Annotated in this window: 95 protein-coding genes and 1 pseudogene (2 of these 96 running past the window's edge); 34 read left to right on the top strand and 62 right to left on the bottom strand. The window is 62.2% G+C overall.

Annotated features, from left to right (window positions below; all coding sequences use genetic code 11):
- The 18 genes from DBZ32_RS08280 to DBZ32_RS08365 form a co-directional block, all read left to right on the top strand.
- On the top strand, positions 1-1209 hold the 3' portion of the coding sequence (locus DBZ32_RS08280) for an iron-containing alcohol dehydrogenase (RefSeq protein ID WP_119166666.1). 168 nt of this gene lie to the left of the window's left edge; only the last 1209 of its 1377 coding nucleotides appear in the window; the start codon falls outside the window, past its left edge; it ends in the stop codon at positions 1207-1209.
- Between the two features lie 45 nt (positions 1210-1254).
- A complete protein-coding gene (locus tag DBZ32_RS08285; RefSeq protein ID WP_119166667.1) occupies positions 1255-1968 on the top strand; it encodes a class II aldolase/adducin family protein in 714 nt (237 codons plus the stop codon).
- A 13-nt stretch (positions 1969-1981) separates the two neighbouring features.
- On the top strand, positions 1982-2926 hold the full coding sequence (locus DBZ32_RS08290) for a carbohydrate ABC transporter permease (RefSeq protein WP_119166668.1): 945 nt from the start codon (positions 1982-1984) through the stop codon (positions 2924-2926).
- The gene (locus DBZ32_RS08295) at positions 2923-3801 is read left to right on the top strand and encodes a carbohydrate ABC transporter permease (RefSeq protein WP_208539155.1); all 879 of its coding nucleotides are present in this window, start codon (positions 2923-2925) and stop codon (positions 3799-3801) included. The genes DBZ32_RS08290 and DBZ32_RS08295 overlap by 4 nt, the downstream gene beginning before the upstream one ends.
- Positions 3802-3844: 43 nt before the next feature.
- Positions 3845-5338: an ABC transporter substrate-binding protein gene (locus DBZ32_RS08300; RefSeq protein ID WP_119166669.1), complete on the top strand. Its 1494-nt coding sequence runs from the start codon at positions 3845-3847 to the stop codon at positions 5336-5338.
- A 135-nt stretch (positions 5339-5473) separates the two neighbouring features.
- A complete protein-coding gene (locus tag DBZ32_RS08305; RefSeq protein WP_119166670.1) occupies positions 5474-6199 on the top strand; it encodes an SDR family oxidoreductase in 726 nt (241 codons plus the stop codon).
- A 26-nt stretch (positions 6200-6225) separates the two neighbouring features.
- Positions 6226-7290 (top strand): ABC transporter ATP-binding protein, encoded by a 1065-nt coding sequence (locus tag DBZ32_RS08310; protein WP_119166671.1) that lies wholly within the window; start codon positions 6226-6228, stop codon positions 7288-7290.
- A complete protein-coding gene (locus DBZ32_RS08315) occupies positions 7287-8366 on the top strand; it encodes a class II aldolase/adducin family protein (RefSeq protein WP_235830101.1) in 1080 nt (359 codons plus the stop codon). The genes DBZ32_RS08310 and DBZ32_RS08315 overlap by 4 nt, the downstream gene beginning before the upstream one ends.
- 11 nt (positions 8367-8377) lie before the next feature.
- On the top strand, positions 8378-9661 hold the full coding sequence (locus DBZ32_RS08320) for an FGGY-family carbohydrate kinase (RefSeq protein WP_235830102.1): 1284 nt from the start codon (positions 8378-8380) through the stop codon (positions 9659-9661).
- Complete coding sequence (locus tag DBZ32_RS08325) at positions 9658-10476, top strand: TIGR01459 family HAD-type hydrolase (protein WP_119166673.1); 819 nt, start codon at positions 9658-9660, stop codon at positions 10474-10476. Before DBZ32_RS08320 ends, DBZ32_RS08325 begins: the two co-directional genes overlap by 4 nt.
- A 46-nt stretch (positions 10477-10522) precedes the next feature.
- Positions 10523-11452: an HAD-IIA family hydrolase gene (locus DBZ32_RS08330; protein ID WP_119166674.1), complete on the top strand. Its 930-nt coding sequence runs from the start codon at positions 10523-10525 to the stop codon at positions 11450-11452.
- Positions 11453-11791: 339 nt separating this feature from the next.
- Positions 11792-12910 carry a non-hydrolyzing UDP-N-acetylglucosamine 2-epimerase gene (gene wecB / locus DBZ32_RS08335; RefSeq protein ID WP_235830103.1) on the top strand — a complete coding sequence of 373 codons (1119 nt, stop codon included), beginning with the start codon at positions 11792-11794 and terminating at the stop codon, positions 12908-12910.
- 4 nt (positions 12911-12914) lie between these two features.
- Positions 12915-14861: an asparagine synthase (glutamine-hydrolyzing) gene (gene asnB, locus DBZ32_RS08340; RefSeq protein WP_119166675.1), complete on the top strand. Its 1947-nt coding sequence runs from the start codon at positions 12915-12917 to the stop codon at positions 14859-14861.
- Positions 14858-17014 carry a bi-domain-containing oxidoreductase gene (locus DBZ32_RS08345; RefSeq protein ID WP_119166676.1) on the top strand — a complete coding sequence of 719 codons (2157 nt, stop codon included), beginning with the start codon at positions 14858-14860 and terminating at the stop codon, positions 17012-17014. The genes asnB and DBZ32_RS08345 overlap by 4 nt, the downstream gene beginning before the upstream one ends.
- A 69-nt stretch (positions 17015-17083) precedes the next feature.
- Positions 17084-19123 carry a hypothetical protein gene (locus tag DBZ32_RS08350; protein WP_162906635.1) on the top strand — a complete coding sequence of 680 codons (2040 nt, stop codon included), beginning with the start codon at positions 17084-17086 and terminating at the stop codon, positions 19121-19123.
- Positions 19124-19192: 69 nt separating this feature from the next.
- Positions 19193-20821: a glycoside hydrolase family protein gene (locus DBZ32_RS08355; protein ID WP_162906636.1), complete on the top strand. Its 1629-nt coding sequence runs from the start codon at positions 19193-19195 to the stop codon at positions 20819-20821.
- Between the two features lie 232 nt (positions 20822-21053).
- A complete protein-coding gene (locus DBZ32_RS08360) occupies positions 21054-22112 on the top strand; it encodes a glycosyltransferase family 2 protein (RefSeq protein WP_162906637.1) in 1059 nt (352 codons plus the stop codon).
- Between the two features lie 35 nt (positions 22113-22147).
- Positions 22148-22513, top strand: a complete 366-nt coding sequence (locus DBZ32_RS08365) for an EamA family transporter (RefSeq protein WP_119166680.1) — start codon at positions 22148-22150, stop codon at positions 22511-22513.
- 13 nt (positions 22514-22526) lie between these two features.
- Here the strand turns inward: DBZ32_RS08365 and DBZ32_RS08370 are convergent, their stop codons facing one another.
- From DBZ32_RS08370 to DBZ32_RS08390, 5 genes are all read right to left on the bottom strand, one after another.
- Complete coding sequence (locus DBZ32_RS08370) at positions 22527-23429, bottom strand: class I SAM-dependent methyltransferase (protein ID WP_119166681.1); 903 nt, start codon at positions 23427-23429, stop codon at positions 22527-22529.
- Positions 23426-24448: a fatty acid desaturase family protein gene (locus tag DBZ32_RS08375; RefSeq protein ID WP_162906638.1), complete on the bottom strand. Its 1023-nt coding sequence runs from the start codon at positions 24446-24448 to the stop codon at positions 23426-23428. The genes DBZ32_RS08370 and DBZ32_RS08375 overlap by 4 nt, the downstream gene beginning before the upstream one ends.
- A 205-nt stretch (positions 24449-24653) precedes the next feature.
- Positions 24654-26876, bottom strand: coding sequence for a hypothetical protein (locus DBZ32_RS08380; RefSeq protein WP_162906639.1), 2223 nt, complete (start codon positions 26874-26876; stop codon positions 24654-24656).
- 112 nt (positions 26877-26988) lie between these two features.
- Positions 26989-27807 carry a class I SAM-dependent methyltransferase gene (locus DBZ32_RS08385; protein WP_119166684.1) on the bottom strand — a complete coding sequence of 273 codons (819 nt, stop codon included), beginning with the start codon at positions 27805-27807 and terminating at the stop codon, positions 26989-26991.
- Between the two features lie 7 nt (positions 27808-27814).
- The gene (locus tag DBZ32_RS08390; protein ID WP_119166685.1) at positions 27815-28513 is read right to left on the bottom strand and encodes a class I SAM-dependent methyltransferase; all 699 of its coding nucleotides are present in this window, start codon (positions 28511-28513) and stop codon (positions 27815-27817) included.
- Positions 28514-28874: 361 nt separating this feature from the next.
- Here DBZ32_RS08390 and DBZ32_RS22035 point away from each other — a divergent pair, with 361 nt between their 5' ends.
- A complete protein-coding gene (locus DBZ32_RS22035) occupies positions 28875-29045 on the top strand; it encodes a hypothetical protein (RefSeq protein ID WP_162906640.1) in 171 nt (56 codons plus the stop codon).
- A gap of 325 nt (positions 29046-29370) precedes the next feature.
- Here DBZ32_RS22035 and DBZ32_RS08400 read toward each other — a convergent pair whose 3' ends face one another.
- The 20 genes from DBZ32_RS08400 to DBZ32_RS08495 form a co-directional block, all read right to left on the bottom strand.
- Positions 29371-30150, bottom strand: a complete 780-nt coding sequence (locus DBZ32_RS08400; protein WP_119166686.1) for a hypothetical protein — start codon at positions 30148-30150, stop codon at positions 29371-29373.
- A gap of 38 nt (positions 30151-30188) precedes the next feature.
- Positions 30189-31391 carry a hypothetical protein gene (locus DBZ32_RS08405; protein WP_119166687.1) on the bottom strand — a complete coding sequence of 401 codons (1203 nt, stop codon included), beginning with the start codon at positions 31389-31391 and terminating at the stop codon, positions 30189-30191.
- On the bottom strand, positions 31379-32578 hold the full coding sequence (locus tag DBZ32_RS08410; RefSeq protein ID WP_119166688.1) for a hypothetical protein: 1200 nt from the start codon (positions 32576-32578) through the stop codon (positions 31379-31381). Before DBZ32_RS08410 ends, DBZ32_RS08405 begins: the two co-directional genes overlap by 13 nt.
- 36 nt (positions 32579-32614) lie before the next feature.
- On the bottom strand, positions 32615-33301 hold the full coding sequence (locus tag DBZ32_RS08415) for a cytidylyltransferase domain-containing protein (protein WP_119166689.1): 687 nt from the start codon (positions 33299-33301) through the stop codon (positions 32615-32617).
- 45 nt (positions 33302-33346) lie between these two features.
- Complete coding sequence (locus DBZ32_RS08420; RefSeq protein ID WP_119166690.1) at positions 33347-35128, bottom strand: ABC transporter ATP-binding protein; 1782 nt, start codon at positions 35126-35128, stop codon at positions 33347-33349.
- Entirely contained in the window at positions 35128-36123 is a 996-nt protein-coding gene (locus DBZ32_RS08425) for a 2-hydroxyacid dehydrogenase (protein ID WP_119166691.1), read from the bottom strand. Before DBZ32_RS08425 ends, DBZ32_RS08420 begins: the two co-directional genes overlap by 1 nt.
- A 28-nt stretch (positions 36124-36151) precedes the next feature.
- On the bottom strand, positions 36152-37318 hold the full coding sequence (neuC, locus tag DBZ32_RS08430; RefSeq protein ID WP_208539156.1) for a UDP-N-acetylglucosamine 2-epimerase: 1167 nt from the start codon (positions 37316-37318) through the stop codon (positions 36152-36154).
- A 2-nt stretch (positions 37319-37320) separates the two neighbouring features.
- Positions 37321-38349 carry an N-acetylneuraminate synthase family protein gene (locus DBZ32_RS08435; protein WP_208539157.1) on the bottom strand — a complete coding sequence of 343 codons (1029 nt, stop codon included), beginning with the start codon at positions 38347-38349 and terminating at the stop codon, positions 37321-37323.
- A 10-nt stretch (positions 38350-38359) separates the two neighbouring features.
- Positions 38360-39511: an NAD-dependent epimerase/dehydratase family protein gene (locus DBZ32_RS08440; RefSeq protein ID WP_119166693.1), complete on the bottom strand. Its 1152-nt coding sequence runs from the start codon at positions 39509-39511 to the stop codon at positions 38360-38362.
- A gap of 3 nt (positions 39512-39514) precedes the next feature.
- Positions 39515-40600, bottom strand: coding sequence for an SDR family NAD(P)-dependent oxidoreductase (locus tag DBZ32_RS08445; RefSeq protein WP_119166694.1), 1086 nt, complete (start codon positions 40598-40600; stop codon positions 39515-39517).
- A gap of 161 nt (positions 40601-40761) precedes the next feature.
- Positions 40762-42369 carry a capsular polysaccharide export protein, LipB/KpsS family gene (locus DBZ32_RS08450; RefSeq protein ID WP_119166695.1) on the bottom strand — a complete coding sequence of 536 codons (1608 nt, stop codon included), beginning with the start codon at positions 42367-42369 and terminating at the stop codon, positions 40762-40764.
- On the bottom strand, positions 42366-43076 hold the full coding sequence (locus tag DBZ32_RS08455; RefSeq protein WP_162906641.1) for a cytidylyltransferase domain-containing protein: 711 nt from the start codon (positions 43074-43076) through the stop codon (positions 42366-42368). Before DBZ32_RS08455 ends, DBZ32_RS08450 begins: the two co-directional genes overlap by 4 nt.
- An 11-nt stretch (positions 43077-43087) precedes the next feature.
- Positions 43088-43738 carry a fumarylacetoacetate hydrolase family protein gene (locus DBZ32_RS08460; protein ID WP_162906642.1) on the bottom strand — a complete coding sequence of 217 codons (651 nt, stop codon included), beginning with the start codon at positions 43736-43738 and terminating at the stop codon, positions 43088-43090.
- A 5-nt stretch (positions 43739-43743) separates the two neighbouring features.
- On the bottom strand, positions 43744-44760 hold the full coding sequence (locus DBZ32_RS08465) for a fumarylacetoacetate hydrolase family protein (RefSeq protein ID WP_119166698.1): 1017 nt from the start codon (positions 44758-44760) through the stop codon (positions 43744-43746).
- A 45-nt stretch (positions 44761-44805) separates the two neighbouring features.
- Positions 44806-45807, bottom strand: coding sequence for a GDP-mannose 4,6-dehydratase (locus tag DBZ32_RS08470; RefSeq protein ID WP_119166699.1), 1002 nt, complete (start codon positions 45805-45807; stop codon positions 44806-44808).
- Positions 45804-46862, bottom strand: a complete 1059-nt coding sequence (locus tag DBZ32_RS08475; RefSeq protein ID WP_162906643.1) for a nucleotidyltransferase family protein — start codon at positions 46860-46862, stop codon at positions 45804-45806. Before DBZ32_RS08475 ends, DBZ32_RS08470 begins: the two co-directional genes overlap by 4 nt.
- Entirely contained in the window at positions 46859-48079 is a 1221-nt protein-coding gene (gene neuC, locus DBZ32_RS08480) for a UDP-N-acetylglucosamine 2-epimerase (protein WP_119166701.1), read from the bottom strand. Before neuC (DBZ32_RS08480) ends, DBZ32_RS08475 begins: the two co-directional genes overlap by 4 nt.
- Positions 48076-48927, bottom strand: coding sequence for an NAD-dependent epimerase/dehydratase family protein (locus tag DBZ32_RS08485; RefSeq protein ID WP_119166702.1), 852 nt, complete (start codon positions 48925-48927; stop codon positions 48076-48078). The genes neuC (DBZ32_RS08480) and DBZ32_RS08485 overlap by 4 nt, the downstream gene beginning before the upstream one ends.
- A gap of 313 nt (positions 48928-49240) precedes the next feature.
- Complete coding sequence (locus DBZ32_RS08490) at positions 49241-50287, bottom strand: N-acetylneuraminate synthase family protein (RefSeq protein ID WP_119166703.1); 1047 nt, start codon at positions 50285-50287, stop codon at positions 49241-49243.
- 122 nt (positions 50288-50409) lie between these two features.
- Complete coding sequence (locus DBZ32_RS08495; RefSeq protein WP_119166704.1) at positions 50410-50664, bottom strand: dTDP-4-dehydrorhamnose 3,5-epimerase family protein; 255 nt, start codon at positions 50662-50664, stop codon at positions 50410-50412.
- 163 nt (positions 50665-50827) lie between these two features.
- Between DBZ32_RS08495 and DBZ32_RS08500 the strand changes: the two genes are divergently transcribed.
- Positions 50828-51640 carry a glycosyltransferase family 2 protein gene (locus DBZ32_RS08500; protein WP_119166705.1) on the top strand — a complete coding sequence of 271 codons (813 nt, stop codon included), beginning with the start codon at positions 50828-50830 and terminating at the stop codon, positions 51638-51640.
- A gap of 502 nt (positions 51641-52142) precedes the next feature.
- Here the strand turns inward: DBZ32_RS08500 and DBZ32_RS22040 are convergent.
- Positions 52143-52454 carry a hypothetical protein gene (locus DBZ32_RS22040; protein WP_162906645.1) on the bottom strand — a complete coding sequence of 104 codons (312 nt, stop codon included), beginning with the start codon at positions 52452-52454 and terminating at the stop codon, positions 52143-52145.
- Positions 52455-52766: 312 nt separating this feature from the next.
- Here DBZ32_RS22040 and DBZ32_RS22045 point away from each other — a divergent pair, with 312 nt between their 5' ends.
- The 5 genes from DBZ32_RS22045 to DBZ32_RS08525 all read left to right on the top strand — a co-directional run bounded on the left by DBZ32_RS22045 (position 52767) and on the right by DBZ32_RS08525 (position 57772).
- A complete protein-coding gene (locus DBZ32_RS22045) occupies positions 52767-53270 on the top strand; it encodes a hypothetical protein (RefSeq protein ID WP_162906646.1) in 504 nt (167 codons plus the stop codon).
- Positions 53204-54439, top strand: a complete 1236-nt coding sequence (locus tag DBZ32_RS08510; RefSeq protein WP_119166707.1) for a glycosyltransferase family 4 protein — start codon at positions 53204-53206, stop codon at positions 54437-54439. The genes DBZ32_RS22045 and DBZ32_RS08510 overlap by 67 nt, the downstream gene beginning before the upstream one ends.
- A 260-nt stretch (positions 54440-54699) precedes the next feature.
- A complete protein-coding gene (locus tag DBZ32_RS08515; protein ID WP_162906647.1) occupies positions 54700-55512 on the top strand; it encodes a glycosyltransferase in 813 nt (270 codons plus the stop codon).
- Positions 55509-56084 carry a class I SAM-dependent methyltransferase gene (locus tag DBZ32_RS08520; protein WP_162906648.1) on the top strand — a complete coding sequence of 192 codons (576 nt, stop codon included), beginning with the start codon at positions 55509-55511 and terminating at the stop codon, positions 56082-56084. Before DBZ32_RS08515 ends, DBZ32_RS08520 begins: the two co-directional genes overlap by 4 nt.
- A gap of 218 nt (positions 56085-56302) precedes the next feature.
- The gene (locus tag DBZ32_RS08525; protein WP_235830131.1) at positions 56303-57772 is read left to right on the top strand and encodes a mannose-1-phosphate guanylyltransferase/mannose-6-phosphate isomerase; all 1470 of its coding nucleotides are present in this window, start codon (positions 56303-56305) and stop codon (positions 57770-57772) included.
- 33 nt (positions 57773-57805) lie between these two features.
- Here DBZ32_RS08525 and DBZ32_RS08530 read toward each other — a convergent pair whose 3' ends face one another.
- The 9 genes from DBZ32_RS08530 to DBZ32_RS08570 form a co-directional block, all read right to left on the bottom strand.
- Positions 57806-58576 (bottom strand): GntR family transcriptional regulator, encoded by a 771-nt coding sequence (locus DBZ32_RS08530; RefSeq protein WP_119166711.1) that lies wholly within the window; start codon positions 58574-58576, stop codon positions 57806-57808.
- A gap of 72 nt (positions 58577-58648) precedes the next feature.
- On the bottom strand, positions 58649-59920 hold the full coding sequence (locus DBZ32_RS08535) for a TRAP transporter large permease (protein ID WP_119166712.1): 1272 nt from the start codon (positions 59918-59920) through the stop codon (positions 58649-58651).
- Between the two features lie 18 nt (positions 59921-59938).
- Positions 59939-60541, bottom strand: coding sequence for a TRAP transporter small permease (locus DBZ32_RS08540; protein ID WP_162906649.1), 603 nt, complete (start codon positions 60539-60541; stop codon positions 59939-59941).
- Positions 60528-61931 carry an amidase gene (locus DBZ32_RS08545; RefSeq protein WP_119167014.1) on the bottom strand — a complete coding sequence of 468 codons (1404 nt, stop codon included), beginning with the start codon at positions 61929-61931 and terminating at the stop codon, positions 60528-60530. Before DBZ32_RS08545 ends, DBZ32_RS08540 begins: the two co-directional genes overlap by 14 nt.
- 14 nt (positions 61932-61945) lie before the next feature.
- Positions 61946-62176 (bottom strand): hypothetical protein, encoded by a 231-nt coding sequence (locus DBZ32_RS08550; RefSeq protein ID WP_162906650.1) that lies wholly within the window; start codon positions 62174-62176, stop codon positions 61946-61948.
- 50 nt (positions 62177-62226) lie between these two features.
- Entirely contained in the window at positions 62227-63414 is a 1188-nt protein-coding gene (locus DBZ32_RS08555) for a CaiB/BaiF CoA transferase family protein (RefSeq protein WP_119166715.1), read from the bottom strand.
- A 60-nt stretch (positions 63415-63474) separates the two neighbouring features.
- A complete protein-coding gene (locus DBZ32_RS08560) occupies positions 63475-64653 on the bottom strand; it encodes an acyl-CoA dehydrogenase family protein (protein ID WP_119166716.1) in 1179 nt (392 codons plus the stop codon).
- Between the two features lie 106 nt (positions 64654-64759).
- The gene (locus DBZ32_RS08565) at positions 64760-66184 is read right to left on the bottom strand and encodes an MmgE/PrpD family protein (protein ID WP_119166717.1); all 1425 of its coding nucleotides are present in this window, start codon (positions 66182-66184) and stop codon (positions 64760-64762) included.
- Between the two features lie 82 nt (positions 66185-66266).
- Positions 66267-66761, bottom strand: coding sequence for a MaoC family dehydratase (locus DBZ32_RS08570; protein WP_235830104.1), 495 nt, complete (start codon positions 66759-66761; stop codon positions 66267-66269).
- A 120-nt stretch (positions 66762-66881) separates the two neighbouring features.
- Here DBZ32_RS08570 and DBZ32_RS08575 point away from each other — a divergent pair, with 120 nt between their 5' ends.
- Both DBZ32_RS08575 and dctP (DBZ32_RS08580) read left to right on the top strand, forming a co-directional pair.
- Positions 66882-67814 (top strand): HpcH/HpaI aldolase/citrate lyase family protein, encoded by a 933-nt coding sequence (locus DBZ32_RS08575; protein ID WP_235830105.1) that lies wholly within the window; start codon positions 66882-66884, stop codon positions 67812-67814.
- A 204-nt stretch (positions 67815-68018) separates the two neighbouring features.
- Positions 68019-69059 carry a TRAP transporter substrate-binding protein DctP gene (gene dctP, locus DBZ32_RS08580; protein WP_119166718.1) on the top strand — a complete coding sequence of 347 codons (1041 nt, stop codon included), beginning with the start codon at positions 68019-68021 and terminating at the stop codon, positions 69057-69059.
- Between the two features lie 138 nt (positions 69060-69197).
- On the opposite strand, the gene DBZ32_RS08585 is transcribed toward dctP (DBZ32_RS08580), so the two are convergent.
- The 15 genes from DBZ32_RS08585 to DBZ32_RS08655 form a co-directional block, all read right to left on the bottom strand.
- The gene (locus DBZ32_RS08585; protein ID WP_119166719.1) at positions 69198-70277 is read right to left on the bottom strand and encodes a LacI family DNA-binding transcriptional regulator; all 1080 of its coding nucleotides are present in this window, start codon (positions 70275-70277) and stop codon (positions 69198-69200) included.
- Entirely contained in the window at positions 70255-71337 is a 1083-nt protein-coding gene (locus DBZ32_RS08590; protein WP_119166720.1) for a glycerol dehydrogenase, read from the bottom strand. Before DBZ32_RS08590 ends, DBZ32_RS08585 begins: the two co-directional genes overlap by 23 nt.
- Positions 71334-72110: an SDR family NAD(P)-dependent oxidoreductase gene (locus tag DBZ32_RS08595; RefSeq protein WP_119166721.1), complete on the bottom strand. Its 777-nt coding sequence runs from the start codon at positions 72108-72110 to the stop codon at positions 71334-71336. The genes DBZ32_RS08590 and DBZ32_RS08595 overlap by 4 nt, the downstream gene beginning before the upstream one ends.
- Before the next feature lie 3 nt (positions 72111-72113).
- The gene (locus DBZ32_RS08600; protein WP_119166722.1) at positions 72114-72950 is read right to left on the bottom strand and encodes a carbohydrate ABC transporter permease; all 837 of its coding nucleotides are present in this window, start codon (positions 72948-72950) and stop codon (positions 72114-72116) included.
- The gene (locus DBZ32_RS08605) at positions 72947-73834 is read right to left on the bottom strand and encodes a carbohydrate ABC transporter permease (RefSeq protein ID WP_162906651.1); all 888 of its coding nucleotides are present in this window, start codon (positions 73832-73834) and stop codon (positions 72947-72949) included. The genes DBZ32_RS08600 and DBZ32_RS08605 overlap by 4 nt, the downstream gene beginning before the upstream one ends.
- 152 nt (positions 73835-73986) lie before the next feature.
- Positions 73987-75312: an ABC transporter substrate-binding protein gene (locus DBZ32_RS08610; protein WP_119166723.1), complete on the bottom strand. Its 1326-nt coding sequence runs from the start codon at positions 75310-75312 to the stop codon at positions 73987-73989.
- Positions 75305-76408 (bottom strand): ABC transporter ATP-binding protein, encoded by a 1104-nt coding sequence (locus DBZ32_RS08615; RefSeq protein WP_119166724.1) that lies wholly within the window; start codon positions 76406-76408, stop codon positions 75305-75307. Before DBZ32_RS08615 ends, DBZ32_RS08610 begins: the two co-directional genes overlap by 8 nt.
- Positions 76405-77919 (bottom strand): xylulokinase, encoded by a 1515-nt coding sequence (xylB, locus tag DBZ32_RS08620; protein ID WP_208539160.1) that lies wholly within the window; start codon positions 77917-77919, stop codon positions 76405-76407. Before xylB ends, DBZ32_RS08615 begins: the two co-directional genes overlap by 4 nt.
- Complete coding sequence (locus tag DBZ32_RS08625) at positions 77912-78211, bottom strand: hypothetical protein (RefSeq protein ID WP_119166726.1); 300 nt, start codon at positions 78209-78211, stop codon at positions 77912-77914. The genes xylB and DBZ32_RS08625 overlap by 8 nt, the downstream gene beginning before the upstream one ends.
- Entirely contained in the window at positions 78204-79676 is a 1473-nt protein-coding gene (locus DBZ32_RS08630; RefSeq protein WP_119166727.1) for an FAD-binding oxidoreductase, read from the bottom strand. The genes DBZ32_RS08625 and DBZ32_RS08630 overlap by 8 nt, the downstream gene beginning before the upstream one ends.
- Before the next feature lie 298 nt (positions 79677-79974).
- Positions 79975-80919 carry an arginase family protein gene (locus DBZ32_RS08635; RefSeq protein ID WP_208539161.1) on the bottom strand — a complete coding sequence of 315 codons (945 nt, stop codon included), beginning with the start codon at positions 80917-80919 and terminating at the stop codon, positions 79975-79977.
- A 92-nt stretch (positions 80920-81011) separates the two neighbouring features.
- A complete protein-coding gene (locus tag DBZ32_RS08640) occupies positions 81012-82133 on the bottom strand; it encodes an ABC transporter substrate-binding protein (protein ID WP_119166728.1) in 1122 nt (373 codons plus the stop codon).
- Between the two features lie 56 nt (positions 82134-82189).
- A complete protein-coding gene (locus tag DBZ32_RS08645; protein ID WP_162906652.1) occupies positions 82190-83008 on the bottom strand; it encodes an ABC transporter permease in 819 nt (272 codons plus the stop codon).
- The gene (locus tag DBZ32_RS08650; protein ID WP_119166730.1) at positions 83005-83892 is read right to left on the bottom strand and encodes an ABC transporter permease; all 888 of its coding nucleotides are present in this window, start codon (positions 83890-83892) and stop codon (positions 83005-83007) included. Before DBZ32_RS08650 ends, DBZ32_RS08645 begins: the two co-directional genes overlap by 4 nt.
- On the bottom strand, positions 83889-85001 hold the full coding sequence (locus DBZ32_RS08655; protein ID WP_119166731.1) for an ABC transporter ATP-binding protein: 1113 nt from the start codon (positions 84999-85001) through the stop codon (positions 83889-83891). Before DBZ32_RS08655 ends, DBZ32_RS08650 begins: the two co-directional genes overlap by 4 nt.
- 103 nt (positions 85002-85104) lie before the next feature.
- Between DBZ32_RS08655 and DBZ32_RS08660 the strand changes: the two genes are divergently transcribed.
- The 4 genes from DBZ32_RS08660 (at position 85105) to DBZ32_RS08675 (ending at position 90903) form a co-directional block, all read left to right on the top strand.
- Positions 85105-85989, top strand: a complete 885-nt coding sequence (locus DBZ32_RS08660; RefSeq protein ID WP_119166732.1) for a LysR substrate-binding domain-containing protein — start codon at positions 85105-85107, stop codon at positions 85987-85989.
- Between the two features lie 153 nt (positions 85990-86142).
- Complete coding sequence (locus tag DBZ32_RS08665; protein WP_119166733.1) at positions 86143-88239, top strand: hydantoinase/oxoprolinase family protein; 2097 nt, start codon at positions 86143-86145, stop codon at positions 88237-88239.
- Positions 88240-88243: 4 nt separating this feature from the next.
- Positions 88244-90133 (top strand): hydantoinase B/oxoprolinase family protein, encoded by a 1890-nt coding sequence (locus DBZ32_RS08670; protein ID WP_119166734.1) that lies wholly within the window; start codon positions 88244-88246, stop codon positions 90131-90133.
- Positions 90134-90264: 131 nt separating this feature from the next.
- Complete coding sequence (locus DBZ32_RS08675; RefSeq protein ID WP_119166735.1) at positions 90265-90903, top strand: N-carbamoylsarcosine amidohydrolase; 639 nt, start codon at positions 90265-90267, stop codon at positions 90901-90903.
- Between the two features lie 75 nt (positions 90904-90978).
- On the opposite strand, the gene DBZ32_RS08680 is transcribed toward DBZ32_RS08675, so the two are convergent.
- The 6 genes and pseudogenes from DBZ32_RS08680 to DBZ32_RS08710 form a co-directional block, all read right to left on the bottom strand.
- Positions 90979-91329, bottom strand: a complete 351-nt coding sequence (locus DBZ32_RS08680; RefSeq protein WP_119166736.1) for a hemagglutinin repeat-containing protein — start codon at positions 91327-91329, stop codon at positions 90979-90981.
- 100 nt (positions 91330-91429) lie between these two features.
- Positions 91430-91702, bottom strand: a pseudogene (locus tag DBZ32_RS22815) (SMI1/KNR4 family protein); the annotation flags it as partial.
- Positions 91703-92239: 537 nt separating this feature from the next.
- Positions 92240-100087: a hemagglutinin repeat-containing protein gene (locus tag DBZ32_RS08695; protein WP_162906653.1), complete on the bottom strand. Its 7848-nt coding sequence runs from the start codon at positions 100085-100087 to the stop codon at positions 92240-92242.
- A 119-nt stretch (positions 100088-100206) separates the two neighbouring features.
- Complete coding sequence (locus tag DBZ32_RS08700; protein ID WP_162906654.1) at positions 100207-101904, bottom strand: ShlB/FhaC/HecB family hemolysin secretion/activation protein; 1698 nt, start codon at positions 101902-101904, stop codon at positions 100207-100209.
- An 18-nt stretch (positions 101905-101922) separates the two neighbouring features.
- A complete protein-coding gene (locus tag DBZ32_RS22820) occupies positions 101923-102453 on the bottom strand; it encodes an invasion associated locus B family protein (RefSeq protein WP_119166740.1) in 531 nt (176 codons plus the stop codon).
- Between the two features lie 614 nt (positions 102454-103067).
- Positions 103068-104720, bottom strand: coding sequence for a thiamine pyrophosphate-dependent enzyme (locus DBZ32_RS08710; RefSeq protein ID WP_119166741.1), 1653 nt, complete (start codon positions 104718-104720; stop codon positions 103068-103070).
- A gap of 492 nt (positions 104721-105212) precedes the next feature.
- Here DBZ32_RS08710 and DBZ32_RS08715 point away from each other — a divergent pair, with 492 nt between their 5' ends.
- Both DBZ32_RS08715 and DBZ32_RS08720 read left to right on the top strand, forming a co-directional pair.
- Positions 105213-106355: a TAXI family TRAP transporter solute-binding subunit gene (locus DBZ32_RS08715; RefSeq protein ID WP_119166742.1), complete on the top strand. Its 1143-nt coding sequence runs from the start codon at positions 105213-105215 to the stop codon at positions 106353-106355.
- A gap of 142 nt (positions 106356-106497) precedes the next feature.
- A complete protein-coding gene (locus DBZ32_RS08720; RefSeq protein ID WP_119166743.1) occupies positions 106498-108465 on the top strand; it encodes a TRAP transporter permease in 1968 nt (655 codons plus the stop codon).
- A gap of 109 nt (positions 108466-108574) precedes the next feature.
- On the opposite strand, the gene DBZ32_RS08725 is transcribed toward DBZ32_RS08720, so the two are convergent.
- From DBZ32_RS08725 to DBZ32_RS08750, 6 genes are all read right to left on the bottom strand, one after another.
- On the bottom strand, positions 108575-109417 hold the full coding sequence (locus tag DBZ32_RS08725) for an IclR family transcriptional regulator (protein WP_235830107.1): 843 nt from the start codon (positions 109415-109417) through the stop codon (positions 108575-108577).
- A gap of 173 nt (positions 109418-109590) precedes the next feature.
- The gene (locus DBZ32_RS08730) at positions 109591-110130 is read right to left on the bottom strand and encodes a MaoC family dehydratase (protein ID WP_208539162.1); all 540 of its coding nucleotides are present in this window, start codon (positions 110128-110130) and stop codon (positions 109591-109593) included.
- Positions 110127-111869, bottom strand: coding sequence for a long-chain-fatty-acid--CoA ligase (locus DBZ32_RS08735; RefSeq protein WP_119166745.1), 1743 nt, complete (start codon positions 111867-111869; stop codon positions 110127-110129). Before DBZ32_RS08735 ends, DBZ32_RS08730 begins: the two co-directional genes overlap by 4 nt.
- Before the next feature lie 45 nt (positions 111870-111914).
- Positions 111915-112754, bottom strand: coding sequence for an SDR family NAD(P)-dependent oxidoreductase (locus DBZ32_RS08740; protein ID WP_208539163.1), 840 nt, complete (start codon positions 112752-112754; stop codon positions 111915-111917).
- Between the two features lie 30 nt (positions 112755-112784).
- Entirely contained in the window at positions 112785-113501 is a 717-nt protein-coding gene (locus DBZ32_RS08745; protein ID WP_119166746.1) for a histidine phosphatase family protein, read from the bottom strand.
- Positions 113502-113546: 45 nt separating this feature from the next.
- Positions 113547-115172 carry a class I adenylate-forming enzyme family protein gene (locus DBZ32_RS08750; protein ID WP_119166747.1) on the bottom strand — a complete coding sequence of 542 codons (1626 nt, stop codon included), beginning with the start codon at positions 115170-115172 and terminating at the stop codon, positions 113547-113549.
- A gap of 57 nt (positions 115173-115229) precedes the next feature.
- On the opposite strand from DBZ32_RS08750, the gene dctP (DBZ32_RS08755) reads away from it, so the two are divergent.
- On the top strand, positions 115230-115343 hold the start of the coding sequence (gene dctP, locus DBZ32_RS08755; protein ID WP_208539164.1) for a TRAP transporter substrate-binding protein DctP. 1248 nt of this gene lie beyond the right edge of the window; 114 of the gene's 1362 nt are visible here — the first part of the coding sequence; it begins with the start codon at positions 115230-115232; its stop codon lies off the right edge, out of view.

A 115343-nucleotide genomic window follows, 5' to 3' on the forward strand; every position in this document is an offset into this window, starting at 1 on the left:
TCCGAGAGCTTGAACGGATGCGAGGCCGAACTTGTCGGCGCCTTGGGGGTCGACGGCAGGCTGGCGGTCGTCGCGGACGAAAACACCTGGGAAGCCCTGGGCCGCCGCGTTGCCGTGGCACTCGGAGCCGACGACAGGGCGGTTGTCCTAGGTCCGAGGCCGCACGCCGACCTGCCGAGCGCCGAAGCTCTGAAGGACAAGTTGACGGAAGTCGAGCACGTCGTCGCCGTCGGGTCGGGTACGATCAACGATCTCTGCAAGTACGTGACCGCGCAGGACGGACGCAGCTGCTCGGTCTTTGCAACGGCGGCCTCGATGGATGGCTACACCTCCTCCACCGCCTCGATGGCGCTACCCTCCGGATTGAAGATCTCCTTGCCGGCCCACGCGCCGAAGGGAGCTTTCTTTGACCTGGAGGTCATCGCGGCGGCGCCGCCGCGAATGGCGGCGGCAGGCTTCGGCGACTGCCTCTGTTCCTCCGTTGCCCGGATCGACTGGTGGATGTCCCATCGCCTGCTCGACAGCTTCTTCATGGAAGAGCCCTACCTCGTCGCGGCAGAGAACGACAAGGAGATGGCCGCTCGGGTCGAAGGCATAGGCCGCGGCGAGGTGGAGGCGGTCGGATATCTGGTCCGCGCCCTGGTTCTATCAGGACTGGGCGTTGCACTGACCAAGGTCTCGAATCACGGCTCAATGGGCGAGCATCAGATTTCCCACTACATCGACTGCTTCGCAGGGAAGCGCCATCCCGGCACGCTGCACGGTCAGCAGGTCGGCGTCGCCAGCCTGACCATGGCGCGCATTCAGGCGGAGATTCTATGTCGAGACAGGCCGCCGGAACTGGCGCCGACACGGATCGACGAATCTGACATGGCCCGACGCATGGGCCTCTCCATCGCAACCGAGTGCGCGCGGGAGTATCGCAAAAAGGCGCTCGACGCCGATGCTGTGGAGGCCTTCAATAGACGCTTGGCGGAGCTGTGGCCGAGCCTGCGCGCCGAATGTTTGGCAGTTTCCGTACCGGTCACGCAGATGAAGGCCGAGTTGGAGGCTGCCGGCGGCGCGACGACCGCCGCAGAGCTGGGCCTGGACCCCGCTTTCTATCGCGAGGCCGTGCGACATGCCCACGAAATGCGGAACCGCTTTTCCTTCGCGGATATCGCCTGCGATGCGGGTTTACTCGACGACTTGGCGGCGGCGGAAGGCTAGGGCCATGACAGAACGAAACGACCGAGACGCCGAAAGGATCATCTTATGAAGAAGGCCGAGAGGGAGCTGCGGCGCGAGATCATTGCGCGCTGCAAGGAGATGAACGTGAACGGCATCAACCAGGGCACATCCGGCAACATTTCGGCCCGCTTCGAAGACCGGATGCTCGTCTCGCCTTCGGCAACGCCCTACGACGCCTTGGAGCCGGACATGATCGCCTCAATGGCGCTCGAAGATACTTCGGGCGCCTGGGAGGGACCGCTCAAACCCTCCACAGAGTGGCGCTTCCACCATGCGCTACTGCGAGAGCGAGACGACGCGCACGCGGTCGTGCATGCCCATCCGACCTACTGCACGACCCTGGCCATCGCCCGACGGGAGATTCCCGCCTGCCACTACATGATCGCCGCCTTCGGCGGCAATAACGTGCGCTGTGCGGGCTATGCTCGTTTCGGGACGGAGGAATTGTCCGCCATGGCGGTCGAAGCCATGCGCGACCGTACGGCTTGTCTACTGGCCAACCACGGCATGATCGCGATCGGAGACACCTTGGCAAAGGCGATGTGGCGAGCCGTCGAGTTGGAGACGATCGCGCGGCAATACTACCTCAGCCTTCAGATGGAGCGTGGTGTCATCCTGACGGATCGAGAAGTCGACGAGACCATCGCCGCCTTCAAGGGTTACGGTCTGCAGGACGATGCGGAGCGCCCGAAGAGCAAGCGGCAGAGAAGCCAGGCGAAAAGCAAGACGGCCGCATGATGAGAAACGTCGCATGAGCAGAAACGTGTCAGCCGCGACCGGGCAGCACGCACTTCTTGTGCGCCACCCCGGCTGGCTGCGCCTTCTGCTGCGTCCCTTCTCCGGAGACACACCCTTTCCCTGGCTGGCACCGCTGATCGCGATGCTGCTGCTCTTCACGATCTATCCGCTGATCTACAATATCTGGCTGTCCTTCCACGAGTACGCGCCTTTCCGGCGGCAGCTTGAATTTGTCGGTCTCGATAACTGGCGGACCCTATGGCAGGACACCCGCTTCTGGGGTTCGCTCGGCGTCACCTTCACCTACTTCTTCATCGTCCTGAGCGTTCAAGTGGCGCTGGGGATGGCGATCGCCCTGCTGCTCGACAGCGACGAACCGGGCTTTGGCCTGCTGCGGGCCTTGCTGACCCTGACACTCGTCGTTCCGCCAGCAATTACCGGCATGATGTTTCTGCTCATGCAGGACCCCGAGTTCGGAGTCATCACCTACATCCTGGAGTCGATCGGCCTGCTCGATGGCACGAGGCCGATCCTCTCCACCAGCTCGACCGCATTGATCGGGGTGATGCTGGCCGACATATGGCAGTGGACTCCCTTCATGGTGCTGATCTTCCTGGCCGGCTTGCGGTCGCTGCCGCCGGAGCCCTTCGAGGCGGCGATGCTCGACGGCGCGTCGCCCTTTCAGATCTTCCGCCGGATCACCTTGCCGCTGATGTCCAAGGTCATCGCGGTCGCCGTGCTGATCCGCGGCATCGATGTCTTCCGAATGTTCGACTACGTCTTCGTCATGACCTCGGGCGGGCCAGGGACGTCGACCTATGTCCTGAGCCTCTACGCCTGGCAACAGACTTTCAGCTTCGTGAAGTGGGGCTATGGCGCGACCATCAGTCTGGTCAGCCTCACCATCATCCTCATTATCGCAAATCTCTTCATCAAGCTTGCGAAGGTGCGCTGGTGATCGTTCAGTCGACATACCGCCGCCGCTGGCGGATCGCAGCCGCCTGGAGCGTAGTCGCGCTCTTCGTATTCCCGCTCTACTACTGGACGACGACGGCTTTCAAGAATGCCCGGGATATCTTCGACAGACCGCCGACCGTCTGGCTTTTCGACCCGACCTTGAAGAACTTCGAAGAGGTCTTCGGCATCTCGTTGGGCTTCCTGCGCCAGCAGGAAGTTCTGCCGGGCGGTGGCAACTTCTACATGGCACCGCGCCTTTGGGACTCGATCGTGGTCGCGATCGGCTCGACGATGCTCTCCGTCATGATCGCCACCTTCGCGGCCTATGCGCTCAGCCGCCTGGCTTTCCGTGGCCGTCACCTGTTCGTCAGCTGGGTGCTCTCGACTCGGATGATGCCGCCGGTCGCCGTCGCGATCCCCCTGTTCTTCATCTACAAGGACGTCGGGCTGCTGGACAGCTACAGCGGCATCATCCTGATCCACGCTGTCATGAACCTGCCTTTGGCGGTTCTGCTGATGAAGAGTTTCTTCGACGACATTCCCAAGGAGATCGACGAGAGCGCGATCATCGACGGCGCCTCCCGCTGGCTGATCTTCCGTCGCGTCATCTTGCCGATGGCGAAGGGCGGCATCGCCGCAACGGCCGTGCTCTGCTTCATTTTCTCCTGGACGGAGTTCGTCTTCGTCCTGACCCTGACGCAGACGGGGCTGAAAACCGTGCCCGTCGTCTCTTCGAGCTTCGTCACCTCGACTGGGACGGCCTGGGGCAACATGGCCGCCCTCGGCGCCGCAGCCATGGTGCCCGCCTTCATCTTCATTCTTCTTGTTCAAAAACAACTGGTCCGCGGCCTGACCCTCGGCTCGTTGAAACAATAATCGCCATGGGACAATGGCACTCATCAACTGGGAGGAAACACCAATGCGAGACAGCGATAGGAAACGTTACGTAGCCCGCCTGACTGATCGTTACGTCCGGCGCGAAATCAGCCGCCGCGACTTCCTGCGCGACGCCAGCCACCTCGGCCTCGGGATCGGCGCCCTCGGACTCGGAATGACAAGGCCCTTCGGCGGCAAACCGGCCTTCGCACAGAGCGAGGAACTGCGGCCGAACCAGGAAGTGCTCGATTGGGTGCGCGACGTCTCCACGCCCTTCCGCGGCACGACGCTCAAACTCGCCACCGAGTCGACGCCGCCGTCGAACGCCATCAACAGTCAGCTTAAGCCCTTCTTCGAAGAAGCCTCGGGCATGAGAGTCGAGATCGAAGTGCTGCCGCTGGAGCAGGTCCTGCAGAAGCTGACGCTCGACATCGCCAGCCAGCTCGGGACTTACGATCTCTACTACATCGACCAATCCTGGGCTGCCTTCACGGCGCAAGACGTCTTCGATCCGCGCGAGCAGATGGCGGATAAACCCGACCTCGCCATGCCCGACTGGAATTTCGACGATTTCCTGCCGGCCCTGGTCGACGGCATCGCCCGCTACGAGGACCGGATGGTCGGCGTGCCCTACGACATACCCATCTTCATCATGATGTACCGCCGCGATATCTGGGAGGAGATGGGCTTCGCAGCGCCTTCGTCGCTGGAAGAGTACTACGAGCAGGCGAAGGCGGTCACCGAAGCCGGCGAGCTCTACGGCGCGACCGGCCAGATGAAATCCGGCCACTACAGCCTGGAGTGCGACTGGACAGCCTGGCTCTGGGGCCACGGCGGATCGATCTTCGACGCGGACGGCAAGTTTGCCGGCCACGACGAGCGCGGCCTCGAGGCAATGGAGTACTGGCGCCGGCTCTACGAGACCATGCCCCCTGGCGTGACCGGTTGGACATGGGACGGACAGGGTCAGTCGATTGCGCAGGGCGTGGCGGCCTCCATGATGAGCTGGGGCGAGTTCTTCCCCTACTTCGACGATCCCAGCGCCACCAAAGTCTCGGGACTGATGGAGGCGGTGCGCTGCCCGCCGCCCAAGCATCCGTTGCGCACAGTCGAACAGACGGGCTTCGGTGAGATCCCCGGCGTCGGCCACCAGGGCGGTTCGTCGCTCGCGGTTTCGCAGAACTCGAAGAATCCGGATGCCGCTTGGATCTTCATGCAGTGGGCCACCAGCTACGATACGCAGGTACTCATCACCGCCCTGGGCGGTGGCACCGGCCCAACCCGCGGTTCGGTTTATGACGATCCGCGTATCATCGCAAACCGCCGGGTGGGACCGGGCACGACCCGCCACCTCGATGTCGTGCGCGAGACCATCGCAAACGACATGGGGTCCGAGCCGGATCTGCCGGAGTGGGCCGAACTGGCGAACGATACGATCCCGGTACGTCTCGGCAAATACTTCGCCGGGGACTACGGCTCGGCTAAGGAGGCGATGGATGACGTCGCCCAGGCCGTCGACCGGATCGTCGGCGGCTAAGCGTTCGGAGGGAGCCGCAGGAACGCCGCCGCTGCCGGACGGCGGACCGACTGGAGTAGTGAGCCGCGCGGAGCCGGTTGCAACCGGCTCCGCGCGCCCCCCCTTCGCCCGACACAAGCGGGAAAGAAAGCCGAAATGACAGACAAACCCCTCGTGGCGATCACCGGTGCCTCGTCGGGCATTGGAGAGGCCACCGCCCGGGCCTTTTCAGCCGACGGGCACCCGCTGCTGCTGATGGCGCGCCGTCTCGACCGGATGGAGGCTCTGAACCTGCCGAATGCGATCTGCCGCCAAGTCGACGTCTGCGACCGCGCCGCCATCGCCGCGGCCGTCGCGGAAGCCGAAGCGCAGTTCGGACCGGTCGACATGATGTTCGCCAATGCGGGCATCGCACGACTGGCCGACATCGGCCGTCAGGACCCGGCCGAGTGGGACGAGATGATCGACATCAATACGAAGGGCGTGATGAACAGCGTTCACGCCGTGATGGCCGGCATGATCGCGCGTCGCGGCGGCACGCTGGTCATGATGAGCTCGATCGCCGGGCGCAAGGTTTACCCCGATCACACAGTTTATTGCGGCACCAAGTTCTTCGTGCATGCCGTTTCGGAATCCCTGCGCGCCTATCTCTCGGTGCACGATGTGCGTGTCCTCGTCGTCTCGCCCGGGGTGATCGAAACGGAAGTGCTGAATTCGGTCACCGATGAACGAACTCTTGCGGATTACAAAGCCAACAAAGCCAAGATGGGCGGCGGCATCGGCGCTGATATCGTGGCTCAGCTTATCCTCGACGCATACCGTCTACCGCAGAATACGCTCGTGCAGGAGATCTGTCTTACGCCGACACGCCAAGTCTACTAGACAGACTTTTCAAAGGAACCGCTTCGATGGCCACCGTCGAATACCGCAACATAGCCAAGAGCTACGGCTCGTTCGCGGTCATGCACGACCTTAACCTCAGCATCGCAGACGGCGAATTCGCGGTTCTGCTGGGTGCGTCCGGCTGCGGCAAGACCACGCTGCTGCGCATGACCGCTGGGCTCGAAACCGTCACAGCCGGAGACCTCTTAATCGACGATCTACGGGTCAACGACGTTCCGCCGCGCGACCGGGACATCGCGATGGTCTTTCAGAACTACGCGCTCTATCCCACCATGACCGTCGCGGAAAACATCTCCTTCTCACTCGAAATCCGCTCCGTACCGAAGGTGGAGCGACGACGGCGCGCCGAGGACGCTGCAGCGCTCGTCGGCTTAACGGAGCACCTCAACCGCTATCCTCGGGAACTGTCTGGCGGACAGCGACAGCGGGTCGCGATGGCACGCGCCATGGTGCGGGACGCGAAGGTCTTTCTGTTCGACGAACCACTCTCCAATTTGGATGCGAAGCTGCGCGCCCAGATGCGCTTCGAGATCCGGCAGTTGCACGACCGCCTCGGGACCACGACGATCTACGTCACTCATGACCAGATCGAGGCCATGACCATGGCGGACAAGATCGTGCTGATGCGGGGCGGAGAGATCGAACAGGTTGGCTCACCGGACGAGCTTTACGACCGACCGGTCAGCCGCTTTGCAGCCGACTTCATAGGGTCGCCGGCCATGAATTTCGTGGAGGGCACGGTGGAGGCGAACGGAAATGCCCCCACCTTCGTCGCCGAAGGCATGCATCTCGGACTCCCGACCAGTGTCTCGGTGACGCCTGGTCATCAGGTCGTCTGCGGGATGCGGCCCGCCGACCTGATGCTGGACTCGGACGGCAGTGTCGAAGGTCATTTGATCTTGGCGGAGAAAACCGGACCCGATCTGCAACTTCATATGACCGTCGCGGGGCAAGACTTCATCGCAACGGCGCCGCGCGATGCTAAAGTGAGCGCCGGCGACCGAGTGCGTCTCGCAGTGGCGCCGGAGAATCTCCACCTGTTCGACCCAGTCAGCGGACAACGTCTGTGACATCCACAGGAAATCCATTCCAAGCGCTGCGCGACAGCGCCGACTTCGCCCGCCTGCGCGACCTTTCAGTCCGGATCGGGAGCGATCCACTTCAGGTTCAGGGCGCCGGCGGCAACACCTCGCTCAAGGGCGGAGGTGCCATGTGGGTAAAAGCTTCCGGCACCTGGCTTGCCGACGCCGGGACGAAGGACATCATGGTGCCCGTGCGGGCGGCGGACCTCGCTGCCGAGTTGGCTGCGGGCGGTGAGCCGGAAGCCGCCGCGTTCGTCGCGCCACCCGGGGCACCGAAGGGCTTGCGCCCCTCCATCGAGACCACTCTGCATGCCGCGATGCCGCAGCGAGTCGTACTGCATACCCATTGCGTTGCCACCATCGCGCTCGCGATTCGGGAGGACGGCACCGCAATCCTGCGCCGGGAATTGGCCGATCTGAATCCCATCATCTTACCTTACGTGATGCCGGGTCTGCCGCTCGCGCAGGCGCTTATGGCGGAGGCGAGTCCGGATCGCCCCGTCGCCGTTCTGGGAAACCATGGCCTGATCGTTGCGGGCGACAGTCCGGGCGGAGCCGAAGCTCTGCTGTTCGACGTCTCGGGACGGTTGGAGCGCGCCGTGGCACCGCCACTGGCGGCAGAGGCAACCGGACCCGACAGTCCGAATGCCCTATTCAGCTCTCGCTACCGACCGGTTGAAGCCGCTGCCCTTCAGGCTGTGGCGCGCTCGCCCCGGCACCTTGCCCTGGCAGCGCGCGGGCCCTTCTTTCCGGATCATGTTGTCTTTCTCGAGCCGGACCTTCGCATTGCCGATGAGAACGAGGACTTGGAAACGGCAGCCGATCGACTGACCCGGGACGGACAGGCACCGACACTCGTCCTGCTGCCGGGTGTGGGGGCAGCCATCCGGCGCGATGCCTCGCCGGCCGCCGAGGCCATGGCACGCGGTCTCGGCGACGTCATCGCACGGGTACCTCCGGAGGCATCGGTACAGGCGCTGGCTCCAGCGGAGGTGGCGGAGCTCTTGGGTTGGGATGCGGAGAAGTATCGGCACGGACTCAGCTTGGCACCGTCGCAAGGATGAAGCGAGAGCCGGTGCAAAAGTCAGATCGCCTGGCACTCGGTATCGACGTCGGAACTTCCGGCGTCCGCGCGGCTTTGATCGATTCGAACGGAGCGTTGGCCGGCTTCTCGGCCGCCTGGATGGCCGATAACGGCAGCGACCTGCGCGATCCCGCGGTTTGGGAGCGGACCTTAGCAGCGGCGTTGGCAGGGTTGGATCCTCTGTTGCGCTCGCGGGCCGGCGCCGTCTCGGTCGACGGAACCTCCGGTACGGTGCTGGCGCTCGACGCGGACGGCGCGCCGCTTGGTAACGCACTGCTCTACAACGACAGAGTTGAGGGCCCAGGGATTCCAGCCGCGATCGCGGAGGTTGCACCCCGGACCAGCGCGGCGCATGGTTCGAGTTCGGGCTTGGCGCGCGCGATGGCTCTGGCCGCCAACCCCGGAACTCGGCGCATCGTCCATCAAGCAGACTGGGTCGCTGGCCTCCTGTCTGGCTGTCCCTGGATCAGCGACGAGTCCAACGCCCTGAAAACCGGCTACGACCCGCTTCTGCGGTGTTGGCCCATCTGGCTCGACGCACTGATCGCACCCGATCTATTACCCAAGGTGATGCCAGCCGGAGCGCAGGCGGGCATCGTGACGGCGGAGGCGGCCACGCGCTACGGTCTGCCTTCGAGTGCCATTGTGGTCGCCGGCATGACCGACGGCTGTGCATCTTTCTTCGCAACCGGCGCCGACCGTCCCGGCGACGGCGTCACGGCGCTCGGTACGACCTTGACCCTTAAACTTCTGTCCCATGAGCCGATCTTCGACCCCGACTGCGGAATCTACAGCCATCGCATCGGGACCTACTGGCTTGCCGGTGGTGCCTCGAACTCCGGGGGCGGCGCCTTGGCAAATCACTTCACCGCGCAGGAGATCACGGACTTGTCGGCACGGATCGATCCGGATTGCGACTCCGGTCTCGACTACTACCCCTTACCGCAAGCCGGCGAACGCTTCCCGCTTGCCGACCCGGAGCTCTCCCCGCGTGTCGATCCCCGACCAGACGACGACGCCCTGTTCCTCAAGGGACTGCTGGAAGGAATCGCCCGCATCGAGGCGACAGGCTACCGCCGGCTGGCTGGGCTTGGCGCACCGCCGCTCGCGCGCTTGCGCAGCGTTGGCGGAGGCGCCAGAAACACGGTCTGGAGCGCGATTCGGGAACGCATGCTTGCCGCCAAAGCGCTTCCTGCCGAGTCCGAAGAGGCCGCGGTAGGCGTGGCACAGCTGGCGCGTGCGGCGCTTGTCACTGCACCTGGGACCGACAGATGATTCCCGAGAGCCTCTCAGGTGTCGGCGAGATTGCGGAGCGGTTCGACGCCATTCTCCTCGATCAGTTCGGGGTGCTGCACGACGGCCGGGCGGCCTTCCCTGCCGCAAAGGATGCGGTCGCACGGCTTCGGGCGGCCGGACTGCGCTTGGCGGTACTCTCCAACTCCGGCAAGAGGGCAGAGGCAAACAGCGCTCGTCTGGCTGTCCTCGGCTTCGACCCGGACCATTTCGACGCCGTCGTCACCTCGGGTGAGCTGTGCCGCGAGCACCTGACAGCACAGCTCGCCAGCGGCCAGTTGGCTGCCGGAGCCTCCGTCTATGTGATTGCCAGCAGCAACGAGGGCTCTCCACTCGAAGGTCTACCTGTGAGGCGCGCCACCTGCGCCGACGAGGCAGCGCTCGTCTTGATCGCCGGACGCGATCCGCAGAAAGAGACGCCGGAGGGCGAACTTGCAACGCTGCAGACTTTGGCGCGGCGCGGCGTTCCCTGTATCTGCGCCAATCCAGACCGGACGATCTATGCAGACGGCAAGCCGGCACCGGGTCCCGGCCTTCTGGCGAAAGCCTATGCGGAGTCCGGCGGGCCGATCGAGATAATCGGTAAGCCGCATGCCCCGATCTTCGAGGCCTCTCTGGAGGCACTCGGGCGGCCTCTTCCGACGCGCACTCTCATGGTCGGCGACAGCTGCGAGCACGACGTCACCGGGGCTTCCGCGCTTGGCCTGGCAACCCTGCTGATTGAAGGGGGTGTGCAGGCCAGCGCATCTTTCGACGGCGCCCTGCCCGACTTCGTCGCACCGATCTTCGCGTGGTAGCAACGGCCAGTTCAGACCTCAGTCCAGAAGTTAGGAGCCCGACCCGATGGCGGCGCAGATCGAGCCGTTTACAGTTCCAACCACCGACGTAGACACAGCCTTCGATCGCTACGAAGCAATTCGCGTGCGCCTGCCCCAAGCCCACTTCGCAGCGGACAGCCGGCGGGTTCGCGATCTCGGCGCAATCGCCGACTCGTTCGATGTTTTCATACTGGATGCCTTTGGCGTCTTGAACGTCGGCGACCGCGCAATTCCCGGGGCCGTCGAACGAATCGCAGCCCTGAGAGCGGCTGGCAAACGGCTCTTCGTGCTGACCAATGCAGCCAGCTATCCGCGCTCCGTCGCGCTTGCCAAATACCGCAGCTTCGGCTTCGACTTTACACCGGAGGAAGTGGTGTCGAGCCGCGATGTGACATCGTCGGCCCTCGCGAACTTGGCCGATGGCGGGCTCTGGGCGGCTGCGAGCGGGCCGGCTCCGGACCTGTCGGACCTGACTGGGCGTATCGAAAATCTCGAGGAAGACCCGAGTCTGTTCGAGCGGGCCGACGGATTTCTGTTGCTGTCGAGTGCGAACTGGACGGCAGACCGGCAAAGCGCTCTCGTCACGGCCTTGACGGACCATCCTCGACCTTTGCTCGTCGGCAACCCCGATCTGGTCGCGCCGCGCGAAAACGGCCTGACCCTGGAGCCCGGCTGGTGGGCGCATGCCATCGCCGACCGTACTACCGTGGTTCCAGAGTTCTTCGGCAAGCCTTACGCCAATGCCTTCGCGGCGATCGAAAGGCGGTGTCCGGAGGTCAAGAGCCTACGCGTGGCGATGGTAGGCGACACCTTGCACACCGATATTCTGGGGGGCCGTGCTGCTGGCTTTACTGCTATTCTGATCACCGACCACGGCCTGTTCGCCGGACGAGCCGCGGAGACCTACGTTGCACGCTCCGGTATCGTTCCGGACATCGTCTGCCGAACAACCTGAGGGCAGTGGACGTCAGTCTGCGCTCATACGAAGCTTCGTAAGGTGTTCGGTTCACCCCTGTCGCCGAATGTCGCCCGCCGCTACTGTGAACAATCGGATAGAAGTGTAGGCAGTTCCGATCCCGGCGCCTCTCCTGGCCTCATCTTAAATGGCCGCGGGGGCGTTTCGATTGCGATCTTCGTAATGCACGGAACAATGGAATTGCAGCCGCCCCACGAGAGCGCGCCATCGGGAGGTGGGGTCTTTGAAAACAACAGCATTGGCTTCTGTTGTTTTGGTGTGTATTGCAGGTCGTAATCCCTGTATAGCAGTTCTCCAGATGCCGGAGTGAGCTTGGTAGTGAATAAAATTTTTCGAACCGGGCGCAGTTTCGAGCCGGCTTTGGTCGATCTTGTTATCGCGGCGCGTCCGAACTTCATGAAGATCTCGCCTTTGTATCGGGCTCTGTCGGCCGCCGGAATCTGCCGTCTGCGCCTGGTTCATACCGGCCAGCACTACGACGATGCCATGTCCGGGTCTTTCCTGCGGGAGCTCGGTCTGCCCGAACCCGACATACATCTGGAGGTTGGGAGTGGCAGTCACGCACAGCAGACGGCTGGCGTCATGACCGCCTACGAAGCGGCTTGCCTGGAGGAGCGGCCGGACTGGGTGGTCGTGCCCGGCGACGTGAACTCCACGATGGCCTGCGCTGTAACGGCGAAGAAACTCGGCCTGCAGGTCATCCATCTTGAAGCCGGTCTTCGCTCGTTCGATCGCAGCATGCCGGAAGAGATCAACCGGGTTCTGACCGACTCGATCGCGGATGTCTTTTGGACTCCGTCGGCTGATGCCGACGATAACCTGCGGCGCGAGGGAATGACTGAGAGCGCCATCGTGCGAATCGGCAATATCATGATTGATACGCTTGAGACGATGCGGTCGAGGATCGAAGCAGCAATGGCACCTGGTGAGCAGCATGAATTCGGGCTCGTGACCTTGCATCGCCCTGCGAACGTGGATACCCACGAGGCTCTGGGAGAGATCGTATCGGCGCTCGTGAAACTGTCCCGACATCTAAAGTTGACCTTCCCCGTGCATCCTCGGACGGCCGGTCGCTTGCGTGAGTTTGGGATGATGGAGGCGTTGGACGCCGCGCCGGGCATCGAAGTGATCGCGCCACTCGGTTACATCGACTTCATGGCACGCGTTTTCCGGGCCCGTCTCGTCATCACCGATTCCGGGGGGCTGCAGGAAGAGACGACGTATCTCGGCATTCCCTGTATCACTCTGCGGCCGAACACCGAGCGTCCGATCACCGTTTCCGTCGGAACCAACAGGCTAGTCGCGCGCAGCGACCTGATTGCCGCTGCCGAGCGCGCGCTCTCGGACCACACCGGAACGGGCGACGTGCCCGAACTCTGGGACGGGCGCACCGCCGAACGCGCGGCGTCGCACCTCGCAGACCTATTGAGCTGCTGAGACGATGTGCGGGATCGCCGGCGCCGTCGGCCTTCGCACAGAGGCCCTTGTCCTTGAGCGGATGCTGGACAGCATCCGTCATCGGGGTCCCGACGACAGCGGGACGCTGATCGCCGGGGAAATCGCCATTGGGATGCGGCGCCTGTCGATCATCGACATCGCCCATGGTCACCAGCCGATCTTCAATGACGACGCGACGCTATCCATCGTCTTCAATGGCGAAATCTACAACTACCGGGAACTCCGCCGTGAGCTCGAGGCGGAGGGGCGTCGGTTCCGTACCCAGAGCGATACCGAAGTCATCCTCCGCCTGTTCGAGCGTGACGGTCCGGATTGCGTCAGCGCGCTACGGGGGATGTTCACCTTTGCGATCGCTGATACCCGGCGCAACCGCCTGTTTATTGCCCGAGACCGATTGGGTATCAAACCGCTCTACCTGTATCAGGCTGGCCGCGAACTGGTGTTCGGCTCCGAAATCAAGGCACTGCTGGAGCATCCCGCAGTGCCGCGCGAGCCTGAGCCCGCGGCCCTGGCGGACTACCTGACCCTGCGCTACGTCCCCGGCCCCCGCAGCCTGTTTGCCGATATAGAGAAGTTCCCGCCTGCTCACTGGTTGCTTTGGGACAATGGCGAGCTGCGCTGGCAGCGCTACTGGGGACTGGAAGGGCTTGCGCCGGACAGTGCAGTGCGTCCTGACGGCGAGTATCAGGAGCGTTTCGACGAGCTTTTCAACGAAAGCGTACGGCTGCGCATGATCAGCGACGTTCCGCTCGGCACATTCCTTAGCGGGGGTCTCGATTCCGGCGCTATCGCCGCCTCGATGTCCGGGCGGGCGGACTCGCCCGTGCGCAGCTTCTCCGTCGGCTTCGACTGGCAGGGCGACGAGTTGGAGGGCGCTCGCGAAACTGCTCGGAAACTCGCCTGCAATCACACCGAGGTGCTTTGTCAAGCCGAGGACTTCGCGCAGCTGCCGCAACTGGTCTGGCACCTTGATGAGCCGGTCGGCGACGCCATCGTCATGCCCATGTTCCTGCTCTCGAAGCGCGCCCGCGAGGATGTGACCGTGGTGCTGACGGGCGAGGGGGCCGACGAGACCATGGCCGGTTACTTCATGCACAAGGTGCTTGATCGTACCGCGCTTTACCGACGGACCGTTCCCGCGCCGCTGCGGGCCTTGGGCCGTTTCGGCGCCGGCTTGGCCCCACCGGCTTTGCTCGACCGCCTGTTCGACTATCCCGGCAGTCTCGGAGGTAAGGGCAAGCAGCGGCTGCTCGAATACCTCAAGGTGATAGAGACCGGCGATCTTGATGCGCGTTACCGCTTCCTGATCTCGCTTTTCGACTCTGACGACCTGAAGCGTCTGTGGCCCGATCGGCCTGAGCCGGCCGGAGATGCGACGGCTCTCGCAGCCGGGGCGCAGGATCTTGAGCGCATTCTGCGTCAACAATATGCGCACTGGTTGCCGGACGATATCCTGTGCAAGCAGGACAAGATGACCATGGCGAACTCCGTTGAAGGCCGAGTCCCCTTCATGGATCACAAACTGGTGGAGTTCCTCGCCACCGTGCCAAGGCATCTGAAACTCGGTCGGGTCGGCAACAAGGCGATCCTGCGGAACTACCTGCACCGCCGCCTGCCGCACCTGGACCGCCGCAAGAAGGCAGCCTTCTACATTCCCGTCGATAACTATCTGCGACAAGGACCTCTGGCTAAACTTAGCGACGAACTGCTAAGCGAAGACAGCGTGAAGCGTCGCGGATTGTTTCAATGGGAAGAAGTCCGGCATTTGCGCAGCAGCGTCAGTGAGGGCGAATTCCTATACGGCAAGCAGGTTTTTTCCCTGCTTGCACTGGAGCTGTGGTTCAGGATCTTCATCGAAAACGAGAGCGGCTGGGATGTCGGACCACCATCGCCGCCGCCACGCCATCTCGATTGGACACCTGCCAGATGAGAGCCGTTCTCCAGAACTTCAAAACCGGTGCGATGGAAGTTGCGGAGGTTCCACCGCCCGCCCTTAAGCCGGGTGGTGTGTTGGTGGCCAATGCGGCCTCTCTGATAAGCGCCGGTACCGAGAAGGCGGTGATCGAGCTGGCTAAGATGAATCCGCTGCAGAAGGCGCGGACTCGCCCCGATTTGGTCAAGAAGGTGCTGGCGAAAGCCGGGCAGGAGGGACTGCTTGGCACGGCGCGTATCGTCAACAACTTGGTCAGTGCGCCCTTGCCACTCGGTTACTCCTGCGCCGGAGTGGTAACGGCGGTCGGCGCCGGTGTTACCGATATTCAGCCCGGCATGCAGGTCGCCTGCGCAGGTCTTGGCTACGCCAACCATGCCGAAGTCATCTTTGTTCCGCGCAACCTCTGCACGCCGATCCCCGAAGGCGTCAGCTTCGCCGAGGCTGCCTTTGTCACCGTTGGGGCAATCGCCATGCACGGGGTACGTCAAGCCGAGCTGACCCTTGGAGAGAGCGTCGTTGTCGTCGGATTGGGACTCGTTGGGCAGCTTACCGTGCAGATCTGTCTGGCTGCCGGTTGCCGGGTATTCGGTATCGACCCTCAACATGAAAAGCTGGAACTCGCCCGGCAGCTCGGCGCGCAGGCGGCAGCCGCCCCGGGAAGAGAATTGACGGACCAAGTGCTCACCTTTACGGGCGGCAGAGGCACCGATGCGGTCCTGGTCACCGCCGCAACGAAGAGTAGCCAGCCAATGGTCCAGGCCGCCGAGCTTGCACGCGATCGCGCACGGGTCGTTGCGGTCGGCGAGGTCGGAATGGACCTGCCCCGCCGTGCTTACTACGACAAGGAGATCGATATCCGCCTGTCACGCTCTTACGGGCCCGGACGCTACGACCCGGCCTACGAGGAGAAGGGGCAGGACTATCCGCTTGGCTACGTCCGCTGGACCGAGAATCGCAACATGGCCGCTTTCCTGCAACTGGTCGCCGATGGGCGGCTGCGGACCGAGCCGCTGTTGACCCACCGCTACGCCATAGCCAAGGCTGAGACCGCCTATGGTCACCTGCTCGGCGAATCCATGGATCCCTATATCGGTATCCTGCTGGAGTACGATCCGCAGCGCGTCCAGCCAACCGCCGTGCCGCTGACCGAAGCCAAGCTTTCCGCGCGCGCACCGGATGGAGAGATCCGCTTCGGAGTCATCGGAGCCGGCCAGTTCGCCCAGGGGGTTCTACTGCCTCGGCTAAAGGCTGTTGCGGGCGTGCGCTTCCAGAGCTTCGCCACCGGCAGCGGCCTGACGGCCCGTGCCGTCGCGCAGAAGTATGGAGCGCAGACCTGTACGTCTGATTACCGGGAGCTGCTGCAGGACGAGGCCGTGGACGCGGTTTTGATCGCCACCCGTCATGACCAGCACGCTTCGATGGTAAGCGATGCCCTTAGGGCCGGTAAGCATGTTTTCGTCGAGAAACCTCTGGTCTTGAGCCGAGATGAGTTGGAGACGGTTGCTGCCGCCTACCAAGGCGTCGGCAGGCAGCTCCTGATCGGCTTCAACCGGCGCTTCTCGCCGATGTCGCGCACGCTCAAAGAGGCTCTTTCCGGCGCGCCGCTGGTGATGACATACCGGATCAATGCTGGCCCGATTCCGGCAGGCCACTGGCACCAGGATGCCGAGGTCGGCGGCGGCCGGATCGTCGGTGAGGTCTGTCACTTCATCGACGTGATGCAGTACCTGACGGGCGCGTCGCCGATAGAGGTGCATGCGCTCGCCGCGCAGACCGGTCAAGCTCTGCCGGCCGACCCGGACTGCCTGACCGTCAGTCTGAGTTTTTCCGACGGTTCGGTCGGCTCGATCGCCTACGTTTCGAACGGCGATCCAAGCTTTCCGAAGGAGCGGCTGGAAGTCTTCGGCGGCGGTATGACGGCCGTTATCGATAACTGGCGCAAGCTGCGCGTCCAGGGCGCCGGACGCAAGGTTTCGAAACGGGCTCTGTTCGAGGCCGAGAAGGGCCACGCGCAGGAGCTTCAAGCCTTTGTCGACGCCATCCGAACCGGGGATCCTGCGATCGCCTTCGATGACCTTCTGGCGACCACGACGGCGACCTTCGCAATCCAGGAGTCGCTGAGGCGAGGTGGGGGTGTTGAGGTGAGCTGAATGAGCTATCGAAACGCGGACAGATGCCTCCGTTTACAGCAGATTGAATCATAGGAGCGGAAAGACGTCGTGAACGGTATCATTTTGAAGGGAAGAGCTGCCATTTTTCCGATTGTCGCCAGCATTCTAGCGCTGGTGCTCGCACTGTCCGCGACTGGATCGGATGCCGGTCCCATTTCGGGAGCGCTCGACATTCGAAAAAGCGATATTCTCAGCTTTGTTGAAATAATAAGAAATAGTGTCATTTTCGATCATTCAATCTACGTTCCAGTTGCGAATAAAATTTCGAGTGTTGTGCCATTTCAGATACTGTTGAATGAAATCTCGGTGGGTGACCGTTCCTCAGAATATATTTTTATAATATTATATTCCTTACAAACATTTATATTGACATTCAGTATCTTGGCGCTGAGTTACGTGGCGACCGGAAGTAAATCTGCCAGCATTTTATTCTTATGTGTGATTCTGACATCTCAAATTTCTTTGTTCTTCGATATTCGTGTCATATCATCGTCGCTTTCCATAAGCTTGGTCTTTTGGGCTCTGGCGGCTCTCCTTTCCGGGCGCGTGGTGTTGGCAGGCGCGATTTCCGGAGTGATCACCTGCATCCATCCGACTTTTGGCTTGTTTGCGATGGCTGCGCTGGGGTTTTCGTTAATTCTGAGCGCGCCGCCCACTACAAAAGCAGGCCGGTCAGCGATCATATCTTGTGTTGTCGCGTACTTTATCGCTAGCGCGCCGTTTTTCTTGTTGTATGCTCTCCATAGTGATCGGAATACTTTTAGTCTTCCTGATACAGAGACCTGGTGGGGGTTGCTCCGCCAACTCAACAACTTGGCCTTTCCCTTGTCACGCGGTATTCCGCACGTGGCAGGCCATATGCTCACTTTCTTGCTGGCGGCACTTCTTATTGTTGCTGTCGATTGGAAGAGTTTGAAAAACAGGCTGATTGCATCGATGCTGTTGTTTTGTTTTTCGGCCTATCTAATTCAAATGTTTTTCACCTCTGTTATACAGAGCTCCTTGATTGCGCAAATGGCTTTGAATCACAGGGCCAACTCTATTGGGTTGCATCTGTCTTATCTCGCAATTATCGTTGCGATGCTCAACATTTCAAATAATAGATTTGTATTGTCGTGGTTTTTTCTGGGATTAACTATGGTTTTTTTCAAGTCAACATTGTTTGAGGAGTCCGATCCTCATTCGCTGTTTCTTGTTCTGCCGCGTGACGACTATGTAAGAGCGGATACTTTGCTACCTGTCGTTGCTGCCCTGGCCTTGGTTGTCATGGAACGAACCGTCACTTGGCGATGGGGCCTGCTTGCCCGCTTCATGATGGCTCTCGCAGTCGCCGCGCTGGCCATGAGCTGTGCCTGGGTTTTCCAAACGCCCGCATACCATGGGTACGCCTTGGTGATGGGCGTTTGGGTCCTTGCCGAACTTCTATATCGGTTAGAGGGGCTGGCTGCGAGCGCGCTGGCGAAGGTGAAGTCAGTGGTCATGGCGCGCGGGGCACTTCTGCGCTCTGCGACTCTTCCGTCGTCGATACTCGTTACGGTTCTCGCCCTATTTGCTACGGCTGAAGTGGCTACGCGCCTCCCTGTCAAAGAGCCCACTGAGCGTTGGGCGAAGCTGATCACGGATGGTAAGCGCGTTCCATGGATCAAGAGATTTCTCGACGAGCATACGTCACCCGAAGATCGGGTGGTTCTGAAGCCTTTGCGGGCGGAGGGATTGTGGCTTAGCCCGTCACCTTGGCGCGGTGCCTATCTGGACAGTTATGAAGGGCATTTCTTGCTATACATGCCTTCGCATTTGGACGAATTCCTATCTCGCTTGCAGCCTTACAGCTACGATAAAGTAATCACCGACTCAGGAGAAATTGACGAGCGGACTTGGCAGCATGTCGTTGCTATCCGGCAGAAAATAACTGATGTCATGAATATTGACGATCGTGCAAAATGGGTTTTAACCTATAAACGTTATACCTGTGGAAAAGATAAAATATATGCAACTTTCACAGAAAATGATGGACCCCCGTCTTTTTATACTGAACCGGTATTAATCCGAATCGAAGATCTCGATCCGACCTGTCTTCCAGACGGATAGGGAAAGTGCAGACGCATGAACCTTGTCCCCCCCCCCTATCTCGCACCGGTACTCGACCAGATTCCGCGATTGATTTCGCGCCTCGACCGGGAACCCTTCTCCAAAAGCTACGGCTCGCTCGATCGCACCTACTGGGCTTGGAAGTTTACGGATTTCCCCGGCGCCCGCTTTCAGGAAGCGGCCTACAGCCTCGCCAAGCTCTATCGGCTCCGGCAGCCCGCCAATCCGCTGTTCGAGCATCCGCGTGCCTTGAGCTGGGCAAAGGCGATCTTCGCGAACTGGGCGAGCCTGCAATACCCGGATGGCTCCTTCGATGAAGCCTATCCCTACGAACACAGCCTTGCAGCGACGGCCTTCACCGGCTTCTACGTCGGTGAGGCCTATTGCATCCTGCAGGATCAGCTTGAGGCGGCCGAGCGCGTTCGACTCGTTGACTGCTTCCGGAAGGCCGGGGATTGGCTTCGCCGCAACGACGAAACGCATGGTGTGCTGTCCAACCACTTGGCTGCCGCCGCCGCGGCGCTGACGGTCATCGCAAAGATCACGGGTGATGAAGGCTACACGACACGGGCGCGGCATTTCCTGCAGCGAATCTACGCCCATCAATCGAAGGAAGGCTGGTATGAGGAGTATGGCGGCGCCGACCCGGGCTATCAGACGCATGGCACCTTCTATCTTGCCCGCATCTGGCAACTGACCGGCGACGATCAACTGCTGGAGAGTCTCAAGAAGTCAGTCGCGTTCCTAAAGCATTTCATCCATCCGGACGGCAGCCTCGGCGGAGAGTACGGTAGTCGCAACACGGCTTTCTACTTCCCGGCAGGTTTCGAAATTCTGGCTCCGGTCTGTGACGATGCAGCCTCTATCGCCCAGTTTATGCGAGCGTCCGTAGAGCGGCAGATTTGCGTCGGACTGGCAGCAATGGACGCTTACAACCTTCTACCGATGCTGAACAACTGTCTGGCCGCGGCCGAAGCGTTAGTCGGCAGTGACAGAGATGCCGCGCTGACCACGCGTCGGAAGGTCTCTGTCCTGCCTTGTCAGACCGAGGGCCGCTGGAGTTTTCCCGACGCCGGGTTGTTCGTCCTTGCGGAGGGACCGAACTTCATGGTCGTCGGGGGGAGCAAAGGGGGTGTCGTCAAACTGTTTCGGCGGACCGGCGATGCGGCCCGCTTGGCCGCCAGCGATTGCGGGTGGTGGGTGCGCTTAGGCAAGGGGGTCGCGAGCAGTCAGCTGTTCGACCGCGGCATAGCGCTGACGTTAGGCAGCGAAGAGCTGTCGCTCGAAAGCGGATTTGTGCGGGTGAACCAGCGCCTCATGACACCTTGGCTGTTCATGGCGTTTCGCCTGTTTTGCTTGCTCCTGGGCCGATCGCAGACTATTGCCTACCGAGTGAAGGCTCTGCTCGTGAAGGTTTTAGTCAGCCGCAAGCGACCTGTGCCACTGAGGATGAGACGACGCATCATGCTGAGCACCGGTCGGCTGGTAATCGAGGACTGCTTGGTACCTGAGGGGCCGCTGCGGGTGGATGAGCTTGGCCGCGGCGAGAACTTCGCCAGCATCCATATGGGGTCAGCACGCTACTATCAGCCATCCGACCTGCTGACCGCGCCACCTCGCATGGAGCGGTCGCCCGATCTGCGGGCCTTATCCGCCGGTCAGCCGGTGACAACGCGCCTGGTGTGGGAGTTCGAGTGAGCAGTGACACCGTGACGGAATCTCTGCTGGCCGCCGACCGCGCAAATCGGCTATGCCCCACCGTGCGAAAACTGAATTTCAGCATCCGCACCGCGATCCGCACGGTGATTGTGGATCCAGCGTCGCTGCGTGCCTCAAGGCAGTCGTCGATCAGCCGCCAAGTCCAAGTCGCGGCGTCTGGCCGGCCGTCCCCCGTCTGGCACACAAAAGCGACCGCCTGTTGGAGGGGCGTGTGATTTCCGTCATCTGTCCATTCTACAACGAAGCCGCGATCATCGAAGGCGCCACGCGACACATGCTCGATCAGTTGGCCCAACTTGAAGAGCCTTGGGAGCTGATCCTGGTCGACGACGGATCGCGCGATGGTTCGCGCGACTTGTTGCAGCCCATCGCAAAGGAGTTCCCCGCCCTGCGGGCGATCGGCTACGCGCGCAACCGTGGCCGCGGTTTTGCCCTGAAGACCGGGATCGAGGCAGCGCGGGGAGATGTCGTGGTCACGACAGAAATCGACTGTTCCTGGGGCGACGACATTGTTGAGCGTCTGGTCGCCGAATTGCGCCGGCGGCCCGAGTTGGACATGGTGATCGCCTCTCCCAATCTGCCGGGCGGCGGTTACCGGAACGTGCCCGCCAAGCGGGTCTGGATCAGCCGGCTGGGCAACGCGCTGCTGCGTATCGGGAACAGCCGGGAGATCACCATGTACACCGGCATGACCAGGGCCTATCGGCGCGAGCGTTTCCTGGAGCTGGTGATCGACGAACCCGAGAAGGAGTTCCATCTGGAGGTTGCGCGAAAGGCTCAGGCCTTCGACTTCAAGATCAGCGAAATACCGGCTGTCCTCGAGTGGAAGGATCACCGCTTCGCCAAACCCGAGAGTGGCAAGCGCAAGTCCTCCTCGAAGATCCCGAAGCTGATGCGCACGCATCTTGTCTTCGCAATCGCCGCCTCTCCCTTCCGCTACATTATTCCGCTTGGACTGTTCGTTGCGGCGGTTAGCGTAGTCTTGCTCGGCGCAGCCGTGATCAATCTCTTCAACGAGGCACCATCGATCAACTTGGCTGTGCTGTCAGCGGTGGTCTTTCTCTTTGCCTTCATGATGATCGGCATCGGCGTGGTGGCCTACCAGGGCCGTGAGCTACAGAAGGAGATCTGGCGATTGCGGGGTGAGCAGAGGGAGATTGCACGCTCTCTGGAACGTCCGACCTCCCTCGTCCTAGATTCTCCGGCACAACGCGTGACTCCGCCGCGAAGCGACGGCGCGCACACCCGCTCTGCTGACACAAACGGCTGAGACGGCGGCGAGGCGACAAGTAAGGGATCTGCCTGATGTATGGACTGCTCCTGGTCTTCTGCTCCGCCTTATTCCTCGCCGGCGGCCAGATCGTGTTCAAGCTCGTTAGCACCCGCATGGAAGGCGATGGCTTCTCCGGCGGCATATTCCAGTTCGCGCTGCACGCCCTCAGCCAACCTTACATCTGGATAGGGGGAGGGCTGGCCGCTGGCGGCTTCGCAATCTACGTCTACGGGCTTAGGCTTGTGGACTTGTCGCGCGGAGCCCCAATCGCTGGCGGACTAATCATAGTATTGACCGTCCTGCTGTCGGGCCTGTTACTGCGCGAGCAAATTGGGTTGACGCGCGGTATTGGCATTGCCGCTATCGTCATCGGGATTGCGCTGGTTAGCCGCAGTTAAAGTGCCGATTGCATCAGCCTGCCGACAGCGTGTAGTCGAGCACAGCGGCCTTCGACGGTCGTATTGCCGCCTCTGCGTAGGACATCGGCAGGGCAGCGGCGACCAAGAGCCCGTAAACACGCAGGCGACCGCGTCGCCGGCTGCCGAGACTGCGCTTGATGAGGTTTTCTAAACTCATCGCCCACCCCGTAGGCATCGGGGTGTTGGTCGTGGCCTCGATCTTGAGGCCCCAGCGCTGCGAGCCTGCCTCCATGCCCTGCGGCGTGAAAAGAACCGTGTGATAAGGATAGTGCAGAGGCCCCCAATTCTGTCCAAAGAGCCGCCATGTTGCCGTCGCCACATTGGGCGTCTGTACCAGGATCACCCCATTCGGTGACAGGAGATGGCGCAAGCCCTGCATAGTGCTGTCGAGTTCGGTCAGGTGCTCGATGACATGGTGCATTCGAATCACATCGAAGGTGCGGCCAGCGTCCCGCAACTCACGTAAGCTGCCAACTCGAGTGACTTTTGGACGCGTCTCCCGTTCGGTCTCACGCAGGTTCGGCTCGTAGCCGACCAGATCGGTCATTCCTTCGGCTGCGAGATAGCCTAGGAAGCTACCGTCACCGCACCCGAAATCAAGCATGCGCGCATCCTGCCCGACCTGCCTTACGAAGGTCTGCGCCGCGCGTCGCTGCGCCATGCTGAGGAGCTTTGACAGCAGAGGAACATCCGGCCGCTCGTAGTTCTGATAGTCGGCGGGATAGAAGGCTAGCGCCTCCGCTTTGTCCGGCCAGGGATGCTGGAACAGTGAACCGCAGGTGCTACACTGGCGAACTTCGGTCGGCACGGCGCGCTCGACGAAGTACTCGAAGTCTTTGGGCGCGGCGATCGCCGTCGTGCTGAAATCCGATCGGCAAGCTTGGCAGGCCGTCACGCGCTATCCTTCATCAAAGCTTTCAACACCGGCAGATGCGATCGGGTATAGCGGTTCGGATCGCCTTCGACTGGGCGCGCCAGCGCGCGCAGGGCACGGAACGGAAGATGCGGCTTTGCGTGGTGCTCGTGGTGGAAGCACATGAGATGCGACGAGATCAGTATCCGGTCTAGCCAGGTGCCATCGACGGTCCGGCTTACATTGCTGTCAGCGAAGACGGCCCGACCGTGCGGATCGATCATGACGTGTTGCCCGTAAAGACGCAGGCGGCTGAGCAAGGGATACAGCGTGACAAGCGACGCATAGTACACGGCCCAGATCTCGGGGTGAGCGAACAGCATGGTCGTGCCAAGGAAGAGAAACTGCACAACTATGACCGGCCAGTACTGCCGAAGCGCCGAAGTCAGCGCGCCGTTTTGGCCGCCTGCGGAAGGGGCGCCGCCGTCGCTGACGGGTTTCAGACGATTAACGATTACCTGCAGATAGCTTAAGACGGCGGTCAGGCCACTCAAATCGCGCAGCAGCGCCAATACGACGCTGCGACGGTCCGTGACAATCGCGTAAACCGTATCCGGATCCTGAGCATTGAAGAAACGTTTCACGCCGTGATGCTCGAAGTGGCTGCGCCGCATCGCCGCGAGTGGCAAACCGAACAGGGCGGCTAGCATCCATGTGGAAACGAATGCGTTGGTCCGGCGCTCCGGGTGAATGTTGAAGTGTAGCCCCTCATGCAGCCACTCCGACGCATGCCGTTGATGCACTGCGCAGACGGGCAGTGATAGAAGCACCGCTGCCCAAAGCGGCAGAGCCGTAAAGGCGAACACAAGCCACGCCGTCAACGCCGCATGCATGGCTGCAATTTCGGCGATGTTGCGCCGCCCGTCGGCCAACGTCAGATAAGCTCTACGGCTCACCCGTTCGCGCACCCCTTTGGCAGCCAATGGGCTCACACTCCGGTCTTCCACGCGGATTCCCTCCTGCATCTTGCGCGAAGTATTGGTTCTGCAACGCTTCGTCAAGCACGAGCAGTCCAGCAGGTCAGGGCCGATCAGTCCTGCTGCACCAGAGTTTCACGTTGACCGCGTGGATACGACTGATGTCGGCGACCGGCGTGACAGACCCCAAGCAATACTGTCCCGATAAGAGTGGAAATGCAGCCCCCCTGTTCGGCGATCCTAAGCCGACCCTCTTCCCAGGAACAATGTGGCAAGTACCCAGTACGCTTCATTCCGGGTTCCAAGTACACGCTGCGGAAGCGACATCTTTCAAGGCGACGAGATAGTGCCCCTTTGTCTCTGCGAGGATCTTGTCCTCTTCGCAGGCGTGGCCGCGCTGGATCACGGCATAGCGAAGGCGCGGCATGTCAGCCTGCATATCGTCGATACGAGCCCGCCAGCCATCATTGTATTCTCTGGCGCGGACAAAATAAATAGTTCTATTGCACATGTAGACCCACAGATAACGATCCGCCCATCTGCAATATTGGTCGTCGAGTATTTTGTCCAGGTCAAGATTGTAGTTTTCCAGGCGTCGGACCACCATCCCGATAAGCTCTGGTGCGTAGAGCACGAACTGGCTTTCCGCGAAGCCGAGGTATACGGCCCGTTCTGTCAGGATGTGGTTGGAGATGTAGTTTTGGTGGGGCACCTGCAGGATGGCATCGTACTCGGTAGTGTAGCGCTTCAGCAGCTCGACGACGGCCGCGGCTTCGGCGTCGCTTGCCACGGTCGTCGACGTTCCCAGACTCTCCAAAGTGCGAAAGCCGCGCTTAACCATGTCGTTGCTGGACAACATCAACCAGATGCTGAGCGGAACGACGACCGCCAAAAACCAGCCTGGCGAGATTGGGTGCCGCAAACGCGGAAGAATCTGGATCCGGTAACCGCTCTGGACGACCCAGTTCGAGAGGAGTGCGAGCAGGCAGAAGACGTATGTCGGCTTTCCGTCGAAGGCGAGAATTGCGATGACGGCTGCCACGATGGCAGCGACCTCGGCAAAGGCGGCCCCTCGCCCCCGGAGAGTCAGGCAGAGGGCTGTCAGCAGAAAGACCAGGACATCGAAATGCCTGGCAATGGCGTAATCGAACGCATCCGCAGTGATCCCGTGCAGGTGGTCCGAGATCAAGGGCGCCAGATCGGGCGCCGAGAACAGCTGGTCCAACTGTTGCGCTGAGGCGGCGAGCAGCAAGAACACCCAGGGGATCGCTGTAGGCGGTCGGCTCGCGGCGTTCCGGAACCCCCACCTCGCGGCAATCAGCGTCGCGACGATGGCGAAGATGCCGACGTAAGGCGTGGCTCGGGTGAATACGATCTTGATCACCATCTCGGCGGGGCGCCAGTGCGTGAAGTAGACCTGTATGCACCAGAAGCCGAGAAGGACGGCGACGCACCAGAAGCCGCGAATCAGTATGGCCAGGTCTTGATCGAGCTTGTCTTGGAGACGCAGCGCGACCAGACGGCCCCAGAGGGCGAGCAGAACGGCGATCGCAGCGATGATCGACGCGACAACCGGAACACCATCGCCCATCGGCAGCGGATTGCTGGTCTTCGCGGTCAGAAACTTCAGCCAGAGCTCGTAATCGATGCTTCCGACAGCGCCGGCATTCGTCAGGTACTGGACGAAGAAGGGAACGGTGATCAGGCATATCGCGCAGCACTGCAGGTAAAGCTTCAGGGTCCGCCGGTTGCCCTGCAACAGATCCCACAGGGTCATGAGCGACAGAAAGCCCATGACGAAGATCATCAGAATGCCGGCATGAACCGCGTGGAAATAGAACATGACTGCCGCAATCAGCACGGCCCAGCGGAACCGCCCCATCAGGAAGAGCGCCAGAGCTAGAAATCCAAGACCAAGAACGATGGTCGAGGGAATGGCCTTTCCGTAGTACACAAACCGCATAAAGCGGCCAAAGGGGCCGAAAACCGCAAGTGGTATCATGAAGACCCCGAGAAGACGCAGTGAAAATGGCAAGCTAAATGTGAATAAAAATACCGTTTTCCCCAATGATGTAAAAAAAATCATTAAAAAGTAGAAAATTGAATATTGAATTTGCGCGCTAATACCCCAACCCCAAAGATGATCGCTTATCGCAATGAATAAATTTATCTCTCTGACACGTAGAGAGACCTCGTAGAGTAATGTTCCGGCATACTTTTCACTGTGATCTAGGATCTGCGACATGCTGATGAAGTCGTTGTCGTCCAGCGCGAACGACTCGCCGACCGAATAAGCGAAGAGGAACAGAAAATTCAGCAAGATACAGAGCAGTGTCGCCAGAATGGCGTACTGTGTCAGCGGATGTTGGTCCAACCAGAAGTGGGCGCGCCGAATTCCCTGCCATCCCCGTTTGCTCTGCCCCAAGGCCTGCTCGAAAGCAGGGACACGGTTCAGCAGAGCTTCGGCTATCTTGGCGACCCGGGCAGTGAGCGATCCCACACCACCTTGCATCTGCAACCCCTTGGAAACGGTCGAGAAGGGACCGCCTAGGACCCCCCCGGTGAGAGCTTGTGGCATGGTGCTAAAATGCCCTCAACCCCGCGCAGGGGCACGGCTTGCTCGTTCAGAGTTTCGTGAAGCGCACATAAATCAGAAGTCCGAGCCAGCGGTCCAGCAGGCGTCTCACCCACATCGGCGGCGGCGATCGAAAGAGAAAGCGCGTCGGAAAGAAGTGCAGTTCGACGCGGTCGACGCGGCAACCGGGCAGCATGTTCAGAAAGGCGCGCCGATCGTAAGCTCTGCCTATCGGATTTTCATTGCCATCGTAGAGACGGACCAAGTCTTCGGGACTCGCGACCTTGCCGAAATCGTTGCGGCCCGGTACCGCCGCGAACAGGAGCCGGACGAAGAAGCGCGTGATCGGCCAGATGCTCGGTTTCAGCAGAAAGTGGCGGTAGTAGAGAGCGATCATGCCACCGCTGCCTCGCCGAATGACACGAACGGCTTCTGCCATGGCCTGTTCCGTGTTGGGCGTGTGGTGCAAAACGCCGCTCGAGGTCACGAAATCGAAGCTCTCGTCATCGAAAGGCAGCCGCTCGGCGTTGCCGACCAGGAGTGTTGCCGATAGTTCGGACAATTGCAGACGCGAGCGAGTTAACTTGACCGCCGCCCGCGTCAGATCGATGCCGGTCGTTCGGGCCGCGCCCCGGGCAAAGTTCTCGACCAGCCAACCGTTTCCGCAACCGATATCCAGCACGCGCTGACCTGCGTGGCGATCGAATTCGTAGATTGACCGGGCAAACAGACCCTCGTCCTGTTCGCGGATACGATTGAAGTATTCGAAGAATGCCGGGGTCCCTGGTTCGGCTGCGACCTCGAGACTGCCCAGAGGGCGGCTCTCCCAGTAAGCGCGCACGGCTCCGATGTCGGGTTCTCGATCCATATTCGGACTAGAGCCTTACGTTTACAGTGTAGACGAGGTTGATATCGGCGAACGGCAGGCGCAAAGGGAACCAGTGTTCTTGCCGTTGAGGAAAAAGAAATCGGATCAAGGCCACCAACCGATAGCAGGCGTTGATGTGCTCGCGCGCGATGATGTAGTCCAAATTCAAGCCTTCTTTACGGAAGGAGCGCCGAGTGGTGAGCCAGCGACCCAGATTCCACGCGATACCGCCTTCCGTCGGAATTGAAATACTCAATACGCCACCCGGCCGTACCACTCTAGCCCACTCGTCTAAGACAGCGTGCGGCGCTGGCAGATGCTCGAGATTGTAGACCGAGATCAAGCGATTGAAGTGGTCGTCGGGAAAAGGAAGCCGCGTGGCGTCCGCGATAGCGCACGTCACTCCGGCCTTCCCGGCATGGCGCTGCGCAGCGCGCGCCAAAAGGCCTTCGTTGATGTCGGTCAGCCAGTAGCTGTCGAAGCGGTGACGAACGCTGTCGAGATGATGTCCCGAACCGGCTCCGACCTCGATCACGCGGGCAAAGTGAGACTCCGGACTGAAGGAGCGTTCGATCTGGCTGTGGCCGGCATTGTTGACGGCGGCAACGACCGGATTGCTTTCATAGTAGATGCGGTCGTAAATGCGAGGTGCTTGCTCCTGCCACCTTCGCCACTCCTCCTCACTCTGTACCTGGTTCTTGGCCATAGCCCCGCTACCCTAAGACATGCTGCACCCTGCATCTTCAGCGGCATGAGATCAACGTAACCTCAGCATTGCTACCAAGGCAGTACTGCGTCAGACACCGATTCAGCAAGGAAGACTTGCCAACCTGTGTGAAAAAGCGAGATCTCATCGACCATCAGGAGTACCGTCGGTTCGGTCGGCTCTTAGATGCCTTATTGATCAGGCTCACCAGCCTGGGGCGAACACAAAGAGGGGCGTCGGAGACCGCCCGCTGACTCTCTATGAATGGGGCGTTCGCGGGCGGGCTGCCCACCAATATCCAAGGTCCTGCTCGATGCCAAGTAGCTCGCAGTTACCCTCAAGATCCCCCCCCGGCTAAGTCATGACGGCAGCAGTGAGGCCAATCTGCTGGAAGATCTCGACACCGAACAGGTGCTACTGCGCCTACGAGTCCAATGCCCTGCGTCAGGTCATGGAAAAGCGCAACGCCTGCATCTGCATCAAGCCAGCGCCAGGCCGCCTCGGCCCGCCGGCCTTCTGTCCCTTCCTCTAATGCTACCTTTCCGAAGGTTTCTTTAACAAATTCAAACATTTCCGAGCAGTCGCCACGCGCTACGAAAAGCGCACCAAACACGACACAGCCCTCGTCAAGCTCGCTGCAACTAGACTTTAGCTACGCACTTATGGGGCGGTGACCTAGTCAGGTGCAAACCAAAGACGTGGAAGAAGCGAGCATAGCCGTCGGATCCATTAGCGCATTAAGACGGAATCGGCGCAACATTGCTCGAAGAGGCGGCGGTAGCCTTAGGAAGCGGTTGCTCGAGAGCCGAGTTCGGCACTCTCCGAAGGTGGTGCAATGGCGCACAGGACGGCCAGCATTATGGATGTGCCTCCGCGTTGTCTTGGCGGCTTGCTCTGAATGCGTCGAAGGCACCGAGGACGAGCGCCGCGAAGAGGCCGAGTGCTAAGCCGAAAACGACGCTGATCGCACTGATCTGTCCAATGCTACGGCCACCAGACCGCAGCTCCGCTTGGCCTGTGGGTTGAGCCTTTCGCAATTGAGCGACGCGAAGTTCGAAATTGAGTAGATTCCAGCGCTCGTTGACCAAGCTCTTTCGCCAACTCATTTCTGAATTCTCATAGAGAACAATCTCGCCCACTTCTGGACTAACTTTCTCGAGCTTCGCGATTGCCGTCTCAGCGATTCGGATTTGCTGGAAGCGCAGTTCCCTCTGCTCGTCCATTATCTCAGTCACGGCGCGGGCATGGACGTTGAACAATTCAGCCGCGGAGGTCGCTGCAGCATCCGCATGGGCGAGGGCCTCGCTGGCCGAAAGGGCCGAGCAGGTGACCTCAAGAGTCGGAAACGTAAGGTTAAGAGCGACTGTAGAGCAGCCTTGATAATCAGCGGAGTCGAAGCCTCCTTCATTCAGGAACCGCTCCACCCGGTTTACGTTACTCAGATATTCCGGCACATACTCGCGATAATCGGGCGGCACCCAGCCCCAGAGAACTGAGCTAGAGGCCCGGTACGAGGAACCACCCACTTGCCCCCAATAGAAGATCGCAACGCCGGAAATCAATGCCAAAAATAGACTGAGTATAGCGCGTCGACGCGCAGCAGCCAACATCGACCATATTGAGATAGCGGGCGTCATGATCTAGGCATTACCTCCGTGTTGGCCGCTGATATCTTCTACATTTGGGACTCTTTAGGCGATCGAAATATCTCTGACCTTTTGGGCCGGTCTCTATAGACGGCGAGACCAGTGGCGGCCGCTGCGACGGCCAGCCACGGCCATAAGTCATTTACAAACAGACCAGCCTGCAATACGAGCGTGATGGCAACCACGTCCAGTGCCTCTGGCCGGTGTTCGGCAGATACCATAAACCAAAGTGCAATAACGAAGGGTACACTACCTACAAGTCCGAAGGCGACCAGCAGAACTATAGGAAATGTGTGGGACATGTAGCCGGCGAAACGCGTTCGCTCCACCGCCGCTTCTCCGATGCCCAGCATAGGATGCTTAGCAAAAAGGGACATCAAGTCTATGTTGGTCGCAAGTCGCGAGACTGCGCTCAGGCGGTCGTCAGAAGAACCGAGCAAGGCATTGGCATGAGCTTGGATCAGCGGTAGGCCGAAGGCCAAGAGCAAGAGCGCGGCCAGAGTTATGCTCAAGCCCAGCCAAGCCCCCCTCAAAGAACGATCCGCGCGTAACAGATATCGCGCTGCCATGAGGATTGCCAGAACGACGAAGCCACCACGAGCGCCGTTCAGTCCGAAGTGTAGTAGGGCGAAGCCCGGCAGCAGAGCATGAACTGCGACCGGCGGCAGGCCGCGATTTAGGAACCAGCCATAAAAGCATGCGAAGACGAGCAGAAACGAGATTCCGTTGCGCTGAACGAACTCGCCAGGGTTAGCGCCAAGCGCCGGTAGGCCGAACTGGTGCAGCAGGAGCAGCAGTAGGTGGACTCCCGCGATCGCCAATGCCATCCAGAAGAGACAGGAGAGCAAAAGCAAGAGATCCCCAAAGGCATCGCGATAGGCGCGCGCAAGCAGAAAGCCTGAATAGAAGACGGCTAGATCGATCAGCAACGGGCCACCACTGCCCGGCGCTTCCATCCGGTGAAATGTCACGACGGCCGCCCCGATCGCCCACGCCACGATGAAGATGACGTCGACCGGATACAGCGCTTGCGTCTTGCTTTCGTAGCGCGCTGTGAAAACCATGGCCAGGAAGAGCACTGCGACGAACGGCAAGAGATAAGGAGGGCGACCGCCGAGCAACGGCAGCGGCAAGGCCCATATCTCGATGATCAAGCGCGGAACATCGAAGATGTAAAGGCCGATCAGGCAGGCCGATAGCCACGCTAAACCAGTCGCCGTCAACCGGTACACGACTGCTGTTCCTTAATCGCTGCTAGATCGGCCTCGACAGCGGCAATCAGATCCCCCTCCCGATCTTCAGGGTGCACAATGCCCTTGCCGCGCGCGCCCGCGAAATCCAACCGCCCGTGACAGAACGGTACGCCGAAGAATTCGAGATTAACGTCAAGGTATCGTGCTGAAGCCTCCGCGCCCGAATCTACGCTGTCGCGCAACGCCTTGTCGACGCAGTTGTAGAAGGGCAGACCGAAGTACAGCGTTCCCCACATGGTATTGCTCAGGCCACCGATCACCCCCCTCCGCACGCCGGGCAGGAAGGCTTCGAACGGCAGCCAGTCTCGCTTCGTCACCTCGCGGATTGGCGTACAGCGACGCAGAACGCGTTCGTGTAGGAACGCTGTGTAAAGCTTTGCTGCAAAGCGGCCGAGCGCGGCCGGGGCTCGAGAACCCGCCTGTGCCAAGCCGCTCGCGCCGGGCATCAACCGCAAGGCCTGTGCCAGTCGTACATAGCCTGGCGGCGCCAAGTAGTCTCGATACTCTCCGTTATGCGGTTTGTAGATGACTGTTTCATCGGGGTCGATCTGTGCCAGCAGATTCAGCACAGTATGCAAAAAAGCATGTTTATGGGATTCGTGCCTGAAACTGAAGCCTGTGGGTGTGGCAACGACCCAGTCCGCCCTGAAGTCGGGTTCGAGCCGGGTCGGGCCATAGGGGAATCCGACTTGCTCGACCTCTAGGCCGCGATGCCAATGCTCTGCATTGCGGCGGTTCAGGAGGAAGCGACGGAACCGGTCGCAGGGCACGTAGAGCTTCTCGACACCGAACTGGCTGAGATAGCGCTCGTGCCTGTCCAATCCCGCCATGGCCAGGGGCATCAGACCGACCACACGGCGCGGCTGTACCGCTGCGAAGACCTGCTCGACGGCAGAGTCGCCGTAGGGGCGCTGCAAGACAATCATCAGGTCGCACCGATGGCCCGTGCCTTCGATCAGTTCGGCGCCTGCGGCGGTGCAGGCCTCGACAAAGCGGTCTTGCTGATGCCCCGCCTTGTCCCGCTCCTGCTGCGCCAGCGGCATGAGGTAAAGGCCGATCCGATAGCGCGGCACGAGCGCTTGCAGTAGGCACAGGAAGGGGGCGCCACTCCGGAAGTAGTCGAGCGCCAGGACGACGTCAAACCCGTCGGGTTCGGAGCTAGACATGTCGGTAAGCCCCTGGAAAAGGTCGCAGCGCGATCGTCAATCTGCCGCCGTGTGCGACAAAGATTGTGCGCGATAGGCTGCTTCGGCGATCTCGAACTCCAGGGGAGTGTTGACGTCGAAGATCTCTTCCTCTGGCACCTGGATCAGTGCAGGGTCGTCCGGCATGAGGGTCCACAGCTCGTTGGTGCGCTCGAAGAAGCTCTTGTTGAAGACATGAAAAACATGAGCCACCCGATAGAACGTCGGCGAATGCGCGGTGGAGACCATCGAGGCGTCCTTGTTCGTCAAGGCGTGACCGTCGGAATCGAAGATCCAATCAGTGGTCGGTACAACAGAGGTGTAAGAGTTGTGCCGGGTCCGTGCCACCTCTTCGGCTGCGCTGCGCAGGGTTTTCATGCTGAGCAGCGGGCAGCAGGCATTCATCCAGACGAAGTATTCGGAGTCGATACGACGGTAGTGAGCATACTGCACCTCATGCGGATTATACCCCGGTTTGATCGCCGCCTCGTCACGCCAGAGGATCTCGATGTTGCCGAAGGGTTTGGCGCGCTCGGCCAACTCTGGCTCCGCTACCGCGAGATATCGATGGGCGAAGAAGCCCATTCGATCGAGCTTTTCAAGCGCGATATCGATCAAACTGGTACCGGCAAAGGGCCGGACGAGCTTGCGCGGCAAGCGCGACGAAGTCGTGCGCGCGTTGATGATCACGGAGATGGAGGTCATTCCAAAGACGTCCTCTAACCTCTAATCCAATGAAAGCCGGTCAACTCAAGCCTCTGTCCTGCTCGACAGTGAGAGATGAGTCTTACCGATCTGATCCCAGCTGCCGCAGGCGGCGACACGCCCATGGTCGAGCGCGACGATGTGGTCAGCTTCGGCGGCCGTTTGCAGGCGATGTGTCACCTGAATCACTGTCAAATCGGGCCGTGCGGCGCGCAAGTCCGCGATCATCTCGCGCTCCATGCGCTCCTCGAAGGAGGTGGTTGCCTCGTCGAGAACCAACACCTGCGGATTGCTGAGCAACGCGCGCGCAATAGCGACGCGTTTGCGCTGCCCGCCCGAGAGAGTGAAGCCGCGGTCGCCGACTGCTGTTTCCAACCCTTGCGGTAGCTGGTGCAGGAAGTTTGCAACGCCGGCCAGACGACAGACTTCGGCGAGCTGCGCCGCGTCGGCCTCGGGCCGGGCCAGCAGCAGGTTCGAGTGGATGGTTCCATTGAACAGCACCGCATCTTGGCTGACGTAGCCAAACAGCCGGCGCCAAGTGGCCAGACTGAATTCTCGGGCATCGCGGTCGCCGGCCAGGATGCGTCCAGCCTGCGGCTCGTCGAGGCGCATCAAGAGGTCCAGCACCGTCGACTTGCCGGAACCCGAGGGGCCGACTAGAAACGTCAGCTCTCCGCGTGGAATTGTCAGGCTCAGCTCGGCCAGAACCGGCGTATCCTCGCCATAGCTGTAGCGCACCCCTTCGAACTGCAGGTCCCCCGGTAGTTGGTCGATTCGGCTTCCGTGGCCCGTGTCCTCAGCCTCTATCTCGGTTGAGAGCCGATGCACCAGAGCAAGCGCCGGCAGCTCGTTGAGAGTTTTCATGCGTGTGCTAACCATCTGACTGGTCGCCGTAGCCAGTTTGTAGAGCACCAAAAGGAAGAAGGCGAGTAACGGCAGAATCGTCGTCGGCGCTTGCCCCATCAGCACGATCAACACCACGATCAGAGTCATCAACGCGGCGATGGCAAAGAACTCCGCAATGATTCTGGGAAGTTCGCCGTAGACCGCGAGCTTGACGAAGGCTCGACGCAAGGACTGTGCGACCCTTTCAAGCTCGGTCAGCCGCCTCTGCTCGGCGCTCAAGACCTTCAAGTCGCGGGCATTGATCAAGTCTTCCGACATCTGTGCCGTCAGTCTCTGTTGCAGCGACAGCTTTTCCTTGCCGAGACTAGCGGCTGTGCCGAAGGCGAACCGGCGTACACAAAACAGCAGTAGGCCGCCGACCGCCAGAGTGCCAAGCATGACCTGCCAGTCCACCATCAGCCCCAGGATCAGCAAGGCCGTCACTTGGAGTGCGGCCGAGAGGAAGCCCAAGTAGCTCATAAGGAACCGCGCGGCCGAGGCAGTTTCCATCTGCCAGTTGTTCAGCAACTCGCCTTGCTTGCGCTGCAGCAGGTTGCGGTAGCGCCCGAGCAGGTAGTTGCGACCGATGCCGCCGATCCAGAAGACGCGCATCGCTTCGGCGAAGTCGCGATTACAGCGCAGGTAGGCATAGTGCGTGCCCGCGCGGATCGCGAAAAGTGCCAGCGTCGCAGCAGCTAAGGCGAGGATCCGTTCGTTATAGGAGAATTCGGACAGAAAAGGCGCATAGACGACCAGGAACGCTGGCAACTGATCTTCTTGTAGCACCGCCTGAAGCACTGGAAGCACCATGCCGATGCCGATGCTGTTGAGTGCCGCATCGGCGACCATCAGCCCCAACACCAAGGCAAAGCGCCGCCGACGGCCTTTGGCGAGCAGAAAAACGAGACGGTCGCTGGCCAGCATTCCGTTTTGGGCCACCATCAACCTGACTCCGTATCGCTTGCCGGTGCCGCACGCAAAGCCAGCTCTACCATATCGATGGTATAGGCCTCAGTACGCGACCAGGCATCAATCGTCGAGCCACCGACGTGCGGCGTCAGCAATAGGTTGTCGTGGCGAAGTGCGTAAGCGAGCACAGGATGGTCCGGAAAGCGCTCGGCAAAGCCGGGGACGAACTCTCCCTCGAAGACGTCCATCGCCGCTCCCGCCAAATGTCCCGATTCAAGTGCCGCCAGCAAGGCTGCCCAATCGAGCAACTCGCCACGTGCCGTGTTGACCAACCAACTGCCGCGCTTGAATCGCGCCAAGAGCTGCCGGTCGATCATCCCTTCGGTCTCAGGCTCGTGCGGGACATGTAGCGTGATGATATCGCTGGCAGCCACCAATTCCTCCAGGCTGGACAGCTTGACGGCTCCCTCCCCCGAGTCGTTGACGAAGGGATCGTAGAAGGCGACGTCCATGCCAAAGGCGCGGCCGTAGCGCGCCACCATAGAGCCAAGCCGGCCGTGCCCGACAACGCCCAGCTTCAGGCTAGAGAGCATGGCCGGCGCGCCGAAGGGACGCCGGTCCCATTGTCCCGCCAGCGCAGCACGATGCGCCGGAACCAGATTGCGCGTGAGCGCCAGGATCAGCCCCCAAGTCAGCTCGGCGGTCGGTGTGATCGAGCGCAGAAAGTCCTGGGCGAATTTCAGGCAGGCGACCTCGATCCCTCGAGAGCGAGCGTAGTCAACGTCGATGTGCGGATGGCCCGTGGTATTGGAGGCGATCACCCGGAGGCGGCGACAGTTGTCGATCTTAGTGCGGTCGACCCGATAGCCCAAAGGAGCGAAGAGGACTTCGGCTTGGGCCAGCAAGTTCGGGGTATCGTCCGCCGGAGTCTCGAGCTCGATCAACTCGAAGTCTTTCTGCAGCCGCAGGAGGTTGGCCGGCTGGTACTTCAGCATCCGATAATAAAGGGCGACGGGCCTGGTCGACATCGATCCCGCCTGCGGTTCGTTGCAGCGATCAGTAGGTGATGGTCTTTTGGATGCGGAAATCTGCCGTCTCCAGAACGTTTACGACCTTCTCAGCGGCATGGCCATCGCCGTAGAGATGGTCCGGCGCATAGCGGCCGTTGGCCAGCTGCCGGCGGACGCCCTCGACGATCTCTGGAGCCGTGTAGCCGACGTCCACGACATTATGGCCACGCTCGCGCCCGTGCTGACGCGAGCCGACGTTCACGGTCGGTGTGCCGAGGAAGGCGGCCTCGCGGATACCGCTGGAGGAATTGCCCACCATCACAGCCGCGTTGGCGAGCAGTGGTGCGAACAGCTCGATCGGCAGACTCTTGAAGAAGTGAATGTAGTCCGGACGTTTGGCTTCGCGGAACTGGCGGATGCCCTTGTTGATCCCGTCGGAGCCGGCATCCATGTTCGGTAAGATCCAGACGGTTGGCATCCCTAGCTCCTCAAGCGCGGAGATGGTTTCTCGCACGTGCGCTAGGTTGTCGTCATACTCCGTGGTGACCGGATGCTGGATGACGGTGAGATATTGACCCGGTACGAGGTCAATTTTCGGCCCCATGCCGTAGTCGCTTTGATAGCGTTTGACCGGTTCCAGGTCGTCTAGGTCGAGCTGGCGAATGACGTCCATGCTGGTGCTGCCGACCGGGTGAATTGTCGACTGATCTTCGCCCATCCGCGCGATCCTTTGAGCTGCTTCCTGAGATGCGGGAAAGTGAAGGTGCGCAAGCTTGGTGATAGCATGGCGAATCGACTCGTCGATCGAGCCGGAGACCTCACCGCCCTCCACGTGCGCGACCGCGATGTTCATGTAGCTGGCCGCCATGGCGATCGGCAGGCATTCGAAGCGGTCGGCAATGACCAGGACCACATCGGGCTTCAAATCCTCGAAGGCCGTGGCAAATTCGCTGACGGCTACGCCAGCCGACTTCGACATTGTCACAGGCGTCTCGCCTTCGATGACGAAATGGATATGGCGATCCACCGGCAGACCTTTGCCATCGGGCTGGTTCAGAATTCGACCGTACTTCTCCAGCAGCACCATGCCGCCCAGGATCAGCCGCAGTTCCAGGGTCTCTGTAGCTTCGATCGCGGCGATCACCGACTTCATCTTGGCATAGTTGCCGCGCGTGGTAATGACCACGCATATCTTTCGCTTGCGCTTGTCCACTCTTATCCTGCCAGATGCTGCCACGTCAGGATGCCGTCGGCCGGCAGAGCCGAGTTCAACCGGCGGCCGAATACGCGGTCCATCTTCGCCGGTGATATGCCGGTGCCCGGACGCTTGCTACGCAGGTCGCCGGCGCTCAGTACATGGCCGGCCGGCAGGTCATGCGCGGCGACCAGGGACTTGCTGGCCCAGATCAGGCTGTCCGCCTGGGCGCCGTCTGGCTCCGTGGGCCGCACGCTGAGCGCTGCTTCGACCTCGCGCAGTTCGGAGACGAAGCGGCCGAGATCCGCTGGCCCGCATGACACCTTCCAATCCTGCGCGTTCGGCACGTCGTAGTCGAGCGTGATGTGCTTTTCGATGACACGCGCGCCCAGCCCCGCCGCCGCTAGCGGAATGTGGAAGCCGCGGGTGTGGTCGGAGTAGCCGACAACGGCATCGAAGCGTTCGCGCAGCAGCGCGATGCTGCCCAGGGCCGCTTGCTCCGGCGGTGTCGGATAGAGCGTCACGCAATGCAGCATCGCCACGTCTCGCGCGCCAGTCTCGGCTATCGCATCCAGCGCCTCGCCGACTTGGTCGATGTGGTACATGCCGGTTGAAAAAATCAGCGGCTTGCCAAGCTCTGCGACCTTCTTCAGGTAAGGCCAATTGCCGACTTCTCCGGAGCCGACCTTGTGAACCGGCACTTCCAGGCTGGCGAGGAACTCCAGCGATGGCAGGTCATGCGCCGTGGCGAAGAAGGTGATGCCACGCTGCCGGCAGTAACCTTGGATCCGCGCGAAGGCGTCGTACGGCAGGGCGCGCGGGCCAAGGCGCGCCTTCCAGTCGGGCAGCTCTCGGCTGATCATCTCGTCGACGTCGAAGACCTGAAACTTCACGGCGTCCGCCTTGGCGGCGACCGCCAAGTCAACGAGGCGATAGGCCTTCTCCTCGCTGCCGAAATGCGAAACCCCCGCCTCCGCGATCACATAGACCGGGCAGCCCTCACCGACCGGCCGGCCGTCGATTTCGAAATGACTGCTGAAGCGGGCCAAGGCTTCCCTCTTACTGCTTCCATCGCACGCGCGGCAACACCTTGCGCGGCGCGATGGCATCCTTGTAACACATGACGGTTTTCAGCAGATCCTCCATGACCGCATCGGTGAGGTAGTTCGGCTGTAGACCGAGTTCGAGCAAGCCGCTGTGCGTCGGGTTGTAATAATGCTCCTCCGCCTCCTTGCGGGGGTTATCGAGGGCCTGCACTTCCACGTTCAACCCCATGTGCCGGCCGACATTGATCACCTTCTCCGCCAAGGCGTTAACCGAGAAAGTCTCGGTGAACTGGTTTAGAATGCGCAGTTGGCCGGTGCCCGGTGGATTGGCCGCCGCCAACTCGACGCACTGCAGCGTATCGAGCAGGTTCAAGTAGCCGCGGGTCTGACCGCCCTTCCCGTAAACGGTCAGGGGAATACCGGCGACAGCCTGAGCCAGGAAACGGTTAACCACGGTCCCGAATATATCATCGTAGTGGAAGTTCGGGAGTAGCCGGTCGTCCAGCTCCGACTCTGGCGTGCGCAGACCATACACCGGCCCCTGCATCAAGTCCGTGACCTGGATACCAAAAGTGCGCACGTAGAACCACAGGAGGTCGGTGTCGAGCACTTTGGTCGTATGATAGAGGCTGCCGGCCTGACGTGGGAACAAGAAGGTGTCCTTGCGGCCCTTGTGATCGATTTCGATCCAGCCTTCTTCGATATCGATTTTGGGCGTGCCGTACTCGCCCATGGTGCCCAGCTTGATGATGTGAGCCTGGGGTGCCTCCTCGATAACTGCCCAAGCCAGATTGAAGGTGGCTTTCAGGTTGTTATCCAGGGTTAGCCGAGCCGAGCCGTAGTCGCGCATGGAATAAGGCGCGCTCGGCTGCTCGGCATAGTGCACGACGACCTCGGGTTGGGTGTCGCGCACCAGGCCGCGCAAGGTGTCGTAATCGCAGCAGTCGCCAATGACGACGCGCACCTTGTGGTTGGAGACGGCGGCAAAGATTTCGGCCCGCTCCTGCAGAGTCGGCGTGCGGTACAAGGGCTCGGAGTCGGTCTCTAGCGCGATCGTGCGGCGCAAGTAGTTGTCGATCACGGTTACCTCGTGACCGCGCGCGGCGAAATGCATCGCAGTCGGCCAGCCTAAGTAGCCGTCACCGCCGAGAATCAGGACGCGCATGATCTAGTTGCCCCCGTTCCGCTGCATCAAGTGACTCCAGCAATACTCAAAGATGCCGTGGTCGCGCAGGTAGGTCTCTAGCGCATCTCGGGCCAGTGCGCCCTCGAGTCCCGAATTGTAGGGTCGATCGACCGGACGACCAGCCTCGCCGTTGTAGTGATAGTCGATCTGCTGGTAAACTGTCTTGAAAGCGGGCAGGACAGTAAAAAATCGCTCTAACTCGACTGTGCGCCGAATCTCTTCGTCGTTGAGCAGTTCTTCGTAGAGCTTTTCTCCCGGCTTGACGCCGATCGTCTTGACCGTGATTTCGGCCGGGTCGCGGCCGCAGCGCGGTGCCAGCTCTTCGATCATGACCGCCGCCAGGTCGGTAATGCGTGCGACCGGCATTTTAGTGACGAAGACTTCGCCGCCCTTGGCGAGGAAGGCACTCTCGATTACCAGATGCACGGCCTCGCGCAGAGTCATGATGAAGCGCGTCATTTCCGGGTCGGTCAGGGTGACTGGACCGCCGGCTACGATCTGACGGGCGAAGAGCGGCACCACGGAACCGCGCGAGCCGAGCACGTTGCCGAAGCGCGTGGAGGCCATGATCGTGTCGGACTCCCGGCGCCGGTCGGCGTTGGCCGCTGTTATCAGCCGCTCGCCCATCAGCTTGGTCGTGCCCATCACATTGGTCGGATTGACCGCCTTGTCTGAGGACGTGAAGAGCACGCGGTCCACCCCGTTTGCCTCAGCGGCGTCGATCAGGTTGATCATTCCGGTGATGTTGGTATGTACCGCATCGCGCGGGCTTTCCTCGCACAGCAGCACATGTTTAAGCGCAGCGGCATGCAGCACTACATCGATATCGCGCATTTTGCGCATCAGCTTGTCGCGGTCACGCAGGTCGCCTAGAAAGAGGCGAACATCGTCGCGGTCCGAATAGTGCTGGCTGAGAAAGAACAGCTCGCTCTCATTATTGTCGATGCCGACAATCCGCTCGCAACCGGCATTTCTCAGCTGGTGCAACAGTTCGACACCGACAGTACCGCATACGCCGGTAATCAGAACGGATTTGCCCTTCCAAGGAGAACGGTCGGTGCTGGTCATACTGCTTGCTAGGGCTGCCATCTGAAAGTTGTCCAGTGTTTACTGCCAGCCACGTCGCCCAATCCGAATACGGGATCGATGCTTAAGGCCACCTTCCCAAGAGTGTCGCCGATCCGCGCTGCGGTCTCCATTTGCTTCGGCTGAGTCAGGCGGATCGGAACTCAAGTCCACTGCGCGGAAGCAAGTCGTGTACGCTCTTCTCCGATTCGACGGCAAGCTTCCTCCGCAAGACGCCCGTATTGTTCCTCGACCGTGCCGCCGGTGTTCATCGCCTCCCGCTCGCCCTTCCCCAACAATTCGGTGAACAGGTTGGCCCTGACGCCGGTTGAGACGTGCGCGCCGATATAGGCTTCGAGTGCCAGCTCGTCGTGAGCGTGATCGTCCAAAAGACCGCGAATCTCGCTACCGAGACTCCAAGGGTCAGCGACATAGCGAACCATGGTCGACGGAAAGATCTCATAGGGTGCTCGCGAGAAAACCACGAGAGGCTTGTGTCGGATGAGCGCCTCGAGTCCGACTGTGCCATAGACCAATGCAACCAAGGCAGCCTGTTCCAACAAGGGACCCGACTTTGCCATCGGGGCCACCAGACGAACGTTGGGGATTTCTCGAAGCCTCCGATAGAACCCGCGGCTACGGTAGCCACGCGCGTTCGGATGCTCCTTGACAACCAAGGTCCAGCCCACCGGCAACGCCGCCGCCAGGTTACGCGCCGTCTCGATCTGGTTGCGGTATGGCCGCCCGTAGGCCAGAAGCGCGACCTCAGGCTCCGTGTTCAAGGCAAAAAGCACATATCGCCCGGCATGTTCTGTAGCGAAGCGAGCTTCATCGCCTGGCCTAACATCGAACAAGCGCGCTTGGAGCCGGCGCCGCATCGGCTTCACGACCTGCGAGTAGATGCTATAGCGGAACGGGAGCGGATAGTGCGGATCCCGGAGGGTCCATGCATGCCGAACCCGGCCAGCAGCTCCGGCAAGTCGACCAACAAAGCCCTGTGCCCGCTTCGTCACGCCAGGGCGTGATTGGCTCGCTGCGCTGCGCACGGCCCCTTCGTAAACCAACCGTTCTGAACGTGCCTGCCCGATGAGCTGTCTCGCGGCAGCTAGGGCTTCTGCTTCCAGCTTCGTAAACTCGTCAGCGCATTTGAGACGGCGGTAGCTGTCGGCTATGTGAGGCGACACCGAGAAGGGATCGGTGAAGAAGGATACATAGTTTTCGACGCGTGTGAGTTTGAGCTGCAGATAAGGAATATTCCGCTGTCGCGCAATCAGATAGTAGAGATAGTCGTAAAGCGTCACTGCATTGAGACCCAGGATCGCATCGGGCTTCGCCCGCTCGATCTGTGCCGAGATTTCTTTCAGCGCCACTGTGAGCAGCTTCAGCAGGTCGTCATGTTTATAAGCGGGGCGGTAATCTTGAACGAACTGCGCTCTTAGCGGAAATCCCAGCCTGCGATCTGTAATCAACGCATTCCACAGTGTTGGATCACCGATCTCGCGCTCCCAATGATCGATCAAGTCATGATCCGGCTCAGCCAGTGCTCTGGCCCGCTCAAGCAGTTCCCACTCACGAAGACATTCGACGCCAGACGCCTCGAACTCCGGAAAGGAGGTCGTGAAGCGATTGTACTCGAAGCGATTGGTTGCAAAGAAGGCGGCGGCCTCGACGCGCTGCTGTTCGTCCAGGGTCCTATGCAAACGCCAGAAGAGGCGAAGGCCTCCAGACTGGGTCGTGTAAAGTAGACGAAACGGTCCCTGCGCCCTGTTCATGAAGCCGCAGTCTCGGCGAAGTAAAATGGCGCGATCTGCCGAGCGAGCGCGAGATCTTGGGGTGTGTCCACATCGATATCGAGCCAGGACTCGGGTAGTATCACCGGATGTATCGACTCTCCCAAAAGACTGTTTTGGTCCAGCGTCCGCTCCGGTCGCAACAGAAAGGCATGCCCCGTTAGAGCGCTGCGCCCTGCCGCCGACTTGAGGCGGCAGCCAGGAGTCTCATCGGGGACCCAACGCCGCCCCTCAACGCGCCCCGTCATCCGCGAAACCGGTGTCACTGTCACAAGCGAATCTGCGCTTTGGTTCTCCCGGAACTCCGAGATCATTCGGTCGAGCGGTTCAGGTCGCCGAAAGGGTGTGGTGGGCTGCAAGAGAGCGATGATCTCCGGATCGAGCCCTTCCGCCAGGAGTTCCGCGCGAAGTTGCACCAGCACTTCGAAATTCGTCACATCCTCTTGGCAGAGCGTTTCGTCTCGGCAGTGGGTGCGTACGGCCTCGGCCTGTGCCGAGCGCAAGACGCTGATGCTATCGGAAGACACCACAACGAGATCAACGGAAGACACGGACTTGGCCAGACGAACGGCGTGAAGGAACATCGGCACACCCGCCAAGGGTGTCTCATTCTTTCCCGGCGCACGGCGCGAGGTGGCCTTAGCCGGAACGACGGCCAATACAGGGCGGGTTGCCTCGGCTTCACTCACCAGGAGTCCTCTTACGCCACGGCGCTGGTGTGGCTGATCTCGCCGCTGTACAGCGTCAGCTGGCTCGTCGTCCCAGGCACCTGCAGGGCGACGAGGGGGCCGAGAACGTAGATATCCCCCGACGAAAGCGTCATGAAATCCGACATAAAAGGCAGCACCGCTTCGGCACCGTAGGCATAGGCCTCCATTGCCTCGCCCTGGGCTTCGCCGGCGTCGGTAACCAGTCGGGTCTCAGCTGTGCGAACATCGGCCAGCGCCGTTGCCGGAATGAGCTCTCCAAGGCTGTGCGTCGCTTCTCGCCAGAGGCCGTAAAAGATCGAAACACCCCGATCCCACATTTCGATCGTGTGGGTCCGTGCCGCCAGTTCATCGAGGAGAGCGTCATGGAAAACGCAGATCCACGGCCGGTAGCCGGCGACATGCTGTTCGGCCGTATCGCGTGGAATGCGCTTGCCGCCGCGGCCGACCTCCAAGGCAAAGCCCCCCATTGCCCAGTAGCTACCGTCGGGGCGCGGCTTCTCCAGGGGGTGATCCGGGGCTGCGAAGGCGCCGGCTGGAATGTTGTAGCCACAAGGAAACTCGATCTGCCGTAGGCCCCAAACCTGCTCCGAGGCGGCGGCGGTTCCGAGCAGTGCCCAACTCTGCGTCGCTGGCGTGCGCATGGTCCTCATGGCTTGCGAAGGTCGGTGATATAGTTGCGCAGAATGCCGATGCTTTCGTACTCGATCTCGAAATAATCATCAGTATCGAAGAACATGTCCGCTTCCACCGTATAGCCGTCGATGCCCATGGTCCCTAAGTGAAAAATCATGCCGGGGCGCAGCGTGAAAATCCTCGAAAGGAAGGAGACCGTGCGCTCGACCCCATTGACCATCGCCTGAGTATAGGCCCGTTCGCGCTGCACGCCGCTCAAGCGATTATATACCATCAGATTGTAGGGATCGGAGACTTCCTCTTTGGTGACGATGTAGGGTCCGATCGCGGCGAAGCTGTCGGTCGAGCGCGAGTAATAAGATGTGGCCGCCCGCTGGGTGAAAATCGTGAGATCCTCGTGCATGCGCGACTCGTCTTCACCGCGCAGTGCCACGGTCTTCCAGGAGTCGGAGCACATGTCGTTGACCAGAGTAAAGCCGAAGACATGGTCCATGGCCTCGGACTCCGGCACGTCACGCCCTGTCTTGCCGATGACGACACCCATTTCCGCGGAGGAGCGCATCGTGGCGTAGCTTGCAGGCAGAGTGACCGTTGCACGGTGACCAACCAGAGCATGCGCGTTGGTGGGGCGCAGGAAACCGCGCGGGTAGGCCGGAATCTGGAAACCCTTGTCGCGGAAGAACAGCGGGGAGTTGCCGCCAATCCCATAGACGGCCGGCGGTTCCGTCACGGGCGGAAGCCACTCGATCTCCTCTTCTTGGCGCACGGCGTTGCGCAAGATCCAGGGATCGGCTTCGCGCTGCCAGTGGATGTAGCGCTCAAGCTCGGCCAACAGATCCAGGCCCTCCGCCTCCATGGCGATTAACCCGAGCATCGTCAGTCCGTCGAACGAAACCTTGGCGAAACGCGGCTTCGTGATCGCCTTAAGCTCCTTCGCCGAGGCCGCGACGGCGGCGAGATCGAAAATCTCGTCGTCAATCGAGAGCGCGAGTCTCTCCTGCTCATCTTCCCTGTACGTCAGAATTCGCATGCGCCTTACTGCCTCAAGGAAAACAGAGTTGTGCCGGTGTTGCCGCTAGGTTGCATAGCGATCGATGTCAAAGCGATCCTGGTTGGCTTCGATCCAGCGATAGGTACTCGCCAGCCCATCGCGGAATGAAACGCGACGCCGCCAGCCGGTAAAGCGCTGCATCTTCCCAGTATCTGCAATCAAGCGGTTAACTTCGCTATTCTTCGGTCTTATTCGCTGGCTGTCGGTTTCGATTTGTGGCCGGTATCCGGCAATATCGCTCAACAGATCGACCGCCTCGGCGATCGACCACTCCTCACCGGTACCAAGGTTAACCGTCTCGCCCTCTGCGTCAGCACAGCCCGCCAGCGCCAACAGTCCGGAGGCTGTGTCCGTGACATAGTTAAAGTCCCGAGTCGGGGTCAAGCTACCCAGCTTGAGGAGAGGGCGCCGCGCCGCAAGTTGGGAGGCGATCGTCGGGATCACCGCGCGAGCGGTCTGGCGAGGGCCGAAGGTGTTGAAGGGACGCGCCGTCACCACGGGCAGATCGAAAGAAAGGTGGAAACTCTCCGCCATCTTGTCGGCGCCGATCTTCGAGGCCGAATAGGGTGACTGTCCAACCAATGGGTGCGTTTCGGGAATCGGCACCTGCTGTGCCGTGCCGTAAACCTCCGACGTCGAGACATGAACGAGACGCGTCAGCGAGTCGGACTCCCGGCAAGCCTGCAAGACGTTCAATGTACCGAGAACATTGGTTTCAACGTAGGAACGCGCGGCCACGTAGCTGTAAGGGATGGCGATCAAACTGGCCAGATGGAGCACGTATTCGGCGTTGCCGATACCTTCCTTTACACGCACGGGGTCACGGATGTCGCCGGAGAACAGCTCGACCTCTCGCCGAACCGGCGCCTCTAGGTCCTGCAACCAGCCGATCTCGCTCCAAGAGTTGTAGTAGGTCAATGCGCGAACCCGCGACCCAGCCGCCACCAATTGCTCGACCAGGTGGCTGCCGATGAACCCGTCCGCGCCGGTCACGAACACGCGCCTACCGTTGAGCCAGTCCGTCATGCGTCGTCGATCCCCCGGAATGCGGCCCGCGCCGTTTCCAGATCGTCAAGGGTGCCGATATCGCTCCAGTACTCGTGTATCGGAAAGACAGCCACCCTACTCTCTTTCTCGCTTTGAAGTTTCAGTAGGTCCGTCATATTGAAGAATCGCTGTGGAATATCTTCGATAACGCGCGGTGATAAAGCATAGATCCCAGCATTACATAAAAAGCGCTGCGACGGTTTTTCCTCCAGGCCGCGAAACCAGCCGCCGTCTGCCCGCAAGACACCATAAGGGATATCCACGACGTACTCGACAGCGGCCACTGTCATGTCAGCTTCCTGCGCGCAATGGAAGTCGTGCAAGTGGCCGAAGTCGGAGGTCGTGACGATGTCGCCATTCATGACCATGACAGGGCCGTCGACTGGCTTGGACATGAGCGACAGCGCACCCGCCGTGCCCATCGGCTGCGTCTCCCGAAGGTACTCGATCTCGACGCCAAGACGCACACCGTCGCCAAGATGGTTTTCGATCAGATGGCTGAGATAGTTGACGGATATGAGAATCCGAGACACGCCGGCTCTCGCCAATCGGCGCACAAGCCGCTCGAGCAACGGCACTCCCCCGATCTCCACCATCGGTTTGGGGACATGATCGGTGATCGGCCGCAATCGTCTTCCTAGACCGCCCGCCATGATCACCGCAGCTGCAAAGCCGCTCGCATGCCGATCCGCAGGCGCCTCCGGATCCAGTTCGGTCACATGCAACAGTGTGACGAAACGGCCATCGGCATCGACGCGCGGCACGGTCATGACATTACCGCGCTTCATGCGCTCCAGAACTTCCAAGTCGGACGTCGCGGGCTCCGCCACCAACGGGGTTCTGGTCATGGCCTCGACCGCAGGAGTCGCGAGCGTGCCGCCGGCGAGCAAACAACGACGCACGTCACCATCGGTCAAGGTACCGAGCAGCTTGCCGGCGGAGTCCACCACCACGGCGATGCGCCGCCGGCTCGCCTCTATGGCGCGCACGACGTCGACCAGCCGGTCCTCTGGGTTGAGCGGCGTTTCGCTCACCGAAACCAACCTCCTTCGGTCTCGCCCTTCAGGGTCATGCGCTTGCGCAGCAGGTCCTGGTTCAGCGGCACCTCGGCCAGCACCTTGGCGATCTTCACACCGGCGCCGCCGAGGTAGTAGGGGTTATCGGCGGTCCGGCATGTCTCGCGGAAAGCGGCGTCCTCGAAGCAATGGCGCACGGCCAGCTCGATTTCTTCGGTCCCGTAGCCGGCATCCAGCACATTGTCGCCGCGCAGGCGGCCGTCCTGACGTGAACCGATATTGACCGTCGGGCAGGCGAAGGCCGGAGTCTCCTTGATGCCGGAGGAAGAGTTGCCCACGCAAGCGACGCGCAGGGCAGGGCTTCGGGCCAATGCCAGAATGCCGTGATAGAGGTGGCGGCCCAGCGAGCGGTGGACCTGAACGTTGGCGGGCTTCGTGGAGTCGAGCGCTTGCAGCCGCTCGATGATCTGGCGACCGCCGGCGTCGTTATTCGGGTAGGTCAGGATGACCTGGACGCCCTCTCCCGCCAGGCGCAGCATGGCTTGGAGCGAGGGTTCAAGCTGTTGGGCGGCCTGGTCGAACTCGGTGGTCACCGAGTGTTGGGTGAAGAGCACCAAGGGGCGCTCGAGGTCCAGGTCAAGGTGCGACGCCACTTCCTCAGCCGATGCGAAGCGCTCTTCCGAAATCAGATCGATCGCCGGGAAACCGACGGTGTGAACCCGCCAGTCTTCCTCGCCCATCCCGAGGATCCGGTTGCTGGCTTGGCGGTTGGTGGTGAAATGCAGATGTGACAACTTACTCATGGCGTGTCGTACCGAGTCGTCCAGCGCACCGCCCTCGGTCAGATCACCACCTTCGATGTGCGCCGTCGGCACGTTCATCTGAGTCGCGGCGATGACCGCGGCGAAGCCTTCGAAGCGATCCGCGTAGACCACCATCAGATCCGGCCTCAGCTCCGCCAGCACCCGGCTGACTGCGAGTACGCCCGAACCGATCGCCTGGGCGGTGGCGAACAACGAGGCGGCGTCCATCTCGATCTTAACTTCGGCATCGACCCGAAAGCCGTCGGCCTCGATCTCCGCAAGCGTACGCCCAAAGTGGGTGTCCAGATGGGCGCCCGAGACCAGCAACCGGTAATCCAGCTCCGGGTGCGCGTCGATCGCCTTCAGGATCGGGTACTGCAGCCCGTACTCCGCCCGGTTGCCGGTAAAAATCGCGATCGTCCTCTTGCTCATCCGCCGCCCTGCGTTTCTGCCAGTCGCCCGGCGATCAGCCGGGCCATGCCCGCGTCCACCGTCGTCACGGGGTACCAGCCGGTTGCGCGCGTCGTTGCCGCAACATCAAGGACCAGATTAGAGCACCGCCCGTTCGGCGCCGTTTCCTCGAGGGTGCGCTCCGCTTCGCCAGCGGCTTCCAGTGCCATGCGTGCCAGCTGGCGAATCGCCACCCCCCTGCCAGTGCCGAGGTTATAGACACCGGCCGAGGCCCGGTCCAACAGGGCAATGACACCGGCAACAGCATCGTCGATCCATAGAAAGTCGCGCACCGGCCCACCGTCGCGCAGGCGCAGGGGCGCGGAGCCAGGTATCTGCTCCAGAATTGTGCTGACGACGGTGCCACCGGCCATGCCGGGGCCTATGAGATTGGCAAGGCGCAGAGCGACTCCTCCGGCAGCCGTAACCTGTTCCTCGCTCGAAAGCTTGCCCAGCGCATAGGGGTCTCGGGCCGGCGTCGGGTCACCGACCTTTCGTGGCGATGCCTCCGCATCGCCGTAAACCATCCCCGAAGACGCATACAGCAGACGCCCGAAGCGCCCATCGAGGAGCACCTGCAAGGTAGAAGTCACCTCTGCAACATGATCTTCGCCGGCCACCAAGGCGGCGCCTCGGTCACTCCTTTCGGCCAGGTGGATCAGAATGTCGCCACCGGGGGTATCTCTATAGTCGGTCACCTGGACAGACGGCATATCGGGCAGCGGCCGCCGCGCAACGCCGAGCACATTCCGCCCGGCTGCCAGCAAATCGCGGCAGAGGTGCCTCCCGAGAAAACCCGAGGCGCCTGTGACGACGATGCGCCCACTCATAGCCGAGACATCCCCAGAACGCCGCCCACCGTCTCGTCGTCCCACGGCCTTCGCAGTTCAGACCCCATCGTATCCCGATGCGCAACGGCTATCTCGACGCGGTACGTCCTCATGTTTCGCCTGGCGGCAGCGAACCGGCGCTTCAGGCTTGGGAGGCTGGGTGGCCGTAGCGATTCTCTCGCTATTGGTCCTGATAGCGTCGTGGGCGAAGTGATCGAACTGCAAGGTCTTATTGATTGTCCAGGCAAACGCCGGCTTGCAGAGGAGCGGGCGAAGGTTCATGGCCAGGCACCCTCTCGAAGGTGAGTCAGAGTCAAGCCGCGAAGCCTTCGATGTCACCTGGCTGAATGTGGACGTCTGCCGGCAGATCCCGGGTCGCCGCCTTGCCGATCACCTCTTGCAAACGCTCGGCCTGGATCGGGCCGGTGCCGGGGCGCTTGACCCAGGTGTTGGCCTCGCTGAAGGGTTCGCCCGTCCTGACCGGTGCGGTCGTCACGACGGTGGCATAGGCGAAGTCGATCACAGGCTGCTCTTCCGGCAGCCGGGTTTTGCCCCCCCCGCGCGCCATCCAGATAGCCTCCGAACCCTCGATCAAGTCGCTCAGCTCGTCGGGCTCGATCGAAATCGGCGTATCCGGCCCCGGCCAGGAGCGGGAGACCGTGAAGTGCTTCTCCAGCAGGCCGGCACCGAGCGACACCGCGCCCAAACAGGTCCAGATGTTCAGCGAGTGGTCGGACAGGCCGATCGGGATGTCGGGGAAGGCTTCGCGGAGCTCGGTCACCCCCCCAAGGCGCACCTTCTCGTAGGGAGTCGGGTACATGGAGGTGCAGTGCATCAGCGCCAGAGGCACGTCGAACTCGCGGATCGCCGCGACCGACCGCCGGACCGAGGCGAGGTCGTTCATGCCGGTGGAAAGGATGATCGGTTTGCCGAGCTTCGCGATATGACGCAACAGCGGCAGGTTGTTGCACTCGCCCGAGCCGATCTTGAAGGCAGGCACGCCCATGGCATGCAAACGGTCTGCCGCCTCGCGCGAGAAGGGGGTGGACAGGTAGACCGTACCCTTTTCGCGGCAGTAGGCCTGAACGCGCCGTTCTTCGTCCTCCGTCAGCTCGCATCGTTTGATGATGTCCCACAGGCGCTCGTCCGAGATCTCGCCAGGCTTCATGTCCGTGGGCACCATCTCCTTCTCGGTGATGTGGCATTGAAACTTCACCACCTCGGCTCCGGCCGCCACGGCGGCGTCGACCATGGCTATCGCCTTGTCGAAATCACCTTCGTGATTGATACCGACTTCAACGATCACCAGCGGTGCGTGATCGGCTCCGACAAGGCGCCCTTCGATCTCAAACTGTGGCATAATCCTGCTTTGTCTGGCTGATGGGCTGGTTGTCGGCGACACGCTGCAATACATCGGTCGGAATTACCGGAAAGATACGGCAAAACGGTACCCTTCTCCAAAACCACCGGCGCCATAAGCAGCTAATTGGCGACGACATCAGGATCTTTGCAATCTACGCTAGTTTCAACCTGTCTAGCATAGGAATTCAGGCATTTGTAGGCGAAGACTGCCGCTTCGCTCAATAGGCAGAAGCGGCGCAGAAAGCCCGTTGGTACCCAGGTCTGCTGCGCGATGGCCTCCAGGTCGGTCAGCTCAAATGGCCGTATGTATCCTTGGCAAATCAGCGATACTGCAACCGACGGCTCTAATGAATTTGCAGCATCAAGCTCGCTCACCTAGGAAACCAAGGGCCTCCACGAGCCGCCCTAACCTTTGTGTAGAGTAGATAGACTCGGCCTAGTAAAACATCTAGCCATCTACTGATTAGACAGTTCGACGAAGACACCATGATTTCCTGCAGCAGACGTCCGGCCGCCCAGACATCAAAGCAATTCCCCGATGCATTCTAAGTGCGATTGGCGTCCTCGAATTTGTGTTGGTCTTGTGACCTACAACAGCGCCTTGGTTATCGCCGAAACGCTGGACAGTTTGGAAGCTGCGGATCCTACCGGTCTGGAGATTGAATTCCTGGTTCGGGATAACGGTTCGCGCGACGACACGCTGGCACTGCTGCAGCGCCTCGCCCACAAGGTTGGGCGTCTGCGCCTCCTTCCCGGCGGCGACAATGTCGGTTATGGCCGTGGCCATAACGCGATCTTTGCCAGCACTGACTGTGACATATATGTCGTGTGTAACCCCGATATTTTGGTCGAGAAGGATTTCTTCGCGCGGACAATCGACTTTCTGCACGCCAACCCAGGCGTCGGGATCATGTCACCGCGCATGACCTTCTCCGACGGCACTCTGCAGTACCCCAACCGGCGCCATCCGACGCTGTTTGACCTAGCTCTGCGCCGCTTCCTGCCCACAGCTCTGCAGGGACCCTTTCGCGCCCGTATGGCTCGCTACGAAATGGCGGACGTGGGTTACGACCGGAGCGTTGATGTCCCTTTCTGCTCAGGCGCACTCATGGTCTGCAGAGCGGACGTCCATGCGCGGGTCGGTGGATTCGACGACCGCTATTTCCTTTACTTCGAGGATGCCGACCTGTCGCGTAAGTATCAGGCCGCCGGTTGGCGTACCGTCTACAACCCTGACGTTATGGTAGTACACGGTTGGCAAAGGGCGGCACACAAGAGCCTGCGCATGGCCTTGGTCTTCGCGCACAATGCCCTGCGCTACTTCAACAAATGGGGTTGGCAACTCTGGTAGACCCGCCTCGCCGAGATATGCGCTGGCGTCGTGACGCAGGACATCGCAGGCTCGGAGCGAGCACGCAGGCCAAGGTCTTCGCGATGAAATCTTGCCGCTTTCTTTCGGCGTAGGTAGACATGTATGTCCCTAGAATAGTTGCTCTTGGGCTTCCACCGGCTAGCTGGACCTACGGCGCCAGTAGACCTTGTGAACTGAAGGCTGTGCGATGGCGATCGTCTAGACCAACTCTCTCAAATGAGTTGAAATTCTGATCTTCACGAGTAAGTGCGCCGAAGCCTCTGAATAAAGATGCCGCCGTGAAAATGATACCTTCCTCCGTCACTGCGTCATACCTCGCAGGCAAGACGGCGATCCGAAGGTCCGATCGAGAATGGGGTCGATGCAGTTTTCCAGTGTGAAGGATGCTTCTGGAGTGGATGCTGTCGAAGCGCGAGTTACCGCCTCCACCACGACCAGAGCCGCTCTTCGGCTGCATGGCCTGGATGAGCAGCGTTCGAGACTACGCGAGTTTGTCGAACGCTGCCGTACAGGTCGAACCGAATACCGCCTGACGCCACAGGCTGAAGCAACGCCGTTCGCCAGATGCTTTGCGCTTTTCGGTCTGCATCTGCTTCACGATCGCGACTCCCTCGACCGCGACCGCGATGCTCTTGTCGAGGCTTTGCTCCGCGATCTGCTGGCTAAGCGTGCCGAGAACTCGGGCGTGCCGAAGGGTAAGGGATACCGCCAGCTCCTTTGCTTCACACTCAGCGCTCTTTCGGTTCTCGGCGGTCAGCACGATACGCGACTTGGGCGATTGATCGAAGAGCAACTACCCAACGATCTGGAGAGCGAACTTCGGGATCTGGGCGCCCTCGAAGGCAGAGCACAGTCGGGTAATCAGGCCATGTTTCTGGCGATTTTTCTCCTGCATGCTAAGGATTTTTTGGGGCGGGACACGCAGCGATCACTGGATCTCTGGCTTTCGTTACACCGCCATTCGGCAAATCGCTTGGGGTTTTGGGGTCCCAATGCTGGTCCAACGCACCTGCACTTCCAGAACGGCTATCATCAGTATGAGATCTTCGAGTACCTAGGCGAGCATCTTCCGGATCAGACTGCAGCTATCGATGCGGTCGTAAGCTTGGCCGATCCGAAGGGTCATTTCGCACCCTATCCCGGCGGCGGCGGCTGCTTCGACTACGATGCCGTCTTTGTTCTAACGCCGGACGGTAGGACCTCTGAACAGGAAGCGTCGCATGCCCTCCTGGAGCGAACCGCAGCCAGCATTTCTGAGGAACAGCAGAAGGATGGGGGGTTCTGCGAGAGCCAGCAGGTTCGCCCGAGGCTGCGCAATCTGACGGGATTTCTGGAGCGTATCGGCAGCGCACGCAATCCACAGCTACTGAAGGAGCGGGCACGCTATGCCTTGGCGCTTCAGCGGCCTAAGCATGATCGAATCCACACCCATTGGAGTCTCTACCAGCGGGCCTGGGGCGAATCCAATCTCTGGGACTCTTGGTTCCGCATGCTGACCCTTGCGCGTATCGCCTGTGCTTTCGATCCTGGCGAAGCGTCCCGATGGGGCTTCATCGACTATCCCGGTATCGGCTGGCACCCCTCTCTGCGCAGGTCCGACACCCCTTAGTGACTAAAGTTTTCTACATTTCACCCTCGGTACTGCCGTCGCGAACGGCCAACTCGGTTCACGTCGTTCATCAGTGCGCGGGCTTTGCCAAAGCAGGAGCGCAAGTCACGCTCTTCGCCAAGCGCAGCTTGCCCAACGTGGCTGAGACGTCGGCGGCGCTGGCCGCCACCTACGGCGTACTTGAGGGCACATTCGATCTGGACAGCTTTTTTAGTAGGTCGCCCAGAGGCGACAGTCTCAAGATCGCGGCGCTAGCTCTTTATCGCCTGGCACGGAGACCGCGACCCGACCTCGTACTCTCACGCAATCTTTATGCCGCCTATGTCTTGGCCGTCCTGCAGGGCAGACCGCTGGTCTTTGAGACACACCAATTGGAAAGCGGACCGCGCAAGCCACTGCAACGCGCGATCATGACCCGGCCGAACGTGACGACGCTGGTCATTTCGGAGAAGCTGAAAGAGATCCTCAGCACACATCATGATGTTTCTCCGGCATGCGCGCTGGTGTTGCACGACGCAGCTCCCGAAGGTATCCGTCCGCTGCCGGTCGAGACGAAGCGTCCGGTGCTGCAGGAACTGCTGCCGACCCAAGACCTGTCGGCCTGGCAAGCGGTCTGCGGCTACTTCGGACATCTCTACCCCGGCCGTGGGATCGAGGTCATCGAGGCTATGGCTCGAGCCCGACCGCGGGTATTGTTTCTGGTGTTCGGCGGCAATGAGAGAGACATAGCGGACCGGCGAGCTGCAACACAGATGGACAACCTTGTTTTCGCCGGTTTCCTGCCGCATGCAACGGCGCAGCGTGCCATGGCAGCTTGCGATGTCTTGCTGATGCCCTATCAGACATCGGTTTCGATTGGCGTCTCGGGGCACGACACGGCGCGCTGGATGTCGCCGATGAAGATGTTCGAGTACCTGGCCTCCGGAACGCCGCTCATCTCCTCCGATCTGCCAGTGCTGCGCGAAGTCTTGGACGATGAGCGGACAGCGTTGCTGGCGCAGCCTGACCACACGGAGGCATGGCTCGGCCAACTCGACCGCTTGCTGGCGGAGCCCACCCTGGCCGTCAAGCTAGGGACAGAAGGTCATCGGCGTTATATGGAGTCTCATACCTGGACTCGCCGAGCCGAGGCGATCCTCGCTGCTACAGGTGTGAAGGCAGCCACATGAGAGAGATCTTCGTCCTTATCCCCTCGCTCCATCCGGCCGGCCCGGTGAAAGGTGCGATTGCGCTGGCCAACGCGCTGGCCGGCGATCGCCCAGTGACTTTGGCTCATATCAAGGCGGGGCCGGGAGCTGAAGCCGCAGTCGATCCTGCGGTTAAACTGCTAGCCCTTTACGAAGCCGGGAGTTGGCGAGCGCGAACCCACAGGCTTGCTATGGCTTTGGAACAAGCGGGAGGGCGAGGCCGCAAGGAGGGTGGCGCGGCCATGATCTCCTTCTGCCTCTCGGCTGACGCCATGGCCCTACAGGTCCGCCGACACGCTCGCTGGATCTCAAGCGTGCGGGGTAATCTGCCACGCAACTATCGCTTCGACTACGGTCCGCCGGGTGTGGCCCTTGCGATCGCTCACCTGACCTCATTGCGCCTGTCCGACCGAGTGGTCGCCATGACTGAGCCCATGGCTGCGCAAATCGCTCGCTACACCGGCCGCAATTCCAAGGTGATTGGTAATTTTGTCGATGAGGCACCGCTTGAGGCCTTCCGCCGAAGTCCCGATCCGCAGGCGCCCTACACCTTCGCTTTTCTCGGTAACTTAAGTCTTCGCAAGCAGCCGCACGTGCTGCTCGATGCCGTTCGGCGGTTGGTCGCCCAGGGTGTCAAGCTGCAGGTAGATGTCATGGGCGAGGGTCCGATGCTAGCGGCGTTGACAGAGACAGTGCAAAAAAACGACCTGGAGAAGCAGGTGACTCTCCATGGTCACGTCATGTGCCCCTACAGACTGTTGGCTCGAGCTGACGCCCTGGTTCTCCCGTCGCTATCAGAGGGCATGAGCCGCGCGGTGCTTGAGGCAATGCAGCTTGGCGTGCCGGCGGTCTTGCGCGACGTGGATGGCAATCGCGCACTGGTGCATGAAGGTCGAAACGGTTTGCTCTTTGCACGGGATGCCGACCTGCCATCCGCCATGCTGGAGGCCGCAGAGTTGCGCCGCAAACAGGCGGCCTGTGGCAGCTTGTTGCCGCAGGAGTTTCGACAGGGCCCTTGTGCCCAGGCTTTTCTCGACTTGGTGGAAGCAGAGTGACCGATTTTGACACCTACTTCGCCTACCTCACCCGGCGCTCGCGCCTGGGACAGCTTTACCGCCGCTACTGGCTCTATCCGCGCCTTTCGCGCGAACTACAGGGCGAAGTGTTGGACATTGGCTGCGGTATCGGCGACTTCTTGGTCTTCCGGCCTGGCACGATCGGCGTCGACATCAATCCGAAGCTCGTTGCCTACTGTCAGGAGCTTGGCCTTGACGCGCGCGAGATGCCTCTTGACCGCTTGCCCTTCCCGGATGCCAGCTTCGACGGAGCTGTGCTGGACAACGTGCTGGAGCACCTAGCCGAGCCACGGCCGCTTCTGACGGAGGCGTACAGAGTTCTGCGGCCAGGCGGCGCCCTATTGGTCGGTGTGCCCGGCGGGCTCGGCTATACGGCGGACCCCGATCACAAGATATTCTATGATCAATCCAGGCTCGTTGAGACCCTCTCATCGGGAGGCTTTGGGAAGCGTCGATTGTTCTACATGCCGTTCAGGTCGGCTCTGTTGGACCGCCGAATGCCGCAGTACTGCATATATGGTGTCTTTGAACGGTTAGATATTCCGACGTAGTATGGTGTGAAGGTTGGAATAATATTTGATTTAGTCGACGGCTTTTCTTTTCCCACGAAAGCAACAGCAGACGCTTCAGTTCTACGCAGAGCTCATATTCGCGCAACAAGCCGCCCTGGCCAAGCAAGCTTGGTATCTCGCCATGCTTTCGCTCGACTCTCTCATGACGTAGGAGTCAGCCTAAGAATTTGGGGTCTTGGCTGCTGGGACGATAGATGATGATTTATCCCGTTATTCTGTCAGGCGGATCCGGGACCCGCCTCTGGCCCCTCTCACGAGAGGCCTTTCCAAAACAGCTTCTTCCGTTGTTTAGCGAGCGGTCTTTACTGCAGGACACAGTGGAACGCCTGCGCGACCCGACGCTCTTTGCCGCACCGTTGCTGATCGCAAACCACGAACATCGCTTCTTGATCGCCGAGCAGCTTCGCTCGATCGGTGTCGAGCCGGCGGCGATCGTCCTCGAGCCTTTTGGACGCAACACGGCACCGGCCGCGGCCCTGGCGGCGCTACTGCTCGAGCGCAGGGATCCGGACGCGGTGATGGCTTTGTTCCCTGCCGATCATGCTATTCCCGACGTAGCCGCCTTGCGGCGCGCGCTCGAAGCGGCAACTCCGGCGGCCGAGGAGGGCCGGCTAATCACCTTTGGTGTACAGCCGACTCTGCCGGAGACCGGCTACGGCTACATCCGTGTCGGCGATGCCTTGGCCGGGCTGAGCGGGGTGCGTGAGGTCGTGCGCTTCGTGGAAAAGCCGGATGGCGCAACAGCGGCGCAATATCTGGAGTCGGGCGACTACCTTTGGAACAGTGGCATCTTCATGATGCGAACGACTGTGTTCCTGGAGGAACTGAGGCGGCTCCAGCCAGCCGTGATAGAGGCAGCCCAAGCAGCCTTGACAGCAGCGCATAGCGATTTCGACTTTCTGCGTGTCGATGGGGAGGCCTTTGCACAGTCGCCTTCTCTTTCGATCGACTATGCAGTGATGGAACACACCAGCCGTGCCGCCGTCGTTCCCATGAACTGCGGCTGGAGCGACGTAGGCGCCTGGCAAGCACTTTGGCAGTTGGAAGAGAAGGACGCCGATGCCAATGTCAGCAAGGGGCCCGTGCGCCTGAGCACCACACGCGAGAGTTACTTCCGCAGCGAGGACGGCCGCCTGCTTGTCGGCATCGGTGTCGAGAACTTAATCGTGGTGGCGACGAAGGATGCCACGCTCGTCACCACACGAGATTGCGCGTCGCAGGTGGGCAAGCTGGTGCAAGATCTGAAAGCCGAGGGGTATAGCGAGACAACACTGCCACCCGTCGTCTATCGGCCTTGGGGCACCTATGAAGACCTCGCCGAAGACGACCGCTTTCGGGTAAAACGGATCGTCGTGAAACCAGGCGCGAGTCTATCGCTGCAGTATCATCACCACCGCTCCGAACACTGGGTCGTGGTCGAGGGCGAAGCGGAGGTCGAATGTGACGACACCCGCCTGACGGTGCGACCGAACGAATCCGTCTATATTCCGACGGGAGCCCGGCACCGGCTGAAGAACGCCCAATCCGATCCGCTGGTGTTGATCGAGGTGCAATGTGGCGACTACGTCGGCGAAGACGATATCGTGCGTCTGGAAGACAACTACGGCCGCACGGAGGAGATTGAGCCGCGAGCCGACGAGCCGGTGTCTACCCGAGAGGATTCGTAAACCACGCTAGCCAAAGCTCGACAGCCCAGAACTCTACAAGTGGTTCCGCTGGAGTGTCATCTCATAGCGGAAGCGGTCGCTTGGATGGGTGTTGACCGACATTTCGACCAGCCGTCCCTGCTCGCTGAAGTACCGTCTGGTAATCACCAGAACGGCAGCGTGCAGCGGTACCATCAGCCGCGACGCGACGTTGAGATCGGCGGTCGAAGCGGCGATCTCTTGCTTCACTTCCTTGATTCTGACGTCGTAGCGCTGTTCGATCATCGCATAGACGGCGCGCGGCTCCGCACCGATCTGATCGAGAATATCCCCGTAGTCCGGGTCGACATAGATTTCGGAATAGCAAACGGGCTCAGATCCCGCCTCACTGCCTGGCGTCGCACGGCGTAAGGCGTTGACACGGAACCACTCGCTACCGGACCGGCAGTGCAGGCGCTGAGCCTGCTCGGACTGCAGCAGAATGCGGTCGATTGACAGAATCTCCAGCCGAGTCGAGCTGGCGTACTGCAGCAACTGCTCCAGATGACTGATCGAATTGACGAACTGGCCGGCCCCCTGCTGGGAAACCAACACCGTTCCCATGCCCTGGCGCCGCTTCACATACCCCATATCCTGCAGTCGGCGCAGCGCCTCGCGAACCGTATGGCGGCTCACGCCAAAACGCTCGCAGAGCTCGATTTCGGTGGGTAGGCGTTCGCCTGTGGCATAGCGCTGCTGCAGGATATCCTCCAGCAGCGCCGAGATGACCTCCTTGTAGCGGGGCCGGTCGCGCTCTTCGGTTGGCAGGTCGCGTGTTTCGGTCATAGCCACTTTTTGCACAGTTTGGCGCGCGGTACCGCTGGTCGTCCTGAACCCCGCCAGGCCCAATATCGGCGGTCAACGCACAAGCATCAACGAGAGAAAGGGAATCGCATTGACCAGCGCCAGGAACAGCAACTGGGTCGCATAGAAAGGCAGAACACCACGCGCCATCACACCGATATCCAACCCGGTGATCCGGCTCATGACGAACAGGTTGAGCCCAATCGGCGGAGTCAAGGTCGCCAACTCTACCAGCGCGGTCATGATGACCGCGAAGTGTATTGGATCAATTCCGACGGACTGAGCCATCGGAAAAAGGATCGGGCTCAGCAAGACGATCATCGATACCCCGTCTAGAAACATACCGACCACGATCATCAGGAGATTCACGACCAGAAGGAACTGCCAGGGTTCCACCTGGTAGTCCTGCAGCAGAGAGATCAGCTCGTTAGCCAGTCCCAAGCGGGTCAGAACCGCCGTCAGCAAACCCGATCCGATCAGGACTCCGTAGATCATAACCGTCTGCAGCATCGAGTCCCGGGCGGTGAACCAGACATCCTTGAGGCCGACGGTGCGGTAGACCAGCAACACCAGCACCACCGCATAGATCGCTGCGAGCGCAGACACTTCTGTGGGCGTGAACCAGCCCATATAAATCGTCCCGATAATCAGGACAGGCATCATGATCGCGCCCGACGCACGCGGGAGCCGAGCCCGGAATTGGCGCCAGTCCGGCGGCTGCAGAGCATTGCCATAGCCCCGCAAGCGACTGATCACGATGGTCGTGATCGCCAGCATCACCGCCTCGATCAAGCCAGGCACGAGGCCTGCGATAAACAAATCGGTGATTGGAAGACCAACGATCGATCCGATCAGGATGAAGGTTAGCGACGGCGGAATCATCAAGCCCAGCGTGCCGCAGACGGCCACCACCGAGGCGGTGAACTGCCGGCTGTACCCCTCTCGCGGCAGAAGCTTGACGGCAGCCGGCCCGAGCGCCACGGCACAAGCGACCGAAGAGCCGTTCACCGCTGCAAAGAAGACGCTGGACGTCGCCAACGCCAAGGCCACTCCGCCACGAAACCAGCGTAGCACGCTGCCGACCAGCTCCAGGATAATCAGCGCAAGATCCCCGCGCGACATCAGGTTGCCGGCGAAGATGAAGAAAGGAATGGCCACCAACGCGTACTTGTCGATCGAGTCCCACGCCATCTGGGAAATCAGCACGACGGGAATACCGAGGTTGAAACTGAGCAGCCCGGCCGCGACGACGCCCAGTGCGATTGCGATATGCACACCGCTGGCAATCAGCACGAGCAGGAAAATGACGGCAACGAGGGTGGTCATGGCGCTCCCCAGAGGCGCTTAGGTAATGATCTCTTGATTCGGATCGTGCCCCCGCAGCAGCGCGTAGAGATTGCCGAGGAAGTAGAGCGCGTAGAGCATGCCGCCGACCGGCATGGCCAATCGAACCAGCCAGAGCGGCAGATAGAGATTCGAGTCCGTCAACATGCCGGTGAAGTGCAGGTGCTGGACCTCGCGCAGACCCGCGACGATCAGCAGAGTTGAGAAACCCAGACCGACAAGGGCGTTGAGGAAACCGGCAGCACGCTGCCAGCGGCTCGACAGCCTGCGCACGAGAAGATCCATGCGAATGAAGTGATGCTTTCGGCTGGCCGTCCCCAACGTCAAGAGCACACTCCAGACCACCAGAATGCGCACCAGCTCTTCCGCCCACCAGTGGCTTTCGGACAGCAGAGATCGACTCGTCGCCTCATAGAACATCACGACCATGGCGCCTGCCATGAAGGCCGTCGCCAGGTTCAGCAGGATGTTTTCTTCAAAGAACACCCAGACGCGCGGTAGGACCCGCACTTCCGGTGGCGTCAGCAGCAGCTCGGCCTCCTCGGCCATACGGCCGACTTCGTCTGCCTCCTGCGGACTCCCGACCGGATCACTGCGCGACACGCTGCGATCCTCCATCTTGCCGGGTGGCAACGGCTGCAGGTGGTATCGCGGAAAGCCAGTCGTTCGCTCGCTCGTAGACGTCCGCCACACGCAGCAGAGTCGCTTCGTCGCGCGGCCGACCGATCAGCTGCATGGCAATTGGCAAGCCCTTGCTATCGAAACCGACAGGTGTCACGAGACCGGGAAACCCCAGGTAGGACAGCGGCCGCGTAAGAACGGAGATGCCGGCCACCACCTCGGTCATGCGCGCATCGGCCGCCACGTCGGTCTCAACCGCCGTCGGCACCAAGGTCCGTAGCACAGGTGCCAGCATCAGATCGCAGGAGGCGAAAGCGCCTTCCAGCAGCGCGCGCGTGAAGAGGCTGCGTAACTGCTTGGCTTGTAGATGGTGAACCGCCGAGACCGTCAGTCCCTGTAACAGGCGCGCCCGCACTTGATCCCCGTAATCCTCGGGCCGCTCCGTCAGCCACGTCAGGTGCAGTGCGGCGGCCTCCGGCGTGAACACCAGATTGGCGAGATCGCCGAGAGTACCGTGGTCGGGTAAATCGACAGACCGGACCCGGGCACCCAGACGCTCCAACTCGCGGCGTGCCGCCTCCAACGCCTGCCCGACCTCCGGAACCAAGTCGTCGAAATAGAATTGCGCGGGAAGGCCAATCGTCAGGCCCTCGAGGCTGCGTCGCGAGAGAGCCTCAACATGCCGGGACGTATCGAGCAGGACATCCATCAGCAGCGCGAGATCTTCGGATGAGCGGGCGAGCACTCCGGGACAGTCGAGGCTGTCCGAGAGCGGCATCATCCCATGGCGATCGAGCAAGCCCTGGGTCGGTTTCAAACCGACGGTTCCGCAGATAGCGGCCGGCAGTCGCACCGATCCACCGGTGTCCGACCCGAGAGCACCGAACACCAGACGCGCGGCGACGGCTGCGCCCGAGCCGCTGGAGGAACCGCCACTGATGTAGTCGGGATTCCAGGGGTTCCGGCAAGAGCCGTAGTGGGCGTTGTGACCGGTCGGACCCATCGCGAACTCCGCCATGTGCAACCCGCCGAGCGTCACCGCACCAGCCGCTTCGAGGCGCGCGACCAGACTGGAACTGGTGCCGGGAACGAAGTGCCGACGAATCAGCGACCCGCAGGTACAGCGACGGCCTGCTCGGTAGAACATATCCTTGTGCGCGAGCGGGAGGCCATGCAGTGGGCCGAGCGGACGCCCTGCCTGTAGTTCGGCGTCGCAAGCCCGCGCCGTCGCCAAGGCCGCTTCGGTCTCGACGGAAATGAAAGCATTGAGCCGTCCCTGCTCGGCAGCCACAGCATCGAGACAGTTCGCCGTCAACTCCTCGGCAGAGATCCTGCGGTCGCGCAGCGCCTGACCCGCCGCTGTCAGGGTCATGAGACGCGGTTCCTTCACGACGTCGTTCCATCGGATTCGTCAGCAGCCATAAGCGACGCATGTTCGCTTGGCGAAACCTCAAAGAGAGTTCGCTCCGGTAAGCTTTCGGCGAGGAGACGAACCTGAGCCTGCAGTCGGTTAGACCCATAAGTAAAGAGTCCGGCGGCGTGCGATTGCGGTTCGGACTCCCAATTCAAACCGAAGATCTGTCTGAAATACTCGATTGCGAACTCCTGATCGGACATATCGCGTTTTTCCTGGACCATTGTTCGTTTCTCTGCCGAGCGACCAGGTCCTACACAACGCCGTCGCGGCGCAACTCGGCAATCCGCTCTGCATCGAAGCCCAAACCTCCGAGCAGTTCGGCGGTGTCCGAACCCAGTGTCGGAGCGGCGCGCGTCGGTAGATCCTGTCCGGAAATGCGCAAGGGGCTGGCAAGCATCTCCACCGGCGCACCTTCGTCACGGGTAAAACTCGCGAGATTTCCCCTGTCGCGCACGAAGGAACTGTCCAAGGCCTGAGCGACATCATAGACCGGCGACGCTGGAATGCTGCCGCCCAAACGCTCCATCCACGCTTCGGTCGTCTGCTCGCTCAGGATGCCGTCCAACAGTTCGGTCAGAAGATCGCGGTGCGTCAGCCGGTTCTCGAAGCTATTGAAACGCGGGTCTTCCGCCCACTCCGGGCGACCGAGCTTCGCAGCCAGAATCGGCCAGAACTTCTCCTTGTTGCACATGAGGAAGATCCAGCCGTCTTTCGTTTTGTAGAGCTGCGACGGTGTCAACGAGGGGTGTGCCGAACGTGTCTCACGTCCTTGCACGTAGCCGCCGTTGAGATACCAGGTCGCCAAGTAGGTCTGGTTATGCAGGGCCGTGTCGAACAGAGAGGTGTCGACGTCCATGCCGACCCCGCGCGCCCGCGCCCCGATCACCCCGGAGGCCAAGCCGAAGGCCGCCATCAAGCCGGCCATCATGTCGACGATCGACAAGCCCATACGAGCGGGAGGACCGTTCGGTTCGCCCGTCAAACGGAGGTAACCGGCCTCGGCTTGCATCAGATAGTCGTAGCCCGGCCAGGTCTTGCGCGGTCCGTCCCGTCCGTAGGCGGAGAGGTGAGCGCAAACGATCTTTGGATTGACATCTTTCAGCGCCTCGTAGGTGATGCCGAGCTTCTCCGGCAGATCGCCGCGCAGATTGTCGAGCACGGCGTCCGCCTCCTGGACGAGGGCGTGGAATATGCGCCGACCTTCAGGGTGCTTCAGATTCAGCGTCATGCTGCGCTTATTTCGATTGAAAGCCTGATAGAAGTGGCTGTCGCCTTCGGAGAAGTAGAAGGGGCCGACCTGACGCCCGACATCACCGGCATCCAAGGGATTCTCGATCTTGATGACGTCGGCGCCGAGATCGGCCAGCAGCATCGTACCGAAAGGACCGGCGCCGTACTGCTCGACTGCGACGACTTTCATACCATCGAGAGGAAGCATACTGGTCTCCAATCGTCTGTCTTAAAGAGTCTTGCGTCCGACCTGCTCAAACGGGGCGGTTCAAATGGGACTGCGTTCGATCAGACGTTTGGCGATCACCAAACGCTGGATTTCGTTGGTCCCCTCTCCGATGCAGAGCAAGGGTGCGTCGCGATAGAGGCGCTCGACCACGAACTCCTTGCTGTAGCCGTAACCTCCATGGATACGCATCGCCTCCAGGGCGTTCTCGACACCTGCCTCGCTGGCGAAGAGTTTGGCCATGCCAGCTTCGAAGTCGCAGCGCTCGCCACGATCCAGCACATCTGCCGCCCGTTCGGTGAGCAACCGCGCCGCGGCAACACGGGTGGCCATGTCGGCCAGTTTGAGAGCGATCGCCTGATGCTGATGAATCGGCTTCCCGAAGGTGGACCGCTGCTGGCTGTATTTCACCGACTCGTCCAGGGCCGCCTGGGCAACGCCGACCGCGCGCGCAGCGATGTTGACCCGCCCGAGTTCCAGGCCGGAGATGGCGTTGGCCAGACCCTGCCCTTCGACGCCGCCGATTAGGCGATCGGCCGGCACTTCGTAGTCTTCGAAGATCAGCTCGGCCGAATCGATCCCTTTGTAACCCAGCTTTTCCAGCTTGCGGCTGACCTTGAAGCCCTCTCCCTTCTCCGCGAGTAGCATCGACATACCTTTGTGACGCGGCTCGGCCTTGAGATCCGTCTTGACCAGCAGTGCAAAGCAACTTCCTTGGATGCCGTTGGAGATCCAGGTCTTTGTGCCATTGACGACGTAGCGGTCGCCGTCGCGTCGGGCCACCGTGCGGATCGCCTGCAGGTCGGTGCCGCAATCGGGCTCGGTCAAGGCCAGGCCGCCACGCAGTTCGCCGGTTGCGAAGCGTGGCAGGAAGGTCCGACGCTGTTGCTCGGTGCCCATGCGTTGGACGATGAAGGACATAATCAGGTGGCTGTTGATGATCCCCGACAGCGACATCCAGACCGACGAAATGCGCTCGATGATCTTTGCGTAGACCGACGGACGCAGCCCGAGACCGCCGTAGGTCTCGTCGATGATCGCACCGAATAGTCCCATTTCCTTCATCTGCTCGACGATCTCGGTGGGATAGATGTCGCCGTGCTCAAGTTCCATGACTTTCGGGCGAACGTCGCGCTCCAACCAACGCTCGACGCTGTCCAGGATCATGCTTTCCTGTTCCAATCGCTCGCCCTGCAAGTTTCCTGCGGCCTCGGCGGTCATCGATTCGATCCTCGCGGTTTTCCGTATCGGAAGAAGAGTCGGTGTGGCGGGCTGCAGCGTACCTTTGCGCGCCGCCACGGAGTGGTCCCGGACGTCCGTCGGACGCTCAAGCGGCACTACGGCCGAGACGGTCGAAACTGTGTCGGGCCTCCGGCGCTTGATCGAGGTCGAGTAAGGCGGTCTCGCAGCGCGCGACCGCCCGCGCATCGACGACCAGGCCGGCATTGGCTCGATACTTCTCCACGATCTCGGGGTTCGACAGCGGCCGTTCGGCGGCACCGCGGTTGACCTCTTCCCGATGACTCCGCACCTCGCCGCCCGAAAGTGTCACCACCAGTTCCCCCGAGTAGCTTCTCGGGAAGGGCGAGCTTGGATCGACGCGATAGGAGACACGTTCCGCCAACGCGAGGATCTGGGGGTCGGCCAGAACATCGGCCGCAAGTTCGGCCAGGGTAAAACGGCCGCGCCGGAAAGCGGCCGCAACCAGGAAAGGAACGGAGAACTGTGCATCGTAGCTGTTGGCAGGACGCTTCTTGTTCACTTCCGGCTCGCAAACGACCTCCACCACCTCGGCCGGCACGAGGGCTTCGATCGCCTCGATACGGTCGGGGTCGAGGCCCTGACGCAGCAACTCTAGCGCGGCATCGATACATCCGTGGGTGAAGTGGCAGGCTGGGAACGGCTTGATGGCCGTGTTCATGAGCTCCCACCGGCTGGTCAGCCCCGCCGTTGCGAGCGAGAGATCCGAGCCCGAGACGTCTTCGCCCATATAGGAGGCATAGAGGCCGTAGCGACCGTCATAGGGACGGGAGATACCGACGAACTCTTCACGCGCCAGAGCCGCGGCCGTTAGACCGGCGTTAGCAGCCCAACCCGGGTGGAGCCGCTTGTTCCAGGCCCCGTCTTCAAGAAACTCCAAACTGCCGGAGGCCAGTGACAGAGCGATGCCCTGTGCCTGGACAAGCTGACTCTCGGTCAAACCGAAAAGACGTCCGGCCGCCAAGGCGCAGCCGAACACCCCAACCAGGCCGGTCGGGTGAAAACCGGCCCGATGAAAGCCGCCGCGGGCAACCATGCCCAATCGAGCAGCCGCCTCTACGCCCAGGACGTAGGCGGTGACCGCGTCGCGCCCACTGGCCCCGGTTGCGTAGGCGGCCGCCATCACGGTCGGAAAGATGCTGGCTGTGGGATGCAGGACGGCAGCTATATGCGTATCGTCGAAGTCCAACCCGTGGCACAGCAGGCCGTTCAGCGTGGCGGCATCGCGCAGCGGCAAACGAGCCGGCAGACCGATTGCCGGCACGTCCCCCGTCCCTCCGAGAGCCCGCAGGGCCGTGAGGACTCTCAAGGCGAAGTCCTCTCGGCTCGCTGCCAGGGCGATGCCGGCGGCATCGAGCATGTGGTGAACGGCCCGCTGGCGCACTCCCTCGGGGATCTGATGCGACTCGGTGACGGCGACAAAGGCGGCAAGGGTTTTCTGAATCGGAACCGCCTCCGGCGGCGCGGTATCCTGGACGACGTGAACGCTCATGCTTTCCTCCGATGGCGGCGCTTCGCGGACCGCTCCTATGCTGGCTGCTTGCCCGTCGGCATGGCTCTCTTCCGGCCGCGGATCATTCTCCGATACCGTGCCCGCGTTTCGGGATCAGACTGTTGCGAACGAAGGTCATGAAGCCGGTCCCGTCCGCCTTGTAGCCTTCGGTCCGGGTGGTGACGATGCCCTGCGAGGGGCGCGACTTGGAGGGCCGCACTGCCATCACTTCGCTGCGGGCGTAGACCGTATCGCCCGGGAACACCGGCGCCGTCAGCTTGATCTGTTCCCAGCCGAGATTCGCGATGGCCTGTGCGCTGATGTCGTCAACCGTCATTCCGAGCACGATCGCCAACGTGAGACCGCTGTTGACCAGTGGCTTGCCGAACTCCGACTTCGCCGCAAAGGCGCTGTCGCAATGCATCGGATGCCGATTCATGGTCATCAGGCTGAAATTTATATTGTCCGCTTCGGTGATGGTGCGGCCCGGACGATGCTCGTAGACGTCCCCAACCTCGAAGTCCTCCAGATATCGACCGAGTTGCCTGACGATCCCGGCGCTCCGCCCGTGCTGCACGTCGCATTCCTCCTGCTGAGGGACCTGCTCCAAATCCCAGTTGGAGCAGGTTTCGGCTTGAACTAGATTATTTGTTCATATCATTTTGCATGCGCTATTCGAAATAGAAAGGCTCAATTTATGTCGGAAGCCATGACCTCCCCCACGGCAACTGCCCATCCGACCGCCACCCGGTCGATCGCGTCCGGCGGGGAGCGGTTGCCGCGACGCTCCTACCTCTACGTTCCGGGCAGCAGACCGGAACGCTTTGAAAAGGCTATGCAATCTGCGGCGGATGCGGTCATCATCGACCTGGAAGACGCCGTTCCCTTCAGCGAGAAGGATCGCGCACGTGCCGCTGCCTGCGCTTTTCTTATCCCGAGTCATACTGCCGAGGCCGAGCGGGAGATCTTCGTTCGCATAAACGGACTGGGAAGCCGTGTAGGCTTCTGCGACCTTCTGGCCCTCACTACCCCGGAGATATCGGCAGGCGGACGACTGAGCGGCCTCCTGCTTCCAAAGGTCGGCTCAGCCGACGAGCTTCGCCTGGTCGAGAAACTATTCGACGAAGCGGACCTGCCGGCCGAGATCGCGGCAATTATCGAAACAGCCGAAGGCGTGGAGCAGGCCGCAGCCATCGCCGCAGCCACGCCGCGCCTCACCACGTTGATGTTCGGCGGCGCGGATCTGGCGGCCGACCTGGGGGTCGAACTGGCTTGGGCGCCCCTTCTCTACGCACGCGCCCGGATCGTTCAAGCCGCGGCACTGCATGGAAAGACAGCCGTCGAGATGCCTTGGATCGAATTGGACGACGAAGCCGGCTATCACGAAGACCTCAGCCGCAGCTTCGCCTTAGGATTTGCGGCAAGAGCGGCGATCCACCCGAAACAGATCGCGGCGATTCACGCAGCTCTCGCGCCCTCGACTGAAGCGCTCGCTCGAGCAGAACGGATCGTCGCCGCCTTCGAAGCTTCGAATGGCGGCGCTTGCCTGCTGGACGGGAGTCTGGTGGAGCGCCCCATTATTCGGCGTTGCCAAAGACTTCTCGCGCTGGCGGAGCGAAGCAGCCGCTAGCCGCCCTTTGCTCCGCGACCTTCTTAGGCCGTGAAAAGTCGAATGAATTTTCGCATGCTATGAAAATTAATCGAACAAATTTATTTCTCATGCGTCGATTTTGGATAACATCCTTCTTCCTGACGGTCTTCCGCGGCGATCTTCTAGGGCGGCGGGACGAGCGGGCGGGAGCAAAAGAACCCTAGGGTCCACCGGGAGGACACGATGTTTAAGATCTTACGTCGCGGCGCAGCCGCAACCGCGCTGGCTCTCGCCGGCATTGTCGCGGCGCCGGCCGTTGCACCGACGACCGCACAGCAGGCCTTCGCAGCGGACGAGCCGATCGAGATGATCATGACCAACGAGATCGCCACCTCGCATTGGACGGCGGCGCTCATGGAGGATTTCGCGGCAACCATCCGCAGCCGCAGCGACGGGCGGATCGAACCCAAGATCTTCCACGCCGGCGCCCTCTACAAGGACCGCGATGCCGTGGCCGCGCTGGGGACCGGGGCCGTTCACATGGTTTGGCCGGTGAGCGTGCAGTTGGAGTCGCTGGCTCCGGAATACGGAGTCATCAACCTGCCCTTCGCCATCGACGACGAGCTCATGCTCACCGAGGGCGCGGCTGATGCCCTGACGGACCTGCTGTCCGGCTTCGTCGAGGATCGCGGCTTCAGGGTGATGGGATTGATGCGCACCGCCGATCTGGTCTTTCTTTTCCCCGAAAAGCCCGTGCATACGCCTGCGGACCTCGAGGGTGACAAGGTACGCCTGACTGGCGGCACGGTCTTGCAACAGCTGATGCGCGAACTCGGCGCCAGCCCGATCAGCATGCCGGCCACCGAGATGGCCGCCGCCCTGATGCAGGGAGCGATCGACGGTATCTTCACCTCCGCCGGCGGTTGGGAAATGGTCGGCACGAACGCCGCACAGGTGGCGACCTGGGTCCCAGGCCTGAGCGTTCTGACCTACACAGTGGTCGCCGATGCCAAGTGGATCGACAACCTGCCGCCGGACCTGCGAGAGATCGTGGAGACGACGGTCGCGGAACTGGTCGCCGACCAATGGCGCAACGGCATGCAAAGCGACCAGGAAACCATGGAGAAGATGATCGCTGCGGGCGGCGAGCTGGTGACGGTCGACGAAGCTGCCGTAGCGGAGTTCCGCACTCTCGCCGAGCGGGCTTCCGAAGCCTTCACCGAACGGCACCCGGAGGTCTGGGACGAGTTCCGTCAGACCGTGTCGGCCTATCGCAAGGACTGAGGCTGTCCCACGACCAAGCTGCAACACGACGAGATACGAAGGAGCATCCAGGGACCGGTGGATCCACCTGCCGGTCCCTGCCCCTTGGCGGCAGCCGGGGGGTGGCTCAAGACCCGCAGAAGAACGCGCGAGACGCTCTCAGGCCTGCTTGCGGGCGGCTTTTAAGGTGGCGACACTCTGTCGGTCGACGACGTCGCCGGCTGGAACGACGACCTCGATTGTTTCGCGGCGGTCTTCCAGAATTTCGATCAGCCCCTCCGTGGCACGCGCGGCGATCTGCTCGACCGGAACTTCCAAGGTTGTCAGCGGCGGATAGAGCATGTCAGCCAGAGAACCGTTATGGAAAGACAGAAAGGAGATGTCTCGTGGGATCTCCAGTCCGGCCTTGTGTACCGTAGCCATCGCCCCGGCGGCGGCCACCAGCGTCACGACGAAGACGGCCGTCGGCAGCGGAGAGGCAGTGTCGAGAATCTGCTGCATCGCGCGTTCGCCACCGCGCTGATCGTAGCCCGAGGTCGCAACGAGGCCCGGATCATAAGCGATCCCAGCTTCTTCGAGAGCACGGCGATACCCTTCGAGGCGCATCTTGGCGTTGAAACGGGTCTGCTCGCCGGCTAGGTGGGCAATCCGCCGGTGCCCTCGCTCGATGAGATACGTCGTTGCCCGAGAAGCGCCATCCACCTCATCGCACATGACATAGTTCGCCGAGGCCTCGCCCTGCCGGTTGACCAAGACGAACGGCACGTCCAATGCCTTCAACGCGACCATCTGGGCAGCCTCGTCACGCAAGGTGGCGACCAACAGCCCGTCTACGCGGTTCTGGTTGACCAACTGGTCGTAGACGGAGGTGTCGGAGCTGTCGCCGGTTTGCGAGATCAGCAGCATGTAGCCGCGTTCACGCGCGGTGTTCGAAGCACCAACTATGATCTGCGCATAGACTGGATTGATGACCTGAGGAACGACGATACCGAGCGACCGCGAGCGCGAAGACCGCAGACTCTGCGCGATCTGGTTCGGCTTGTAGCGCAAGTCCTCGGCCGCCTTGAAGACGCGCTCCCGGGTCTCCTCGCGAACCGTCAGCTGACCGACGCCACGCAGCAGGCGCGAAGCAGTCGACTTGTCGACACCGGCACGCTCTGCAACATCCTTCAGGGTGGCACGCCGCGCGGTGGGCTCCCTATGAGATCCTGCCTCGCTATCTCGGTCGCGTGCACTCATCCGCTATGTCCATCGCCGAAAGGATCGCGTCCGCATCCAATGGAAGGTTGAAATTGCCGATGTAGGGAGCGGCGAGCGTCAGCTCAGCCACTTTTTCCCGATCGGCTCGTTTGATTTCTCGATCTGCTAACGCCTGCAAGCTCACAGGTAGCGATATATCCGACAGGAAACCACCGATCCGCGCAAGTTCATCGGCGTCACGACCCTCCGCAGCCATCTGCACCAGCGTGCCGTAGGCAACCATCTCACCGTGCAACGCATTACGGCACTGCGGCAAGGCCGTCAGGCCCCGCAGCAGAGCATGAGCGATCGACAAGCCGCCACTCTCGAACGCGAGTCCACTCAACAGAACCGCTGCCTCGACCACCAGTTCCAGTTCGTCGGTGATCTCCTGTCGACCGACGGCCGCCATGGCGCCAGCAGCGTTCTGGAGCAAAATCTCGTGTGCGGCAACGGCCAGAATCCGGGCGGTATGCAGACTTGGCGTCCCGAAGAAGTTACGCCCTCCAGCTGCGATCGCCTGGCCAACCTCATAGCGCTTGCTGAAGGCATCGCCGATTCCAGCCGCGAGGAAACGCTTCGGCGCCGCGACAATGACGTCGGTATCCACCAGCACGGCATCGGGATTGCGGCGTAGCTGCTCGACGTGACTGACCCGATGGGTCTCGTCGTAAAAGACGATCAGGCGGCTGGTCGGCGAGTCGTTCGAAGCGATGCTGGGCGCGATGATCAAGCGACTATCGAGCGCGCGCGCAACCGCCTTGGAAAGATCGATTGTCTTGCCGCCGCCGAAGCCAACGACCAAATCGGCTGACTCTGCCTGCGCTTTCAGGGACTCGGCTGCGGCCGGAGTGCATTCCGTCGGGCTTGCCAGCCGGATCACCCTCAAGGCCGCATCTTGCAAGCTGCGCTCCGCACGCGCAGCAGCTCCGGCCACCACCGGATCGGCAATCAGTACGGCGTCGCCACCCCCCAGGTCGGCGGCCGTCTCGCCCAGATGCTCCAAGGCGCCAGGGCCCTGCAGATAGCGGCCTGGGAAACCGAAGATCCGTACCGTCATGCCGCACCCCAGTAGAAGTCGCGGCGCCCCCCGTCGAGGCAGATCAAAGCCCCATTTATGAAAGCCGCCTGAGCGGAGCAGAGAAAAGCGACCAACGCACCCACCTCCTCCGGTTTGCAGAAGCGTCCGACCGGATTCTGTTCGACGATCACCCTTCGCTTTTCGGAACCCATCGCGGCCAGCAGTTCGGTCTCGACGTAACCGGGCGCGATGGCGTTGACCGTGATTCCGGACGACCCGAGTTCCTTGGCCAAGGTGCTGGTGAAGCCCGCGATGCCGGCCTTGGCGGCAGCGTAGTGCGCGACGCCGGGCCGGCCGCCACCAGTGAAATTCATCGAGGAAGTATTGACGATCCGGCCGAAGTCCGCCGCCGTCATGACCTTTGCCGCGGCGCGGCTGCACAGGAAAGCGCTGCGCATATGAACGTGAATCATCTCATCCCAAGCCGTAACCGGCAGGTCTACGACCCGCGTGCCCAAGTACCGGCCCGAGATACCGGCGTTGTTCACCAGGATGTCCAGTCGGCCGAAGCGGTCGGCGACCGACCGAACCAACTCGTCGGCACCTGCCTCCTCGGCCACGTCGGCCACGAAGGGTTCGCAGGCAGCCCCATTTGCGCGCATCCGCTCTGCGGCAGCGGCCGCGCGCGCCTTGTCCAGGTCGTTGAGAGCGATCACCGCACCTTCGGCGGCCAGCGCTTCGACCTCGGCCAGTCCGATGCCTCTGGCCGCGCCCGTAACCAACGCAACGCGGCCCTTCAGATCCAGGTTCATGCACTAGCCCTTGGTTGCCCCGGCCGCCAGGCCCTGAATGAAGTAGCGGCTGAGGAAGACGAACATGACGAACAAAGGCAAGGCGATCAGCGTTGCCCCCGCCATCACCTCTCCCCAGCGAACGTCGAAGGTGCCGAGGATCGAGGCCAATCCGACCGGTAAGGTCTTCTGGGCGTCACTGGAAAGCAGGACGAAAGCGAAGATGTAGTCGGTCCAGGATAGCAGGAAGGAGAAGATGGCCACTGTCACGATGCCAGGCAGAGACAGAGGAAGAACGACCAGGACAAAGGCCCCCATGCGCGAGCAGCCATCTACCATCGCTGCCTCTTCCAACTCGAAAGGCATCGATTTGAAGAACCCCCAGAACAGCCAAATGCCGAGTGGTAGAGTCAGGGTGCAGTGGGCGACGACAACGGCCAGCAGGGTGTCCGAGAGACCGACCGAAGCAAAGAGCGACAGCAGGGGAATCGCCAACAGCAGCGGCGGAAACATGTAGGCATAGAGCATGCTGCTGATCAGCAGAGACTTACCCGGCATACGGTAGCGCGTGATGGTGTAAGCAACGACAATCGAGACCGTCAGAGTGATCGTCACGACGCTAAGGGCGACGATGACGCTGTTCGCGAACTGCTGAAGATAGTTGGTGGTGTCGAGCAGATCGTAATAGCTCTGCAGCGAAAGCGGCCAGCTCGGGACGAGCGAGGGATCGCGGAACAGCTGCGAAGGCGCCCGCAAGCTGGAAAGAACCATCCAGTAGATCGGGAGAAACGACCAGGCGCAGACCAGCAGGATGGCGGCGGCGATCGCGATCCGAGCGGCCGGAGAGCCGGAGCGGGTCATTGCGACGCCTCCTTCTCATCCAATGGGAAGAAATGGAAATAGACGAAGATCAGGATCGAGAGGATCAGGAACGAAATGGTGGCGATGGTGGCACCGCCACCGATGTCGAACTGTGTGAAGGTACGCCGATAAGCCAAGATCGGTAGATGCTCGGTCGCGGATAACGGGCCACCCTTGGTCAATAGCCAGACGATATCGAACTTGTTGAACATCCAGATCGAACGCAGCAGCACGATCACGGTCAGAACGGGCGCGAGCGCCGGGATCGTGATGTGCCAGAAGCGGTACCAGCCGTTGGCGCCATCGACGCGAGCCGCCTCGTAGAGACTCTTCGGCACGGTCTGCAGCGCTGCCAGGAAGGTAATGGTGACGAAAGGCGTCCAGGTCCAAACACTGACAATGATAACCATGGAGAGAGCAGCCCAGGGCGTCTCGAACCAAGCAGGTCGATCGAAGCCGAGCGCCATTGCCCAATTGGTGAAGAGCCCGAAGGAACCATCGAGCATCCACTGGAACGCCAAGGCTACTACGATCGTCGGCAGCAGATAGGGCAGCACCGCGATGCCGCGGACCATCGGACGACCGCGGAAAGGCTTGTTCAGTAGCAGCGCGAAAATGATGCCAAGCACGACCTGGAACAGAATAGCGAAGCCGGCGAAGATGAAACCAACCCGCAGCGAATGCCAGAAGTCGCTATCGCTCAATACGCGCAGATAGTTATCCCACCCAGCCCAGGTAGCCTCTCCGACAAAGGATGTGGAGCTGTAGAAGCTCAGTTGGACGGCATGAAAGACCGGAACCAGGACCAGACCGGCGGTGGTGAGGACAGCCGCCAGGAACATCGCAAGGATGATCCGGTCGCTCGGTGTTGAAAAATGACGCATCTGCGTCTCCGCTCGGAGTGTCGGAAGCGAACCCTTCTTACGACGGTCGGCGCCTGCAGCGCCGAGGTCTTGGGCCGAGCAAGCTTTCAGCCCGGAGTCCCGTCCCGCCTGCTCGAGAGACGGAACGGGACGGGGCCGTTATGACGAAGTCCTTATCGGGCCAGGGCCTCGCGCAAAGACTCGGCGCAGGCGTCTACACACTCTCCCGCCGGCATGTCCCGCAGGATGCGGTTCTGCAGAGCCTCCGGTACGGCCATTGACTCGAAGATCGCACCGCCGCGCACGTCGACGGTCGGACCCTGTGTATCCACTGAGCGAATCAGGATCGAGTCGTCTTCCAGCAGATTGCGCATGAAGGCGACGAGATCGGCATGCTTCTGAATCATCGGATGATCACGCCAACGCGCATCCTCATAGATGTCGAGGCGTGGCGGCTGGAAATGCAGCGGCGCCGAGTGCAGGAAGTCGACGTAGTAATTGGACGTGAACCAATCCATGAACTTCAACGATTCCTCGGCCATCGGCGTATCCAGCACGACCCAACCGTCATAGCCGTGATTGACCGCGCGACTGTCGCCGGCAGCGCTCGGGTATGTGAAGAACCCGGTATTCTCGACCAGCTCCGGTACGCGGTCCTCCAGGTACTCCATGAGACGCCCGGCGTAAGGCGCATGCGCCACCTGGCCCGAGGAATACTGAGCTAGAGCCTCAGCGAAGCTCGCCTGTGTCATGCCCGGCGGCATGCTCGGCGCGAGGTCCTTCATGAAATCGAGATAGGCCGCCATCCGCGGCTTGTTCGTTGCATCGTCCACGATCACAGAAAACTGATCGTCGAGCAAAGAGACCTGGTTGGCCCACATGTAGCCAAGCGACATCCACTGGGTCGCGCTATTGGAGCCGAGTGGATGCATCGTGCCGAAACGGTTGTCCTCCGTGAGCGCCTGACAGTTGGCAAGCATCTCAGCCTGATTCTCCGGCACCTTCAGGCCTTTCTCGGCATAGAGGTCCTTCCGATAGAACATCCAATTGAGATTATAGTCGAACGGATACCAGTAGTTGTTGCCCTCCACGGGAAAGAGAATCCGTGGGCCCCACTCGTGCTTGGCGATCAAGTCGTTCAACCCGACCAGCTGTCCGGCGTCCGCGAGCAGGGAAACGTGCGCGGAGAACAGCACCGAACTGACATCGTAGGACTGGCCGGCAGCAATCGAGGCCTGCAGCTTCTGCCAGGCTTCGCCGGGTCCAACCGAGTCGATCAGCACCTTGACGCCTGTCTCCGACTCGTAAGCAGCGGCAGCCTGGTTCAAGACCGTCACGCTTCCCTTCGACGGCTCGGAGTTCAGGAAGCGCAGTTCCTTGGTCTGGCCGACCACTGCCGGAGCGTAACCGGCAAAGGCCATACCGCCGGCAGCCGCGCCCATCTTGACGAAGCTGCGGCGGGATACGCTCGGGAACAATCCCTTCATCTTTTTAGGCATAAGTCACTTCCTCCCTCGATTTTGTTGGCACGAATGCCATGCCGCTCTCTTTTTCAAAGAGATGCGTTTTGGTTGGATCGATCCGCACGGAGCGGACGTCACCGGAGCGCAGCGTGTCGTCTCGATCCACGACTGCACGAATTTCGACACCACCGATCTGGAAGGCCGCCACGGTCTGTGCCCCCATCTGCTCGACCAGGCTGGCTTCGCCGCGTATCGGACTGTCGCTCGGCAAGGAGATGTGCTCCGGTCGGATCCCAAGCACGACCGGAGTACCCGGCCGAGCCGCTACCGACATCGCCGTAAGGGGCACCGCCAGCTCGCCGGCCCGAAACGTTGGGCAACCGTTCTCGGCGGCAAGATGGCCCTCCAGGAAGTTCATCTCCGGTGAGCCGATGAAGCCGGCGACGAAACGGTTGGCCGGACGGTCGTAAACCTCGAGCGGGCTGCCGACTTGCTGCACCACGCCATCCTTCATCACCACAATTCGGTCGCCCAGCGTCATCGCCTCGACCTGATCGTGGGTCACGTAGATCATGCTGCTGCCGATCTGCTGGTGCAGCTTGGCGATCTCATCGCGCATCCGCGCGCGCAGCTTGGCATCCAGGTTGGATAAAGGTTCATCGAGCAAAAAAACGTCGGGTTCGCGCACCATCGCGCGACCCAAGGCAACTCGCTGCATCTGCCCTCCGGACAGCTGCTTCGGCTTGCGTTCGAGCAGATGGTCGATCCCTAGAATTCCGGCGGCCCAACGTACCCGCCGGTCTATCTCGTCCTTCGGCGTGCGTGCCATCTGCAGACCGAAAGCAAGGTTTTTGTAGATCGTCTTGTGCGGATAGAGAGCATAGTTCTGGAATACCATCGCGACGTTGCGCGAACGCGGCTCGAGCCCGGTGACATTGCGGCCGGCGATGGAGATCTGCCCACCGGTAGCATCCTCCAGGCCGGCGATCATGCGCAGCGTCGTCGACTTGCCGCAGCCGGACGGTCCGACCAGTACAACGAACTCGCCCTTGGCGAAGCTCAGACTGGTAGGACGTACCGCAAAGGTATCGCCGAAACGCTTCTCCAGATTCTTCAGGATCACGTGGCTCATGCGATCGTCCTCCCGGCAAGCTCACCGAGGCGATGGTTGATCTCCGCGAGACGGCTCTGCGCCAGGCGGTAGAGTTCGAACATATCGCCGTAGAATGCAGCGCGGTTCGGATCGGGCTCGCGCCGCTCGACGAAGCGAACGCAGCTCTCAGCAGCCGCTTCCTCGCTTTCGAAGACTCCGCTACCGACTCCGGCAAGCAAGGCAGCACCGAACGAGGCGTCGGTCACCTCCGGCAATGCGAGAGGCAGGTCCAGCACGTCGCAGACGATCTGCCTCCACAATTCACTCCGCGCACCGCCGCCGACGATCCGCGCCTCCCGGAGTCTCAAGCCCTGGTCATGCAAAGCACCCAGACAATCGCGCAGGGAGTAGGCGACGCCCTCATAGAGCGCGCGCACCAGATGCCCCTGCCCGTGGGTCATCGTCAGGCCGAGAAAATCCGCACGCAGCAGGGGATCCCAGTGCGGCGAACGCTCCCCGTTCAGATAGGGATGAAACAACAGACCCTGCGATCCGGCGGGCACCGTGCCGGCCAGCCCGTCCAGATGATCGAAAGAGTCCTCGCCCGCTTTCAGCACCCGGTCTCGGAGCCATTTGTGCGCCGAGGCGCAGCTGTTGGTGCCGACGATGGTGTACCAGAGCCCCGGTACGGCGAAGGGGTAATTGATCAGTGCGTCGTGAACGGTCGGTCGGTCTCCGATCACGGACACCGTGCCGGCCGTCGCCAACTTGATCGTGCCCGCTCCTGCCTGCACCGCGCCAGCCCCATAGGCTTCCGCCGAGGTGTCCGAGGTACCGCAGATGACGCGGGTACGCCGGGATAGTCCGGTGTCCCGCGCAGCCTGGGCCGACACCCTCCCGACCTCCGCAGTCGGATCGACGAGCGGCGGCAAGGTTCCGCGCGACCAGCCGATCAGATCGACCAGCCGGTCCGACCAGGCGTCGGCTCTGCAGTCGTACAACAGAGTGCCGACAGCTTCCGTCCGATCTGTGTGCCACGCACCGCTCAAGCGGAAGCGCAAGTAGTCCTTGGCAATCATGACACGCCGGGTGCGCGCCACGACTTCCGGCTCGTGACGGGTCAGCCAATAGAATTGGGGAAGGGTCCAGGTCGGGTTGGGTTGATTGAACCCGATATCCCGAATCTCTTCGCCGTGACGCTCACGCAGGTCGCGACTCTCCTGGAGGCTGCGCTGATCGCTCCACAGAATGGCCGGTCGCAGCGGACGGTCCGCTTCATCCAACAGAACCGGGGTGTGCGCGCCGGCACTAAAGCTGACCGCCCGCACATCATCTCCTGTCAATGCGGCTTCGGCGAGAGCCTCCGGAACCGCGATGCAGGTCGCGCGGTACCAATCCTCAGGATCCTGCTCAGTCCAACCAGAATGCGGCGTGGCCGTAGCAACCAGAGCCAAGCCGGTGCCTCTCACCCGGCCGCCGGCATCGATCACCGTCGCCTTCAGGCTGCCGGCGCCGATGTCGATGCCCATGAGATGCGTGGCGTCAGGCACCGGACGTCCCTTCGTCGAAACGTTGGCGGGCGAAGGCACGCAGTTCGGCCGGTACGTCGAAACCATAGACGCAGAGGGGACGGCACAGTTCGGCCAGTTCCATGTCGCGTAGCGCGGTTTGGGTCTCCGCGTCCGGCCGCACGTAGCCTTCGTTCACTGCAACAGCCAGATACGCGAGCGCCGAGGGCGTGCGGCTTTCCCTCTGGTCGGCAATATCCTCGGAGATTGCCGCGCGGCAGGGATTCGGACAGAACGCGCAGATACGCAACAGATCGATGCCAGTCTCAACCACGGTCCGCAGCCTCCCGCAGGCGCAAGGCCAGCTTGCCCGGGTTGGAAACGTTGTTCGGATCGAGCGCGTCCTTGATCTTCTGCAGAACGGCGTGACCTCGGCCCAGTTCGCCCTCCATCCAAGGATTGCGAAGCTGTCCGGCGCCATGGTGATGGCTGATACTGCCGCCCAATTCCAAGCAGAGACTCTGGGCACGTGCCCAGACATCACGGTGCAGACGAAGCCCCTCCGCCTCGTCCAACACGGGCAGTCGAATGGTCATGTACTGACAGGCTCCCTCCGGATAGACGTGCGACCAGTGGGTGCCGAAGAAGACATCGGGATGCAGTTCGCGGATAGCCGCGCCAATCCGGGCATAGAGATCCGGCAGAGCCGACCAGCGACCGGTAATCTCAATCGTGTCCATGAAGTAGCACTGCGCCTGGTAGCGCGGCGAATAGGAAACAAAGCGGTTTTTCTGCCATTGCTCGTAGGGCGCCAAATCGGTTGAAACCTCGGCACCGTGCGCGGCACAGATCTCCAGCCCCAAACGTTCCTCGACCTCGGCCAAGGCGGCCTTGCCGCTGAACATCAGAATACAGAGGATCGGCTTCGTATCGAAGGGCGCGCCTCCCATGGTGCGTTCGCGCGACTCCGTCTCGTCGTAGAGACGTGCCACCTCGGGCCGCAATTCGCCCTGCATCATTTCACGCAGCGAGTCCCAGGCCGCCTGTAGATCCGGAAATGCGAGGATCACAGGGCGCCGGACTTCGGGCTGGCGCCAGATCCGCAGCGTCACCTCGGTGATGACGCCAAGGGTTCCCTCTGCGCCGACAAAGAGATCGCGCAACCCTGGGCCGACGGCCCGTCTTGGCAGCGGTCTGACCTCGACAAGCTCACCGTCCGGCATGACGCTGCGCAGGCCGACCACCATGTCCTCGATCTTGCCGTAGCGGGACGAAGCCTGGCCGGCGCCACGGCAAGCGATCCACCCGCCGACCGTCGACATCCTGATCGACTGCGGATAGTGACCGCAGGTCCAGCCCCGTTCGTTCAGCAGCTCCTCGAAACGAGCACCGTTCATGCCAGCCTGAACCGTGGCCAAACCGTTGATCTCATCCAAGGCGACCAGCCTGTTGAGACGCTTGAGATCGAGCATGACAGTGTCGGCGACGGGAATGGCTCCCGCGACCACACCGGATCCGGCACCGTAGGGGATCACGACAAAGCCGTGAGTGTTCGCGAGAGACAGAACCTGCGCGACCTGCGCCTCGGTCCCGGGGGTCGCGACGGCGACCGGGAAGTCGCCGAGCGATCGACCGGCGCGCATATTGAAGGTGGCCAGCGGCGTACGATCACGCGCATAGGCCAAGCGATCCACAAAAGCGGTGGAAAGGTGCGTCTCGCCTAGCGCCGCCGAAAGCTCCTCCAGCCAAGCTGGGGCATTAGCGGGCAAGGCGGACTGAATGTCCGCGATCAACGACATCTCTCTCCCTACAGTTCGGCTCCGGCTTTCTGCCGGTTGGAAAACTCGACTAACGCGAATAGACAATCGGTTGCGTCAAACGATTGTTTTCAAATATACAGCACTTGTCAACGGAAGTTTTTGACCTCGCTGTGGGAGGCATGCCGAAACCACAGCGCCATGTGTCCCGCCTGCGGAACAGACGAGATCGCGCCGCCACAGGGCGGCCCGCACCGCGGAGACCGATACTGATGGGGAAGCTGGGAGACCGAGTGCCGACGGCCCGATCGCCCGCTCCAGCGCAGGCGATCGGACCGGATCAGGTGTGCGCGGCGATGATGCCGGTCTTGGTCGCGGAAAGTTGCCCGGTGGCGATCAGAGTGAGGAACTCGAATGCGACCGTCGCCGCGAGCGAGGCCGACATGCCGCCGGGATCGTGCGGCGGACTGATGGTATTGATGTCAATGGCCACCACATTCAAACCGGCTGTCTCTCGGATCGCCTCCAGGCCCTCGCGCGCCGAGACACCGCCCCAGGCAGGCGTGCAGACGCCAGGCGCCACCGAAGGATCGAAGAAGTCCATATCGAAACAGAGGTAGACGGGACGGTCACCGATGGTCTCCCGCGCCTCTGCGAAGACGGAAGCGATCCCCTTGTCGATCAACTCATCGATCGACACGATCCGATAGCCGAGCTGCCGGCCGTAGTCGTAGACGCCGGCCACCATATGACTGCGGCGAGTGCCGATGTGGAAGGACCGTCGGGTATCGATCACACCTTCCTCGAAGGCGCGCGCGAAAGGGGTGGCGTTGTTATAGCCCTCAATCGGATAGGCATCGGTGTGGGCGTCGAGGTGCAGCACGCAAAGACCCGGATGCCGTCGTGCGAGCGCCCGCATCTGCGGCAAGGCGATGGCCCCGTCCCCACCGAACGTCAGAGGGATGGCCCCGCTTGCCAAAGCCACCTCCATGGCTGCCTCCATGGCAGCATAGGAGGGTTCGATCTCACCGGGAGAGACGCGCGCGTCGCCAAGATCGACAACCCCCAGGGTCGCCAAGGGATCGATTCCACTCTCGCCATCGAAGGGCCGCAGCAAGAGAGACTGCTCGCGGATCGATGCCGGACCGAGACGGGCACCGACCCGGGTCGGGTGCGTCCCGCAGTCGAAGGGCAATCCCAATATCACGACACGGGCGTCGCCGGGCCTCCTGGCAGCCGGAACGCTCATGAACGTCGTCGTCTGTTGAAATGGCGTGTCGTCCATCTCGGCAAGCTCCAAAAACAGGCGTTGCGAGCAGGCGGAGCAAGGCGCCAGCAGGACAGCTTCGACCCGCCCCGCTGGCACTTCGCGTTCCCTCAGCTCGCAATCAGGTCGGTGTAGCGGTTGAGCGCATCGGCGTAGTTGTCGGCGTACCAGACAGCATCCGCCGCCACCTGGCGGGCATAGTTCTCGGGACTGCCTGGGTCGTCCACTTGCAACTCCTCCGGCACCATTGTCGAGGCGGCCGGATTGATCGGTCCGTTGCCCAACCACTCGAAAAGCGCGACCTGGCTCTCGGGATCCTGGGTTGAGGCGATGAAGTCCCACGCGCTGCCACCGGCCGGATTGCCTTTCGGTACCAGCCAGGCGCCGGCGAACAGAATGCCTTGATTGAAGTGAAATGCGATCCGGCCCTCGGTCTCCTTGCGCAGCAGAAGCGCCCGCGTATGCCAGAGATTTCCGAGCGCGACCTCACCGTTGCGGAAGAGCTCCTGACTCTGAGAGCCGCTCGTCCAGAAGATCGTGTCATCCTTGATTTCCCGGATCTTCGCAAAGGCCCGCTCGAGATCGATCGGATAGATGTCCTCCGGCGCGACCCCGTCCGCCAGCAAGGCAGCCTCCAGCATGCCCTCGACGTTATTGCGCAGTGTCCGTCGGCCGGGGAAGTCCTTTACATTCCAGAAGTCGGCCCAGGTCTCGGGACGCGACGGCAGCTTGTTGCGATCCCAAGTCAAGGCGAAGGAATAGAGGTAGCTGCCGACACCCCAGTCGGTCCGATGGAGCTCGCGAAGCTTGCCGGGGTCGACCACCGACCAGTCGACCGGGGCCAGCAATCCCTGGCGCCCAAGATCGAGCGACGCCGGTAGGTTGCGGTCGCAGACGTCCCAGACGACGGCACCGCTCTCCACCATCGCCTTGATCTTGCCGGAGCTCGGTCCGGCGCCATCCACCACCGCTTCGACGCCGTTCTGGGAACCGGTGAAGGGCGCCGCCCAGATCTCCTCGAAAGCCGGGACGGCGTCGCCGCCCCAGTTGACGATGACCAACTCGTCGGAAGCCGCATGCGCCGGCGTGAAACGCAATGCGACAGGGGCAGCGCCGAGCAGCGCGAGCGCGCCCATAAAGCGCCGCCGGTGGACGGCACGTCCTTGCGTCTCCTTGCGCAGAATGCTCAAGCAGTCTGTCACGAAGTCCTTTTCGACTCTTGGTTCGGTCATGGTGTATCTCCCTTCCCTGCTCTCTCTGGTCTTCTGGTGTGTTTGCAAACGATGTCTCAGGAGGCGTTGTCCCCACGGGACGCATCCGTATCTCTGGAGCCGCTGCGTCCCTGAAGGAGCATCAACGCCACGGTGACGAGGATCATCAGGGTGCCCAGCGCGGCGATCGCGGGATCGATGTTGTCCTGCAGCCCGTCCCAGATCCGCTTCGGCAGCGTGTAGACGTTTCGCAGGGTGATAAAGAGCGCGACGATGATCTCGTCCCAGGAGATGAAGAAAGCGAAGGTCGCGCCTGCCATCAGTCCGCCCTTGATCTGCGGCAGGACAACCCAGACCATGGTCCGCGACGCGCTGGCGCCGAGGCTGCGCGACGCTTGTTCGGTCCGCGGATCCAGGTTGGCCAGCGCCGCGGCCACCGTCAGGATGACGAAGGGCACCCCCTTCATTCCATGCACCAGAATGACACCCAGGTAGGTGTCCAACAGACCGATCGCGGCCCAGCCCTTGTAGAAGGCCACCGAATGCACGATCGGAGGCACGATCATCGGGGCCAGCATCATCGGCTGCAGGTAGCGCGCGGCCAGTCCTCCGCGCCGCCAGACGCCGACCGCGAAGCTCGTGCCGAGCACCAGCGCCACAACGGTCGCGCCGCATGCCACCAGCAGGCTGTCGCCGAGACTCGAAAGCCATCGATCGTCGGCAATCAGGCTGACGTAGTGGCGCAGGGACAGACCCTCATCCGGCAGGGACAGATAGCGATGCGGCGTCAGGGAGATCGGCAGCATCACGAGCAACGGCAGGGCGAGGAAGCAGGCAACCAGCCATGCTGCCAGACGCGGCCAAGAGAAAGGTTTGGGGGCCAGCCGCGCGCTCATGGCCGGCGCCTCTTGGCGGTCACCGCGCTGCCGACTTGCAGATAGCGGCTCATCCATACCGTCAGCGCAACCACGGCGGCGACCAGCACCGTTGCCAGCATCGTAGCCAACCCCCAGCGCAGCGTCTCGGAGATCTGGATCGAGATGTACTCGGCGATCATCACGACCTTGCCGCCGCCTAGGATCGCCGGCGTAATGTAGAAACCCAGCGAGAAGATCAGCACGAGAATGCCGGCGCCGGCGACGCCGGGAAGGCTCTGTGGAAAGAACACCCAACAGAAAGTACGCCAGCGGGATGCGCCAAGCGCACGCGCGGCGTCGAGCAGCCGGCGGTCGATTCCGCTCATGTTCGCGTAGAGAGGCAAGATCGCGTAGGGCAGCATGTAATGAACCATGCCGACGATCACGCCGAACTCGTTGCGGACGAGCCGCAGCGGCGTGTCGATCAGACCCAAGCTCATAAGCGCCTGATTGATAATGCCGTTCGGCTGCAGGATGGCGACCCAGGCGTAGGCACGGATCAAGGCGCTGATCCAGAAGCTGGCCACCACGACGAAGAACAGGACCCGGCGCTCGCGCTCGGCGGCGCCGATTAGGCCAAGGGCGACCAGATAGCCGAGCACCAACGTCAGCACCGTCGTGACGACGCTGACCCGCATGGTGTTTTCGAGGACCCGAAAAAGCGCGCCGCTCTCGAACAGCCTCGCGTAGTTCTGTAAACCTAGGATCGGCTCCGTGACGCTGAGAACCAGGACGTTCGCAACCGGCAGAAAATAGAAGACAGCGAGAAACAGGCAGGGCACGGCAACCAGCAAAAGATAGAAGCGATCGCCGGTCAGCCGGCGCCGGCGCCTCTCCACCGCGACAGCGCCTCTCTGCGTCATACGACCGATCCGTCGTCGGGCAGCAGCAGCACGGCGCTGGGTGGCCAGCCGAGCCAGATTTCCGAGCCGCGTTGCAGGTTGCCGAGGGAGTCGGGGCCGGAACTGGCAGCCGGCACGACGGCGCCCAGGGTTAGGCCCGGTACCTCGACTTCGATTTCCAGATGGGTGCCGAGAAAAGTGAGGTCGGCGACGCGCCCCCGCACCCGGTTCTCGTGAGCCGGCTCGGCCTTGGACACGCTCAAGCGCTCCGGACGGATGGCAAGGCAGACCGAACCGCTCGCCGCCGGGACGGTCACGGCCGATGCTCCGGCGGCATCCGCAACGATAGGACCGAGCAGGGTGCGCAACGTGGCCCGGCCGCCGGTGCGGTCGACGATATCGCCCTTCAGGAAATTGCTGCGCCCCAGGAATCCGGCAACGAAGGGCGTCCGAGGCTGCCAGTACAAAGCATCGGGCGCGTCGATCTGCTGGATACTGCCGTCGCGCAGGATCGCGATGCGATCCGACATCGACAGCGCTTCTTCCTGGTCGTGCGTGACATAGACGAAAGTGGTGCCGACCCGCCGATGCAGGGCCTTCAGCTCGGTCTGCAAGGTCTTGCGCAGCGCCTTGTCGAGCGCGCTCAAGGGTTCGTCGAGCAGCAGCAGTTCGGGCTTGAAGACCAAAGCCCGGGCCAGGGCAACGCGCTGTTGCTGTCCACCCGACAGCTCTTTGGGCATACGCCTGGCGTAAGGCCCCAGTTCCATCAGGTCGAGCGCGTCCGACACCTCTGCCGCAGCGACCTTGCGACCGATGTTTCGGGCACGCAGCGGGAAATAGACGTTGTCCCAAACCGTCAGATGCGGAAACAGCGCATAGCCTTGGAAGACGACCCCGAAGTTACGGTGCTCGGGGGCAGTCAGCGTGATGTCGCGGCCGTCGAGCAGCATGTGCCCGCAGGAGGGTGGGACAAAACCCGCGATCATCATCAGCAAGGTGGTTTTGCCGGAACCGGACGGGCCCAGCAGTGTCAAGAACTCGCCCGACTCGATCGTGAGATCCGTCGGATGAAGCGCCGTCGCCTCGCCGTAGCGCTTGCCCAGTCCGTTCAATGCCAACGATTGCCGCATCGCGCAGCGTCCCTCCCCGGATACCACGATAGGAAGCGGTCATTCGTTTTTGAAAGCCAATTCTCATGTGTTAGCTTTGTTTAACTTCATTGAACAACGGCTCATGCGGACCGATCGCATTCTCCCCTTCTTGCGTGCCTTCGATGCCGTTGCGCGCCTCGGCTACGTGCGCTCCGCCGCCGTCGAGCTGAACCTCACACCCGGCGCGATCAGCCATCAGATCAAGACGCTCGAGCAAAACCTGGGCGTGGACCTGTTCGTGCGCGACCGTCGGCGTCTCGCCCTATCGGTTCATGGGCAGGCCTTCCAGCACACTGCAGCGAAGATGCTGCGCGAACTTGAACGGGGACTCGAGGCGATCTCGCCCCTGCGCGAGGCCGACCCGCAGAAGACATTGGCGATTTCCGCCGCGTCCGGGTTCGCTCACATCTGGCTCGCACCGCGCCTGCTCGACATCGCGGATCAGATCGGTCTTCCGTCCTTCGAAAGCCAGATCGCGCGCGAGATGAACCAGATCGACTGGCGCAAGACCGACATCGCCGTCGTCTACGACAATCCACCCTGGCCCGGCTATTTCTGGGAGCCTCTGCCCAACCTGTCGCTGAGCCCGCTCTGTAGCCCGGCGCTTCTGCACGCCCTTCCTCTGAAGCATCCCCGTGACATCCGTCAGCATCGCCTGCTGCACGAGGACTCCGGCGGCGAGTGGCAACGCTGGCTTAACGCCGCCAAGATCACGGAGCCCGCCCCCCGCAACGCCTACTTCAACCGCCTTACCATGGCCTTCAACGCCGCCGTGACAGGACATGGAGTGGCCCTGGTTTCCGACTTCCTGGCCAGCCAGTACCTACGATCCGGACAGCTCGTGCGCGCCTTCGATATCTCCATTCCGGCGGCCAAGCGATACTACGTGGTCGTGGTCGAAAGCCGCCGACATGAGCCCCTCATTGCCCGCACCATGGAACTGCTTCTGGCACTCGAACGCGGCTGAGGCTTTTTCCAGTCCGTCATGCGAGTATGGGCATCCGGGCAACACTACGGCTAGTCTTACCGAGACCGGCAACGACGCGCGCTGTTTGCCCACCGGCAGGCAACGGGAACACGCGGATCCGGCTTCGTGAGAAACAGGGAAGGAGTAACAATCATGTCGTCCGAGGCCGCAAGCGAAGCGAAGGTCTATCGGCTTGGCGTCGATGTCGGCGGTACCTTCACCGATCTTCTGCTGATCGATGAAGGCAGCGGTAACAGCTACAGTGCCAAGGTGCCCTCGACGCCCGGCGACTCGTCGGTCGGTGTGTTGAACGGGATCCGCAAGATCTGCCAGAGCGTCGGGATCGATCCGCGCGCGATCGGCCAGGTCATGCACGGCACCACGGTCGCGACCAATACGGTTCTGACCTCCAGCGGCGCGAAAGTCGGCCTGGTCACCACAAGAGGATATCGTCAGACGCTTCAGATCGCCCGCTCCTACGTACCGGGCGGCCTCGGTGGCTGGGTGATCTGGAACAAACGCGATCTGCTGGCCCCGCTCGAGCTGACCGTCGAGGCGAAGGAGCGCATGGGCGCGAAGGGAGAGGTGGTCGCCGCGCTCGACGAGGCCGATCTGCTGCCCAAGCTCGAGTACCTCAAGGCGCAGGGCGTCGAGGCGCTGACCGTGTCCCTCTTCAACGCCTACGCCAACGGCGCGCACGAACGCCGTATCCGCGCCCTGGCCGAGCGGGTGATGCCGGAGGTCCCGGTCTCGATCTCCTCGGAGGTCATCCCGGAAATGTACGAGTACGAGCGGACTGAGACGACGGTGGTCAACTCCTACGTCCGCCCGGTGGTGCAGCGCTACGTCGAGAGCCTGCACGAGGAGTTGCGGACCGGCATGGGCGACGTCGGGTTGCATGTGCTGCGGTCGGACGGCGGTCTGGCGTCGGTCGCGAGCGCCAAGGCGGCGCCGGTGACGCTGCTTATGAGCGGGCCGGCTGGCGGCGTCGCCGGCGCGCGCTGGGTCGCCGAGCAGGCTGGCTACCGCAACCTCCTGACCTTCGACATGGGCGGCACCTCAACCGATGTGGCGCTGATCCAGGACGGGGTGGCGCAGACTCGCCGCGAAACGCGGGTGGCCGACGTCACGGTGCGCGCCTCCTCGATCGACGTGCGCACGGTCGGTGCCGGCGGCGGCTCCATCGCCTACGTGCCGGAGCTGACCAAGGCGCTGCGCGTCGGCCCGCAGAGCGCCGGCGCCGAACCGGGGCCTGCGGCCTACGACAAGGGCGGCGAGAAGCCGACGGTCACCGATGCCAACGTGGTGCTGGGCTACCTGCCCGCTTCCGCGAAGCTGGGCGGCGACATGACGATCGACCGCGACAAGGCGGAGGCCGCCGTGGCGACGATCGCCGAACCTCTGGGTCTCGGGGTCAAGGCCGCCGCCGAGGGCATCGTCAATATCGTCAATGAGAACATGTTCGGCGCCCTACGCCTGGTCTCCGTCGAGCAAGGCCATGATCCCCGCGACTTCGCCCTGGTCGCCTTCGGGGGCGCCGGGCCACTGCATGCCAACGCCCTGGGCCGGCTGACGGGCGCCTGGCCCGTCGTCATCCCGCCGGCCCCCGGTGTGCTCTGTGCCTACGGAGACGCGACCACGCGCCCGCGCAACGAGGCCTCTCAGACCCTGGTCCGGCGCTTCGACGCGATCGACGACGCCAGCGTCCTGGAGCGTCTGGAGGAGCTGACGGCCGAGGCCGCCAAGGCCTTGGAGGGCGAAGGCATCGCCCGCGCGCAGCAGAGCGTCACGCTGCAGATCGACGTGCGCTACCACGGCCAGGGCATGGGCATCCCGATCGACACCACGCTGGAGGAATTCCGAAAGACCGGGCTCGCCGGCTTGGCGGAGATCTTCGACCGCATGCACACGCAGCTCTTCACCTTCGCCTTGGACGCGACCCAGGAGCTGGTGACCCTGCGCTCCATCGTCCAAGGCCCGGCACCGCTGGTCTCGGCGGCCGAACTGGAGAGCGGCAACGGCGATCCCGAAAGCGCCGCGATAGAGGAAACGACGATCTTCGTGGACGGCGCGGACCACGACGCGACGATCTACGACCGCGCCCGGCTGCGCAAGGGCGACGAAGTCCGCGGCCCCGCCGTGATCGCCCAGATGGACACCACCACCGTGATCCTGCCCGGCTACGTCGGCCAGGTCGATGCGACCGGATGCCTGCTGATCGCACCGGCCGACCGGTCCAAGGGAGAGTAACGCCATGCCTGCAACGATCGTTCAGACCGACGAGACCCCCTTCGAGAGCGTCGCCCTCGATCCCATCACCCTCGACATCATCGAGAACGCCCTGCGCAACGCGCGCAGCGAAATGGACGCGGTGCTGTTCCGCACGGCCATGTCGCCCGGCATCCGCGAGCAGCACGACGCCTTCCCCATGATCGCCAATCATCGCGGCCAGATGGTGGTCGGCCAGTTCGGATCCTTCCTCCACGGCTTCATGCAGAGCTACCAGGGGACCATCGAGGAGGGTGACGTCTTCCTGACCAACGATCCCTATGCCTGCAACGGCGCGGTCAGCCATCTCAACGACTGGCTGGTGATGAAGCCGATCTACCGCGACGGCCGGCTGCTCGCCTGGGCGGCCATGTTCGGACACATGTCCGACAACGGCGGCAAGGTGCCCGGCTCCCTGCCGACCGACGCGGCCCAGATCTTCGAGGAAGGCCTGCAGGTGCCGCCGGTCAAGATCCTGCGCCGGAACGAGCTGAACCAGGATGTCCTCGACATTCTGCTGCGCAACTCGCGCATGCCCGACTGGAACCGCTCCGACTTCAACGCGCTGCTGGCCGCCCTGCGCCTGGCGGAGAGGCGCGTTCTGGAAATCGCCCAGCGCTTCGGCATCGACACCTACGTCTCGGCGATGGACGAAATGCTGGCGCGCAACAAGCGCGCGATGTCGGCGATCATCCAGATGATCATCCCCGAGGACCGCAAACTCTCCTTCGAGGATTACATCGACGACGACGGCGTCGGGATGGGCCCCTACAGGATCGCCTGCTCGATGTGGCGCGAGGGCGACACCGCGATCTTCGACTTCTCCGAGTCCGATCCGCAATCGATCAGCTCGGTCAATTTTCTGCTCAACGAGGACATGTTCAAGATGTTCCTGGGCGCCTTCACCATCAACCTCTTCGACCCGCAGATCCTGTTCAACGACGGCTTCTACGACCTCGTCGAAGTCCGTATTCGCGAGGGCACGATCCTCAAGCCGAAGCGGCCGGCCGCCCTCTCCTGCCGGACCCACCTGCTCGGCCGGATCTTCGATATCATGAGCGGCCTGTTGGGCCAGAGCGCGCCGGATGCGCTCTGCGCCGCCGGTTTCTCGGACAGCCCGCACTTCATGTACTCGGGCCACGACAGCCAGGGCGAATGGTATCAGCTCTACCAGATCGGCTTCGGCGGCATCCCCGGGCGACCTGCCGGCGACGGGGCCGACGGCCACTCGCTCTGGCCGGCCTTCACCAACGTGCCGAACGAGTACCTGGAGGCCTACTTCCCGCTGCGGATCCCGGTCTACGAGACCATTCCGGACTCCGGCGGCGCCGGCCTGCACCGAGGCGGCAACGGCGTGCAGATGGTTTACGAGTTCCTGGAGGCGGGGCAGATCTCCATCCACGACGACCGCTGGCTGACCTATCCCTGGGGCGTCAACGGCGGTCAGCCGGGCCAGCGCTCCATCAAGCTGCTGGAGCGGGCCGACGGCACGCGGGAGCTGCTGCCGTCCAAATGCGACCGCGTCCAGGTCGAGAGCGGGGACCGGCTGCACTTCAACACCTGGGGCGGCGGCGGCTGGGGCGATCCGCTGCAGCGCGACCCCGCGCTGGTCGCCCGCGACGTGGCCCGCGGGCTGGTGACGCCCTCGGGCGCGCGGGCCTACGGCGTGGTGCTGGACGAAGGCGGAGCGTTGGACGAGACCGCGACCGAGCGCTTGCGCGCGCAGATGGCGGCGGAGAGAGGCGAAACCGCGCTGTTCGACCGCGGCGGCACGGTCGCCGAGCTGCTGGAGCGCTGCCAGGCGGAGACGGGCCTGGCTCCGCCGCGTTCCCCGAGCTTCCAGAGCTTCATGACGGCGCGCAAGGCGGCGGAGTGAGGCCCGAGCGTGAGACTTCGGCGTGAGATCCTGGGCGCGAGATCCGGGCCGGACGAATCTTTGGAGCGGCGTGAGCCGGCGGACCGGCCCAGGCGGTCCGGTGGCGGTGCCTTCGGGAGAAGAAGCTTGCGATGACCGACCTGCAGGAAAACTACGGCGGTCTGTTCGACGGCCGTGTCGGCTTCGGCGACCGCCCGGCGCTGCTGTTGATCGACTTCGTCAAGGCCTACACGACGCCCGGCGCTCCGCTCTACGCCCCCGGCGTCGTCGAGGCCGTCGCCCGGACCGTGCCGCTGGTCGCGCTGGCGCGGGAGGCGTCGGTTCCGGTGATCTTCACCAAGGTTCTGTTCCATCCCAGCGGCCAGGACGGTGGCTGGTTCGTGCGCAAGGTGCCGGTCCTGCGTAGCTTCGTGCCGGGCGAACCGCTGACGGAGATCGTCGCGGAGCTGCCGGTGGCGGAGGACGACTTGGTACTGGTCAAGAACTACGCCAGCGCCTTCTTCGCCACCTCCCTGGCGGCCACCCTGACGGCGCGCGGCATCGACACGCTGCTGCTGGCCGGCTGTTCGACCAGCGGCTGCGTGCGCGCCACCGCCGTGGACGGCCTTCAGCACGGCTTCCGGGTCATCGTGCCGCGCGACTGCGTCGGCGACCGCCACCCGGCCCCGCACGAAGCCAACCTCTTCGACATCAACGCCAAGTACGGAGACGTCCTGCCCCTGGAGACGGTGATGAGCTACTTGCGCGAACTGTCCGGGCGGGCGGACTAACCACTTAGGTCGGGCAGCGGAGATGGGGCGCTGTCGTAAGCAGCATCGGCGTTGAGTTAGCATTCTGAACTATACTTACGTAACAAGAAGATCCGATGAGCAGAAAAGATCGGCTGACTGTGACGAAGAAACGCATAGCAACTTAATAAAAAAATTTGGCCGATGCAGAATTTTCCTAAATTTATTTATTCTACCAAAACCGTAATTCACCGTGAGAAAGATTTCGGCTCTATATTTCATATTCAATCTGGGCAAATTATTGCCATTCAGGCCCGTGCTGAAGCCGTAGCTGACACCCACCGAGGCTCCGAAATGAGACGAGTCATGGCTGCTGGTCGAGCGCGCCGCCTGCGCCTCCAGACGCAGCGTCTCCGCAGACAGCAGCACACGGTCCCCGGCCGAAACCTGCGCGCCGCGCGCCAGCAAAGTGTCCGACGCCTAGTAGGCCTACAGGCGAATGGCGCCCAGCTACTGCGTTCTCGCAAGTCTAGGATATAACCGAGGAGAATAAGGTCGGGAATGAACGTCATTCTCCCTCTAACCATACTTCCTTCGCCCATGTCGCTAAATCGGGCCAAGCTTCATCTGAAGAACCATTGTGGTCCCAAAACCGAAATCTACAGTCTGGTACGATACAATAATAATCACTGTTGTATTCACAGATTGGAAGCCAGTCTTTTGGCACTCCAATTTTTCTAGCTTCGTTTATACCAACCCGCAGATCTCCAAAATCTTCTTTCATCTCTTCATTCAATGCAAAATTAGAGATATAGCCTACAAATGCATTACTGACATTTCTTAGAAAGAATTTTTATTCCTCAGAAAACATAAAACCTATCATTTTTTCTATTTTTCAATAAGGGCATCATCCGGCAGGGGAGGATTTCTTCCAACCGGTTCGTCAGCCAGATTAATTTCCTCGATAATTTCTTCCAAAATAAATATCATCTATAAACACTCCAGGCTGTACCTTTTGCTAAGGTGCCGCGAATCACTTTCAATCCGCCAAAAGCGCCTAATTTCTATAGACATTTCTCCGCAATTCTAGAAATATATTCGCACAAAAGAATATATAACCGAGCAGCGATCTACAAAATTACTAAATATTTACTCTTCTTCTGATTCGACAATTGATAACTCACTCCAGTCATCACTCATATCTTGCCTATGCATATAGTAAGAAAAATAATTAAAAGTTGCATATTCAATATCTTTCTTTGAAAACCACACTGCTTCACACTCCGGACAGATAAATATCGTCTTTTTAGTTTTTTTGACTACAGCAGTTTTTATCCAATCCTGTTTGCAACGTGGGCATGAGATCTTCATTTCTAACCTACTGTGGATACGCAGTTATTATTTCAGAAGTACCAGGCTTTACGATAACACGAATAGATGTTTCACCAGTCGTTCCAATTGGTCTTCCCATGTCGACAACAAAGGCACCGGGATCTCCGGGCACAGACGCACCTCGCTTGCCCCAAGCTTCGTCAACCAAAGCCAGAGCATCATCGCCTTGCACGTTAAATACTGTGTGCACCGGTTTACCAGGGTTTGGATGAGTATGGTCCAAAACATGATCCACTCTGTTTCCAAACTTTTCATCTCTTCCGTACTTTAGGCCACTTGGCGAAACATGGACTAAGTCCCCCTGCGGCGTCCGATATGATGTGAATCCTTTTGGTGTGTTTATCTGCGCACCAGCACCATGGACAGGTCTCCAATCCTTTGGCGCCACACTGTGTTTAAGCACATCGTCTGGAACAGCAGCGTTACCTCTCTTCGGCGCGACGGCATCCTTGATCGACTTGCCGGCCGGAACGATGGCCGGCACCAAGGCGGCGACCAACAGTTTGGCACCGGCCAGATCTCGACTTACGAAGGCATCCGTCCCATTCGCCTGCCGTTCGGCGATGTCATCTCGAGCCTCTTCGTAACTTGTCCCTTCAACCAAAGCGTAGAGATGCGTCGCCGCGAACTCCAAGGCGGCGCTCAATTCCTCTCCTGCAAAGGTGTCAAGCGCCGCGTCGACGACTTGACCAGCAGCGGCCTTGAACGGACCGCCCAAGGCAACGTCGAGCGCTAAGAAGGTCGACGTGACGACCGGCTCAGGCCAGCTTTGCAACTCTTGCGCCACTTCGCCGAGAGACCGCAGCAGGGCTTCGCCGGCGCTTGGAGGAGTGCCTTCGACGATACCGACAAGGAGCGGACCTTCCTTGGTTTTGTAAGCTCCTGTCTCCGTCCTCGACAGCATCTGACTCGCCTCGCGGAGATCTGGATTTTTCAGATCCTCCAGCGACCCGATCTGCCCGACGACATCGATCAAGGTCGTCAAGCTTTCCAGCATGTCGCCGTTCAGCAGCAGGGCGTTGACCTCGTCGGACGACAGGCCGTTGCGGATCATCGCCACCGCGATGTCTTCCAGGCCTTCGCCCAGATGCTGCGCCTCTGGCGGCAGCTCGTAAGTCAGCACCCGCAGCTCCGCCACGAGGTTCTGCGCCGCCTGCGTGAAGCTCGGGAAGCCCGCCGCCACCTCGTTGATCGCCTGTGGCGAGACGTAGACGTCGAAGCTGGTGCGCTCGTCCTTGGTGACCTCCAGCGCGCGGTCGGGGTCGCGATTCAGGGCCGCCAGGTCCTGGGCCTGCGCGTCCGGGTCGGTCACCGTCACATCCCCGGTCACCGTCGCCCGCGCCACCTGCTCGCGCGCGTGCGAGGCAAAGCCGCCCTCCACCGTCGGCAGCCAGTCCGGCAGCAGACCTTCGCTGTTGCCGCCACCGCCGGTCAGCGGGAGACTGCCGCTCAGGGAGAGATCCACCTGACGGCCCCGGTCGTGGCCCTCCAGGTCGGCCCAGGACAGGCTGCCCGTCGTCAGGTCGCCCGCGATGTAGCCGCCCTCGAGCCGCGTGTGGCCGCCCACCTCCACCGAGACGTCGGCCCCCAGGAAGCCGGCCTGGCGGTCCATCCAGGCGCTGTCGCGCTCGCCCTCGCCGAAGGACACCCCCAGCGGCAGGCTCACAGGACCCCTGCCGCTCGGACCGCCCAGCCCCATCGAAATCCCCAGGCTGGCGCCCCGGCTGCGGTTCCGGCTGCTGGACAGGTCCGCGACCGTCACCACCTCCAGGTCGCCGCCGATCGCCGCCCGCACACGCTCGCCGGCCACCACCGCCCCGATCAGCGCCGCGTCGCCGCCGACCTCCAGGTCCACCGAACGCCCCGTCACCTGGGTCCAGAGATGGCGCGTCGCCTCCGACTCGCTCTCCCCGAAGCCGCCCGAGACCGAGGCGTTCAGCCCGCTGCCCCAGCCCGCCGGAGCGCCGCTCGTCAGCCCCGTGCTGAAGCCGTAGCTGACACCCACCGAGGCTCCGAAATGAGACGAGTCATGGCTGCTGGTCGAGCGCGCCGCCTGCGCCTCCAGACGCAGCGTCTCCGCAGACAGCAGCACACGGTCCCCGGCCGAAACCTGCGCGCCGCGCGCCAGCAAAGTGTCCGACGCCGCAATCGTCAGGTCGTCGCCGGCCTGCAGCACCGTCGGCACCGCCGTCTCGCTGCTGCGGCTCCAGCTCCGGTTCGAGCCCGACACCCCGAAACCCACCGAGGCCGAGACCGGGCTCGACAGCGCCGAGGTCACCGCGTCGACACTGCGCAGGGCGCCCGACGCCCCGCTGATCAGCGTCGCGCCCGCGCCACCCTCGGCCCCCGCCGTCGAGCTGACGGAGTCCGCCACCGTGCGCGCCGCCTGGCTGACGTTCTGATTCACCGACGCCGTGATGCCGACGAAGAGCTCGCGCTCGAAACCCGACAGGGTCTCGCGGTCCAGCGCCGCCAGCAGCGACACGTTCTCGCCAGACAGAACCAGGTCGTCGCCGGCCGTCGCCCGCGTCGCGACCAGGGTCAGGTCCTCGCCAGCCGACAGGTTGAGGTCGCGGCCCGCGCTCAGGGTGGAGACGGCGTTGTAGTCGCCCTCGAAGTCCTCGCCGGCCTCGTAGACCTGCAGGCCGACCGACAGGCCGATGCCGCCCTCGTCGGCGGAGAAGCCGATCCCGAAGCCCGAGCGCGACTCCCGCTCCTCCCGCCGCTCGCCCTCGCGGCCCGGCGCCACGGTCAGATTGCCGGCGGCGGCCAGGGCGATGTCCTCGCCGGCCGCGACGTGGCTGCCCTGCACCGCGATGTCGCCGGTCGCCGCCGCCGTCAGGCTGCCGCCCGCCGACAGCAGGCTCGGCAGGTTGGTCTCGCTCCAGGTCCGCTCGCTGCGCTCGGAGGCACCGTAGAAGGAGACGAAGCCGCCGCCGGAGCCGGCGAAGAGGCCGGAACGGCTGCCGCCCGAACCGTCATGGGAGGCCTCGGTCCCGCCCTGGACGATCAGGTCCGCCTCGCCGCCGCCCTCGACGAAAACGCCATTGGTGGAATCGAGCAGATAGCCGGCCAGGAGCTGGGCGTCGTTGCCCGCGGCGATCTCGCTGGCGAAGAGACCGATCCCCTCGCCGCCCGCGATGGTCAGGGCGCCGTCGCGCGCGCCGACGAAGGAGCTGCGCAGGGTCCGGCTCTCGCTGTCGCTCCAGGACGAGGAGGAGGAGAGGAAACCCGACGACTCGCTGCTGTCGCTGTAGTAGCTCGTCTCCTCCGCCGCGGTCAGCGTCACCAGGCCTTCCGCCGCCAGCAGCAGATCGCCCTCCGCGATCGCCGTCGAGGCGCCGAAGGTGATGTCCTCGCCGGACAGGACGGTCAGGGCGCCGCCGGAGGTAACGGAACTGCCGTTCTGCTGCATGGCGCCGAAGGCGACGCTGATCGACTTGCCGCCCTGGCTGCCGCCGTAGGCCGTCTCTTGCCGCGTCGCGATGGCGCCGAAGGTGACGTCGCCGCCGGCCGCCAGGCGCAGGTCGCCGCCCGAGTTCATCTGCGAGCCGAGCGAGACCAGATCCTGCGCGGCGCTGAGGCTCAGGTCCCCGCCCGACTCGATCCGGCCGGCGGAGAGGATCTGCTCGACGCTTCCGGTCTGGGCCTCCCAGCTTTCCACGGTCGCGCTGTTGACGATGGAACCGCCGAGCGAGACGAGCGAGGCCGCGCCCTCGGCCGCGATGCGGCCGCCGAGGTTGGCGAGCTCGTCCAGCACGGTGATCGCCAGGTTGTCGTCGCTCAACAGGTCGCCGGAGTTGGTCAGGCCGGCGGCCTCCAGCGCGACCTGGGTGCCGGCGATGCGACCGCCGTCCAGGGCGATCTGGTCGAGGCCACCGCCGGCGAGATAGAGACGCGGCGCCAGCACCCTCTGGCCGGCGACCTGCACCTCCTCGTACCAGACGATGCTGGAGGTCAGGCCGGCCACCTGCTCGGCCGTCAAAGCGACGCCGGGCACCAGGTTCAGGTCCTGCGCCTGGGCCGCCGCCGCATCGAAGAGACCGCGCATCTGCGCGCCGTCGTCGGCGTAGTCGCCCAGGTAGCGCTGGCCGGTGACGTCGAGCACCTGCTGCAGCACGTAGCGCGTTTCGAAGAAGGCGTCGCCCAGGAAGGGCGGCAGACGGTCGGGGTCGTAGTCCAGCCGGTCGAGGAAGTACTGGGACCCGTAGAAGCCGGAGAGCGCGGCGAACTCGTAGCGGCTCTCGATCAGATATGTGAAGCCCGGCTCGGCGTTGGCGACGAACAGCCCGCGTCCGCCGGAGATGTCGGCGAGCAGATCCTGCGCCGAAACGGCGGTGGGCGTCGGCGCGCCGGTCGCGGGGACCCCGAAGCCCGGCAGGCCCGGGGCCGCGCCGGACAGAGTCGCGGGCGACAAGGCCGGCACGCCGGCGGCCGGTCCCGTCGGCGCCGAGGGCGTCGCGACGGTCGGAACCGTACCGGAGAAACCCGGCAGGCCCACCAGGTTGGCGCGCGCGACGATGGTCTCGTTGTCGACCCGGCCGGTGAAGGAGCCGGCGATCGCGCCGCCCGCCCGAATGGTACCGGACAGGCCCGGCCCGTCTTCGCGGAACCAGGGCTTCGGCGCGGTGTCGCCCAGGCCGGCGTCCTGCCAGGGCGCGCCGCGTCCGCCCACGGTGCGGCAGAGGTCGTCGTTCTCGCAATCGATGTACCACTGGGTTTGGCTGGAATAGCCGGTGTTGGCCAGGCTCTGCCCGGTCAGAGTCATGTCGCCCCGCGCCAGGATGTGGCTGGCGTCGTTGCGGATGGCGCCGGCATCGAGAGTCAGATTGCCGCCGGCCGAGATCAGGCTTTGAGCACCCGAGGCCTGAAAGCTGACCTGATCGGCGAAGACGCGCACGCCGGCGCTGGAGGGCATGCCCGTCCGGAAAAAGTAGTAGACGGCATAGTCGTAGCCGCGATGGGGGTCCGGCACGATCACGTGCCAGCGGTCCGGCCGGTTGTAGTACTGCTCGGCGTTGTTGTGGCCGGGATGGCCGGGAATGTCCCGGTATTCCGGAATACCCTCCAGATAGTCGCGGTAGCAGGGTTCCTCGCCCCGATGGCCGCAGCCGGAGGGCCGGGTCTGCACCCGCCGCCAATAGTTCTGGGCGGCGTAGAAGGCGTCGAAGACGCGTTGGCTGGACTGCTGCACGCCGCCCTCGAGCAGGTTGTCGATGCTTTGGGCGCGGATCAGGATGTCGCCCTGGGTCGCCTCGATCAGGCCCGAGCGGTTGGCGACGCGGGTGGCCTGGCTGCCGGCAGTCGCGCCCTCGATCACCAGGTCGCCCGTCTCGGCCATCACGGCGCCGCCGGCGTTGTTCAGACTGCCGGCGAGGGAGATACCCAGGTTGCGCTGCGCCATCAGCAGGCCCCTGTTCACGGCATCTCCGGAGAAGGACAGCAGCAGGTCGCGTCCGGCCACCAGCGCCGCGCTGTTGTCGAGGCCGGCGGCCGTCACGCGCAGGTCGCCGGTCGCGGATTCCAGAGCGCCGCCGTCGAGCGTCAGCACATCGGACAGCGTGATCTCCAGCGACCCGCCGACGGCCGCGATCAGGGCGTCGTTGGTGAGACGGGCCGCCGAAAGGGCGACGCCGCCGCCGGCGATCTGGCCGCCTCTGTTGGTCGCGTCTTGCTGTAGCGCCAGCGACAGCAGCCCCTGACGCGCCAGCAGCGCCGCGCCGCGGTTGTCGAGCGAGGCGGCGGCCAGGTTCAGCGCCCCGGTCCGGCTTTCGATGCGGCCGCCGTCGTTCAGCGCGCCGCCCGCCAGCGAGAGCATGACCGGGCCCGCCGCCTGCAGGACGCCGCGATTGACGAGGCCGCCGCCGAGGCCGAGCGCCAAGGCGCCGCCGGACAGCAGGTCGCCGTCGTTAACGAGAGTGCCGCCCCCGACCTCGAGCAGGCCGTTTTCCGCGACGATGTCGCCGTCGGCCAAGTTGTTCAGCGTCGCGGCCCGCGCGGTCAGGCCCGAGAGTGCATAGAGCTGACCGGCGTTGGTCAGTCCGCCGGTCACGATCGCGGTCAGACCGCTTCCGGCCGCGATCAGTCCGCCGTCGCGGTTGTCGAGACTGCGGGCCGACAGCTGCAGCGCACCCGAGGAGGAGGCGATGCGCCCGGCATTGCCGACCGCGTCGGCGGTGACGGAGACGGCTCCGTCCCGCGAGGAGATCGCGCCGCTGGCCGCGTTGTCGAGGTCGCCGACCGTGAGGGACAGGTCGTCGAGCGCGAAGAGCCGGCCGGCGTTCGCGAGCGAGTCCGCCACCGCCACCTCGAGCCGGGTGCCCGCCGCGATCAAGGCGGCGTCGGCGTTGGTCATGTCCGCCGCCGCGATCCGGGCCGCGCCTCTCAGCGCCGCGATCCGGCCTCTGTTCGAAAGCCTGGCGACCCTCAGCGACAGGCTATCGCCGGCGCGGATATCTCCCTCGTTCGTCAGGCGGGCCGCCAGCGTCACGGAGATGTCGCCAGCGTTGGAGACGATCTCCCCGCCCGCTTGGTTGCGCAGCGCGCCGCCGGCGATGGCGACGTTCTGAGCGGCGTAGAGTTCGCCCGCGTTGACCGCCTCCCGCGCGACCTCGATGTCGAGGCTGCCGGCGAGGGAGAGGACCGCACCCTCGGCGGCGTTGTTCAGCCGCCCGGCCGTCAGCTCCAGGGTGTGGCCAGCAACCAGCCGGCCGTCGTTGTCGAGCTCCTCTGCGACCTCGACCGCCAGGTCGCGTCCTGCCGCGATCACGCCGCTACCGGTTGTCTGCAACGTCTCCGCGGTGACGGACGCGTTGCCCTCCACCGCCGCGATCCGCCCTCTGTTCACGGCGATATCCGCCGCAACTCTCAGGTTGCCCGTCTGGGCCAAGATCTCGCCTGCGGTCTCGTTCGTGATTGTCCGCGCCTGAAGAGACAGATCTTGAGCGGCGACCATGGCACCGCTGTTGGTCAACTCCTCGACTTCGACGGCCAGATCCTCGGCCGCCGAGAGACGGCCGGTCATCACCAGCTGGCCGTCCGTCGTGATCGACAGGCTGTCCGCGTTGGCCGCCAGCGTGCCGTCGAGCGAGACGCCCGCGCCGGCCTCGTTGGCGATCAGGCTGATGCGCCCCGCGTACATGCCGCCGAAGGCGCTGGAATCGATGGCGATCTGCGGGGTGCGGCCGTCGGGCGCCAAGGCCTCGTGGCTGCCGTCGGCGTAGAGATAGCGATTGCGACCGGCAAGGACATCGATGTCCTGACCGTGCAGAGGCCCGGCCAGCTCGACCCGGCGCGCCACCACGTCGAGAAAAGGCACAGCGGAGAAGTCGCCCCCGGCGCCGCGAAAGGCGACGGTGCCGTCCTCCACGACCAGCGCGCGCAGGTCCCCATCGACCATGTCCGGCACACCGGTGGAGAGGGTTACCCGGCTGGTGTTGATGAAACCGCAGCCCGCGCAGGTCACGCCGTTGGGATTGGCGACGATCACGTCGGCCATGGCACCCGCGACTTCGCTGTAGCCTTGCAATAGACTGTCGGCGGTCCCGGTGACCTCGTTGAGAATGATACTGGCCGAACCGGCCCCGAGGTTGGGATTGCCGTAAACCATGCCGGCAAGATCGGTCTGGCTGAGGCCGGCCGCGTTGTTGAGGATGATGCCCTCGGGCGCGACGTTGTAGTCGGTGAACTGGTTGTGGGAGACGCCGGCGCCGGAGGGCGTGGCGATGTCGACCTGAGTCAGACCACTCGCCGTCGTTCCGATGGCGGTATTTCCCACCTGATTGGGGTCGACGACGATATTGCTCTCCGCCCGGGCCGCCGTGATCGGCACCATGGGCTGGACCGCGAGCAGGACCGCGAGGCCTGTCGAAAGAACCCGGCGAAAGGCAGAGACCCGGGCCTCTGTCGGGCGCGCAGCCCCTCTTCTCCATGACACCTCTGCTCTCGATGACATCAGAAGGTCGCTCCCGCCCGAAAGGTGAAAACCAAGCCCTCGCTGTCCAGCGGTCCCTGGACCACCGAGTGCGCCAGGTTGGCGTCGAAGTTGAGAGGGCCGCCGGAGGCGCGAAGCCCCAGGGCCGTGCCGGCGATGCCGCCATCGGCATCGGAGAGGTTGTCGGCGTCGTCCACCCAGCCGGCATCGAACGCGCCGTAGAGCTCGACGCGGCCCACGGCGTCTTCCACCCAGCCCAGCCCCAGAGAGGGCAAGGTCCAAACGAGGTCGTTGCGCAGCAGCAGGCCCTCATCGCCGGCAATGCTGCCGTCCCGGAAGCCGCGAACGGTGAAGTAACCGCCGAGTGTCAGGCGCTCCGACCCGAAGAGCGTGTCGGGGCTCCACTCCGCGCGGAGGCTGGGACGCCACATCAAGGAGACATCGCCCAGCGGCAGGGGCTGAAAACCGTCGAGCAACAAGACCGCCTTGGTGAACTGCGCCTGTGGCGTGCCCGAGGGTGCATCCGGATCGTCGTCGAGCGACGTGCCGAAACCGCGTGGCAATCCTCGTTCGACGGCGAGCGTCGCGAACCAGGCGCCGCCCAGCATCCTTTGGGTCTGGCTGAGACGGGCCTCTGCCACGGCCAGGCGTCGCGACCCGGTCTCCAACTTGAAGTCTTCCAGAAAGCTCTCGGTGTCTTTCAGGCTGTAGCGGGCCTCCAGCGTGGTCTTGCTCCGCTGCCCGCGCCCCAGTACCCAGGAGACGCCGCCTTCCCCTCGCCAAGTCTGGCCTGACAGGGAGAAGTCCGTGGCAGCGCCCTCGACGAACTGCAGATACTCCGAGTAGGCAAGTTCGGAGAGCAGCGTGAAGCGGCCGTAGGGGATCGAGAGGAAACCGCCGGCCGAGAGACTCTCGCCGTCGGTCTGGTTCGGCAGCGACCGCTCCAGATAGCCCGACCAGCCGTCGAGCAGACCCAGCGCATTGTCGATCTCGGCCGTCATCCTGCCGCGCAGGCGCCCGGTGCGCTCGCCTCCCAGATTGTCGAAGCCACCGCCGACCCGCATATCGCGCTCCGAGGGCGTTTCAATCACCACGCGGCTCGTGCCGGGGTCCTCGCCGGGTTCGATGCTGAGGCGGGCATCGATGGCGCGAAGCCGGTTCATCTGCTCCAACCCCTGCTCCAGCTCACGCAGATCGAGTGCGTCACCGGTCAAACCTGGAAAGGCCATCCAGACCGCCCCGACACCAGCGCCCTCACGATCGTTGAAGCGAAAGCCTTCGATACGCCCTTCCACGACGACCAGTCGCAGAACCCCTCCGGTCAAATCCTGTTCCGGCAAGAAGGCCCGGCTGGTGACGTAACCGCGATCGATGTAGCTCTGATTGATCTCATCGAGCAGCGCGTTGAGATCCCTCAGCGTGAGGCAGCGGCCTTCGTAGGGCTGCGTGAGACCCTCCAGGATCTCCTCGCTCAACAGGGTCGCTCCCGAGACTTCGACCTCCTCGACCTCGATGCAGGCATCGTCAGGTCGCCGGGGAACCGGTTGCGGCCGAGGCGCGATCTCATCGTCGGGCGGTGCAATCCGCTCCAGCTCGCGCTGCCGCTGTTCGAACTGGTCCTGCTGCTGACGCGGATTCTCGAGCTCTTGCGCCGAAGCCGATCCAAAGGCCCCTAGGCACAGGAAAAGTATGAGAAAAGCGCAAGTCGACTGCGACATCATTGCCGTTTGCCCGACTCAGGAGTCTTGTCGACTACGGTCGAGCGCGCCGAGAGCCGCCGTGATCCCCTCGAGCGAAAAGAGAACCTCCAGCTCACGACCGCCACGCAACGCAAAAACCGCTTTTCCCTCGGCCCCTCGCCTCAGCTGATCGATCAACTGCTGCTCAACTGTCGTTTCGATCCAACAGCCGGCCTGATCGCAGATCTGGTACGCAAAGGACTCCGACTTCTCGTCATCGACGGAGAGACGAAGGCCGGTCGGAAGGTGCACCGACAAGGGCGTGACGATTACAAGCCGGTGTTCGCCGCCGACGTCCTGCGTGATCGCGATCCGCAGAACGGTCGACGGCTGACCCTCTTGGAACGCCGTGACATCCTGCGCAACTTCACAGAGCCTGCGGTCACCCTCAACCCGAACGCAGCGGTAAAGCCAATTGCCATAAGCCTCCGTCACCATGCTCGGCTGATCCGCCGCCCGTACGGCGGATCCTGGCAAGACGGTCGCAACGGCAAAAACGAAGACGAGAAAGGAGACATAGTTTTTCATGTTCAAGAACCGGCCCTCGACAGACTGCGTGGTAGCGGTTGGCGCTCCCTTCGCAGCACGCTCTACAGATCTCGTGACACCCTCTTCCAGCGACACCAGACGCGGAGCGCCCAACTCTGAGAACAAAGCCAGATCGGATCTCCGGCGTTACTCGGAACGCCCGGCGATTTCTCCTCTCGCCCTCGGCAAGAGACTGGATCGCTGAAAAACTCGGAACAGGAGACACAGCACCAAGCCACCGCAACCGTTACACGATTTCAAATCATCGATAGCAGTCGAAGCAAATGATGGGAATTTTATAAAAAACAAATTTGAATATTATTCGGAATTTAAAATAAAAATTAACCATATAAAGAAATACAGGATTTTATATTTAAAAGAAACTCTCTAGCATCACTGGCGATCTAAGATTCGCGGGCAAGTTGGCAGAACCCTGAAAGGCTAAAAGTCTTACGACCAGAAACCTTAGCCGACGAGATTCCACCCGCTCGCTGCTTTAGCTGCTGCCTCTGAACGCTCAGCAGTTTCCTGCCCCTGGAGGTCGCTACGATGCTCGCGCGCATTCGATCTCGGCCAAACGATCAGAACAGTTTCTATTCGGTTGTGCGCGAGGCTTACTGCCTTCTAATCTTGTCGAGCGTCGCGAAGGCCGTGATGCGTTCTACGCTGGTCCGCAGACTGACGACAACGGGGCCGTCGTGACTCAGAGCCTGTTCGACGACACCGTCGACCTGCTCGACACTCGAGATGCTGAGACCGAGAGCCCCAAAGGCCTCGGCCAGACGCGCAAAATCGGGATTATGTAGATCCGTCGCAAAGTTCCGCCTCGGATAATCCCGTTCCTGATGCATGCGGATCGTACCGTAGCTCCCGTTGTCGGCCACGAAAATCCGGATCGGCAAAGACCGCTGGACGGCAACGGCCAGCTCGTTGCCGGTCATCAGAAACCCTCCGTCCCCAACGAAGGTGACGGCCTGGCGGCTGGGCAGACGCAGCGCAGCGGCGATTGCCGCCGGCACAGCCAATCCCATCGCGCCCCCGACCGCGCCGATCAGGAGATGACGGCCCGAAAAGGGGAAGTGACGGTGGACCCAGCTCGAGAAGTTACCTGCATCGGTGATTACGACCGCATCCTCCGGCAGCTGCCCGGCCAGCTTGGCGACCAGCGGACCGAGATCGAGTTCGTCGACCTCGCCCGGCCGCCATTCCAGTGCCGCCTCGATCGGCGCATGCAGCTCCGCCGCCCAGTCTCCGCGATCAACCTCGTTCGGCCTGGCTCGGGCTGCCATGGCGTTCAAGAAATCAACCGGATCGGCCGTCAGCGCAAACTCGGTGGAGAAGATTCGGTTGAGCTGCGCCGGATCGCGATGCACATGGATCAGGGGCTGCTCCGGACAGGGCGCCAGGGGGAAACGATAGCCTTGGGTGGGGACCTCGCCCAATCGTGTCCCGACTGCCAGAATCAGGTCGGCCTTCATGTAGCGAGCAAGCTGAACGGCGGGGATCTTGAATCCGAGATGTCCCGCATAGCACCGATGACGCTTGGGAAAGATGTCTTCTCGCTTGAAAGTACTGGCGACCGGCAGATCATGCGCCTCCGCCACGGCCAACAGCGCGGCGCGACCGTCCGAACCGGAAAGCTCGCCGCCGGCGATCAGCAGCGGCCGCTCAGCAGCGCTCAGACGTTCCAGTATCTCGTCGACCTGCTCGCCCCCGCTGCCGAGCCGCGCCGGCGGGCTGAAGCGAAGCGGCTCGGCAATCGCAACCTGATCCAGCATATCCTCCGGCAGTACCACCACCACCGGGCCCGGCGTCGGCTGCGACGCCACCACGAAGGCTCGCGCCACAATCTCGGGTAGGGTCTCAGGATCGTGAACGGTCCACACGTCCTTGGCGATATCCGCAAAGGTCTTGGCGTAGTCGACTTCCTGAAATGCGCCGCGGCCTAGCTCACGGCGCGGCACGTGACCGATAAACAGCACGAAGGGAACCGCGTCCTGCTCGGCGCTGTGTAGGGCAATGGTGGCGTTGGAGGCGCCAGGTCCGCGGCTGACGAAGCAAATGCCGGGCTGCCCGGTAATCTTGCCATCGGCCAAAGCCATGAAACCGGCACCACCTTCGTGGCGGCACGTCACGACGTCGATCTCCGCGCGATCATAAAGCGAATCGAGGACGCTGAGGTAACTCTCGCCAGGAACGCAAAAGAGGCGGGTGACACCTTGTTCCGCGAGACAATCAACCAAAAGATCGGCAGCGCGACGAGTCATCCAACACACTCCAAATCACCGGGCAGATCGCCAGCCAAATCACCGCCTACCGAACGGCGATCGCCAAGAAGCTCGCACCCGAACCGCTTTCGCGCGTGCTCCGGCGACGCGATCTCGGTTCGAGTGATAGGCAAAGCCGAGTTCTTTCCGAATATGTCGAACGGGCCCGTCGCTGCGCAGGCGACGACGACTTCGCGCTCCATGAGACGCTTCCCCTCTATACAGTGACTAAACTAAGTCGCCCCAGCTTGACATTCGGACGCCGAGACCCGCACTGCCGAGATAGATTTCAACCCAACGGAGTGAGCGGTCGACAGCGGCGCCGATCAATCGTTATTTTCCTATGCGAGATATGATTCCGCAACTAGAGTCCGCCCCGGACAGCCGCCCTGCATTTACGCTAGTGCGGATTGGCGGTGCTAACTGCGACACAAGATCGGAACACCCGACTGGCGCGAGCATGGAGGAACCCCAATGATACAAAAGCGAAAAATGTTTGTGAAAGCTGCCGTTTTCGGAGCAACGCTGATTGCAGGCCTGAGCGCTGGTGTGGCCGAGGAACTGCCAAGCCAGATCGCCTGGACCGCCTACGGCACCGGCTCCGGCGGCTACAATCAAGCCGTAGCGATCGGCGGAGCGCTGAAACGGGTTCACGGCGTTGACCTGCGTGTCCTGCCAGGCAAGAACGACGTCGCACGCCAAGTGCCACTGCGCGGTGGGCGGGTGCAGTTCTCCGCGACCGGCGTGGGAGCGAGCTTCATGGCGCAAGAAGGGATGTTTGAGTTCGGCACGCGCGAATGGGGGCCTCAACCGGTGCGGATGCTGCTGGCGTCGAACGGCAACGGCAACCTGTCCGTCGGTGTCGCCGCCGATGCCGGCATCGAGACGCTCGCCGATCTGCGGGGAAAGCGGGTGGCTTGGGTCGTTGGATCACCAGCCCTCAACGAGAATGTGGGCGCCCTCTTACACTTCGCCGGTCTCACATGGGATGACGTGGTCAAGGTCGAATTCCCCGGCTTCGGCGCGTCCTGGGACGGCATCATCAACAACCAGGCCGACGCCGCCTTCGCCTCGACCTCCTCGGGCAAAGCCTTCCAGCTCGAGGCTTCGCCGCGTGGCCTCCACTGGCCGCCGCTGCCGCACGAAGACGAGGAGGGCTGGAAACGGCTGTCGGATGCCGCCCCGTTCTTCGTGCCGAACATGGGCACTGTCGGTGCAGGCATGTCGGATGACAATCCCCACGAAGGCGCCGCCTATCCCTATCCGATCCTGATTGCTTACGAAGAACAGGACGAGGATCTCGTCTATGCCATGACCGAGGCCATGGTGGATCTGTTTCCCGAATATGAGGGTGGCGCACCCGGCATCGAAGGTTGGGCGCTGGAACGACAGATTCTCGACTGGGTGGTGCCCTACCATGACGGAGCGATCCGCTACCTGACCGAAATCGGGAAATGGGACGACGATCTGCAGACGCACAACGACCGTCTGATCGAACGTCAGCAGGTACTCGCTGCGGCTTGGGAAGACCATCTCGCGGCCGACATCGACGACGACGAGGCCTTCGCCAGCGCTTGGCGCCAGGCTCGGCGGGAGGCCTTGGAAACCGCAGGTTTCAATCCGGTATATCGCTAGACTTCGCCGGTTTTGTCTCCGCATGCCCCCGTTTCACGACGGGGGCGTGCGTTGTGCCCGGCGAAACATATCAGCAGGGTCCGCTGTGTGGATGCGGCCGACTGCGGGCACGCGTTGTTTCCCTCTCGGGAGATTCGAATAGATGTCGCTCAGGGCTGCACCCGAAGAGGCCGACCACCATCACCGCATTCGCTCCGCACCGTTACGTGCGGTTTTCGCCGGCCTCGCAGCCGCAGCTTGCTTGCTTGCTATCAACCAGTTGTTCAACTTGCAGATCTTCGGGCTGGTAATCCTGGAGAATCAGTATCTCTACCTGCTTGCAGGCATCTTCCTGAGCCTCTCGTTCCTTGCCTTTCCGGCTCACAAGCAAGCGGCCGGTGGCCATGTTCCCTGGTACGACTTTCCGCTCGCAGCCACCGCACTTTGCTGCTGCGGCTATTTCGCGATGACAGCCGAACAGAGTCTTCTGGAAGGGTGGGAGTATCTGGCGCCAACGACTGCTACATGGGTCAGTTTCCTGCTGTGGCTGCTAATCCTAGAAGGGGCCCGGCGCTGCGGCGGATGGCTAATCTTCTTCGTCATCCTTGTCTTCTCGCTCTACCCGACCTTTGCCGACAAAGTGCCCGGTCCGATCTCGGGTTTCGCACAGCCGCTCCCGGAAACCGTCGTGTTTCACATGATCTCGACCGAGAGCGCGTTCGGCATTCCCATGCGTGCCTTCGGCGAGCTGGTCATCGGCTTCATCCTGTTCGGCGCGACCCTGCAGTTCACCGGTGGCGGGCGCTTCTTCACCAATCTGGCGCTGGCCTTGGTGGGCAGGTTTCGCGGTGGTGCGGCCAAAGTCGCCATCTTCGCGAGCGGTTTCATGGGGTCGATGAGCGGCAGCGTGATCTCGAACGTGCTGACCACCGGCGCCGTTTCGATCCCGACCATGAAACGCAGCGGCTTCTCCGGTCGCTATGCGGCCGGGATCGAGGCATGCGCGTCGACCGGAGGCGTTCTGATGCCCCCAGTGATGGGAACGACGGCCTTCGTAATGGCGTCCTTTCTGGGCCGGCCGTACATCGAAATCGCCGCAGCGGCTGCAATTCCTTCCCTTCTCTTCTACATGGGGCTGTTCGTCCAGATCGACTCTTACGCCGCCCGGCACAAACTGGCAGGGATACCGCGAAGCGAGCTGCCGACACTAGGTCAAACCTTTCGCGAAGGATGGCAGTACCTACTGGTTTTCGGTGTCTTGATCTTCTTCATGGTCGCGCTTCGTCAGGAGACGCTCGCACCTTTCTATGCCACCGCACTGCTGCTGGTGATCAATCAAGTGGTGCCAGCGACACGACTGAACCTGATCCAGCTTTGGGATCTCGTGATCCGCGTTGGTCGAGCACTCGGCGAACTCGTCGCGATCCTGTTGGGTGTGGGCATGGTGGTCGGCGCCTTCTCCGCCACCGGCCTTGCCGGCACGCTGGTCAACGACCTCGTGTTCCTCGCCGGTGAAGGCGTTCTCATGTTGCTGGTCATGGGCGCGTTGACGAGCTTCATCTTCGGGATGGGAATGACGGTCACCGCTTGCTACATCTTCCTGGCAATCGTCCTAGCACCGGCCCTGGTTCAGTCCGGTCTCAATCCCCTGGCCGTACATCTCTTCATTCTCTATTGGGGCATGGTTTCCTTCATCACGCCGCCTGTCGCTCTGGGGGCCTTCGCCGCAGCGACTTTGGCGCGCACCAGCGCAATGGGTGCTGGCTTGGAAGCCATGCGTCTCGGATCCATCATCTACATCATTCCCTTCTTCTTCGTGCTGAACCCCGCCTTGATCGGGGAGGCCGGCGCATATGAAGTCATCGCGACCTTGATCACCGCCCTGATCGGCGTGTTCCTGATCGGCTCCGCCTTGCAGGGCTACGTCCCGGGCTTCGGAGCTCTGGGACGGTCACCGCAAGGCCTGGCGCTGCGTGGTCTACAACTTGCCGGCGGGTTCTGCTTCGCCGCGCCCGGCGGAATCATCGCCGGACTGAGTCATGTCAGCATGGCGTTCATCGGCCTCGCACTGGCCGCCCCGGGCTTGGCTATCGCGCTGCTGCGCGAACGGCGGCAAGCGGCACTCGAGTAACGTAGATCCGCAGAGATAGGGAATGAGAGATTTGCGCCGGACAAAATGCGACAAGGCGGATCGCGATCGGTCGAATCCACTATGCAAACCCCTACCTTCGCGTTCGGCTTCAGAAGCCGGTGTCGGCTCGGGACACGGTATTGACCAGCTCGACGAGGCGCGGACCGAGATCATCCTCCAGCCGTTCCTTGGGCAGCAAGTAGGCTGGGCCTCCACAGTTAAAGGCAAGCAGAGGCGTGTCGCCCTGCGGCGCGCGGTAGGGTACGGCTACGGCGTGCACATCGGGCTGCCACTGACCTAGGTTGGTGTAGAATCCCTTGCTGCGCACCTGCTCCAGCGCGTCCAGAATCTCTTCCTCCATCTGCGGCCAGCGCTCCGGCCCGACGCGCTCGCGGATTCGCTCCATCAAGTAGCCTCGCTCCTCTTCGCCGGCTCCGGCGAGATAGGCGCGCCCAATGGCAGAGCGCGCCAAGGAGATGCGCGAGCCGACAGCGAGCTGCAGCGAGACCAAACCTTCGGAGCGCGCGCACGCAACGTAGGTCATGCTCAACCCATCGCGCGCACCAAGCGCCACCAGCACACCACCGCCGGATTTGCTCGCCATTTCCTGCATGTAGACCTGAGCGGTTTCACGGATTTTCATACCGCCGAGGCAGGCATAACCGAGACTGAGCACCGGTACGCCCATGCGGTAGCGGCCGTTGCTCTCGTCGTAGATCAGGTAACCCAACTTGCTGAGGGTATAAGTCAAGCGCGAGACGGTCGAGTTCGGCAGAGCGCTGCGCTGCGCCAGTTCGAGATTGCCAAGCCCGCCGCTGTCCGAAGGACGAAAACAGCGCAGCAGCCTAAGCCCACGGTAGAGAGCTGAGACGAACTGGCGATCGCCCTCGAAACGCTCTTCTGTATCGAATCCCGCCATATTCGGCCCGGAGTAGTTACGGCGTTTCTTCACGGTTTTTCCTCATATTGGGATCGCTCTCCGGCGCAAATCAGAGCGACGCTGCAACGGGGCGATGCAAGGACGCTTCCTCCCATACTGCTCCTACCTACACCGCTGCGCCGGCTCCGACAAACCGGATCAACTCCGGGACCGGGCCTGACTGCGGCGGCGGCTTCCCGGTCTGGCTATTCCAGGTAGAGTGCCAGCATCTCGGCGATACAGGCCGGCCGCGTTCCACTCTCGAGGTCGACCACGGCCTGCAGGGTCACCAGCAGACCGCCGCTGGCGGCATGGGGTCTCGCATCCGCCAGCGTAAAGCGGGCCCGAATGCGGCTATCTGAGAGAACCGGTGCCGGGAAGCGCACACGCCCCAGGCCGTAGTTGACCCGCAAGCGGACTTCCGCAACCGTAAAAGCCGTAGCGCTGAGGTGCGGTAGCAGCGACAGAGTGAGATAGCCATGGGCGACGGTGCTCCCGAAGGGACTCTCCGTGGCTGCCCGCGCTTTATCGAGATGAATCCACTGCCGATCCTCGGTCGCCTCTGCAAAGGCCCGGATCCGCGTCGATTCAATTGGCATCCAGTCGCTTCGGCCCAGCTCGCCGCCGATTAGGTCCGGCAGATCGCTCAGCCGTCCGATACAGCGCGGCTCGCCCCCCGGGGCGTTCGACCGTGCGTTGAGGGCGGCCTTCATCGGATCGTCGACTACTGGGGGCTCGTCGCTCATTGGATCGCCCGAGCACCGCCCGCCCGTTCCTGCTCTTGCAGGATCTTCCACTGGAGCTTTCCGGTGGCAGAGCGTGGCAGCCTGTCGACGAACTCGACCACGCGTGGACACTTGTAGGCAGACATCAGGCCGCGGCACCACTGCTTGATCGCCTCCGCATCGATCGCGCCCTTGGCGTCATCGCGTAACACGACGACCGCTTTTACGCTTTCGCCGCGACGCCGGTCCGAGGCCGCGATCACGCAGACTTCGGAGATCGCGGGGTGGCGGTGCATCAGCGCCTCCACCTCGGTCGGCCAGACCTTGTAGCCGGACACGTTGATCATCCGCTTAACGCGGTCGACCATGAAGAAGTAACCGTCCTTGTCGTAGTAGGCGATATCTCCGGTGCGTAAGAAGAGTTTGCCATCGATCTCTACGAAAGCGGCACGAGTGGCGGAGGGATTGTTCCAGTAGCCCTTCATCACCTGTGGTGCGTTGATGACGATCTCGCCGGGTGCGTCGGGGCCGAGTTCGCGCCCGTCCTGAAGATCGAGAACCCGGCAATCGACCTCGAAGATCGGAATGCCGAGACACTGCCGTCGCGGGCGATCGATCGGGTTGATGTGGGTGGCGGCGATCGTCTCCGACATGCCATAGCCTTCGATGTAGTCGAGTCCGGTCAGGGTCTTTAGGCGGGCGGCGATGGCATCGGGCATCGCAGCACCGCCGCCGCCGATCATCTCGAGGCTGCACAGATCGTAGGATTCCGCGTCCGGATCGTTGACCAGATCGATCGCCATCGTCGAGATGCTGCGCCAGCGGGTGACGCGATACCGCCGTATCAAGTCCGCTGCGGCAGCGCGATCCCAGCGAGTCATGATAACCATGCTGCCGCCAACGTAAATCGGACCGTTCATCGAGTTCTGCATCCCAGTCACGTGAAACAGGGGCAAAGAGACCAGGCTGATCGAAGTCTCATCCATCGGGTTCCAGGCGATTCCGCCGACCAGGGTCGCCATCACCGTGCGATGGGTGTGCATGCAGCCTTTGGGATGACCGGTGGTACCGGAACTGTAAGGGATCACGGCGAGGTCGTCGGAGCTTGCTTGCGGCGGCCCGGCCGTCAGTCCCGAGTCGAGCGCGTCGGCCCAACGCACGACACCGACGATGCCGTAGTCGGCCGGCGCCGGCTGATCGAGCGGGTTCGGCAGCTTTAGATCGAAGTCCGGATCGGCAGCCTCGGCATAGGCAGCGGCGACAACGCAGGCCAGTCTCGGCCCGGACGCCTGTGCCTCGGACGCTCCTTGGCTCGACTGCTCAGCACTCACTGTCTTCCTTGGACTCAGAAGGGGCGTCACCTCGCCGAGCAACTCCTGTCCGACCAGACCGACGTCTGCGCCGGTATCACCGATAATGTGTTCGAGTTCGGCAGTCCTGTTCATGGGGTTCACCGGGACGACCACGGCATCGGCACGCAAGATCGCGTAGTAGCCGACGATGAACTGCGGACTGTTCTGCATGAACAGTAGCACCCGATCTCCCTTCGCGACGCCGGCGCGCTGCTGCAGGAAACCGGCCAGGCGCGCGACCCGGTCATGGAGGTCGGCATATGTCAGGCTGCGGCCGTGATAGATCGTCGCCGTGCGCGTGGGAAAGCGTGATGCGGTGATCGCCAGATTCGCTGTCAGAGTCTGATTCGGTAACTCCAAACCGTGTGGAGCGTGCGCAGGCCAGACCTTGAAGTGGCGATCGAACATGCAGTGAGGCTCCCTCTCCTCGAGCGCGCCGCTGCGCGTTGTGATTCAGACTTTCATTCCTGGAAGATTGAGCGACGCGCTGTTCCCACCGTCGACCGGCAGAGCCTGCCCAGTGACATAACTGGCGTCGTCGCTCGCCAGGAACGCGATGACGGCCGCGACTTCCTCGGGCCGACCGTAGCGGCGGAGTTCGCAGCGTGAGCCGAGTCTATCTTCCTTGCCCCGTTCCCGCGCCAATTCGAAGGTGGACTGAGTCATTCCCGTCTCAATCAGGCCAGGGCAGACCGCATTAACCCGGATCCCGTGGGCACCGAAATCGCAGGCGGAGGTCTGAGTAAAGTTGATCAAAGCGGCTTTCGACGCGCTGTAGGCATTGCCGCCAGCACCGGCTCGCACCCCAGCAACCGAAGCGGTGTTGACGATGGCGCCGCGTCCAGCCGTCACCATCGCACGACCGACATGCTTGGTGAAGTGAACGGCACCCAACAGGTTGACGGCAAACACTCGCTGCCATTCCGCTGGCTCGTCCTCGGTCGCCGTCTTGCGACTGGATGCGATGCCGGCGTTGTTGCAGAGAACGTCGATACGTCCGAACCGCTGCAGCGCCGTCTCGACGGCTCGGGCGACCGACGATTCGTCGGCGACATCGAGGGTGCAAACCAGATCGGAATCCGCACCCACCGAGACGTCGGAGCCAGCCGCCTTCAGCGCCTCGGCCGCCAGATCTACGCGAACAGTCGCTGCACCCTCAGCGGACAGCCGGGTAACGACAGCACGGCCTATACCGCTCGCTGCACCGGTGACCAGAACGACTTTATCCGAGAACTTCACCGGCATGTCCTCCCGATAGCGTTCGAACGTCGCATAGGGGGCGAAAGTGGTCAAGAATTACGGAAATATATTTCGCTATGCAGTTTATCGATAGGTGATCAAGGTCTCGCCGCCGGCTAAGCGCAGGTGCGCCACCGTATTGAAGCCAACAAGCGCGAAGCCGTTGCGACCATAGTGAAGCTCGGTGATCCCGGCATTCAGCGTACGGTGACCGAGTGCCATGGCAGCCTGTCCGTCGAGGCCCAAGGCGAGCGCCGTCGCCGTGCCGATAACCCCGCCCGACGTAAAAATCACTGCGGTGTCGTGGGGCGCAGAGGCGACCATCAGATCCTCCAGTCCATTGCGCACCCGTGCCTGGAAGTCCTGCCAGTTCTCGAAGGCCGCCGGCTCCTCTTGCCGCGGCGCCGGCAGAGTGCCGTCGGCCCAGAGGCCGGTCACCGCGGTCAGGGCATAGTGAAACAACCGGGGATCGGCCTGCAGTGCCGCCATCGGCTGATTCAATCGCGGATCTCGCGCGGCCGCCAGCGGCAGGTAAGCGTCGAACAGGGCATCGGCCGGATACTCGTCAAAGCGAGGATCTGCCGCAGCTCTCAAGTCTGAATTCCAGCCGGACAAAGCCTGGCGCGCGGTTTCGGCCTGACGAACCAGTGCGCCGCTGAGCGCAGTCGCGAGGGACCGCCCCTCGCGCGCCAAATGCGCCCCGGTGAGCCTGGCTTGCCGCTCGCCAAGCTCGCTGAGGCGATCGTAGTTGCTGGTACCGAAACGCGCCTGACCGTGGCGCACCAAGAGAACGACGGTCATCTCCGGCTGCCTCCGTCCCAACGCCAAGGCGAATCGCAGATCATGTTAGGTCGTCGCCTCCAGCCAATAAGGCGCGCGCAGTTCGCGTTTCAACACCTTACCGATCGCGTTGCGTGGCAAGCTCTCGCGGATCTCGACGGCCGCCAGCCGCTGAGTCTTACCCAGGTGCGCGTTGGCCCAGTCACGCAGCGCCTCGGCAGAGACCGTTGCTCCGGCTCCAAGCGCCACCAGACCCAACGGCGTTTCCCCCCAGCGGTGACTAGGCACCGCGATGACCGCAGCCTCTGCGACATCAGGATGCGCCAGCAACACCTGCTCCAGGTCGGCGGCATAGATATTAAAGCCGCCGGAGAGAATCATGTCCTTGCGGCGGTCGAGCAGGGTGAGAAAGCCATCGGCATCCAGACGACCCATGTCGCCGGTGCGCAGAAAATCCTCACCCTCCGGACTGCGCCAGAGAATCACGGCCGTGCTCTCGGGCGACTTATGGTAGCCCACCATCATGGTCGGCGAGCGCCCCACCACCTCGCCAATCTCGCCCGGCGGCAGCGGACGTTCTTCGGAGTCGAGAATGCGAACCTCGGCCCCGGCAACCGGCTGGCCGACGGTATCAAGCTTGTCCGGGTGTGCCGCGCAGTCGAGCATGGTGCTGATTCCGCCTTCGGTCATACCGTAGATCTCGATTAGCTTGCCCGGCCAGCGCGTCAGCGCTGCCCGGATCGTCGCCGCCGGCAACGGGGCACTGGTCGAGAGCTTGACGCGAAAGGCGGAGAGGTCGAAACGACCGAAATCGGGGTCATCCAGGATACGTCGGTACTGTACCGGCACCAGCATGGCGTGGCTGACCCGGTGCCGCTCGGCCAAGCGCAGAAAGCCCTGAGTCTCGAACTTGCGCATCACCACGAGCGTGCCGCCATAGGCCAGGACCGGCAGGACCGCCACCAGCGTCGTGTTCGAGTAAAGCGGCGTCGACATGAGACAGATCGCGTCACCGTTCAGGCCGTGGTTGGCCATGCGCATAACCTGTCGGCTACGAAAGCGGTGATCGTGCAGAATACCCTTTGGCGTACCTGTGGTGCCGGAGCTGTAAATCATATCGAACAGATCGTCGGGACCGACCGGTTCAGGTAGATCGTTTTCCTGACTGTCCGGTATCGCCTCGCCGAGCCACGTCTCCAAATCGTCAAGGTCCACCACCGACGGTCCAAGCCGTCTTGCAACTTCGCTCTGGTTGATCGAGGCGAATAGCAGAGCCGGATCGCAGTTCAGCGCCATGCGGCCCAGCGCCGCTTCGTGAGCGCCGGTCGGCAGCGGAACCATGCAAGCCCCAGCGCCGAGAGCGCCGAGATAGACCGCAACGTGTGCAGCCGAGTTCTCGGCAAGGCTGGCCACCATCGTGCCGCGCCGTAATCCATGAGATCGCAAGCGCGCGGTCACCCGGCCGACCAGGCTTCCGAGATCGCGCCAAGTCAGACGCTGATCCCCATCGATCAGAGCCAAATGATCGGGTCTCGCGGCCGCCAGGCAGCGAACCGCCTCGGTCAGATTAAGAAACGTCTCCCCCGGAACGGTGACCGCTCGCGGTCGATCAGTTGCGGGATAGGTCTGAGCACCTGAGGCGTCCAGCCTGGCGGTCTTCGAGTCACTGCTCGTTTCGGGACGGCTTTCCATCTTTGAAACTCCGGATGCGACTCTGAAACCGAGTTTCGCTCGGGCTGGAGGTAGCAGATGAGGGAGGCCGGTCACGCGCGGGAAGGCGCAAAACCGCGTTGTCGACTTGACAAGATTGGCATGAAAAATGCTGAAACCGCAAATAGCGCGGAACAACATTTTGCTTTGCAG

It is taken from the genome of Algihabitans albus (assembly GCF_003572205.1).
Taxonomy (GTDB): domain Bacteria; phylum Pseudomonadota; class Alphaproteobacteria; order Kiloniellales; family DSM-21159; genus Algihabitans; species Algihabitans albus.

What these genes read in the sequence shown, in the direction of transcription:
- DBZ32_RS08510 (WP_119166707.1), top strand. Translation starts at nt 53,204, where the DNA reads ATGGGGCTTCATCGACTATCCCGGTATCGGCTGGCACCCCTCTCTGCG.
- DBZ32_RS08590 (WP_119166720.1), bottom strand. Translation starts at nt 71,337, where the DNA reads ATGACGGTACGGATCTTCGGTTTCCCAGGCCGCTATCTGCAGGGCCCT.
- DBZ32_RS08445 (WP_119166694.1), bottom strand. Translation starts at nt 40,600, where the DNA reads ATGACCAGCACCGACCGTTCTCCTTGGAAGGGCAAATCCGTTCTGATT.
- DBZ32_RS08390 (WP_119166685.1), bottom strand. Translation starts at nt 28,513, where the DNA reads ATGGCCAAGAACCAGGTACAGAGTGAGGAGGAGTGGCGAAGGTGGCAG.
- DBZ32_RS08730 (WP_208539162.1), bottom strand. Translation starts at nt 110,130, where the DNA reads ATGAGCGACGAGCCCCCAGTAGTCGACGATCCGATGAAGGCCGCCCTC.
- DBZ32_RS08535 (WP_119166712.1), bottom strand. Translation starts at nt 59,920, where the DNA reads ATGACCACCCTCGTTGCCGTCATTTTCCTGCTCGTGCTGATTGCCAGC.
- DBZ32_RS08615 (WP_119166724.1), bottom strand. Translation starts at nt 76,408, where the DNA reads ATGAGCCACGTGATCCTGAAGAATCTGGAGAAGCGTTTCGGCGATACC.
- DBZ32_RS08560 (WP_119166716.1), bottom strand. Translation starts at nt 64,653, where the DNA reads ATGACCGCCGAGGCCGCAGGAAACTTGCAGGGCGAGCGATTGGAACAG.
- DBZ32_RS08525 (WP_235830131.1), top strand. Translation starts at nt 56,303, where the DNA reads ATGATTTATCCCGTTATTCTGTCAGGCGGATCCGGGACCCGCCTCTGG.
- DBZ32_RS08325 (WP_119166673.1), top strand. Translation starts at nt 9,658, where the DNA reads ATGATTCCCGAGAGCCTCTCAGGTGTCGGCGAGATTGCGGAGCGGTTC.
- DBZ32_RS08490 (WP_119166703.1), bottom strand. Translation starts at nt 50,287, where the DNA reads ATGCCACAGTTTGAGATCGAAGGGCGCCTTGTCGGAGCCGATCACGCA.
- DBZ32_RS08610 (WP_119166723.1), bottom strand. Translation starts at nt 75,312, where the DNA reads ATGCCTAAAAAGATGAAGGGATTGTTCCCGAGCGTATCCCGCCGCAGC.
- DBZ32_RS08720 (WP_119166743.1), top strand. Translation starts at nt 106,498, where the DNA reads ATGTCGCTCAGGGCTGCACCCGAAGAGGCCGACCACCATCACCGCATT.
- DBZ32_RS08285 (WP_119166667.1), top strand. Translation starts at nt 1,255, where the DNA reads ATGAAGAAGGCCGAGAGGGAGCTGCGGCGCGAGATCATTGCGCGCTGC.
- DBZ32_RS08555 (WP_119166715.1), bottom strand. Translation starts at nt 63,414, where the DNA reads ATGCTTCCTCTCGATGGTATGAAAGTCGTCGCAGTCGAGCAGTACGGC.
- DBZ32_RS08735 (WP_119166745.1), bottom strand. Translation starts at nt 111,869, where the DNA reads ATGTTCGATCGCCACTTCAAGGTCTGGCCTGCGCACGCTCCACACGGT.
- DBZ32_RS08575 (WP_235830105.1), top strand. Translation starts at nt 66,882, where the DNA reads ATGTCGGAAGCCATGACCTCCCCCACGGCAACTGCCCATCCGACCGCC.
- DBZ32_RS08585 (WP_119166719.1), bottom strand. Translation starts at nt 70,277, where the DNA reads ATGAGTGCACGCGACCGAGATAGCGAGGCAGGATCTCATAGGGAGCCC.
- DBZ32_RS08365 (WP_119166680.1), top strand. Translation starts at nt 22,148, where the DNA reads ATGTATGGACTGCTCCTGGTCTTCTGCTCCGCCTTATTCCTCGCCGGC.
- DBZ32_RS08380 (WP_162906639.1), bottom strand. Translation starts at nt 26,876, where the DNA reads ATGCAAGGTGGTGTGGGATCGCTCACTGCCCGGGTCGCCAAGATAGCC.
- DBZ32_RS08715 (WP_119166742.1), top strand. Translation starts at nt 105,213, where the DNA reads ATGTTTGTGAAAGCTGCCGTTTTCGGAGCAACGCTGATTGCAGGCCTG.
- DBZ32_RS08310 (WP_119166671.1), top strand. Translation starts at nt 6,226, where the DNA reads ATGGCCACCGTCGAATACCGCAACATAGCCAAGAGCTACGGCTCGTTC.
- DBZ32_RS08345 (WP_119166676.1), top strand. Translation starts at nt 14,858, where the DNA reads ATGAGAGCCGTTCTCCAGAACTTCAAAACCGGTGCGATGGAAGTTGCG.
- DBZ32_RS08650 (WP_119166730.1), bottom strand. Translation starts at nt 83,892, where the DNA reads ATGACGCAGAGAGGCGCTGTCGCGGTGGAGAGGCGCCGGCGCCGGCTG.
- DBZ32_RS08415 (WP_119166689.1), bottom strand. Translation starts at nt 33,301, where the DNA reads ATGACCTCCATCTCCGTGATCATCAACGCGCGCACGACTTCGTCGCGC.
- DBZ32_RS08550 (WP_162906650.1), bottom strand. Translation starts at nt 62,176, where the DNA reads ATGTCCGATCAGGAGTTCGCAATCGAGTATTTCAGACAGATCTTCGGT.
- DBZ32_RS08460 (WP_162906642.1), bottom strand. Translation starts at nt 43,738, where the DNA reads ATGCGCACGCCAGCGACGCAGAGTTGGGCACTGCTCGGAACCGCCGCC.
- DBZ32_RS08565 (WP_119166717.1), bottom strand. Translation starts at nt 66,184, where the DNA reads ATGAGCGTTCACGTCGTCCAGGATACCGCGCCGCCGGAGGCGGTTCCG.
- DBZ32_RS08635 (WP_208539161.1), bottom strand. Translation starts at nt 80,919, where the DNA reads ATGGACGACACGCCATTTCAACAGACGACGACGTTCATGAGCGTTCCG.
- DBZ32_RS08500 (WP_119166705.1), top strand. Translation starts at nt 50,828, where the DNA reads ATGCATTCTAAGTGCGATTGGCGTCCTCGAATTTGTGTTGGTCTTGTG.
- DBZ32_RS08300 (WP_119166669.1), top strand. Translation starts at nt 3,845, where the DNA reads ATGCGAGACAGCGATAGGAAACGTTACGTAGCCCGCCTGACTGATCGT.
- DBZ32_RS08305 (WP_119166670.1), top strand. Translation starts at nt 5,474, where the DNA reads ATGACAGACAAACCCCTCGTGGCGATCACCGGTGCCTCGTCGGGCATT.
- DBZ32_RS08515 (WP_162906647.1), top strand. Translation starts at nt 54,700, where the DNA reads ATGATCTCCTTCTGCCTCTCGGCTGACGCCATGGCCCTACAGGTCCGC.
- DBZ32_RS08400 (WP_119166686.1), bottom strand. Translation starts at nt 30,150, where the DNA reads ATGACGCCCGCTATCTCAATATGGTCGATGTTGGCTGCTGCGCGTCGA.
- DBZ32_RS08290 (WP_119166668.1), top strand. Translation starts at nt 1,982, where the DNA reads ATGAGCAGAAACGTGTCAGCCGCGACCGGGCAGCACGCACTTCTTGTG.
- DBZ32_RS08750 (WP_119166747.1), bottom strand. Translation starts at nt 115,172, where the DNA reads ATGGAAAGCCGTCCCGAAACGAGCAGTGACTCGAAGACCGCCAGGCTG.
- asnB (WP_119166675.1), top strand. Translation starts at nt 12,915, where the DNA reads ATGTGCGGGATCGCCGGCGCCGTCGGCCTTCGCACAGAGGCCCTTGTC.
- DBZ32_RS08660 (WP_119166732.1), top strand. Translation starts at nt 85,105, where the DNA reads ATGCGGACCGATCGCATTCTCCCCTTCTTGCGTGCCTTCGATGCCGTT.
- neuC (WP_119166701.1), bottom strand. Translation starts at nt 48,079, where the DNA reads ATGAGCAAGAGGACGATCGCGATTTTTACCGGCAACCGGGCGGAGTAC.
- DBZ32_RS08425 (WP_119166691.1), bottom strand. Translation starts at nt 36,123, where the DNA reads ATGTCGACCAGGCCCGTCGCCCTTTATTATCGGATGCTGAAGTACCAG.
- DBZ32_RS22820 (WP_119166740.1), bottom strand. Translation starts at nt 102,453, where the DNA reads ATGAAAAACTATGTCTCCTTTCTCGTCTTCGTTTTTGCCGTTGCGACC.
- DBZ32_RS08330 (WP_119166674.1), top strand. Translation starts at nt 10,523, where the DNA reads ATGGCGGCGCAGATCGAGCCGTTTACAGTTCCAACCACCGACGTAGAC.
- DBZ32_RS08640 (WP_119166728.1), bottom strand. Translation starts at nt 82,133, where the DNA reads ATGACCGAACCAAGAGTCGAAAAGGACTTCGTGACAGACTGCTTGAGC.
- DBZ32_RS08695 (WP_162906653.1), bottom strand. Translation starts at nt 100,087, where the DNA reads ATGGTGCCGATCACGGCGGCCCGGGCGGAGAGCAATATCGTCGTCGAC.
- DBZ32_RS08385 (WP_119166684.1), bottom strand. Translation starts at nt 27,807, where the DNA reads ATGGATCGAGAACCCGACATCGGAGCCGTGCGCGCTTACTGGGAGAGC.
- DBZ32_RS08545 (WP_119167014.1), bottom strand. Translation starts at nt 61,931, where the DNA reads ATGACCCTGACAGCGGCGGGTCAGGCGCTGCGCGACCGCAGGATCTCT.
- DBZ32_RS08645 (WP_162906652.1), bottom strand. Translation starts at nt 83,008, where the DNA reads ATGAGCGCGCGGCTGGCCCCCAAACCTTTCTCTTGGCCGCGTCTGGCA.
- DBZ32_RS08665 (WP_119166733.1), top strand. Translation starts at nt 86,143, where the DNA reads ATGTCGTCCGAGGCCGCAAGCGAAGCGAAGGTCTATCGGCTTGGCGTC.
- dctP (WP_119166718.1), top strand. Translation starts at nt 68,019, where the DNA reads ATGTTTAAGATCTTACGTCGCGGCGCAGCCGCAACCGCGCTGGCTCTC.
- DBZ32_RS22035 (WP_162906640.1), top strand. Translation starts at nt 28,875, where the DNA reads ATGACGGCAGCAGTGAGGCCAATCTGCTGGAAGATCTCGACACCGAAC.
- DBZ32_RS08485 (WP_119166702.1), bottom strand. Translation starts at nt 48,927, where the DNA reads ATGAGTGGGCGCATCGTCGTCACAGGCGCCTCGGGTTTTCTCGGGAGG.
- DBZ32_RS08465 (WP_119166698.1), bottom strand. Translation starts at nt 44,760, where the DNA reads ATGCGAATTCTGACGTACAGGGAAGATGAGCAGGAGAGACTCGCGCTC.
- DBZ32_RS08420 (WP_119166690.1), bottom strand. Translation starts at nt 35,128, where the DNA reads ATGGTGGCCCAAAACGGAATGCTGGCCAGCGACCGTCTCGTTTTTCTG.
- DBZ32_RS08630 (WP_119166727.1), bottom strand. Translation starts at nt 79,676, where the DNA reads ATGTCGTTGATCGCGGACATTCAGTCCGCCTTGCCCGCTAATGCCCCA.
- DBZ32_RS08675 (WP_119166735.1), top strand. Translation starts at nt 90,265, where the DNA reads ATGACCGACCTGCAGGAAAACTACGGCGGTCTGTTCGACGGCCGTGTC.
- DBZ32_RS08605 (WP_162906651.1), bottom strand. Translation starts at nt 73,834, where the DNA reads ATGCGTCATTTTTCAACACCGAGCGACCGGATCATCCTTGCGATGTTC.
- DBZ32_RS08440 (WP_119166693.1), bottom strand. Translation starts at nt 39,511, where the DNA reads ATGCGCGTCCTGATTCTCGGCGGTGACGGCTACTTAGGCTGGCCGACT.
- DBZ32_RS08745 (WP_119166746.1), bottom strand. Translation starts at nt 113,501, where the DNA reads ATGACCGTCGTTCTCTTGGTGCGCCACGGTCAGGCGCGTTTCGGTACC.
- DBZ32_RS08450 (WP_119166695.1), bottom strand. Translation starts at nt 42,369, where the DNA reads ATGAACAGGGCGCAGGGACCGTTTCGTCTACTTTACACGACCCAGTCT.
- DBZ32_RS08410 (WP_119166688.1), bottom strand. Translation starts at nt 32,578, where the DNA reads ATGTCTAGCTCCGAACCCGACGGGTTTGACGTCGTCCTGGCGCTCGAC.
- DBZ32_RS08655 (WP_119166731.1), bottom strand. Translation starts at nt 85,001, where the DNA reads ATGCGGCAATCGTTGGCATTGAACGGACTGGGCAAGCGCTACGGCGAG.
- DBZ32_RS08700 (WP_162906654.1), bottom strand. Translation starts at nt 101,904, where the DNA reads ATGTCGCAGTCGACTTGCGCTTTTCTCATACTTTTCCTGTGCCTAGGG.
- DBZ32_RS08530 (WP_119166711.1), bottom strand. Translation starts at nt 58,576, where the DNA reads ATGACCGAAACACGCGACCTGCCAACCGAAGAGCGCGACCGGCCCCGC.
- DBZ32_RS08595 (WP_119166721.1), bottom strand. Translation starts at nt 72,110, where the DNA reads ATGAACCTGGATCTGAAGGGCCGCGTTGCGTTGGTTACGGGCGCGGCC.
- DBZ32_RS08710 (WP_119166741.1), bottom strand. Translation starts at nt 104,720, where the DNA reads ATGACTCGTCGCGCTGCCGATCTTTTGGTTGATTGTCTCGCGGAACAA.
- DBZ32_RS08470 (WP_119166699.1), bottom strand. Translation starts at nt 45,807, where the DNA reads ATGACGGACTGGCTCAACGGTAGGCGCGTGTTCGTGACCGGCGCGGAC.
- DBZ32_RS08600 (WP_119166722.1), bottom strand. Translation starts at nt 72,950, where the DNA reads ATGACCCGCTCCGGCTCTCCGGCCGCTCGGATCGCGATCGCCGCCGCC.
- DBZ32_RS08670 (WP_119166734.1), top strand. Translation starts at nt 88,244, where the DNA reads ATGCCTGCAACGATCGTTCAGACCGACGAGACCCCCTTCGAGAGCGTC.